The following is a 109,275-nucleotide window of genomic DNA, read 5'->3' on the forward strand; positions in this document are numbered from 1 at the left end:
GGCGGGCATTAGCGTGGGACACGAGACCTCCGGGTCGTCGGTGAGGCGTCAGCACCCACACCCTCACCCGGAGGTCTCCTCGCTGTCTCAGCCCGCTAGGCCGTCAACAACGCTCGTGGTCACTACACCTAGCCGGGCAGCAGCTCGTCGATGCGGCGGGCGAGCTCGAGGTCGAGCGCGCTCACCCCGTCCTCGGAGTGGCTGACGAGGGTGAGGTGCAGCGTCCGCCAGCGCAGGTCGACGTCGGGGTGGTGGTCCATCTCCTCGGCGACGTCGGCGATGGCGACGATCGCCTCCACCGCGGCGCGGAACGAGGACAGCTGCACGGTCCGGTGCAGGCCGGTGACGTCACCGGACCACAGCGGCAGCGCGCGCAGCCCGGCCGCGACCTCGTCGGGGGACAGGCGCGGCGGCCGGGGCACGTCGGGATGCTCCTACAGGTGCAGGCCGCACTCGGTCTTGCCGCGGCCGGCCCAGCGCCCGGCACGCGGGTCCTCGCCCGGAGCGACCGGGCGGGTGCACGGCGCGCAGCCGATCGAGGCGTACCCGATCTCCTGCAGCGGGTTGACCGGCACCTGGTGCTCGGCGATGTAGGCGTCGACGTCGTCCTGCGTCCAGGCGGCCAGCGGGTTGACCTTCACCATGCCCCGCTTGGCGTCCCAGTCGACGACCCTCGTGCCCGCGCGGGTGGCGGCCTCGTCGCGGCGGACGCCCGAGCCCCACGCGGCGTAGCCGGCCAGCGCGGTGGCCAGCGGCTGCACCTTGCGCAGCGAGCAGCACAGGTCCGGGTCGCGGTCGTGCAGCGCCGGGCCGTGCTCGGCGTCCTGCTCGGCCACCGTCCGCGGCGGCGTCACGTTCACGAGCGTGATGGGCAGGACGCTGCTGATCCAGTCCCGCGTGCCGATCGTCTCGGCGAAGTGGTAGCCGGTGTCGAGGAAGACCACGTTGACCCCCGGCACCGCCCGGGAGGCCAGGTGCGCGAGGAGCCCGTCGGCCATCGACGAGGTGACGGCGAAGTCGTCGCCGAAGGTCTCCCCGGCCCAGCGCAGCACGGCGAGGGCCTGCTCGACGGGGTCGGCGATGCCCTCGAAGCGGGCGTCGGCCTCGGCGGCGAGCTCCGGCGTGGGCCGGACGGCGGTCGTCATGCCTGCACTCCTGTCCCGGTGAGCCGGACGGTGAAGGTCCGCAGGCACGCGGCGCAGTGCCACTCGCCCCCGTCCCCGTGCGGGGTCAGCTCCTCGTCCCCGCAGTACGGGCAGTGGAACACGGGCAGCTGGCGCTGCCTTCCCGACGGGGACGGCTCCTCCTCGCTCACAGCAGCCAGGCCTCCTCGGCGCGGGCCACGTAGGCGGCGAACCGCTCGCCGGGCTCGCGCCGCTCCAGGTAGCCGCGCAGCACCCGCTCGCAGTAGTCCGCCGTCTCGGCCTTGGTCACCTTGTGGCCGCGGAACTTGCGGCCGAAGGCGGCGTCGACGCCGAGGTGGCCGCCCAGGTGCACCTGGAAGCCCTCGACCATCTCGCCGTTCCCGTCGCGGACCATCGAGCCCTTGAACCCGATGTCGGCGGTCTGGAAGCGGGCGCAGCTGTTCGGGCAGCCGTTGACGTTGATGCCGATCGGCTCGTCGAAGCCGGGCAGCCGCTTCTCCAGCTCGGCGTAGAGGTCCTGGGCGTGCTGCTTGGTCTCGACGATGGCGAGCTTGCAGAACTCCAGGCCGGTGCAGGCCATGGTGCCGCGGCGGAAGGCGCTCGGGCGCACCAGCAGGTCGTGCTCGGCGAGCGCGGCGACGAGGTCCTCCACGTGCTCGTCCGGCACGTCCAGGACGACCATCTTCTGCTGGGTCGTCGTCCGGATGCGGCCCGCGCCGTACTCGTCGGCGAGGTCGGCGATCCGGGTGAGCACCGTCCCGCTGATCCGGCCGGTGCGCAGCGCGAAGCCGACGGCGTTGCGGCCGTCCTTCTGCCGCGCGACGCCGACGTGGTCGCGGGACTCGTTCTTCGGCGGCGCGGCCGCGGGGCCGTCGGGCAGCGCGCGGTGCAGGTACTCGTCCTGCAGCACCTGCCGGAACCTCTCGGGACCCCAGTCGGCCATCAGGAACTTGATCCGGGCCCGGTTGCGCTGCCGGCGGTAGCCGTAGTCGCGGAAGACCGAGGTGCAGGCCGCCCACACCTCGGTCACCTCCTCGGGTCGCACGAACACGCCGACGCGCTGGGCGAACATCGGGTTGGTCGACAGGCCGCCGCCGACCCACAGGTCGTAGCCGGGCTCGCCGTCGGGACCGACGACGCCGACGAAGGACACGTCGTCGATCTCGGGCTCGGTGCAGTGGTCGACGCAGCCGGACATCGACGTCTTCCACTTGCGCGGCAGGTTGCTGAACGCGGGGTCGCCCACGTACCGGGCGACCGTCTGGGCCATGACGTCGGTGGCGTCGACGACCTCGTCCTCCAGGACGCCGGCCAGCGGGCAGTTGAGCATGCCGCGCGGGGTGTCGCCGCAGGCCTCGGTCGTGGTCATGCCGACGGCCTCGAGCCGGTCCCAGATCTCGGGGACGTCCTCGATGCGGATCCAGTGGTACTGGATGTTCTGCCGGTCGGTGACGTCGGCGACGTCCCGGCCGAACTCGGTGCTGATGGCGCCGAGGGTGCGCAGCTGCTCGCTGGTCAGCGCCCCGCCGTCGGTGCGCACCCGCATCATGAAGTAGGAGTCCTCGAGCTCCTCGGGCTCCAGCACGGCGGTCTTGCCGCCGGGGATGCCCGGGGCCCGCTGGGTGTAGAGGCCCATCCACCGCATCCGGCCGCGCAGGTCGCCGGGGTCGATGCCGTCGAAGCCGGTCCGCGAGTAGATGTCGAGGATCCGCTGACGGACCTCGAGCCCGTCGGAGTCCTTCTTCATCCGCTCGTTGGGGTTCAGCGGCTCCCGGTAGCCCAGCGCCCACTGACCCTGGCCACGCTGGGGCCGGTTGCTCGGACGGGGAGGTGCGGACACGGTGCACTTCTTCCTGCGCCGTCCGCGCCGGTCTGCACCCGCGCGGAGGGCGCTGCCAGGTCGGGGTCGCGGCTGCGGGCCGCGGGGGAGGACTCGTGGTCAGCGCGGGGCGCGACAGACGGCGCTGCTGACGAGGGCGAGGTCGACGTGCAGACGCGCGACGAGGAGGCTGCCGCGGTCCGTCACGCCACCCATGGTCGCACACGTCCGGCTCCGGCCGGTGTGAGCTCGGGAGGCGGCGTCCGCAGGGGGCGTCGTCAGGGGGTCTCGTCGCCGAACGAGCGCCAGGCGCTCTCGACGGCGGCGAGCTCCGCCACGTACCCGGGCAGCTTCCCGGCGACGACGTCGGCGAGGGTGACCTCCTCCAGCACCCGCCGGTAGGCGGCGCGGGCGGCGACCCACACGCTGGCCAGCTCCTCGGCGGCGCCGGGGTAGCTGACGTCCTCGGGCCGCTGCCCGTGCACCTCCGCGAGGAAGCCCTGCTCCACCCGCATGACCCGGGCGATGGAGATCTCCGACGGCGGCAGCGCCAGCCGGTACCCGCCCTCGCGGCCCCGCTGGCTGGTGACCAGCCGGGCGTGCTGGAGGTCGCCGAGGATCCCCTGCAGGAAGCGCGAGGGGAGGCCCTGGTTGGTCGCGATCCGGTCGCAGGTCATGGCGCCCGGCGCCGCGGCGGCCAGCTCGAGGGCCGCGCGGACGGCGTAGTCGACCCGGGCGGTGATGCGCACGGTGCTCCCTCCTGCGGGCCGGCTGCCGGGTCCCGCGGGCCCATCCTGCCCGGTCTGCGAGGGTGACGGCGTGTACCGGCTGCGCTTCACCACGGTCGTGGCGGCGCCGCTGACCGTCGCCTTCGACGTCGCCCGGGCCCTCGGCCGCCCCTGGCCGTTCCCGCTGGAGGAGGTCGAGTCGGTCCGCCCGGTGCGCGACCTGTACGCCGCGGGGCCGGGGCGGGGGTGGCGCAGCCTCACCCACGAGCGCCGGTTCACCGCGACCGGCGCCGGCACCGTCGTCGACGAGCAGGTCGACTGGGACACCGGCCTGCCCGGGGCGCTCGGCGGCCTGGTCGACCAGACCGTCCTGCGCCGGCGGGTGCTGCGGGCGATGCGCCGGCACCTGGACGGCTACGCCGCCGCGGCCGCGCTGCGCGCCCTCGACGTCGTCCAGGTGGTGGGCGCGGCCGTCGTCCGCGGGGACCGGGTGCTGGTCGCCCAGCGCGGGTCGGGGCCGCTCGCGGGGCTGTGGGAGTTCCCCGGCGGCAAGGTGGAGCCGGGGGAGGACGACGTCGCGGCGCTGGTGCGCGAGTGCGCCGAGGAGATGGGGGTCCTCGTGGCGCCCCAGGCGTTCCTCGGCGAGGTGCCGCTGGACGGCCGGGTGGCCGGCGGGGCGCCCGGCGCCTCGACGCTGCGGGTCTGGTGGGCCCGGCTGGCCTCCGGCGAGCCGGTCGCGCACGAGCACCGCGAGCTGCGCTGGGTGGGCGCCGGCGACCTCGACGGCCTGGACTGGATCGCCGCCGACCGTCCCCTGCTGCCCGCGGTCCGGGACCTGCTCGGCCGCCTCTGAACGCACCAGGGGCGCCGTCCCGTGCGGAACGGCGCCCCTGGTGCAGTCGTCCGGGCTCAGCCCTTGAAGACGTCCTTGACCTTCTCGCCGGCCTGCTTGAGGTTGCCGGCGGCCTTGTCGTTGGCGCCCTCGGCCTGCAGGTCGCGGTCGCCCGTGGCCTCGCCGACGCGCTCCTTGCCCTCGCCCGCCAGCTCCTGGGCCTTGTTCTGCAGCTTGTCGATGCCGCTCACGGTGGACTCCTCCCTCTCGGATGGCCGTGGAGTACCCGGGAGTAGGCTCAGCACACCCGGTTCGCCTGAACGGCGGAAGTCCTCCGGGGTGAGCAACTGCGGACCGCAAGCCCTGCGGTCCGCGCCCTCGTCGACCGCTGCTGTTGCACTGGTGTGACAGGAGTCGTGAGCCTCGGTCACAAATCGGTTGCGGACGTGGACGGTCCTCGTCGGGGTGCCTAGGGTCGCCCACGGCGTACCGGCTCCGTTCCGCGGTGTTCACCCGGAGGACGCCGACGCCCGGCCAGTGCGCCCGGGTGCGCGGTGTCCCGGCACGCAGAGACCAGTCCGTTCCCCCCGCACACGCGGGACGAGGGAGGCAACACACGTGAAGTTGAGCAAGCGCCGGTCGGCGCTCGTCGCCGTCGGCCTGTCCGGCGCCCTCCTGCTGTCCGCCTGTGGCGGCGGCAACGACGACAGCGGCTCCGGCGACGGCGGCAGCGGCGGCGCGAGCGGCGGCACCTTCAGCGTCTACATCGGTGAGCCGGAGAACCCGCTCGTCCCGGGCAACACCACCGAGTCCGAGGGTGACCAGGTCGTCAACTCGCTGTGGACCGGCCTGGTGAAGTACGCCGAGGACGGCTCCGTCGAGTACTCGGGTGTCGCCGAGTCGATCGAGTCCGAGGACAACACCACCTGGACCGTCACGCTCAAGGACGGCTGGACCTTCCACGACGGGACCCCGGTCGACGCCGAGTCCTTCGTCAACGCGTGGAACTACACCGCCTACAGCCCCAACGCCCAGGGCGCCGCGTCCTACCTGTCGCGGATCGCGGGCTACGCCGACCTGCAGGCGCCGACCGACGACGCCGGCAACGTGACCGGTGAGCCGGCCGCCCAGCAGATGAGCGGCCTGCAGGTCGTCGACGACCGCACCTTCACGGTGACGCTGTCCGCGCCGTTCTCGAACTTCCCGGCGGTCGTGGGCTACAACTCCTTCTACCCGCTGCCGCAGGCGTTCTTCGACGACCCCGAGGCCTTCGGCACCAAGCCGATCGGCAACGGCCCGTTCAAGGCCGACGAGGACTTCGTCCCGGGCCAGGGCATCACCCTGACCCGCTACGAGGACTACGCCGGCGACGACGCCGCGCAGGCCGACGGCATCGAGTACGTCGTCTACGCCGACGTCAACACCGCCTACACCGACGTGCAGGCCGGCAACCTCGACATCGTCGACGTCATCCCGCCGGACGTCATCGAGTCGGCCCGGTCCGAGTTCGGCGACCGGTTCATCGAGACCGAGTCCTCGCAGATCACCTACCTCGGCTTCCCGACCTACGACGAGCGCTTCGCCGACCCGCGGGTCCGCCAGGCGATCTCCATGGCCGTCGACCGGGACGCCATCTCGGAGGCGATCTTCCAGAGCACCCGCGTCGCGGCCGACTCGTTCATCCCGCCGGTCGTCGACGGCTACCGCGAGGGCAGCTGCACCTACTGCACCTTCGACCCGGACCAGGCCAACCAGCTGCTCGACGAGGCCGGCTTCGACCGCAGCCAGCCGGTCGACCTCTGGTTCAACGCGGGCGCCGGCCACGACGCGTGGATGGAGGCGGTGGGCAACCAGCTGCGCGAGAACCTCGGCGTCGACTACGTCCTGCAGGGCAACCTCGACTTCGCCGAGTACCTGCCCCTGCTGGAGTCGCAGGGCGGGACCGGGCCCTTCCGCTACGGCTGGAGCTTCGACTACCCGGCCCCGGACAGCTACCTGACGCCGCTGTTCACGACCCAGTCGCTCGCCCCGGCCGGCTCGAACTACTCCTTCTGGACCAACCCCGAGGTCGAGAGCCTGATCAGCCAGGGTGACCAGGCCGAGAGCCCCGAGGCCGGTGTGGAGAACTACCAGGCGGCGGAGGACATCATCGCCGAGGAGATGCCGATGGCGCCGATGTTCTTCACGGAGGTCCAGTCCGTGACCTCCGAGAACGTCTCCAACGTCCGCCTGGACCTGTTCCAGCGGATCGTCACCTCCGAGGTCACCGTCAACAACGCCTGACCCCACCCCGCAGGACCCGCACCACCCGCCGGGGGCGCCCGTCCGACCAGGACGGTCGCCCCCGGCGGCGCGTGTGCGGGCCTGCGGGCACGATGGACACCGGCGCCGTCGCGACCCGGCGGCGCACACACCCCGAGGGGGACCATGGGCCGCTACGTCGCGCGCCGCCTGCTGCTCACCATCCCGGTTCTGCTGGGCGCCTCGTTCCTGATCTTCGCGATGGTCTACGCCCTGCCGGGCGACCCCATCCGCGCACTGGGTGGTGACCGTCCGCTCTCGCCCGCCGTGGTCGCCGAGCTGCGCGAGCGGTTCAACCTCAACGACCCCCTGTACGTCCAGTACTGGGAGTACCTGAAGAACCTGTTCCAGGGCGATCTGGGCACCGACTTCCGCGGCCGGCCGGTGTTCGACACCATCGAGCGCGCGCTGCCGGTGACCGTGAAGCTCGCCCTCACCGCGGTCGTCTTCGAGATCCTCATCGGCCTGGTCGCCGGCGTGCTGGCCGGCATCCGGCGCAACAGCTTCTTCGACAACGTGGTGCTGGTCTCGACGACGCTGATCGTCTCGATCCCGATCCTGGTCCTGGCCTTCTTCGCCCAGCTGCTCTTCGGCCTCAAGCTCGGCTGGTTCCCCATCGCCGGGACCAACGAGGGGCTCTACAGCTACCTGCTGCCCGGCCTGGTCCTCGCGTCCGGGTCGCTGGCCTACGTGGCCCGGCTGACCCGCACCAGCCTCGCGGAGAACCTGCGCGCCGACTACGTGCGGACGGCGCGCGCCAAGGGTCTGCCCAAGCGGACGGTCATCGTCCGGCACACGCTGCGCAACAGCCTGATCCCGGTCGTCACGTTCATCGGCGCCGACATCGGCGCGCTGCTGGGCGGGGCGATCGTCACCGAGACGGTGTTCAACCTGCCCGGCATCGGCCGGGAGGTGTTCAACGCGATCCGCTCCCAGGAGGGCGCGGTCGTCGTCGGCATCGTCACCCTGATGGTGTTCTTCTTCATCTTCTTCAACCTGGTCGTGGACGTGCTCTACGCCGTCCTCGACCCGAGGATCCGCTATGACTGACCAGCAGCAGCTGGACCTGCGCAAGGACGAGGTGGAGGCCGGCACCACGACCGGGCTCGCCAGCCCGTCGGTCGACGTCACCGAGGAGCGGCAGAACAGCCTCTGGAGCGACGCCTGGGGCGAGCTGCGGCGCAACCCGCTGTTCTGGATCGGCGCCGTCCTCGGGCTGTTCTTCCTCCTGATGGCGCTGTTCCCGCAGGTGTTGGCGCGCGGCGCCGACCCGCGCTCCTGCGACCTGTCCAACTCCCGGGCCAGGCCCTCGGCGCAGCACTGGTTCGGCTTCGACACCCAGGGCTGCGACTACCTGGCCAACGTGGTCTACGGCGCCCGCAACTCGCTGATCATCGGCGTCATTGCCGTGCTGGTCATCCTGCTGCTCGGCGTCCTCGTCGGCGCGATCGCCGGCTACTACGGCGGCCTGACCGACGGGATCCTCGCGCGGATCGCGGACATCTTCTACGCGCTGCCGCTCATCCTCGGCGCGCTGGTGCTGCTGCGGGTGGGCCCCTCGACCGACATCCCGGTCATCAACAGCCGCGGGCCGGGCGCGGTGGCCATCGCGCTGGCGCTGTTCGGCTGGATGACGGCGATGCGGCTGGTCCGCTCGCAGGTCATCGCGGTCAAGAGCTCCGACTACGTGTCCGCCGCCCGCGCGATGGGGGCGTCCGGCCGGCGCATCCTGCTGCGGCACATCCTGCCCAACGCCGTCGCCCCGGTGCTGGTCTACGCGACGATCACCATCGGCGTGATCATCGCCGCGGAGGCGACGCTGACCTACCTCGGCGTGGGCCTGCAGCGGCCGGCCATCTCCTGGGGCCTGCAGATCGAGGCGGGGCAGGACTCCATCCGCACCGCACCGCACCTGGTGCTGTTCCCCAGCCTGATCCTGACCTTGACCGTGATGGCGTTCGTGATGATGGGTGACGCCCTGCGCGACGCCCTCGACCCGAGGCAGCGCGCATGACCAACCTCGACCTGACCAAGCCGACCGCGGAGCTCGCCGGACAGGGCACGCCCCTGCTCGAGGTCGACGACCTGCACGTGGAGTTCCGCACCCGCGCGGGCACGGTGCACGCCGTCAACGGCGTGAGCTACAGCCTGGCGGCGGGGGAGACCCTGGCCATCCTCGGCGAGTCCGGCTCCGGCAAGTCCGTGTCGGCCCAGGCGATCATGGGGATCCTCGAGACCCCGCCCGCGGTCATCACCGGCGGCGGCATCTGGTTCCAGGGCAGGAACATGCTGGAGATGTCCGCCGAGGACCAGCGGAAGATCCGCGGCCCGGGCATCTCGATGATCTTCCAGGACGCCCTGTCGTCGCTGAACCCCGTGTACAGCGTGGGCTTCCAGATCGGCGAGATGTTCCGGGCGCACCGCGGGACGAGCAAGAAGGAGGCCCGCCAGCGGGCCATCGAGCTCATGGACCGGGTGCGCATCCCGGCGGCGGCCCGCCGGGTCGACGACTACCCGCACCAGTTCTCCGGCGGCATGCGCCAGCGCGTGATGATCGCCATGGCCATCGCCCTGGACCCGCGGATCCTGATCGCCGACGAGCCGACCACCGCCCTCGACGTCACCGTGCAGGCGCAGGTCATGGACCTGCTCAAGGACCTGCAGGAGGAGACGGGGATGGGGCTGATCCTCATCACCCACGACCTCGGCGTCGTCAACGAGGTCGCCGACAACGTCGCGGTCATGTACGCCGGCGAGATCGTCGAGCGGGGTACCGTCGACGACGTCTTCACCCGCCCCGCGCACCCCTACACCGAGGGGCTCATGGGCTCGGTGCCGCAGGTCGAGGCGAAGGGCGGGCGGCTGCAGCCGATCGCCGGCCAGCCCCCGAACCTCGCGCGCATCCCCAGCGGCTGCCCGTTCCACCCGCGGTGCCCGCACCGCCGGCTCGGCGCCGCGGCCGCGCCGGGGCGGGAGTGCGCCACCGACGTCCCGCCGCTGCGGCTGGTCGTGCCGGGACGCGAGGCGGCCTGCCACTACAGCGAGGAGGTCCTCGGTGTCGCAGCCGAGTGAGTCCGGCGCCACCGCGGCGTCGTCCCTGTCGAAGTCGTCGCCGTCCACCGAGGCGGTGCCGGGCGCCCCGACGCTGGCCAAGCCGGCGCCGTCGGGTGCCCGGGGCGCGATGGGGGAGCCGCTGCTGGAGATCCGCGGGCTGCAGAAGCACTTCCCGCTGACCCAGGGCATCGTCTTCAAGCGCACCATCGGCCACGTCCGCGCGGTCGACGGCGTGGACCTCACCCTGCGCCGCGGCGAGACCGTGGGCCTGGTCGGCGAGTCCGGCTGCGGCAAGTCGACGGTGTCGAAGCTGATCGTTGCGCTGGAGCGGCCGACCGCCGGGTCGATCCTCTACAAGGGCAAGGACGTCGCCCGCATGGGCGGCCGGGCGCTGAAGGACTACCGGCGCGAGGTCCAGATCATCTTCCAGGACCCGTACGCGTCGCTGAACCCGCGGATGACCGTCGGCGACATCGTCGCCGAGGGCTGGGCCGTGCACGACGACGTCGCCCCGCGGAAGGGCCGGCTCAAGCGCACGCAGGAGCTGCTCGACCGCGTCGGCCTCAACCCCGACTACGTCAACCGCTACCCGCACCAGTTCTCCGGCGGCCAGCGGCAGCGCATCGGCATCGCCCGGGCGCTGGCGCTGCAGCCGGAGGTCATCGTCTGCGACGAGCCGGTGTCGGCGCTCGACGTCTCGGTGCAGGCGCAGGTGGTCAACCTGCTCGAGGACCTGCAGGACGAGTTCGGCCTGTCCTACCTGTTCATCGCGCACGACCTGTCGGTGGTGCGGCACATCTCCGACCGCGTCGCGGTGATGTACCTCGGCAGCATCGTGGAGGAGGGCACCGACGAGGAGGTCTACGCCTCGCCGTCGCACCCCTACACCCAGGCCCTGCTGTCCTCGGTACCGCTGCACGAGCCGCACCTGCGTGGGCAGAAGGACCGGATCCTGCTGCAGGGCGACGTCCCCAGCCCCGCGGACCCGCCCTCGGGCTGCCGCTTCCGCACCCGCTGCTGGAAGGCGCAGGACGTCTGCGCGCAGGAGGCCCCGGCGCTGGTCGACCGCGGCCAGGGCCACCCCTCGGCCTGCCACTTCGCCGAGGCCCGGACGGTCGTCCCGGTCGACGCCGAGTAGCGCCTGCCGCACCACGACGGCGCGGTGGCCACCTCCCGGGGTGGTCACCGCGCCGTCGTCGCGTCCGGGCGCGGTGGGAGACTGTGCGCCCGTGACCGCCGCCCGCCGCATCCTCCTGGTCCACGCCCACCCCGACGACGAGACGATCACCAACGGCGCGACGATGGCGCGCTACGTCGCCGAGGGAGCGCAGGTCACGCTGCTCACCTGCACGCTGGGGGAGGAGGGCGAGGTCCTCGTCCCGGAGCTGGCGCAGCTGACCTCCGACCAGGCCGACCAGCTCGGCGGCTACCGGATCGGCGAGCTGGCCGCCGCGATGGCCGCCCTCGGCGTCACCGACAGCCGCTTCCTCGGCGGCGCCGGCCGCTACCGGGACTCCGGGATGGTGGGGACGCCGGCCAACGGGCACCCGCGCGCCTTCTGGAACGCCGACCTCGACGAGGCGGTGGGTGCCGCGGTCGCCGTCGTGCGGGACGTGCGGCCGCAGGTCGTGGTCACCTACGACGAGAACGGCGGCTACGGGCACCCCGACCACATCCAGGCCCACCGGGTCGCGATGGCCGCCGTCGAGCGCGCCGCCGACCCCGCGTGGCGACCCGAGCTGGGCGCGGCGTGGGACGTCGCCAAGGTCTACTGGGCGTGCGTGCCGCGGTCGGTGCTGCGCGAGGGCGCCGAGGCCCTGGCCGCGCTGGGGGAGGCCGCGCCGTTCGAGCAGCTCGGCGAGGTCGACGACGTCCCCTACGCCGTCCCCGACGAGCTGGTGACCGCCGCCGTCGACGGCCGCGCGTACGCCGCCCGCAAGGACGCCGCCATGCGGGCGCACGCCACGCAGATCACCGTCGACGGGCCGTTCTTCGCGCTGTCCAACAACCACGGCCAGGAGGTGCTCGGCGTCGAGCACTACCGGCTGGTGCGCGGCGAGCGCGGCCCCGCGGGGGACGGGCCGCACGGCTGGGAGGACGACCTGTTCGCCGGCCTGGACGCGTGAGCCGGGTCCCCGGGCTGGTCCTCGCCGGGCTCGCGGCGGTGCTGACCGCCGGGTGGCTGGCGCTGGTCGAGGTCTTCTGGCTGCCGCTGCGGGTGGCCGGCGTCCTGCTGCCGCTGTCGGTCCTGGCCGCCGTCGCCGGCAACTACCTGCTGGTCACCGGCGCGCACCGGCTCACCGGCTCGCGCGTGGTCGCGCTGCTGCCGGCGGTCACCTGGCTGGTGGTCGCGGTCGCCGCGATGGTGCCGCGGCCCGAGGGCGACCTGGTCGCCGTCGGCACCGGCGGGCTCGGCGCGGTCACCCTCGCGTTCCTCGGCCTCGGGGTGCTCGCCGCGGCGGTCGCCGTGGGCCGGGTGCTGGCGACGCCACGCCGTCCGGCCGGCCCGCCGGCCTGAGGGTCGGCGCGCCGCCCGCTGCTGCGGGGACACCCGGGCGTTCAGTCCGGCGCCCACCGGTAGTGGTAGCGGTGGTGCTCGACGTGGCCGGCCCGGCGGTACAGCGCCCGGGCCGGGGCGTTGGAGGCGGTGACCTGCAGGTACACCCAGCGCGCGCCGTGGTCCGCGCCCCACCGGGTCACCGCCGCCGTCACCGCCGTCGCGAGGCCCCGGCGGCGGGCGTCCTCGGCGACGGTGACCGCGCTGACGCCCAGCCAGGCGTCGGTGACCACGCCGCGGGCCACCGCGACCGGCGCCGCGCCCGGCTCCGGCCGCACGGCCGCGAAGACGACGACGGGGGCGTTGCCGAGCACGGCGGGCGCGGTGGGCGGCAGCGCGTTCCCGAGGTGCCGGTAGGCGCCCAGCCAGCCGTCGTCGGGGGTGGGGGAGAGCTCGACCGGCACCCCGTCGTCGCTGCCGGGGACCAGCGGGGCGGTGAGCACCAGGACGTCCTCGCCCCGCTCCCACCCCGCGGCGGCGAACGCCGCGTCGGCGGGGCGGGCCTGCGCCCCGGGCAGCGCCGCGCCGGGCCGCAGCCCGCGCCCGCGGTACCAGGCGGCCACCGCGCCGACGGCCTCCGGCAGCGGCCGGCCGGGGTCGCCGGTGACCAGCGCGGTGTTGGCCCGGCCCGTGAACCCGCCCCCGGCGCGCAGCAGCCAGTCGCCGAGCGGCTCCTCCTCGGTGCCCCGCCAGCCGCGCGCGGCCACCCGCTCCAGGTCGGCCACGGCGAGGGGCGATCGGCTCTGTCCCACGCCCCGATCCTGCGGGTGCGCCCCCGGCGTCCCTCCACCGGGGCGGGCGGGGTCCACCCGTCGCGCCCGGCCCCGGGAGCCGGGGCCATACTGGCGGGCGACACGCGGGCCCGGCGGGAGCCGGGGCCGCTGCCCGCACGTCCCCAGGGAGGACCCACCGTGACCTACGTGATCACCCAGGCCTGCGTCGACGTCCTCGACAAGGCGTGCATCGACGAGTGTCCGGTGGACTGCATCTACGAGGGCGACCGGATGCTCTACATCCACCCCGACGAGTGCGTCGACTGCGGCGCCTGCGAGCCGGTCTGCCCCGTCGAGGCCATCTACTACGAGGACGACGTCCCGGACAAGTGGAAGGACTTCTACAACGCCAACGTGGAGTTCTTCTCCGACCTCGGCAGCCCCGGTGGCGCCGCCAAGACCGGGAAGATCGGCAAGGACCACCCGCTGGTGGCGGCCCTCCCGCCGCAGGGCGAGGGGCACTGACGACCACCGCCCCGGGGACGGCGGCCGGCCGGCTGCCCGACTTCCCCTGGGACAGCCTGGAGGCCGCCCGGGCGCGCGCCGCGCAGCACCCGGGCGGCCTCGTCGACCTGTCCATCGGGACGCCGGTCGACGAGACCCCCGAGGTCCTGCGCACGGCGCTCGCCGCGGCAGGCGACTCGCCGGGCTACCCGACGGCGCTCGGCACCCGTGAGCTCCGGGCCGCGGCGGCCGGCTGGCTGCGGCGCCGGCTCGGCGTCACCGTGGCCGACCCGTTCGGCGCGGACCCGTCGGTGATCCCGACCGTGGGCTCCAAGGAGCTCGTCGCCCTGCTGCCCACGCTGCTGGGCCTGCACGAGGGCACGGTGCTGATCCCCGAGGTGGCCTACCCGACCTACGAGGTGGGTGCGGTCCTGTCCGGGCTCGCCGTGCGCCGCACCGACACCCCGCCCGACGACCCCGCGGGCGTCGTCCTGGTCTGGCTGAACTCCCCGGGCAACCCGCACGGCCGCGTCCTGTCCGACGACGAGCTGCGCACCTGGGTGGCCTGGGGCCGGGCGCACGGCGTGCCGGTCGTCGCCGACGAGTGCTACGCGACGCTCGGCTGGGACGTGCAGCCGCGCTCGCTGCTGCACCCCGCCGTCGCGGGGGAGGACCACACCGGCCTGCTGGCGGTCCACTCGCTGTCCAAGCAGTCGACGGCGGCCGGCTACCGCGCCGGGCTGCTGTCGGGCGACCCGGCGCTGGTCCGGCAGGTGTGGGAGGTGCGCCGCCACCTCGGGCTGCTCGTGCCCGGGCCCGTCCAGGCCGCCATGGCCGCTGCGCTGGCCGACGACGCGCACGTCGACGCACAGCGCGAGCGCTACGGCGCCCGCCGGGAGCGGCTGGCCGCGGCGGTGCGCGCGACCGGCGCGCGGATCGACCACTCCGAGGCGGGCCTGTACCTGTGGGTCACCCGCGACGAGGACTGCTGGGCGACCGTCGACTGGCTGGCCGGGCTCGGCATCGTCCCCGCGCCCGGCTCGTTCTACGGCCCGGCCGGCGCGCGGCACGTGCGCATGGCGCTGACCGCCACCGACGAGCGGATCGACGCCGCGGTGCAGCGCCTCACCGCCGGGGACCGCGGCCGCCACTAGCGGCCCGCAAGCAGGCGTCAGTCCTCCGCCAGAGCCCCGCAAGGGCGCACCGACACGGTGGTCCCCGTCAGCCGGGCAGCCCGCCCGGCCCCGTCGCGGAGGCCCTGCCGTGTTCCTCGTGCTGTTCCTGCTGTTCCCCGTCGCCGTCCTCGTCGCGCTGGTCGCGCTCGAGGCGCACCTGCACCGCAACCGCAGCCTGGCCGGCTCGGCCGGGGTGCCCGTGGCCCTCGACCGACCCGAGCTCCACGGCAGGAGCCGCGCCCGGCTGAGCTGAGCTACCCGCAGTTGCGCTCGCGCTCGTCGGAGCCCAGCGCCGTAGTGAGCGCCTGCGCGAAGCCGTCCCAGCGCTGGTAGGCCTCGGGGAAACCGGAGCGCTGCACCCGCTGCGCGGCGTCGGTCAGGCGCATCGTCTCCCAGCCGGGCACCCGCACCAGCCGGTCGTAGAACTGGCCGGCCGCGTACACCGGGTCCTGCACCTGCGCCGGGGTGCCCCAGCCCTGCGAGGGCCGCTGCTGGAACAGGCCGAGGGAGTCGCGGTCGCCGTGGTCGAGGTTGCGCAGCGTCGACTCCTGCATCGCCGTGGCCAGCGCGATGACCACGGCCCGCTCGGGCAGCCCGCGCTGCCGGGCGACGGCCGCGATCGTCTGGGCGTTGCTCCACTGCTCGGCGGACAGCGTCACCGACGTCGAGGGGACGGTGCAGATACCGGTCGCCGCCGGAGCGGGCGGCTCGGACCGGTCGGCCTTCCACGCCAGGGCGAACACCACGACGATCCCGATCAGGTAGGCGGGCCACCACGTGCGCAGGGCGGCCGGGCCCCCGCGCCGCGGGGTCCGGCCGGCGGGACGCCGGGCGGGGGTGCGCTTCGGGGCGGGCCGGCCGCCGGAGGGGCGCTTCGCGGGCGGGCGCCGGGTACCCGTCGCCGGCCGGCGGGGCGGAGCCGTCCGTGCGCTGGTCATCGCCCCCGACTGTAGGTGCGCTCCCCGGCGGGACCCCGGACGTCGCGGTGCGGACGGGTGTCGTGGGACGGGCGTGATCGCTACCGTGACGGCCGCCTCCGCCGTCCTCCCGCCCGCGATCCCCTGGAGCCCGCATGCCCGACGTCCTGCTGCCCGGCATCACCGCCACCCGCGTGCCCACCGCGCGGCTCACCCAGAACGTGCTGCACCCCGAGGGCACCGACCCGGCCGGCCCGGGCGAGGCGGTGCTCCTCGTGCACGGCAACGTGAGCTCCGCGCTGTTCTGGCAGCAGACGCTGCTGGCGGTGCACGGGACCGGGCGGCATCGGGTGCTCGCCGTCGACCTGCGCGGCTACGGCGACACCGAACCGCTGCCGGTCGACGCGCGCCGCGGGGTCGGCGACTGGGCCGACGACCTCGGCGCGCTGCTGGACGCGCTGGGCCTGGACCGGGTGCACCTGGTCGGCTGGAGCATGGGCGGGGGCGTCGTCCTGCAGCACCTGCTCGACGCGCCGGGCCGGGTGGCCTCGGTGACGCTGGTCGCGCCGGTGTCGCCCCACGGTTTCGGCGGCACCACCGGACCGGACGGCCGGCGGCTGGCCGACGACGGCGCCGGCTCCGGCGGGGGACTGGCCAACCCGGAGTTCGTGGCGGCGCTGGCCGCGGGCGACACCTCCGACGCGTCGCCGTCCTCACCGCGGTCGGTGCTGCGCGCCTTCTACGTGGCGCCGGGCTCGCTGCCGCTGGACCCGGAGCTCGAGGACGTCTTCGTCGGCGCGATGCTGTCCACCCGCACCGGCGAGGACCACTACCCGGGCGACGCGGTGCCGAGCGACACCTGGCCGGGGACCGCGCCGGGGACGCGCGGGGTGCTCAACACCATGGCGCCCACGGTGTTCGACGTCTCCGGCGTCGCCGACCTGGCCGACAAGCCGCCGGTGCTGTGGATCCGCGGCGACGCCGACGCGATCGTCTCCGACACCTCGGTCTTCGACCTGGCGTACCTCGGGCAGCTCGGCGCCGTGCCGGGCTGGCCGGGCGCCGAGGTCTGCCCGCCGCAGCCGACGGTCACCCAGACCCGCGCCGTGCTCGACCGCTACGCCGCATCCGGCGGCGCCTACCGCGAGGTGGTCCTGCCCGGGGTGGGGCACTCGCCGCACGTCGAGCGGCCGCAGGAGTTCGTCGTCGCGCTGCTCGAGCACCTCGACGCCCCCGCCGAGGAGCCCGCCGGCCTCACCTGAGGTGCATCTCCGCGGGAGTGCACGGGGCACTCCCGCGGAGATGCCCACGGAGTCCCTAGTCGTTGGCGTGCAGGGCGGCGTTGAGGGCGCCCCACTGGCCCGAGCGCGGCAGCGCCTCCAGGGCACCGGAGACGCTGTTGCGGCGGAACAGCAGCCCGTCGCGGCCGGACAGCTCGCGGCCCTTGACCACCGACCCGTCGGGCAGGGTGATCCGCGAGCCCGCGGTGACGTAGCAGCCGGCCTCGACGACGCAGTCGTCGCCGAGGGAGATGCCGATGCCGGAGTTGGCGCCGAGCAGGCAGCCGGTGCCGATCGAGACGACCTCCTTGCCGCCGCCGGACAGCGTCCCCATGATCGACGCGCTGCCGCCGATGTCGCTGTCGGCGCCGACGACGACGCCCGCGCTGATCCGGCCCTCGACCATCGAGGGGCCGAGCGTGCCGGCGTTGTAGTTGACGAAGCCCTCGTGCATGACCGTCGTCCCCTCGGCCAGGTGCGCACCGAGCCGCACCCGGTCGGCGTCGGCGACCCGCACGCCCGACGGGACCACGTAGTCGACCATCCGCGGGAACTTGTCCACCGACAGCACGGTCACGTGCCCGTGCGCCGCGCGCAGGGTCGCGCGGCGGGCGGGGGTGAGGTCGGTGGCGAGCACCGGGCCGGCGCTGGTCCAGGCCACGTTGGCCAGCAGGCCGAAGACGCCGTCGAGGTTGATGCCGTGCGGGCGCACCAGCCGGTGCGAGAGCAGGTGCAGCCGCAGGTAGACGTCGTGGGCGTCGGCCGGCGGGGCGTCGAGGTCGGCGATGACCGTCCGGACGCCGACCACGCGCACGCCGCGGGCGTCGTCGGTGCGCACCAGGCCGGAGAACTCGTGCCCGAGCTCGCCCTCCAGCTCCAGGGTGCCGAGCTGGTGGGTCCCGGCCGGCCCGTCGCCGCCGAGGGCGGGTGAGGGGTACCAGGTGTCCAGGACGGTGCCGGAGGCGGTGATGGTCGCGATGCCGGCCGCGGCGGCGGAGCGGGGAGCGGTCACGGTCCCGACGCTACCCAGCGACGCCGTGCCGCCCGCCCGTAGGCTCGGGCACCGTGACCGGCGCGCTCGACCTGGACCTGTCCGCCGACGTCCTCACCCTCACCCGGGCGCTGGTCGACACCCCGTCGGTCTCCGGCGACGAGCGGGTGCTCGCCGACGCCGTCGAGGCCGCGCTGCGGGCGCTCGGCGGGCTGGAGGTCGAGCGGGTCGGTGACACCGTGCTGGCCCGCACCACGCTCGGCCGCGACACCCGGATCGTGCTGGCCGGGCACCTGGACACCGTGCCGATCGCGGACAACGTCCCCAGCCGGCTTGAGGACGGGCGCGTCTACGGCTGCGGCACCAGCGACATGAAGTCCGGTGACGCCGTCATGCTGCGGCTGGCCGGCCGCTTCGGCGTCCCGGGGGCGGGACTCGCGCACGACGTCACGTTCGTCTTCTACGACAACGAGGAGGTCGAGTCCGCGAAGAGCGGCCTCGGCCGGGTGGCCCGCGAGCGGCGCGGCTGGCTCTACGGCGACCTCGCCGTCCTCCTGGAGCCCACCGACGGCGAGATCGAGGCCGGCTGCCAGGGCACGCTGCGGGCGGTGCTGGAGGTGACCGGCCGCCGGGCGCACTCGGCGCGCAGCTGGCTCGGGGTGAACGCGATCCACGGCGCCGCGGGGATCCTCGGCACGCTGGCGGCCTACGAGGCGCGGCAGGTCGAGATCGACGGCTGCATCTACCGCGAGGGGCTCAACGCCGTCCGCGTCGAGGGCGGGGTCGCGGGGAACGTCGTCCCGGACCAGTGCCGGGTGACGGTCAACCTCCGCTACGCCCCCGACCGGGACGAGGACGCCGCGGAAGCCCACGTCCGCGAGGTGTTCGCCGACGCGCTGGCCGCCGGCGCCACGCTGACCGTCGTCGACAACGCCGGCGGCGCGCTGCCCGGGCTGACCGAGCCCGCCGCCGCGGCCTTCGTCGCCGCCGTCGGCCGGCCGGCGCGGGCCAAGCTCGGCTGGACCGACGTCGCCCGGTTCGCCGCCCTCGGCATCCCGGCGGTCAACTACGGCCCCGGGGACCCCCAGCTCGCGCACACCCGCGAGGAGTCCGTGCTCGTGGACCGGCTGCAGCCGGCCGAGGACGCCCTGACCGCCTACCTGTCCGGAGGCAGCGCATGACGACCACCCCGCCGCCCGACGGGGCGCGGAGGCCGCGCCCGACCCGTCACCGGGGCCCGATCATGCTGCGCGGCGGCGAGCCGGACCCGCAGGCGGTCGGGACGACGACCGACCAGCGGCTGCTCGACCGCCGCGGGCCGACCGACTGGGTGCACACCGACCCGTGGCGCGTGCTGCGCATCCAGAGCGAGTTCGTCGAGGGCTTCGGCCTGCTCGCCGAGCTGCCGCGGGCGGTCAGCGTGTTCGGCAGCGCCCGCACCAAGCCCGACCACCCGCACTACGCGGCCGGCGTGGAGATCGGCGCGGCGCTGGCGCGGGCCGGCTACGCGGTCATCACCGGCGGCGGGCCGGGCGCGATGGAGGCGGCCAACCGCGGCGCCTCGGAGGCCGGCGGGCTGTCGGTGGGCCTGGGCATCGAGCTGCCGTTCGAGCAGGAGCTCAACGAGTGGGTCGACCTCGGCATCAGCTTCCGCTACTTCTTCGTCCGCAAGACGATGTTCGTGAAGTACGCGCAGGCCTTCGTCATCCTCCCCGGCGGCTTCGGCACCCTCGACGAGCTGTTCGAGGCGCTGACGCTGGTGCAGACCCGCAAGGTCACCCGCTTCCCGGTGGTGCTGTTCGGCAGCGCGTACTGGTCGGGCCTGGTCGACTGGATCCGCGGCACGCTGGTCGAGGCGGGCACGATCAACGCCGGCGACCTGGACCTGTTCACCGTCACCGACGACGTCGACGAGGTGCTCGCGCTGGTCCGCGAGGCGGAGACCGCCCGGCAGAACGGGGACGGCGGCGGGGGCATGCGGGCGCCGCTGGCCCCGCCGGTCGAGCCGGTCGAGGGCTGAGGCGGCCGTGCTGTCCCTGCTGGTCGGGACCGCCGCGGTCGCCGTCGTGGGGGCGCTGCTGTTCCTCGGCGGGTCGCTGCTGCTCGGCCGCGGCGAGACCCAGCCGCCGGCCGAGCTGGACCGCTCGCCGGTCGAGCTGCCCGACGACCGGCCGGTGACCGGTGAGGACGTGCGCGGCCTGCAGGTGTCGGTGGCCGTCCGCGGCTACCGGATGAGCGAGGTGGACTGGTTGCTCGAGCAGCTGGCCCTGGCGCTGGACGAGCGGGACGAGGCGATCGCGGCGCTGCGCGCGGTGCCGCCGCCGCGGGCCGCCGACGCCGACACCGACCCCGACCTGCCCCTGCCGGACGCCGACGGGGCGGGTGGGGCACCGACCGGGGACGGGGCGCGCCGCGATGCCTGAGCTGGTCCTGCCGGTGCACGTGGCGGCGCCCCCGGAGCAGGTGTGGGCGGCGCTCACCGACTGGCGCGGCCAGGGGCGGTGGATGCCGGCGACCGACGTCGAGGTGGTCACCGCCGCGGAGGAGGGGGTCGGCGTGCGGCTGGCCGCGCGGACGGGCGTCCCGCTGCCGTGGCGGCGCGGCCGGCACCTCGGCGTGCTGGACACGATGGTGGTCACCGAGTGGGACCCGCCGCGGCGGGTGGTCGTCCAGCACACCGGCCGGATCGTGCGCGGGCCGGGCGTCTTCGAGCTGACGCCCGCCGGGGGCGGCACCGACCTGGTCCTGACCGAACGGTGGTACCCGCCGTTCGGGCTGCTCGGCCGGGCCGGCTGGCCGCTGGCGCGCCCGTTCGTCGTCGCGGGCTTCCGGGTCGCGCTGCGCCGGTTCGCCCGCTTCGCCCGCACCTATCCCGGCTGAGCGGCCGCCCGGACCGCGTCGCGGCTGACGTACCACCGCCGCCACAGCAGCACCGCCGTCAGCACGGTGACCACCGTGCCGCCGTCGTACATGAGCCGCGCGCCCTCCTCGGCGCCGACGGTGCCCGCGGGCGGGGAGGCGTAGAGGGCCTTGGCCAGGACGTCGTGCGCGGCCGCCCCGCCGGCCAGCGCCAGCGCGCGCACGGCGACCGGCCGGCGGTGCGGCGCCGGGTCGACGGCGAGCACCGCGGCGGTGGCGAGGTACCCGCTGACCAGCACGTGCAGCCAGACGAGCGCGGCCGGGACCGGCCGGTGCGCGACGGCGGTGTGCAGCCCCGTGCCGTAGAGCAGCCACAGCCCGGCGGCGTTGAGCGGGACGGCGACCAGCGGGTCGGCCAGCCACCGGGCGGGGGCGGTGCGCAGCAGCCGGGCCAGCCGGCGCGCGGCCGGCGGCGGCAGGGCGCGCAGCGCGAGGGTGACCGGGGCGGCGAGCACGAGCAGCAGCGGGGCGACCATGCCCACCAGCAGGTGCGCGGCCATGTGCGCGTGCAGGTCCGTGTGGGCGGTGCCCGGGCCGGCGACCGCCCCCGCCGCGGCGGCCAGCCCGGCGAGCCACGCGGCGGTGCGGGCCAGCGGCCACGGACGGCGGCAGCGCCAGGTGGCGGCGACGTAGGCGGCGGCCGCGGCGAGCAGCAGCGCGAGGACGGCGGTCACGGGCGCGGGACCCGGCGTCCCCGCGCGCGCAGGAGCAGCAGGACCCCGGCGGCCAGCAGCGCCACGCCGGGCAGCACCCACGCGACGTCGTAGCCGGTGAGGTCGACGCCGTAGCGGACCTGGTGCAGCCGCAGCAGCTTGTGGTGCACCAGGCCGTCCCACACCTGGAAGGCGCCGGCGCCGGTGAGCACCGCGCCCCACCACAGGACGGCGGCGAACGGGCCGCGGCGGCGGGCGTCGGCCAGCAGCGCCAGCCCCGCGACCGCGGCGGAGAACGTGCCGGCGTGCAACAGCCCGTCGGAGACCAGGCCGGCCGCGCCGCTGGCCCGGTCGTAGAAGTGGTGCCAGTGCAGCAGCTGGTGGAAGACGATCTCGTCCACCGCGCCCGCGGTGCCGGCGCCGAGCAGCAGGCCGGAGACCAGCAGCCGGCGCCGGGGCGCGGGCCGGGGGAGTGCGTCGGGCACGGGGCCCTCCCGTCGTCGCGTGTCCCCGGGCGCTGCCCGGCCGGTGCCGCCGGGAAACGGGCCCGGCTGGACCGTGCCCCTGGGGCGTGCCGCACGCTCGTCGGCGTGAGCGGAGACCTGCTGCGGGCCGGCGAGTTCCTGCGGCGCACCCGGCTGTCGGCCAAGGCGCTGCGGCTGTACGCCGAGCAGGGGCTGCTCGTGCCCGACGCGGTGGACCCGTGGAGCGGCTACCGCGGCTACGCGGCCGGGCAGGTCGAGCGGGCCCGGCTGATCGCCGCGCTGCGCCGCGCGGGCATGCCCCTGGCCCGCGTGCGCGACGTCGTCGACCTCGGCCCGCGGGAGCGGCGCCCCGCCGTCGCCCGCTGGTGGGCCGGCGTCGAGGACGACGTCCGGCGCCGCCGCGCGCTGGTCGACGCGCTGACCGCGGAACCGGCGGAGGAGGACGACGTGTACGAGGTGTCCCTGCGCGCGGTGCCCGAGCGGACCGTGCTGACCGCCGAGCGGCGGCTGACCGTGGACGAGCTGGACGGGTTCGTCACCGGCGCGTCCGGCGAGATCGCCGCCCACCTGGAGCGCTCCGGCGCCGCCCCCGCCGGCCCCCTGCGGGTCGTCTACCACGGCATGGTCACCGAGGACGGTGACGGGCCGGTCGAGGTCGTGTGGCCGTTCACCGGCCGGGTGGAGCCGGCGGGGGAGCTGCGGATCCGGCTGCAGCAGGCCGGGCGCGAGGCGGTCACCTGCCTGTCCCGCCGGCGAGCGGAGTTCCCCGGGATCCTGGGGGCCTACGACGCGGTCGGCGCCTGGGTGGACGCCCGCGGGCTCGAGCGCGCGGGCAGCCCGGCGGAGGTCTACCCGAGCCCGCGGGACGCCGACCCGGACGCCCCGCACGTCGAGGTGGCCTGGCCGGTGGCCTGAGTCAGGCGCGCGAGACCGCCAGCCGCGCGCCGAACGCGAGCAGCGCGCAGCCGGTGAACGCGTCGAGGGCCCGGCGGACCGGGCGGCGCGCCAGCACCCGCCGCGCCCGGGACAGCCCCGCCACGAGCAGGAGCAGCCAGACCAGCCCGACCGCCGCGTGGGTGAGCGCGTAGGCCAGCAGCACCGGCACGGCGGTGCCCGGCGCGAGGAACTGCGGCAGGACGGCGAGGTAGAAGGCGAGCACCTTCGGGTTGGTCACGTTGCTGAGGAAGCCCTGGCGCAGGCCGGTGAGCGCGGCCCGCCCGGCGTCGGGCCCGCCGTCGCCGAGGTCGGGGTAGCGGCCGCGCACCGCCGAGCGGAACGCCTGGAGCGCGAGGAACGTCAGGTAGGCGACCCCCGCCCAGCGGATCGCCTGGAACAGCGGCTCCACGCGGACGACCAGCGCGGCCAGGCCGGTCGCGGCCGCCGCGCCCTGCAGGACGTTGGAGACGGTGATGCCGACCGCGCTCCACGAGCCGCGCACCCGGCCGCCGCCGAGGGTGTTGCGCATGACGACGGCGACGTCCGGCCCCGGCACGAGGACCAGCACGACGGCGAGGACGACGAAGGTCCCGTATCCCGACCACTCCACGCGGCCGACGGTACGCACCGGGCCACCGCGGGCCGGTGCGTACTGAGGGGGCGCCGGGGTCAGTCCCGTGCGGTGACCGGCGCCCCCGGGCCCAGGCGCTCCACCTCCGGAGCCGGGCAGTCGAGGGCCGCCTCGCGCCGGGCGCGGTCGCGGCGCTCCAGGCGGGCGCGCAGCCCGTCGAGGAACAGCGCCAGACCCTCCTCGAACCGCTCCTCGTCGCCGCCGGCCGTGGGGACCGCGGCCGCGAGGGTGGGGAAGCGGTCCGGGTCGCCGGGCGGTCCGCCGTCCGGCTCGCCCGTCGGCCGGTCCAGCGCCGTCTGCGTCTCCAGCGCGTCCCCGAGGACGAACGAGCCCAGCGCGGTGACCACGCGCACCGCCTCGCCCGGCTCCAGCCCCGCCTCCACCAGGACGCGCAGCGTGCGCTCGATGCCGGGCAGCGCCACCTCGGTGGGCCGGTTGCCGGCCACCACCTGGACGCTGTCGCGGTGGGCGAGCAGCAGTGCCCGGCGCACCCGGCTCGCCTCCGCCAGCCACTCCCAGACCGGCTCGCCCGGGCGCGGCGCCCGCGTGCTCTCCGGCACCTCCGCCAGGACGGAGTCGGCCACCAGGTCCAGGAGGTGCCGCTTGTCCCTGACGTGCCAGTAGAGCGTCGGCGCGCTCACACCCAGCCGCGCGGCGACCCCGCGGAGGGTCAGCCCCGCCAGGCCCTCCTCGTCGAGCACCTCGACGGCGGCGCGGACGACGTCGTCCCTCGAGATCGGCACCTTGACACTCTAACGGTGTTCGAGGACGCTGCCAGAGTGACTCTAACGGCGTTAGGGACCCCCTCGGGGGAGGCCGCTGCCGACCGTCCGCCCGCGGTCGAGGTCACCGGTCTGGTCAAGACGTTCGACGAGGTCGAGGCCGTGCGCGGCATCGACCTGTCGGTGCGCGGGGGAGAGCTGTTCGGCTTCCTCGGCCCGAACGGTGCGGGCAAGTCCACGACCATCAAGATCCTGTGCACGCTGCTGCGGCCCACCGCCGGCACCGCGCGCGTGGCCGGCTTCGACGTCGTCCGCGACCGCACCGAGGTGCGCCGGCACATCGGCCTGGTGTTCCAGGAGACGACCCTCGACGACCACCTGACCGCCGAGCAGAACCTCCGCTTCCACGCCGACATCTACGGGATGCCCAGGGCCGAGGTCAGGCCGCGGATCGACGTCGTCCTCGAGATGGTCGGCCTGACCGACCGCCGCGCCTCGCTCGTGCGCACCTTCTCCGGCGGCATGAAGCGCCGGCTGGAGATCGCCCGTGGGCTGCTGCACTCCCCGCGCGTGCTGTTCCTCGACGAGCCGACCATCGGGCTGGACCCGGAGTCGCGGGCGTCGTTGTGGCGCTACGTCGACCGGCTGCGCGCCGAGGAGGACATCACCGTCTTCCTCACCACGCACTACATGGACGAGGCCGAGCGCTGCGACCGCATCGCGATCGTCGACGCCGGCCGGATCGGCGCGCTGGACACGCCCTCGGCGCTCAAGGCCAGCGTGGGGCACGACCGGGTGCGGGTCGTGACCACGGACGACGATGCCGCCGAGGCGCTCGTGCGCGAGCGGCTGGGCGTGGAGACGGAGCGGGAGGGCGGCGCGCTGGTCGTCCTCACCCCCGACGGCGAGCAGTTCGTGCCGCGGCTGTTCGAGCTCGGCCTCACGGTGCGCTCGGTGAGCGTGTCCCGGCCGACGCTGGACGACGTGTTCCTGGCCTACACCGGCGCGCGCATGGCCGACCGCCAGGCCGCGGCCGGCCGCAGCCCGATGGTGGCGGCGATGTTCCGGGGAGGCCGGCGATGACGGCGACCACCGCCCCCGTCCGGCTCGCCGGCCGCGGGCTGCGGCACGAGCTGCGCGCGGTGAAGGTCGTCTGGCACCGCGACATCCTGCGGTTCCGCACCGACCGCGGCCGGATCCTGTCGTCGTTCGCCCAGCCGCTGCTGTTCCTGTTCGTGCTGGGCGAGGGCCTGGGCGCCACGATCCCGGTCGACGCCTTCGGCGACGCCGACTACTCGACGTTCCTGTTCCCCGGCGTGCTGGCCACCTCGGTCATGTTCACCGCCGTCTTCTCGGCGATCTCCATCGTCTGGGACCGCGAGCTCGGCTTCCTGCGGGAGATGCTCGTCGCGCCGGTCAGCCGGACCAGCATCGTGCTGGGCAAGGCGCTGGGCGGGGCGACCGTGGCGACGCTGCAGTCGGTCGTGCTGCTGGCGCTCGCCGGGCTGGTCGGCGTCCCGTACGCGCCGCTGATGATCGTGGGCACGGTCGCGCTGCTGTTCCTCGTCGCGTTCTCGATCACCGCGCTCGGCCTGGTCATCGCCGTCCGCGTCGACCAGATCCAGACCGTGATGCCCAGGGTGCAGCTGCTGCTCGCGCCGCTGATGTTCCTGTCCGGCGCCTTCTTCCCGGTCAGCGGCGCGCTGCCGGGGTGGCTGCACGTGCTGGCGCTGGCCAACCCGATCACCTACGGCGTCGACGCCGTGCGGCGGCTGGTCCTCCGGTACGTCGACCCCGCCGCGGCCGACGCCGTCGCGCTGCACTGGGGCGACTGGCCGGTGCCGGTCTGGCTCGACGTCGTCGTCGTGGCCGGGGTGGGCGCCGCGCTGCTCGCCGTCGCCGCCTGGCTGTTCAGCCGCCCCGAGTAGGGGAAGGACCACCCCTCCACCCCCACGCCTCGCGAGCTCGGCGCGGGCCCCTGGAGGGTGGCCGTTCCAGCGCCTCACCTGCGCCGGCGGGCGGCCACGAAGGCCATGGCCTCCTCGGCGAGGGCGAGGTCGGACTCGGGTGTGCCGTGGTCGAGGGCGACCCACTCGCGCATCGGGGTGCCGTTGGCCGCGGCGAAGGGCAGCCCGGTGCCGGCGGTGACCAGGCCCTCCACGCGGTGACGCGGCAGCTTCAGCACCAGCGCGCCGCCGACGACCATCGCGAAGATCGACCCGTCGACGGTGAGCGCGGCCGAACCGAAGCCCCGCCCCCCGCCCGCGCCGGGTGGACCGACGCCGGGCCGGGTGGCGAGGGCCTCCACCAGGAGGTCGAAGCGCCGGCCGGGGTCCACGACGAGGAGTCCAACGCCGGTCACCGGGGATGCGCAACGGGAACGCGCACCGGATCGGTGAGGATGTCGCGGTGAGTCGTCGCGGATGGGCGCTGTTCCTGGCCATGTCGGTCATCTGGGGAGTGCCCTACCTGCTGATCAAGGTGGCGGTCGAGGAGACGTCGCCGGTGGTCGTCGTCTTCGCCCGGTGCGTGATCGGGGCGGCGCTGCTGCTGCCGTGGACGCTCGCCCGCGGGCAGGTGCGGCCGGCGCTGCGGCACTGGCGGGCGCTGCTGGTGTTCACGGTCCTGGAGATGACCGGGCCCTGGCTGCTGCTGTCCTACGCCGAGGTGTCGCTGTCGAGCTCGCTGACCGGGCTGCTGGTGGCGTCGGTGCCGTTCGTCGCCGCGCTGGCCGCGCGGCTGCTGGGCGGTGAGGAGCGGCTGACCCCGGTGCGGCTCGCGGGCATGGGGCTGGGCGTCGTCGGCATCGCCGCGCTGCTCGGGCTCGACGTGGAGGGCATCGCGCTGCTGCCGGTGCTCGCCGTGGTGCTGGTGGTCGTCGGCTACGGCACCGCGCCGCTGGTGGCCAGCCGGTCGCTGGCCGACGTCCCGGGTGTGGCGGTCAGCGCGCTCGCGCTGACGATCACCGCCCTGGTGTACGCGCCGTTCGCGCTGCCGCGGGTCGGGGAGGTGGCCGACGCGTCGATGCCCGCGCTGGCGTCGTTGGTCGCGCTCGGGGTGGTGTGCACGGCGGTGGCGCTGGTGCTGTTCTTCGCGCTCATCCGCGAGGTCGGGCCGCAGCGGGCGCTGGTGATCACGTTCGTGAACCCGGCGGTCGCCGTGGTCGCCGGCGTCCTGCTGCTCGGGGAGCCGTTCACCCTCGGCCTCGCCGTCGGGCTGCCCCTGGTGCTCGTCGGCTGCGTGCTCGCCACCCGGCGCAACGCCCCCACTCCGGCTCCCGCCGCGGTGGACGCCGCGGTCCCCTGAGGCCCGCGGTCACGGCCGGACGGTCCGTGCTCCGACGCCGCGCACGCTCGCCCCTGGTCCGGGAGGCGGTCAGGCGGCGGGAGCGAGCAGGGGTGCCGGGGTGGTGATCTCGGTGCCGTCGGGCCGGCGGGTGCGCCAGGTGCCGCTCGGTTGTCGCTCGACGCGGAAGCCGTGGTGGACCTTGGTGTGGTGGCGTTCGCACAGCAGGGCTGCGTTGTCGAGGCTGGTGTCGCCGCCGTCGATCCAGTGGACCAGGTGGTGGACGTCGCACCACCAGGTCGGTGCACCGCACCCGGCGAACACGCACCCGCCGTCGCGGAGCTCGGCGGCGCGGCGGATGTGGCGGCTCATCAGCCGCTGCTCGCGGCCGAGGTCCAGTGGTGCGCCGTCGGGGCCGAGCACCACGCGGGAGATGGCGCCGTCGCAGGCCAGCCAGCGGGCTCTCGCGGCGGAGATGGTGGCGCCGAAGCCCATCCGCCCGGCGTTCGGCCGCCCGTGCGGGTCGACCAGGTCGTCGAGGTCGATGACGACGGCGATCTGCGGCCTGTGCCCGCGCAGCGTCGGCAGCGATCCGGCGGCGAGGGCGTTGTCGGCGACCTGCACCAGCGCGTCCCCGAGTCGCTGGGCGCGGGTGCGCTCGTCTCCGGCGGGCCGGTCGGCCTGCAGATGCGCCTCGAGTGCGGCCTGCAGCTTCTCGCCGCCGACCGCGTCCAGGTGCCCGCGGATGGTGAGGGAGCCGTCGGCGTGCCGGGTCAGCGTCAGCGACCGCCCCTCGGTCGGGTCGGGCTCGGGCCCGTCGGGGTCGAGGGCGTTGCAGTAGTGCTGCACCACCTGAGCCAGGTCGGCGTGCGGCTGCTCGACCGCCACGCCGGTGAGCACCGCGTCGATGACGGCCAGGTCCACCCCGGCGGCCGCGGCGGCGGTGAGGCGTTCGGGGGTCACCGCCCGCGCGGCGACGGCGACCTGCTCGGCGGTGACCAGTCCGGCGTCGTGGGCCTCGGCGAGGGCGGGCAGGTGCTCCAGCGCCCGGCCGGTGCGCACCAGCCGGGAGGCATCGGCGGTCGACAGCCGGCAGTGCCCGCGCAGCCAGGAGGCCATCGACCTCAGCCCGTCCCGCTCCGGCGCCTGGGACAGCTCCGCCGCCCGCACCGCGCGGGCCAGTCGGGCGTCGATCCGGTTGCGCTCGGCGACCAGCGCGGCGACGTCGTCGAGGACGTCACCGCTCCCCGGCTCGCCCGAACACATGATCGAAGTCTATTGGGTTCGACGACCGCCTGCACCCTGAATCCCCAGGTCAGCGGTCCGTCCACAGATCTCCGATCGCCGTCGTGCAGCCGGGCCGGACGGCCGTAGGAGGTGTCCATGACGACCGACCTGTCGGACGGCGGCACTAGCGTGGCCGTCGTGGAGCCCGTGCCGACCACCGACCGCGTGCGCTGCGCCTGGGGCGACAGCGCCCCCGAGTACGTCGCCTACCACGACGAGGAGTGGGGCACCCCGCTGCACGGCGACGACGCCCTGTTCGAGCGGCTCTGCCTCGAGGCGTTCCAGTCCGGCCTGTCCTGGATCACCATCCTGCGCAAGCGCCCCGCGTTCCGGGCCGCCTTCGCCGGCTTCTCCATCGACGCCGTCGCGGCCTTCACCGCCGACGACGAGGCCCGCCTGATGGCCGACGCCGGCATCGTCCGCAACCGCGCCAAGATCGCCGCCGCGATCCGGAACGCCCGTGCCGCGCAGGAGGTCCCGGAGGGCCTCTCGGCGCTGCTGTGGTCGTTCGCGCCGACGGGAGAGCGCCCGCGACCGGCCACCCTCGCCGACGTCCCGGCCACCAGTCCGGAGTCCACCGCGATGGCCAGGGAGCTCAAGCGGCGGGGCTTCGCCTTCGTCGGACCGACCACCGCCTACGCCCTCATGCAGGCCACCGGCATGGTCGACGACCACGTCGCGACGTGCTTCCGCGCCACCCGGGAGGGGGCTCCGGTTGGTTCCGTGGCGGTCATACGGGATCATGGGTAGCGGAGCTCACTGCACCGAGACACAGCCACACCGCAGCCGCACAGGGGCGACGGGTGGCCGGCGAAGGAGGCACGCATGGCGGCCATGAAGCCGCGCACGGGTGAAGGTCCCCTGGAGGTCACCAAGGAGGGGCGCGGCCTGGTCATGCGGGTGCCGCTCGAGGGCGGCGGCCGCCTGGTCGTCGAGTTGTCCCCCGACGAGGCCGCGGCGCTGTCCGAGGCGTTGAAGGGCGCGACCAGCTGAACGTCCCCGCGAGCTCGCCCTCGGGCAGCACCGCGCAGGACGACGCGGCCCCGGCCGCCGGCAGCACGCCGGCGACCGGGGCCGCACCCTTGCCGCGGGTCGAACTGCTGGCCCGCCTGCCGCGCCTCACCGAGGACGACGTCCTCGCCGTCCCGGTCGGCTCCGGCGGCACGCTGCCGACCTGGCTGACCTCGCCCGCCCCCGGCACCGCCCCGCCGGTCCCGGCCGGCCTGCTCACCGGCGCGCTGCAGGACACCGGCAACACCGGCCGGCCCGGCAAGGTCACCGACCTGCCCGTCCCCGGCCGCTCCCCGCGCAGCGTCGTCGCCGCCGGCCTCGGCGACGGGACGCTGCCGCACCTGCGCGGCTACGTCGCCACCGCGGTGCGCCGCGCGCAGACCCTCGCCGAGCACGGCGCCACCCGGCTGGTCCTGCCCCTCGACGGCGCTGCCGCCCCTGCCGGCGCCGACGAGGTCCGCGCCGCCGTCGAGGCCGCGCTGCTGGCCGGCTACCGGTTCCGCCAGACCTCCCGGCCGCACCCGCCGCGGCTGGCCACCGTCACCGTGGTCGCCACCGACGCCGACGACCCGGCCGTCGTCGCGGCCGCCCGCGCCGGGGAGGTCACCGGCTCCGCCGTCGCCTGGGCCCGCGACCTGGTCAACACCCCGCCGAACACCGAGGACCCGGCCTGGCTGGCGGCGCAGGCCGTCGAGCGGCTCTCCGGCCTGCCGCACGTGACCGTCACCGTGCTCGGCCCCGAGGAGCTCGCCGCGGGCGGCTTCGGCGGCGTGCTCGCCGTCGGCGGCGGCTCGGCGTCCCCGCCGCGGGTCGTCGTCGCCGCGTACGAGCCGCCCGGCGCCGGGCCCGGCCGGCCGGTTCTGGTCGGCAAGGGCATCACGTTCGACACCGGCGGCCTGCAGATCAAGCGCGGCCCCGGCATGCGCGAGATGAAGACCGACATGGCCGGGGGAGCGGCGGTGCTCGCCGCGGTCGACGCCGCCGCGCGGCTGGAGCTGCCGGTCGCGGTCACCGCCGTCGTCCCGGCCGCGGAGAACGCGGTGTCCGGGTCGTCCTACCGGCCCTCCGACGTCGTCCGGCACGTCGGCGGGCGCACCACCGAGGTCAGGAACACCGACGCCGAGGGCCGGATGGTGCTCGCCGACGGCCTCGCCCACGCCCGGCTGCACCTCGGCGCCACCGCGCTGGTCGACGTCGCCACGCTCACCGGCGCGATGCGCACCGCGCTCGGCGCCCGCACGGCCGGGCTGTACGCCACCACCGACGGGCTGGCCGGCGCGCTGTCCACCGCCGCGCTGCACGCCGGCGAGCGGGTCTGGCGGATGCCGCTGGCCGAGGAGTACGCCGACCTGCTCGACAGCGACGTCGCCGACGCGAACAACGCCCCCGGCAACCCCGGCGGCACCACCGCCGCGCTGTTCCTGCGCCCGTTCGCCGGCGACCTGCCGTGGGCGCACCTCGACATCGCGGGCCCGGCCCGGGCCGGCTCCGACGACGCCGAGGTGGTCAAGGGCGGCACCGGGTTCGGCGTCCGCACGCTGCTGCGCTGGCTGGAGGCCGGCGCCCCGCTCGACCCGCCGCCGACCGTGACGGACTGAGGAGCCCATGAGCACCGACGACACCGGAGTCGTCTTCCCCGCCGGCCCCGACGGGCGGCGCAGCACCGCGGCGGTCGGGCGCGCCGTCGTCGCCGACGCGCTGCGCCCGGTCGACCCGACCGGCGCCCGCGCCGCCGAGTCCGAGACCAACTGGCGGGCGGGCTACCTGGTGCACTTCCGCCGTCTGGTCGAGGCGGGGCTGGCCTCCCCGGACGCGGCCCGGGCCATCGCCGCGGCCGGCCTGGACGCCGTGCACGCCCGGCTGCGGGTGGCCACCGACGACGGCGAGCAGCCGCTGGCCGCGCTGCCCGCGGCGCCGGCCGGCCGGGTGCTGCGGACCCGCGAGGTGGCCGGCACCGCCGAGCCCGAGCGCGAGTTCACGCTGCCCTTCCACGGCCGGCGGCTGCGCGGCGACGACCTGCTGCGCCAGGTGGACACCTGGGTCGAGGGCGGCATCGCCGAACCCAGCCTCGGCGAGGCGGTGCGCACCGTCGCCGCGCACCCGGAGTGGCTGTCGCTGCCCGGCCGGACCGTCGTCGTGCTCGGCGCGGGCGCGGAGATGGGCCCGCTGACGGCGCTGCTGCGGTGGGGCGCCACCGTGGCCGGGGTCGACCTGCCGCGGCCGGACCTGTGGCGGCGGGTGCTCGACACCGCCCGCCGCGGCGCCGGACGGCTGCTGCTGCCCGCCACCGCCGACGACGGCGACCTCGCCGGCACCGCGGGCGCCGACCTCGTGCGCGAGGTGCCCGCCGTCGGCGACTGGGTGGCCGGCCTGCCCGGCGACCCGGTGCTCGGCGACTACGTCTACGCCGACGGCGCCACCAACGTGCGGGTGTCGGCGGCGGTCGACGCGCTCACCCTCCGCCTGCAGCGCGACCGTCCCGACCTCGCGCTGGCCTTCCTCGCCACGCCCACCGACGTCTTCGCCGTCCCCGGCGACGCCGTCGAGCAGTCGGCGCGCGCCTACGCCGGCCGCTCCCGCGCCGGCAAGCTCCTCGGCCGGCCGCTGCGCACCCTCTCGGCCGGGCGGCTGCTGCAGCGGGCGTACGTGCCGGGCACCGACCCGGGCATCAGCGACAGCCTGGTCGCGCAGCAGGGCCCGAACTACGCGCTGGCCAAGCGGCTGCAGCGGTGGCGGGCGACCGTCGCGCGGGCGGCCGGGACGACGGTGTCGATGAACGTCGCGCCGCCCACCCGCACCCGCTCGGTGGTGAAGAACCGCGCGCTGGCCGCCGCCTACGCGGGGGCGCACCGCTTCGGCGTCGAGGTGTTCGAGCCGGCGACGTCGAACGTGCTCATGGCCGCGCTGCTGGTGCACGACCTGCACACCGGAGGCGGGCCGCGGCACGAGCAGCCGTGGCAGGACGAGGCGTACGCCGCCGTCCACGGCGGGCTGTGGCGGGCGGCCTACGCCCCGCGCAGCGCGCTCGGGCTCGCCGCGGTGCTGGGCCTCGGTGCCGCGCGGGGCTGACACCCCGCGCGGGGCTGGGACGCCGCGGGCCCGGTGGCTCGTCCCGCTGCTGGTGGCCCTGGCCGTCGTCGCGGTGACGGCCGGGGTGCTGGCGGCCCGCGTCCCGGGTGGCGCCGAGGCCGCGGGCACCGGCGTGCCGGGCGGACCCACCCCGGCCGCGGAGCCGACCGGGCCCACCCCGGCACCCGGCGCGCCGGAGGTGCCGCAGCCGGTGACGCCGACCTGCTCGCCGCTGGGCCTGCTCGTCACCGCCGGCCCGGTCGACGCCGGGCTCGGCCACCGCGGCGTCGTCGTCACCGTGACCAACTGCGGGGACGCGCCGCGGGACGTCACCGGCTACGCCGGAGTCGAGGTGCTCGACGGGACGGGCCGGCCGATGCCGTTCACCGTGGCGCACGAGTCGAGCTACACGGTCATCGACCCGGGGCCGGCCCCGCTGGTGCTGCAGCCGGGCCAGAGCGCGGTCACCGGCGTCTCCTGGTCGGCCACGGTCACCGACGGCGGGCTCACCGAGGGGCAGGCGCTGCGCGTCGTCCCGGTGCCCGGTGACCCGGGTCAGGTCCTGCCGGTGTGGGTCGACGCCGGCACCACCGGGGAGATCGCCGTCGCCGCCTGGGCGACGGAGCTCGCGCGGTAGCGCCTCACTCGCCGGTGACGCCGTCCACCGCCTCGCGCAGCAGGTCGGCGTGGCCGTTGTGCCGGGCGGTCTCCTCGACCAGGTGCAGCAGCATCCAGCGCAGGCTGAACCGGTTGCCGTTGCGCAGCGGCACCACCGACAGCGCGTCCAGCGACCCGGCCGCCGCGACCACCGCGTCGGTGCGCCGGCCGGCCTCCCGGTAGCGCTCGCGCAGCACCTCCGGCTCGAGGTCCACGGCGGCGTAGAACTCCCAGTCGGGGGTCGCGTCCCAGTCGACGCCGTCCCACGGCGCGGGCTCCGGCTCCCCGGCGAACCGCTCCACCGCCCAGGTCTCCTCCACCAGCGCGAGGTGGTACAGCAGCCCGGCCAGGGTGAGCGACGACGGCGGGTGCGCCCGGGCCAGCTGCTCGCGCGTGAGCCCCTCGGTCTTCAGCAGCAGCGTCTCGCGCTGGTAGGCGAGGTAGCCGGTCAGCGTGGTGGTCTCGTCGGCGGTCTCCGGCGGGTCGGTGCGCACCGGAGGACCCTCGCACGCCGGGGCGCGTCAGGCCGGGCCGACCAGCCCCGCGACGATCTCCGCCGACAGGGTGACCAGCGGCAGCCCGCCGCCCGGGTGCGACGAGCCGCCGACCAGGTACAGCCCGCGCACCGGGGCGGCGTTGCCCGGGCGCAGGAACGCCGCGCGGGCGCCGTTGCTCGAGGTGCCGTAGATCGAGCCGCCGACGCTGCCGGTCTCGCGGGCGAGGTCGGCCGGCGTGCGGGCCACCGACCAGCGCAGCCGGGACCGGACGTCGAGCCCGCGCGCGGCCATCACCTCCAGCACCCGGGTGGCGTAGCGGTCGGCGAGGCCCAGGGTGTCCCAGTCGACGCCGCACTCGGGGTCGTGCCGCGGCGCGTTGACCAGGACGAACCACGACTCGCTGTCGTCGTCGGGCCGGGTGGCGGGGTCGTCGGGAGCGCTGACGTAGACGGTCGGGTCGGGCACCGGGCAGGGCAGGCCGCGGTGCCGGCCGGTGCCGAAGACCGCGTCGAACTCGGCGTCGTAGTCGGCGGGGAAGGCGACGGTGTGGTGCGCCAGGCCCGGCGTGCGGCCACGCAGCGCGAGCAGCAGCACGAACCCCGACAGCGACGGCGTCGCCCGGGTCAGGCCGCGCCGCACCGCGCGGGTGCGCCGGTCCGGCGGCAGCAGCCCGGCGTACAGGGCGGTGGCGTCGGCGCCGGAGACGACGACGTCGGCGGTCACCTCGCCGCCCTCGGCGAGCTCCACCCCGGCGACCCGGCCGCCGTCGCGCAGCACCCGCCGGACCGGCGTGCCGGTGCGGACGTCGGCGCCGTGCTCGCGGGCCCGCTCGGCCACCGCCTCGGCCAGCCGGTGCAGCCCGCCGCGCACGTACCAGGAGCCGAACGCCTGCTCGACGTAGGGCACGGTGGCCAGCACGGCGGGCGCGCGCCGCGGGTCGGAGCCGGAGTAGGTGGCGTAGCGGTCGAGCAGCACGCGCAGCCGCGGGTCGCGCAGGTAGCGGGAGCCCAGGCCGCGCAGCGTCTGCCAGGGCGCGACGGCGGCGACGTCGGCCGGGTCGCGGGCCAGCCGGGCCAGGGTGGCCGCGCCGCGCAGCGGCGAGCGGAGGAACGGCTGCTCGGTGATCGCCCACATCGCGCCGGCGCGCTCGAGCAGCGCCTGCCACTGCGTGCCGGCGTCGTCGCCGAGGGCGGCGTCGAGCGCGCCGGGGACCGCCTCGAGGTGCCCGGGGACGGCCAGCCGGGTGCCGTCGGCGAACCGGTAGTCGACGGCGGGGTCGAGCCGGACGAGGTCGACGGACTCCTCCAGCGGGCCGCCGGTGGCGTCGAACAGGTCGCGCAGCACCTGCGGCAGCGTGACCAGGCTCGGGCCGGTGTCGAAGGCGTGGCCGTCGCGGGCGTACCAGCCGAGTTTGCCGCCGACGGCGCCGGACTGCTCCAGCACGGCCACCCGGTGCCCGAGCGCGCCGAGCCGCGCCGCGGCAGCGAGGCCGCCCAGCCCGGCGCCGACGACCACCACCCGTGCCACAGCGTCACCGTAGTGCCGCGGCTCACCGCCCGATCGGGTGATCACCCGAGGTGGCGGGGCCCGGCTCCCCGGCCCACGATCGGCACACCTGCGGAGCCGACGCGGGAGCACGACAGGAGGACGACCCGTGCGGACGGCGGTGTGCTCGACGGCGGTGCTGGTGGTGGTGCTGACCGGGTGCTCGGACGTGCACCTGCCCGACGTCGAGCAGGTGGCCGGGGACTTCGCGACGGCCGATCCCGCCATCCGCTGCGACCTGCTCACCGACGCGGCGGTGCGGGCGCTGGAGCACGAGGAGCCGACCGGCTGCCCCGTGGCGCTCGAGGAGCTCCCGCTCGGCACCGGCGGCGTCGTCACCGCGCAGGTCTGGGGTCAGGAGGCCCAGGTGCGGCTCACCGACGACACGCTCTTCCTCTCCCGCGCGCCCGACGGCTGGGAGGTGGCCGCGGCCGGCTGCCGGCCCTCCGGCGAGGGGCGCTACGACTGCCTGGTGGAGGGCTCGTGAGATCCGTGCGCGGGGTGTTCCTGGCCTACCTGCTGGTCGTCTTCGGCGGCGTGGCCTACTGCCTGGTCCTCGCCCTGCTCGGGCGGTGAGCGGAGTGCGGCGGTTCGTCCGGGAGAACTCGCTGAGCCTGGGCTTCGGACTGCTGTTCCTGCTCAGCCTGGCCGGGCAGGCGGTGGCCGGGGCGGCCCAGACGAGCGAGGACCGCCAGGCCGAGGGCCTCGCCCCGGTCACCCTGGCGCACTACGTGACCTCGTCGTCGTTCGCCGTCGACGTCATGGAGAACTGGCAGTCGGAGTACCTGCAGTTCTTCCTCTACGTGTTCGCCACCGTCTGGCTGGTGCAGCGGGGGTCGCCGGAGTCCAAGGAGCTGGACGACGCCGGGACCGAGAGCGACGAGGACCAGCTGACGGGCGCCCACGCCCGCGACGACTCGCCGGCGTGGGCGCGGCCGGGCGGCTGGCGCGGCGCGCTGTTCTCCCGGTCCCTGGGGCTGCTGTTCGCCGGGATCTTCCTGCTGACCTGGGCGGCGACCTCGGTCGCCGGCTGGGCGGCGTACAACACCGGGCAGCTGCAGTCGCACGCGGACCCGGTGAGCTGGGTGGCCTACCTCGGCCACGCCGACTTCTGGAACCGCAGCTTCCAGAACTGGCAGTCGGAGATGCTGGCAGTCGGCTCGATGGCGGTGTTTGCCGTCTACCTGCGCCAGCGGGGGTCGCCGGAGTCCAAGCCGGTCGGCGCGTCCCACTCCGACACCGGCGCCACGGGGTGAGGACCGCTCAGGCGAGCAGCCCGGCCAGCGCCGCGTCGGAGGCGGCCAGCGCCGTCCGGTCGTGCGTGCTGCCCGCGGCGACGAGCTCGGTCGCGCCCGTGCGCTCGGCCAGCTCCGCCAGCCGCGCGGCCACCCGCGAGGCGGTGCCGGCGACCGCCGTGGCCGCCGTCCGCTCCGCGTGCCGCCGCTGCACGGCCGTCATCGGCGCTGCCTCCACCGCGGCCACCGGCTCCAGCGGCGGGAAGACGCCGGTGGTGCGCGCCTGCGCCATCGCCCACGCCTCGGGCAGCAGCAGGTCGGCGGCCTCGGCCGCGGTGTCGGCGACGAGCACGTCCAGGCTGATCGCGACCTCCGGCTCCGGCGCCTGCTCCGAGGGCCGGTAGGCGCGGCGGTAGCGGGCCAGCGCCTGCCGCCCCGGCTCCGGGTCGCCGGCCACCCCCAGCAGCGGCCCGCCGACGACGACCGGCAGGCCGAGTGCCGCGGCGACCTCCAGGCCGCGCCCGGTGGCCAGCACCCACATCGGCACGTCGCCGGCCGGGCGCGGGTGCATCGTGATCTCCGCGGTGCCGTCGAGGTGGGCGCGCAGCTCGGCGAGGTCGGCGGCGAAGTCGCGCTCGGCCTCCCGCAGCGCCCGGCGCACGGGCGGGGTGAAGCCCGGTGAGCGGCCCAGGCCCAGGTCGACGCGGCCGGGCGCGAAGGCGGTGAGGGTGGCGAACTGCTCGGCGACGACGAGCGGCTGGTGGTGCGGCAGCATGACGCCGGCCGAGCCCAGCCGGATCGTCGTCGTCCGGCCGGCGACCGCGGCCAGCAGCACGGCGGGCGCGGCCCCGGCGATGCCGGGCACGCCGTGGTGCTCGGCGACCCAGAACCGCCCGTAGCCCAGCCGCTCGGCCGCCACGGCCCGCTCGACGGTGCCGCGCAGCGCCGCCGCGTCCGGCTCGCCGGCGCGGGTGCGCGAGCGGTCGAGCAGCGAGAGGCGCATCAGAACGCGTACCGCACGCGCAGCCAGGGCGCGTGGGAGGCGATGAGCTCCCGCAGCCGCTCGACGCCGGCCCGCTTGACGTCGTTGCGGTAGCGCACGTTCCACTGGCCGTTCTGGCTGCGCTTGGGCTGCTGCAGGTCCGGCCGCCACAGCAGGTCCTCGGCCTTCGGGTGCCAGCCGAGGTTGACCTCGTGCAGGTCCCGGTTGTGGGTCAGCATGATCACCTCGGCGGCCGCCTGGGCCTTGGCCGCGGGGGAGAGGGTGTCGTCGAGCTGCCGCAGCAGCTGCGCCCAGTCGGCCTCCCACCCGTCGCGCAGCACCACCGGCGAGAGGTTGAGGTGCACCTCGTACCCCGCCTCGACGAAGTCGTCGACGGCGGCGACGCGCTCGGCGATCCGGCTGGTCCGCACGTCGACGACCCTCGAGTCGGCGTCGGGCATGAGCGAGAAGCGGATGCGGGTGCGGCCCTGCGGGTCGAGGTCGAGCAGCTGCCGGTTGACGTACTTGGTGGCGAACGACGCCTTGGCGGTGGGCAGCCCGCGGAAGGTGGCGACCAGGTCGGCGACGTTGTCGCTGACCAGCGCGTCGACCGAGCAGTCGCTGTTCTCGCCGATGTCGTAGACCCAGCTGACCGGGTCCACCTGGTCGGGCTCGGTCTTGAGCCCCTGCCGGGCGACGTGCCGGCGCAGGTAGCCGGTGATCTGCTCGATGTTGGTGAAGACGGTGATCGGGTTGGCGTAGCCCTTCTGCCGCGGCACGTAGCAGTAGGCGCAGGCCATCGCGCAGCCGTTCGCCGTCGAGGGGGCGATCCAGTCGGCCGAGCGGCCGTTCGGGCGGGCGGTGAGCGACTTCTTCACGCCGAGCACCAGCGTCTCGGTCTTCACCCGCACCCAGCGGTCCACGTTGCCCTCGTTGCCGTGCAGCTCGGGGATCTTCCAGTGCGAGGGCACCTCGACGACCTCCGCGCCGGGGAAGCGGGCGAGCACCTCGCGGCCGCGGGCGGAGTCCAGGGCGGCCGGCTCGGCGTAGACCGTGCGGACGTCGAGCAGGCGGGTGGGGGAGGGGACGGGCGCGGCGGACGGCGGAGGCGCTGCGGTCACGCGGGGTACAGCGCCCGCGCGCGAGCCCGGATTCCGCCCCTGACCTGCGGGGACGGTCACACGGTGCGGATCAGCGGTGCCGGTCCGGGGCGAGCTCGTGGACGTCGAGGCGGCCCTGCTCGATGTCCTCGGCGACGTCCTCCACGGCGCGTCCGCCGGCGTAGGCCTCGGCGCGCAGCAGGTCCAGGGCGGTGGCCGGGTCGGTCTCCAGCGCCATCGCCGCCCGCCCCGCGGCCCGCACCACCGCGGCCCGCCGGCGCGCCTCGGGGCCGTGCAGCCAGTCGGGGCCGCGCTCGGCCGGCCAGTCCGACCAGACGGCGGCGTCGCTGAGCGCCGCGGTGACCAGCTCGCCGACGGCCATCGCCGCGAAGACGTCCAGGCCCGGCACGGCGGCCTCGTCGGTGAAGTACAGGTCGAGCGCCCCGGCGCCGGCGAGGTCCTCGCGCAGCGGGAGGGCGACCACCGCGCGGAACGGCGTCTGCGCGGTGAGCAGGTCGGCGAAGGGCATCCAGCGCCGCCGCAAGTCGGCCAGCAGCGCGAAGACCGGCTGCCGGGTCTCCTGGGCCTCCCAGCAGGGCCCCGCGCCGACGGTGAACTGCAGGCGCTCGGCGCAGGCGGCCACGGTGGTGCTCGCCCCGATCGGGATGCGCAGGCCGGACGCGTCGACGACCGACAGTCCCGCCGCGTCGACCCCGAGGGTGGTGACGCACGCCCGGGAGAGGCGGACCGGCAGCAGCTCGGCCGACTCGGGGCCCCGGGTGGCTTCCGCGTCCAGCGCCGCGGCGAACCGTGTGGCGATGGTCACACGTCATCCTCACCCGCTGCGGCCCCCGCGGCCATCCCGGTCACCCCGTCGCGTCCGGCCGGTGCGTGTACGCCGCCTCGCGGACCGCGTCGTCGTCCTCCAGGCCCGCGCCCAGCGCCCCGCCGACCGTCGCCAGCGAGCTGGTCAGCCACGCCAGCTCCAGGTAGTCGCCGATCGCGGCCGGGTGGCCCAGCCCCTCGGCGAACAGCGCGGACGGCACCAGCAGCAGCGAGCCGACCAGCGCGAGGGTGAACAGCGCGGCGTAGAGGGTGAGCACCCCGATGACCACGGTCGCGACGGTGGCCAGGTTGAACAGCGCCACCTGCTTGCGCACCCGGCGCGACCGGGCCCGCTCCCACAGCCCCGCCCCGACGACCAGCGTCGCGCAGATGGCCACCACCGACCCCAGCCCGACGGTGGACAGCCGCAGCCAGCCGAACCGGTCGGCCAGCCGCCAGATGTCGGCGGTCACCAGGGCGAAGACGCCGGCCGCGACCGCCGCCGTCAGCGCGCGGGACAGCCGGATGGTCAGCCGCCACGGCCGGTTGGCGCGCACCATGCCGACCAGCAGCCGCAGGTTGCCCGACAGCACCCGGGCGGTGAACCGGACGCCCTCGGCGGTGTCGGCCGGGTCGGTGGCCAGCTCGCGCACCCGGCGGCGCAGCGCGGCCGGGTCGTCGTCGCCCTCGGCGTCACCGAGCAGCGTGCGGACCAGCCCGACCGTCGTCTGCAGCGCGCGGCGGCGCCGGCCGACCGCGCCCAGGGCCGGCAGGGACAGCACCGCGACGCCGTGCACCGGGCTCGCGTGCGCGACGACGGTGCGCCGGTCGACCGCCAGCGGCAGGTCGGTGACGACGACGGCGAGGTCCCACTCCTCCGACAGGAGCCGGTCGCGCGCCGCGGCGACGATCTCCGCGTCGTCGGCCGGTGGCTGGACCAGCCCGTCCTCGACCACGCGGACGTCCCACGCGACGTCGGGGTGCCGCTCGCGCAGCGCGCCGACCAGGTCGCCGGCCAGCTCGTCGGCCACCTCCACCGGCGCGCCGGGCGCGGCGACCAGCCCCACGACGACGTCGGCCGGCCCCGCCGCCTCGCCGGTCAGGGGGCTCTCCGGTGCCGTGCTCACAGCCTCAACTGCTCCTCGCGTCCGGTCTGCCACTCGACCATGACGATGCTCGCGTCGTCCTGCAGCCGGCCGTCCTGGTGCTGCATGACGCTGCCCATGAGCCGGCGCATCGTCTCCGGCGGCGGGTCGCCGGCGAGCTCGGCGCGCACCACCAGGTCCGCGAGCCGGTCCTCGCCGAAGAACGCGCCCTCGGGCGAGCGCGCCTCGACGACCCCGTCGGTGTAGAGCAGGACGCGGTCCCCGGGGCGCAGCTGCATCCGGCACACCGCGGGCGCCGCCGCCAGCAGCCCCAGCGGGCGCGCCGGCGGGCAGGCCGGCGGCCGGATCAGGGCGCCGTCGCGCACGACGATCGGGTCGGGGTGCCCGCAGTTCACCCAGGTCACCAGTCCGGTGTCGAGGTCGAGCCGGGCGACGGCCGCGGTGGCGAACCGGCTGCCGGCGAACTGGCCGGCGACGACGGCGTCCATCGCGGCCGCGATCGCCGGGAGGTCGAGGCCCGTGCGCCGGGCGTGCCGGTAGGCACCGACGGCCGCGGTGGCCAGGAGGGCGGCGGGCAGGCCGTGGCCGACGGCGTCGAGCACGGCCAGGTCCACCAGCGCGCCGTTGACCGCGTAGTCGAAGGTGTCCCCGCCGATCTCGTAGCTGGGCTCGAGCGCGCCGGTGATGACGACGCGGTCGCTGGCGTAGGTCAGCGGCGGCAGGAGCTCCCACTGGATCTCCGCGGCCAGCGTGAGCTCCCGCCGCCGCCGCAGCCGGGCGAACAGGTCGCTGTAGGCGTCGCGCGTGACGACCAGCTCGGCGACCAGCGAGGCGAAGGACCGCGCGTCGTCCTCGAGCTCCGGCGTAGGGTCGCCGTCGAGGACGTACTCGACCACGCCGATCCGCTCGGCGCCGTCGAGCAGCGGCACCCACAGGCTGGCCGGGCCGTCGCCGGCCGGCGCGTGGACCGGCTCGACCCGCCGGAACGCGCGCCCGGCCACCGACCCGTCGATGGTCACCTCGTGCCGGAGGGGCACGCCCTCGCCGCCCAGCGGCAGCAGGACGTGCTGGGCGTAGTCGGCGAGGTAGACGACCGCCCCCCGGACGCCCAGGCGCCGCGCCTGCTCCGCGACCACGGCGCCGAGGTCGTCGGCGGACAGGTGGTGCGACGCACGGACGAGCGCCCGGACGGGGTCCCGGTCGGACGGGCGCGGATCGGTGGCCACGAGGGGTCAGGATCGCATCCCGGCCCGCGGCGGGCGCGGGGAGCGGGTCGCGGGGATCATCCCCGGGCGTCGAGGACGGCCCGGTAGACGCCGACCGTCTGCTGCGCGATCGCCGGCCAGCCGAACTCCGACAGCACCCGCTCCCGGCCCGCGGCGCCCATCGCCGCGGCCCGGGTCGGGTCGGCGAGCAGCTCGGCGATGCGCGCGGCCAGCCCGGCCTCGAAGGCGGCGACGTCGTCGGGGTCGTAGGGGACCAGCAGCCCGGTGACGCCGTCGGCCACGACCTCGGGGATCCCGCCGACGGCGCTGGCGACCACGGCCGTGCCGCAGGCGGCGGCCTCGAGGTTGACGATGCCCAGCGGCTCGTAGACCGAGGGGACGACGAACACCGTCGCCCCGGTGATCAGCGGCACCAGCTGCTCGCGCGGCAGCATCGCCTCGATCCAGACGACGCCCGGCCGGCGGGCCTGCAGCTCGGCAACGGCGTCGGCGACCTGCTGCCGCTCGGCCGGGGTGTCGGCGGCGCCGGCGCACAGCACCAGGCCGGCGTCGGCCGGCAGCTGCTCGGCCGCCCGCAGCAGGTGGACGACGCCCTTCTGCCGGGTGATCCGGCCGACGAACAGGGCGTAGGGCCGGTCGGGGTCGACCCCGAGCGAGCGGACGACGTCGGGCGCGGGGGTGGGCCGGTAGGCCTCGGCGTCCACGCCGTTGCCGACGACGTGCACGCGGGCCGGGTCGAGGTCGGGATAGGCGTCGAGGACGTCGGCGCGCATGCCGTGGCTCACCGCGATGACGGCGTCCGCGGCGAGGTAGGCGGTGCGCTCCACCCACGACGACAGCCGGTAGCCGCCGCCGAGCTGGTCGGCCTTCCACGGCCGCCGCGGCTCCAGCGAGTGCGCGGTCACCACGTGCGGCACCCCGTGCACGAGCCCGGCGAGCAGCCCGGCGCCGTTGGCGTACCAGGTGTGGCTGTGCACGAGGTCCACCCCGGCCAGGGCCGCGGCGATCTCGACGTCGGTGCCCAGCGCCTGCAGCGCGCCGTTGGCCTCGGCCAGGCCCGGCGGCACCGCCCAGCCGCGGGCGTCGGTCCGGGGGCCGCCGAACGCGTGCACCTCCAGGTCCGGGCCCGCGGGCAGCGAGCGCAGGGCCGCGACGAGGTGCTCGACGTGCACGCCGGCCCCGCCGTAGACGTCTGGGGGCCACTCACGGGTGACGATGCCGATCCGCACGGCGGTCACCCTAGGGGGCGGGGAGTGCGGAGGCGGGGCGACGGCGGACGCGTGGAGCGGCTAGGTTCCCTCCATGCGTGGCGGTCCTCGAGTTCTCGGCATCGTCCTGGCCGGTGGCGAGGGCAAGCGGCTCGCGCCCCTGACCCAGGACCGCGCCAAGCCGGCGGTGCCGTTCGGCGGCAACTACCGGCTCATCGACTTCGTGCTGTCCAACCTGGTGAACGCCGACATCCGGCAGATCGCCGTCCTCACCCAGTACAAGAGCCACAGCCTCGACCGGCACATCACCACGACGTGGCGGCTGTCGCAGATGCTCGGCAACTTCATCACCCCGGTGCCGGCGCAGCAGCGGCTCGGGCCGCGCTGGTACACCGGCAGCGCCGACGCGATCTTCCAGAGCCTCAACCTCATCTACGACGCGCGCCCCGACGTCGTCGTGGTGTTCGGCGCCGACCACGTCTACCGCATGGACCCGGCGCAGATGATCGACCAGCACGTGAGGACCGGCGCGGGGGTCACCATCGCGGGGCTGCGCGTGCCGCGGCGCGAGGCCACCGGGTTCGGCGTCATCGACGCCGGCGCCGACGGCAAGGTCCGCGGCTTCCTCGAGAAGCCGGCCGACCCGCCGGGCCTGCCCGACAGCCCGGAGGAGTCCTTCGCCTCCATGGGCAACTACGTCTTCACCACCGACGCGCTGCTCGAGGCGCTGCGCGCGGACGCCGAGGACGCCGACTCGGCGCACGACATGGGCGGCTCGATCATGCCGATGCTCGCCGAGACCGGGGACGCGTACGTCTACGACTTCTCCACCAACATCGTCCCCGGGGCCACCGAGCGCGACCACGGCTACTGGCGCGACGTCGGGACGATCGACTCCTACTTCGACGCCCACATGGACCTGGTGTCGGTCACCCCGGTCTTCAACCTCTACAACGACCGCTGGCCGATCCTCACCCTGCCCCCGCAGCAGCCGCCGGCGAAGTTCGTGCTCGGCGGGCGGGCCGAGGAGTCGATGGTCAGCGCCGGCGCGATCATCGGCGGCGGGTCGGTGCACAGCTCGGTCGTCTCGCCCGGCGTGCGGGTCGAGCGCGGCGCGCGGGTCGAGGACAGCGTGCTCATGGACGGCGTCCAGATCGGCGAGGGCGCCTACGTGCGGCGGGCGATCCTCGACAAGAACGTCGTCGTCCCGGCCTGGGCGCGGATCGGGGTGGACTCCGACGCCGACCGCGAGCGCTACCACGTGAGTGCCGGCGGCGTGACCGTCCTCGGCAAGGGCGCCCGGGCGATCGTCTGACGAAGGACCCTCGTGCCCCCCACCCCTCGCTCCGCTCGGGTCGGGCCCCTGCACGAGGGCCGTTCCAGCACCTCCCCACTGGTCGTCACGCTGCTGCTGGGGGCGGAGGCGCAGGCGCGGTTCGACCGGCTGCGCGCCGAGCACTTCCCGGCCGACCGCAACCACCTGGCCGCGCACGTCACGCTGTTCCACGCCCTCCCGGGCGACCGGCGCGACGACGTCGACGCCGCCCTGGCCGCGGCCGCCGCCCGGCCGCCGTTCGCCGTCGCGGTGACCGGGCTGCAGCTGCTCGGCCGCGGGGTCGCCTACCGGCTGGCGGCGCCGGAGCTGTCGGCCTTGCACGCGGGGCTGGCCGCGGAGTTCGACCCCTGGCTCACCCGGCAGGACCGCCAGCGGCTGTCGGCGCACGTCACCGTGCAGAACAAGGTGGAGCCCGCCGTCGCCCGGGCGCTGCGCGACCGGCTGACCGCGGAGTTCGTCCCCGGGGAGGTGCCCGCCCGCGGGCTGGGGCTGTGGCGCTACCTCGGCGGCCCGTGGGAGCCGCTCGTGGAGCACCTCTTCCGCTGACCGGCCTCCCTGCAGGGGCCCGCCGCGAGCGTGCGAGCGGTGGGGGCAGGGAGGTCCTTCCCCTAGGGCCGGCGGGTCGCCACCAGCAGGCCCGCGCCGATCGGCAGGACGGCGGAGGTCAGCCCCTCGTCCTCGCGGACGTTGTGGGCGAGGTCGCGCCAGGCGACGGTGTCGGGGTCGCGGGCGGCGCGGTCGCCGATGCGGTCCCCCTCGAGCAGGCCGTGGCAGGCCAGCGTCCCGCCGGTGCGCACCAGCCCGAGCAGCGCGGCCAGGTGCGGGGCGTACTCGGTCGGCGGGCCGGCGCAGACCACCAGGTCGTAGGCGCCGGGGGACAGGCGGGGCAGCACCTCGGCCGGGGTGCCGAAGATCAGCCGGGTCCGGGACTGCGGCACGCCGGCCTCGGCGAACGCCCGCCGCGCGCCGCGCAGCTGCTCGGGGTCGGCGTCCAGGGCGGTGAGGACGCCGTCGGGCCGCATGCCGCGCAGCAGCCACAGGCCGACCACCCCGCCGCCGCTGCCGATCGACACGACCGCGCGGGCGCCGGCACCCGCCGCCAGCACGGCGAGGGTGGCGCCGGCGGCCGGGCCCGGCGGGGGCGGGCCGCCGAGCGCCACGGCCCGGGCGCGCGCCGCGGCCACGACGGGGTCCTCGGCGGCGTAGCGGTCGGACCAGGCGGCAGCGCCGGTCCCGCCGGCGCGCGACGGTTCCTCGGCGCTCATCACCGGCCGAGGGTAAGGGGACCGCGGCCCGCGTTCCGGGAGGCGTTCCTGTGAGGAACCTGGCAAGAACTGACGACGGGAACACGGAATGGCGTCAGGGCCGTTGGTCCGGACGTGACACCCGAGCGTGCCGCCGTCCCCGTCCATCCCGCGGGGGAGGTCGGCAGCGTGCGCGTCCGCGATACTGAGGACGTGCCCGAGGCCGCCGTCCCCCCTGCCGCCGACCAGCAGTCGGCCGCGTCCGGCGCCGGTGAGGTGTGGGTGGCGCCGACCTGGGAGCAGGTCGTGCGGGACCACTCGGCGCGCGTCTACCGGCTGGCCTACCGCCTGTCGGGCAACGCCCAGGACGCCGAGGACCTCACCCAGGAGACGTTCGTCCGGGTCTTCCGCTCGCTGGCCGACTTCTCACCGGGCACCTTCGAGGGCTGGCTGCACCGCATCACCACGAACCTTTTCCTCGACATGGTCCGCCGCCGCCAGCGGATCCGGTTCGACGCGCTGCCCGAGGACACCGAGCGGCTGCCCGGCACCGCGCCGAGCCCCGAGCAGGTCTACGCCGACACCCACCTCGACCCGCAGGTGCAGGCGGCGCTGGACGCGCTGCCGCCGGAGTTCCGCGTGGCCGTCGTCCTCTGCGACATCGAGGGCCTGACCTACGAGGAGATCGCGGCGACCCTCGGCATCAAGCTCGGCACCGTGCGCAGCCGCATCCACCGCGGCCGCGTGCAGCTGCGCCAGGCCCTCGCGCACCTCGCCCCGCGCAGCGTCCCGGCCCCGGGGGCTCCCGCATGAGCCTGCCGGAGAGCCACCTGGCGCAGGAGGCGATCGCCGCGCTGGTCGACGGCGAGCTGGCCAGCGGCCCGGCCGCGCGCGCCGCCCGGCACCTGGCCGGCTGCTCCGAGTGCCGGATGCTCGTGCAGGCCCAGCGCGAGGCGAAGGACGCGCTGCACGCCGCCGCCGACGTCGCCGTCCCCGGCGACCTGCTCTCCCGGCTGTGCGCCATCCCGTTCACCGCCGACGTCCCCGGCGGCGGCGGGCTCGGCACCGTCACCGCGTCGGCGGGGGAGCTGACCGTCACCGGGTCCTCCGGCCGCTGGACCGTGTCGCTCGACGACCCGCCGGCCCGTCCCGCGTCGCCGCACCACGCGCGGTGGCTCCGCCGCAGCGTCGCCGGCACGCTGGCCGGGCTGGGCCTCGGCGTCGCCGTCCTGGCGCTCAACCTGCCGGACCCGGGGGAGCGGGTGACCCGGACGCCGTCGTCGGTGGCCGGCCCCTCCTCGCCCGACGAGCGCACCGAGGTCGTGCCGCCGGTGGTCCGCACGCTGAGCGGCCCGTCGGCCGCGCCGGGCGCCACGCCGTGACGACCGGGCCCTGATCCCGGGGCCGTGACTCCGGGGGCCTGACCCCAGACCCCCGCGCCCGCGGGCGGGTACCGTCGCGCCGGCACCCGTAGTCCACGTCCGCCGCCAGGTCCGGGAGGACCCTGAACCCGTGACCGCACCCGACGACGCCCGCGAGACCGGTCCCTCGGAGCCCGCTCCCGGCGGCGCCCCCCGCGACGGCGAGCGCACGGTGGAGGCGGTCGTCCGCCCGCCGGTCGCCGCCGGCACGGGGGGCGACGACGTGGTCTTCGCCCGTCCCGCCGGGGCGACCGGCTCCTTCGCTCCGCCGGAGCGGCCACGCCCCGCCGCGGTGCCGGCGCAGCCGCCCGCGAGTCCCGCCCAGGCCGCCGCGTTCGGCCGCCCGCCGGCCGTCCCGGGCAGCTTCGCCGGCGACCGCCCGACCCCGCCGCCGCGGCCGGTGGCCCCGCCGCCGCCGGAGGCCGTGCTGCGCGCCTTCCGCGCCCCGGCCGGGCAGGCCGGGCTGCAGGAGCCGCCCGGCGGCCGCCCCGGGCGCCGCCGCACCTCGGCCGGGCCGTGGTGGAAGCCGGACGCGAAGAGCGACCCCTGGCGCGACCCGCACGCCCCGGCCGGCCTCACCGGCCCGGCGGTGTTCGAGGAGGAGTCCGAGCAGGAGGGCCCGGTCGTCGTCGACCGGAAGGGCCGGAAGAAGCTGCGGCTGCGCGACCTGTCGGTGCGGGTGGCGTTCCTGGTCGTCCTCGCCGTGCTGCTCGCCGGCGCGCTCGGCGGCGGCGTGGGCTACCTGCTGACCCGCGAGGCCAGCGAGACCCCGCTGCTGGCGCCGGGCACCACCCTGTCGGAGACCGACGAGGGCATCAGCCGCGAGCCGGGGTCGGTGTCGGACATCGCCGGCCGGGTGACGCCGGCGGTCGTGTCGATCGAGGTGCGCATCGGCGACGCCGGCGCGACCGGCTCCGGCGTCGTCATCGACGGCGAGGGCGGCTACATCGTCACCAACAACCACGTCATCTCCGGCGCCGACGGCGTGGACGGCGCGGAGATCCGGGCGGTGTTCAGCGACGGCAGCGGCTCGGCCGCGCGCATCGTCGGCCGCGACCCGGCGAGCGACATCGCCGTCGTCAAGGTGGAGAGGCCGGGGCTGGTCACCGCCTCGCTGGGCAACTCCGACGACGTCGTGGTCGGCGACCCGGTGGTGGCGATCGGCTCGCCGCTGGGCCTGGCCGGCACGGTCACCAGCGGCATCGTCTCCGCCCTCGACCGGCCGGTGCGGCTGGCGGGGGAGGGCAGCGACACCAACGCCGTGATCAGCGCGGTGCAGACCGACGCGCCGATCAACCCGGGCAACTCCGGCGGCGCGCTGGTCGACGCCACCGGCGCGGTCATCGGCATCAACACCGCGATCGCCTCGCTGGGCGGCGGCAGCGTCGGCCTGGGCTTCGCCATCCCCATCGACACCGCCCGCGACGTCGCCGAGCAGCTGATCGCCACCGGCAGCGCGGTGCACGCGACCCTCGGGGTGAACACCCGGTCGGTCACCGACGGCACCCGCGACGGCGCGCTGGTCCTCAACGTGGAGCCGGGCAGCCCCGCGGCCCAGGCCGGGATCCGCGAGCAGGACGTCGTCATCGCCGTCGACGACCAGGCCGTGGGCAGCTCCGAGGAGCTCGTCGTCGCCGTCGACGCCCACGACCCCGGGGACGTGGTGACCATCGAGCTGGTCCGCAACGGGTCGTCGACGACGGTCCAGGCCACCCTCGCCGAGGCCTGACCCGGCCCGGGCACCGAATACCCTGGGACCCGCGGAGGAGGGAGCGGCGCGTGTTCGACTCGATCGGCTGGGGCGAGATCGTCGTCCTGGCGCTGGCCGCGCTGTTCATCTTCGGGCCCGAGCGACTGCCGACCCTGGCGCGGGACGCCGCGGCCGGGCTGAAGAAGGTCAAGCAGGCGATCACCGGGGTGCGCGCCCAGGTCGACGAGTCCCTCGGCGAGGACCTCGCCGGCCTGCGTGACCTGGACCTGCGCAAGTACCACCCGAAGACGTTCATCCGCGCCCAGCTGTTCGAGGACGACGACGCCCCGCCGGTGCGCCGCGGCGCCGCCGCTGCCGCGGGCGCGACCGCGGCGAGCCTGGTGAAGCCCGCGACGCGCCCGGCCGTCGTCGAGCACGACCGGAGCGCCCCGCCGCCGTTCGACGTCGACGCGACCTAGCGGGTCCTGCCGCGGCGGCGGTCGCGGCAGGCTCCGCGGGGTGACCCGCGCCGATGGTCGCGCTCCACCGGGCCCACGGCGAGGCCGTGCACGGGCGCGGCGAGTGGCCGGACACGCGGGACCTTGCTGCGCGCGGTCGGCCTGCCGGAGGCCCTGGCCGGGGCCGCGCACACGTCCGCCCAGACGACCTCGTGCGGGCCTCGCACCGGCTGGGCGTCGAGCCGGTGGGCCCGCACGTCGGCACCCCGATCGTGGCCACGGGGTCCGGGACGCCGTCGGCCTGGTTCGGTCCCGTGCTCTCCCGCGTGCCCGTCGGCGAGGAGGCGGGCCGGCTGTGGGACGGCGTCGTGCTCGTCTCCGGGACCGGCGGCTCCCACGGGCTCGAGGGCGCCCGCACGAGCCGCCGCGCGGCTGAGACGCGCCGAGGCCCGGCCCCCGCGGGGGCCGGGCCTCGGTCCGAGCGGGTCCTAGCGGCGGACGGGGGTGAGCCCCAGCGACATGCCCGACAGCCCGCGCTGGCGGACGGCGAGGGAGTCGGCGACCTTCGTCAGCGCCTTGGCGGCCGGGGTCTCGGGGTCGGCGAGCACGATCGGCGCACCGGCGTCCCCGGCCTCCCGCAGCCGGGTGTCGAGCGGGACCTGGCCGAGCAGCGGCACGGTGGCGCCGAGCAGCCGGGTGAGCGCGTCGGAGACCGCCTGGCCGCCGCCGGAGCCGAAGACCTCCATGCGAGAGCCGTCGGGCAGCTCGAGCCACGACATGTTCTCGATGACGCCGACGACCTGCTGGTGGGTCTGGGTGGCGATCGCGCCGGCCCGCTCGGCCACCTCGGCGGCGGCCTGCTGCGGCGTGGTCACCACGAGGATCTCGGCGTTGGGCAGCAGCTGGGCGATGGAGATCGCGACGTCGCCGGTGCCGGGCGGCAGGTCGAGCAGCAGGACGTCGAGGTCGCCCCACCACACGTCGGCGAGGAACTGCTGCAGCGCGCGGTGCAGCATCGGGCCGCGCCACACGACCGGGGTGTTGCCCGGGGTGAACATGCCGATCGAGATGACCTTCACGCCCATCGACTGCGGCGGCATGATCATGTTGTCGACCTGGGTCGGCTTGTCGTCGACGCCCAGCATGCGCGGCACCGAGTGGCCGTAGATGTCGGCGTCCACGACGCCGACCGACAGGCCCCGCTTGGCCAGCGCCGCGGCGAGGTTGACCGTGACGCTGGACTTGCCGACGCCGCCCTTGCCGGAGGCGACCGCGTAGACGCGGGTCAGCGAGCCCGGCTGGGCGAAGGGGATGACGGGGTCGGCCGCGTCGGTGCCGCGGACGGTGCGGCGCAGCTCGGCGCGCTGCTCGTCGCTCATCACGTCCAGGCCGACCTGCACCGACGTCACGCCGGGGACGGCGGAGACGGCGGCGGTCACCCGGTTGGTGATCGTCTCGCGCATCGGGCAGCCGGCCACGGTGAGGTAGACCTCGACGCGCACGGCGCCCGGGTCGCCGCCGACGCCGATCTGCACGTCCTTGACCATCCCGAGGTCGGTCAGCGGACGGTTGATCTCCGGGTCCTGGACGGTGGCCAGAGCGGCGTTGACGGCGTCGAGCGCCGGCGAGCCGGTCAGCGTGTCGGACATGGGGGGATGTGTCTCCTTCGACGGGGGACCCGGTCCGCGGCACCACACGTCGGCGACCTGCACTCCGGTCCACCTGCCACTGTACGGCGGCGGGCACCGGGTGCCGCCGGCTGCGGAGGTGATGTGCTGCGCACCCGGCCGGCGCCGTACCGGGCGGTCAGCCGCCCACGCGGTTCCAGCGGCGGTGCTCCACGCCGGCGTCCCGCAGGAGCCGGGTCAGCCCGCGGCCGCCACCCCGCGAGTACGCGACGAGCGCGTCGAGGACGTCGGCGGCCGCGGGCGCACCGAGGGCGGCGAGCAGGGCGGGGACCTGCCCGGGGGCGACGTCGACGGCGAACTCGTACTCGTCGTCCCCGCTCAGGCTCTGGCCCTCGACGCGCAGGCCGGCGCCGGACAGCGTGGCCCACTCGGACCAGGTGCCCCGCGGCCCCCGGTCGTCGCGCAGCACCACCCGGCGGTCGCCCGCGGCTCCGGTCACGCGCCCGACCGTACGCAGCCGGGCCGTAGGCTGCGGCGACGTGTCCGCTCCCGCGCGTGCCGCCGTCCTCCGCGACGCGATCGGGCTCGGGGTGGCCGTCGGCCTCTACGGCGTCGCCTTCGGCGCGGCCGCCGACGCCGCCGGCCTGGACCCCTGGCAGGCGCTGATCATGTCGCTGCTGATGTTCACCGGCGCCTCGCAGTTCGCGCTGGTCGGCGTCCTCGGAGCCGGCGGCGGGGGCGCGGCCGCGATCGGCAGCGCGCTGCTGCTGGGCACCCGCAACACCGTCTACGGCGTCCGCCTGGCGCCGCTGCTGGCCCCGCGCGGGCTGCTGCGCAGGCTGGGCCTGGCGCACTGGGTGATCGACGAGACGACGGCGCTGGCCGTGGCCGCCCCCGACCGCGACCTGTCCCGGCTGGCCTTCCTCGCCGGCGGGGCGTCGATCTTCACGGTGTGGAACGCCACCACCCTGGCCGGCGCGCTCGGTGCCGGGGCGCTGGGGGAGACCGCCGAGGCGGCGCTGGACGCCGTCGTCCCGGCCGCCTTCCTGGCGCTGCTGTGGCCGCGGCTGCGCGCCGGCGCCGAGGAGCCGGCCGTCGCCCGCCGGGTGGCGCTGGGCGGCGCGGCCGTGGCGCTGGCGCTGACCCCGTTCGTGCCGCCGGGCGTGCAGGTGGTGGCCGCCGTCGTCGCGGTGGTGCTGGCCGGCCGGCCGCGGGAGGAGGCGGCGTGAGCAGCGGGACGCTGTGGACGGTGGTCGTCGTCGGGTCGCTGGGCTGCTACCTGCTGAAGCTGGCCGGGCTGTCGGTGCCCGCGGCCTGGGTCGAGCGGCCGTGGGTGACCCGGCTGGTCACCTTCGTGCCCGCGGCGCTGCTGGCCGCCCTGGTCGCGGTGCAGGCGCTGACCTCCGGACAGGCCCTCGTGGTCGACGGCCGGCTGGCCGGGGTCGCGGTCGCGGCGGTCGCCCTCGCGCTGCGCGCGCCGTTCATCGTGGTGCTCGTGCTGGCCGGCGCCACCGGTGCGCTGGTGCACGTCCTGACCGCGTGACGCCGCTGCGGGCCGCGCTGCTGGGGCTGCTGGCCGGGGTCGCCGCCAAGGCCGCCGACGAGTCGGGGGTCGCCTGGGCCGCCGCGCTGGGCAGCCAGCCGGCCGCGTGGGTGCTGGCCGTCGCCGCGCTCGGCCGCTGGGCGCCGTCGGCCTGGGCTGCCGCGGTCCGCGCGGCCGCGTTCTTCGCCGCCATGACGGTCGCCTACTACACCTGGGCCGCGGTCGTGCTCGGGTTCGCCTGGACGCCGGGGCTCCTCGCCGCCTGGCTGGTCCTGTCCGCCACCGCCGTCCCGGCGACCGCGGCCGCCGCGTGGCTGGGCACCCGCGCGGACGGGCCGCTGCCCGGGGCGCTGGTGGCGGGGATCGCGGGGATCGCGCTGGCCGGTGGGGACGCGCCCGCGCTGTGGCCGGGCGGGACGGACCCGCGCCCCGTGCAGGCGGCCGCCGACGTCGTCGCCGCGGTGCTGCTCACCGCCGTGCTGCCGCGCTGCCGGGCACGCGGGCCTGGGCCCTCGCGCTGGTCGTCCCGGCCACGGCGGCGGCCGCCGCCGGGCTGCACGTGCTGCGCGCGGTGCTGGGCTGAGCCCCCGGCCGCCGGGCCCTCCGGCGCAGGCTCAGAACAGCCGGGCGTCCCGCTGCTCCAGGTCGAGCAGGAAGCGCTTACGGGACAGCCCGCCGCCGAAGCCGACCAGGCTGCCGTCGGCGCCTACCACCCGGTGGCACGGGACGACGATCGCCAGCGGGTTCCTCCCGCACGCCAGGCCGACGGCCTGCGCGCCGCCCGGCTCGCCGACGGCTCTCGCCACCGCCCCGTAGGTGGTCGTCCGGCCGTAGGGGATGCGGGTGAGCTGCTCCCAGACGGCCAGCTCGAAGTCGCTGCCGCGCGGGCGCAGCGGCAGGTCGAACGCCTCCCGCTCGCCGGCGAGGTACTCGCCGAGCTGGCTAGCCACGTCCGCGAGCGCGGCGTCGTCCCGAGCGCCCAGATCGGCCTGCGGGTCCGGGGGTGAGAGGTACAGCCGGACGAGCACGCCGTCGTCGGCGACGACGGTCAGCGGCCCGATGGGCGAGGCCACCACTGCGTACGCGCGCATGCCCGGCAGTGTGCCGCGGGGGGACGACAGCCCGGGCGGCCCGGTGCGCTACGCCGTCGGGTCCGCGAGCGCCGGCTGGACGGGGTCCTTCTGCTTCTTCTTGGGCTTCTTCTCCCGCTCCTCGGGCGAGCGGTTCTCGGCGAGGCGGCCCAGCTCGCCGCGGATGAAGTCGCGGGTGGCCAGCTCGCCGATGGCCACCCGCAGCGCGGCGAGCTCGCGGGCCAGGTACTCGGTGTCCGCGCGGGTCTGCGCGGCGCGGGCGCGGTCCTCCTCGGCCTGCACGCGGTCGCGGTCGGCCTGCCGGTTCTGCGCCAGCAGGATCAGCGGCGCGGCGTAGGCGGCCTGGGTGGAGAAGGCCAGGTTGAGCAGGATGAACGGGTAGGGGTCCCAGCGCAGCCGGACGGCGAAGACGTTGAGGGCGATCCAGAGCACCACGATCACCGTCTGGACGGCGAGGAAGCGCCCCGTGCCGAGGAAGCGGGCGATCCCCTCGGCGAACCGGCCGATCGCGTCGGGGTCCAGCCGCAGGTAGCCGGTGATCCCGCGGGACGAGCCGCGGGGGACGTCGAGCCGGCGGCCGTCAGCCACGGCGGGCCCGCTCGCGCCAGTCCTCCGGCAGCAGGTGGTCGAGGACGTCGTCGACGCTCACCGCGCCCACCAGCCGGCCCTGCTCGTCGACCACCGGCGCGGCCACCAGGTTGTAGGTGGCGAAGTACCGGGTGACCTCGGCCAGCGGCGCCTCCGGGCGCAGCGGGTCCAGGTCGTCGAGCACCCCGCTCACCAGGCCGGACGGCGGCTCGCGCAGCAGCCGCTGGATGTGCGCCAGGCCCAGGTAGCGCCCGGTCGGGGTGGCCGACGGCGGCCGGCAGACGTACACCTGGCTGGCCAGCGCGGGCGTGAGCTCGGGCTCGCGGACCCGGGCCAGCGCCTCGGCGATGGTCGCGTCCGGCGCGAGGATCACCGGCTCGCTGGTCATGATCCCGCCGGCGGTGTCCTCGGAGTACTGCAGCAGCTGGCGCACCGGCTCGGCCTCGTCGGGCTCCATCAGCTCGAGCAACCGGTTGCGGTCGACGTTGGACAGCTCGGCGAGCACGTCGGCGGCGTCGTCGGGGTCCATGACCTCGAGCACGTCGGCGGCCCGGGACTCGTCCAGCGTGCCGAGGATGACGACCTGCTCGGCCTCGGGCAGCTCGCCGAGGACGTCGGCCAGCCGCTCGTCGTCGAGGGCCTCGGCGACCTCGTGCCGCCGCTTGATCGGCAGGTCCTGCAGGGCGTGCGCGAGGTCGGCGGCGTTGAGCTCGCGGTAGGTGGCGATCAGCGTCTCGGCGCCCTGCCCGCTCTCCGGCAGCGCGAGCCCGGCGACCTCGTCCCACGCCAGCTGGTGCAGCTGCCCGCGGCGGCCGAGCCGGCCGGGCTCCTGCACGGCCAGGCGGGTGACCTGCCACTCGCCGGTGCGGGTCTGCTCGATCCCGGCGTCGACGACGGTGGCCCGCCGGCCCGACTCGCGGACGGTCACGGTCCGGTCCAGGAGCTCGCCGAGGACCAGCGTCTCGCCACGCCGCTGCTCGAAGCGCTTGAGGTTGAGCGTGCCCGAGGCGAGCACCACCGCGCCCGGGTCGATGCTGGTCACCCGGCCCATCGGCACGAAGATGCGGCGGCGGGCCACGACCTCCACGACCAGGCCCAGCACCCGCGGGGAGGCGGTGTCCACGCGCAGCGCCACGACGACGTCGCGCAGCCGCCCGACCCGGTCCCCGTTGGGGTCGAAGACGGGCAGGCCGGCGAGCCGCGAGACGTACGCCCTGGTCACCGTGCTCACACTCGGTGAGGCTACCGTCGGGGTCGTGGCGAGCCCTGTGTCCGTCGGATCGGCGTCCGTCGAGTACGAGGTCGTCGACGTGTTCGCCCCCCGGGCGTTCGCGGGCAACCCGCTCGCGGTGGTGTTCGACGCCGACGCGCTGACCACCGGGCAGTGCCAGGCGCTGGCCAACGAGTTCGCGCTGTCGGAGACCTCGTTCCTCTGCGCGCCGACCGAGCCGGGCGCCTCCTACCGGGTGCGGATCTTCACCCCCTTCGCCGAGCTGCCCTTCGCCGGGCACCCGAGCGTCGGTGCCGCGCACACGCTGGTGCGCACCGGCCGGCTGGCCGCGGGCACGCTGCACCAGGAGTGCGGCGCCGGCGTCCTGCCGATCGAGGTGACCGGCGACGGGGCGACGCTCACCGGCGGGCGGCCGACGCTGGAGGACGGCCCCGACCCGGCGGCGCTGGCCGCGGCGCTGGGGCTGTCGGCGGCCGACGTCGTCGGGCTGCCCGCGCACGTCGCCGGCTGCGGCCTGCCCTTCGCCTTCCTCGCGGTGCACCCGGACGTCGTCGACCGCGCCGCCCCCGACCCCGCCGCGCTGGCCGCCTTCGGGGTGGGGGAGGGCGTCTCGGTGCTGTCGTGGGACGGCTCCACCGCGTACGCCCGCGTGTTCGCGAACGACCTGCGCTGGGGCGAGGACCCGGCCACCGGCTCGGCGGCGCTGGGCGCCGGCGTCTGGCTGGTCGCCACCGGACTGGTCGCCCCGGACGGGACGTCGTCGTACACGGTGCGGCAGGGCGAGGCGATGGGCCGGCCGTCGGTGCTGTCGTGCACGGTCACCGCCGACGGCGGCTGGGCGACGGCGGCCACGGTGTCCGGAGCGGTGGTGCCGGTGGCCTCCGGGCGCATCCGCGTGCCGTGAGCGCCGGCTCGACGGCGGCCGTCTCCCCGTGGGCGGTCCACCGGCCCGGCTCCCGCGACGTCGTGCTCTTGGCGGTCGCCGTCGTCGGGGTCTCCTTCTCCGGCCCGCTGACCGCGCTGGTCGGCGCCTCGTTCCTGGCGCTGGCGTTCTGGCGCAACGCCGCCGGTGCCGCGCTGCTGGTGCCGGTGCTGCTGGGCCGCGAGCGCGCCACCCTCACCGGGCTGCGGCCGCGGGACCTGGGCAGTTCTGTCGTGGCCGGGCTGTTCCTCGCCGCGCACTTCGCCGCGTGGCTGCCCAGCCTGTCGATGACCACGGTCGCCGCGTCGACGGCGCTGGTCACCACCACGCCGATCTGGACCGCGCTGGCCGCGCGGGTGTCCGGCGTCCGGCTGCCCGCGCAGGTGTGGACCGGGCTCGCGCTGGCCGTCGTCGGCGCCGCGCTGATCGCCGGGGTCGACGTGGCGGTCAGCCTCGAGGCGCTGGCCGGGGACGGGCTGGCGCTGCTCGGGGCGATCTGCGCCGGCGGCTACATGCTCGCCGGGGCCCGCGCCCGCGCCCGCCTGGCGACGTCGGCGTACTCGGTCGTCTGCTACTCCACCTGCGCGGCCGTGCTGGCCGTCGCCGCGCTGGTCACCACCACCCCGCTCGCCGGGTTCCCCGCCCGCGACTGGTGGCTGATCCTGGCGATCACCGTGTGCGCGCAGATCCTCGGGCACACGCTGCTCAACCTGGTGCTGTCCACCGTGGGGCCCACCGTCGTCGGGCTGGCGGTGCTGCTCGAGGTGCCCGGCGCGCTGCTGGTCGCGCTGGTGCTGCTCGGCCAGACCCCGCCGCTGCTCGCGCTGCCGGGGATGGTCGCCGTGGTCGCGGGAGTGGCGCTGGTGGTCCGGGCCGGCCGGCCGCAGGTGCCGGTCGAGCCGGTCACCTGACCGTCGTTACCCTCCGGTAGCCGAAGATCCCGATCACCAGCGGAGGCACCGTGGCCGAGCTCCGATCCCGTCGTTCCAACCTCGCCGTGCCGGGCAGCAACCCGCGCTTCCTGGAGAAGGCCAAGGGCCTGCCGGCCGACCAGGTGTTCCTGGACCTCGAGGACGCCTGCGCGCCGCTGGCCAAGCCGGGTGCCCGCAAGAACATCGTCGCGGCGCTCAACGAGGGCGGCTGGGGCGAGAAGATCCGCACGGTCCGGGTCAACGACTGGACGACGGAGTGGACCTACCGCGACGTCATCGAGGTGGTCGAGGGCGCCGGCGCGAACCTCGACTGCATCATGCTGCCGAAGGTCGTCGACGCCTCCCAGGTCGCGGCGCTGGACTTCCTGCTGACCCAGATCGAGAAGGCCAACGGCCTGGAGGTCGGGCGGATCGGCATCGAGGCGCAGATCGAGACCGCGCAGGGCCTGATCAACGTCAACGACATCGCGTTCGCCAGCCCGCGGATCGAGACGATCATCTTCGGCCCGGCCGACTTCATGGCCAGCATCAACATGAAGTCGCTGGTGGTGGGCGCCCTGCACCCCGACTACCCGGGCGACCCGTTCCACTACATCCTCATGCAGATCCTCATGGCCGCCCGCGCCCGCGGCGTGCAGGCCATCGACGGCCCCTTCCTGCAGGTCCGCGACGTCGACGCCTTCCGCGAGGTCGCCAAGCGCTCGGCCGTGCTCGGCTTCGACGGCAAGTGGGTGCTGCACCCCGGCCAGATCGACGCCGCCAACGAGATCTACGCGCCGTCGCAGGAGGACTACGACCACGCCGAGCTCATCCTCGACGCCTACGACTGGTACACGTCCGAGGCCGGCGGCAAGAAGGGCTCGGCGATGCTCGGCGACGAGATGATCGACGAGGCCAGCCGCAAGATGGCGCTGGTCATCGCGGGCAAGGGCCGCGCCGCGGGGATGTCCCGGACGTCGTCCTTCACCCCGCCCGACGCCTGATCCACCCCGACCCACAGGCGGCCCGTCCGGGACTCCCGGGCGGGCCGTCGTCGTTCCCGGGGCGACCGGGCCCGAGTGACCGGGGACACGGCGACCGGTGCGGGGAGGTCGCCCATACTCCCCGGTAGCAAACGGACACCGGAGTCCCGGAGGAGTGAGCGTGGCCCGACTGGCGCAGACCGCCGACCTGACCGACATCCAGCAGGAGATCCTGTCGACGGTCAGGAGCTTCGTGGACAAGGAGATCATCCCGCACGCGCAGGAGCTCGAGCACGCCGACGAGTACCCGCAGGAGATCGTCGACGGGCTCAAGGAGCTCGGCATCTTCGGGCTGATGATCCCCGAGGAGTACGGCGGCCTGGGGGAGTCGCTGCTGACCTACGCGCTGGTGGTCGAGGAGATCGCCCGTGGCTGGATGAGCGTCTCCGGCGTCATCAACACCCACTTCATCGTCGCCTACATGATCCGCCAGCACGGCACGCAGGAGCAGAAGGACCACTTCCTCCCGCGCATGGCCACCGGCGAGGTCCGCGGCGCCTTCTCGATGTCCGAGCCGGGCCTGGGCTCCGACGTCGCCGGCATCCGCACCAAGGCCGTCAGGGACGGCGACGAGTACGTCATCGACGGCCAGAAGATGTGGCTGACCAACGGCGGCTCCTCCACGCTGGTGGCGGCGCTGGTGCGCACCGACCTGGGTGCGGACAAGCCGCACCAGAACCTCACGACGTTCCTGGTCGAGAAGCCGGCCGGCTTCGGCACCGTGGCCCCGGGCCTGACCATCCCCGGCAAGATCGACAAGATGGGCTACAAGGGCGTCGACACCACCGAGCTGGTGTTCGACGGCTACCGCATCGGCGCGGACATGATCCTGGGCGGGGAGCCCGGCCGGGGCTTCGCGCAGATGATGGACGGCGTCGAGGTCGGCCGGGTGAACGTCGCCGCCCGCGCCTGCGGCATCTCCATCCGCGCGTTCGAGCTGGCCGTGGAGTACGCCCAGCAGCGGGAGACCTTCGGCAAGCCGATCGTGCAGCACCAGGCGATCGCGTTCCAGCTCGCCGAGATGGCCACCAAGGTCGAGGCCGCGCACCTGATGATGGTCAACGCCGCCCGGCTCAAGGACGCCGGCAAGCGCAACGACGTCGAGGCCGGCATGGCCAAGCTGATCGCCAGCGAGTACTGCGCCGAGGTCACCACGCAGTCCTTCCGCATCCACGGCGGCTACGGCTATTCCAAGGAGTACGAGATCGAGCGGCTCATGCGCGAGGCGCCGTTCCTGCTCATCGGCGAGGGCACCAGCGAGATCCAGAAGACGATCATCAGCCGCGGCCTGCTCAAGGAGTACGGCCTCAAGCGCTGACGGACCGCACGCGAGCGGCCCGGGACCGGCACGGGTCCCGGGCCGCTCGTCGTCTCCGGCTCGCTCGTGCTCTGCACACACCGGTGTCCGGAGCACGAGCGGGCGGGACTCAGCTCGCCGGCCGGCTCAGGTCGTGGACGGTCACGCCGTCGACGGTCCGGGCGGTGTAGTTCTCCGCCACCCAGGCCGCGATCTCCGCCGACGCCGAGCTGCCGCCGTCGCTGACCATCCCCGTCCCGCCGCCGATGAACCAGTGGATCTCGCCGTCGGCGACGTACTGCTGGAACTGCTCGAGGGTGGGCGAGGGGTCGCTGCCGTTGAACCCGCCGATCGCCATGACGGGCAGCCCGGTGGCCAGCTGGTAGCCGGCGGCGCTGTTGGAGCCGACCGTGGCCGCCGCCCAGGTGTAGCCGGCGGCGTCCTCGGTCAGCGCGGCGACCATCTCCTCGCCGACGTCGGCCGTGCCCAGCAGGCCGCCCGTGCCGCCGCCCGCACCGCGGGTGACGTTGCCGGGGGTGGTGGTGCCGCCGGGAGCGGGGAGCGTGCCGGCCGCGGGTCCGCCCGCCGGCGGCCGGCCGCCGGGGAACCCGCCCCGGCCGCCGGTCCCGCCCGGGCCGCCGAAGCCGGCGCCGGTGACCGTCGGGCCGGCGCTCGGGATCGACCCGGTGTGCGCGGTGCCCGCGGTCTGCACCGCGTACGCGGCGGGCCCCGCGACGCCGGCCAGCAGGCCGACGGCGAGGACGGCGGCGGCCACGGCGCGGCCGAGCCGGCCGACGGCGAGCAGGGCGACCGCGGCGGCCAGGCCGGCGACCAGCACGACCCACCGCAGCCAGGGGAGGAACTCCGCCGAGCGGCCCAGCAGCACCCACGCCCACAGCACGGTGCCGGCGAGCGTCCCCGCGAGCACCAGCCGCGCCCACGCCCGGCCGCGCCGCTGCCACAGCAGCGCGCCGCCGGTCGCGACCAGCGCGGCGACCGCCGGGGCCAGCGCCACCGTGTAGTACGCGTGGAAGATGCCGGCCATCAGGCTGAAGGTCAGCCCGGTGACGCCCAGCCAGGTGCCCCAGGTCAGCAGCGCGGCGCGGCGCGGGTCGGTGCGCGGTGCCCGGCCGACGGCGACCAGCCCGGCGACCAGCAGCGCCAGCGCCGCGGGCAGCAGCCAGGCGATCTGACCGCCGATCTCGGAGTCGAACAGCCGGGTCAGGCCGGTCTCGCCCCAGCCGCCGCCGCCGGCGCCGCCGCCGACGCTGCCGGTCTCCTCGCCGGTGAGCCGGCCCAGGCCGTTGTAGCCCCAGATCAGCTCCCAGACGGAGTTCGTCTGGGAGCCGCCGACGTAGGGCCGCCAGGACTCCGGCACCAGCTCCACGACGGCGACCCACCAGCCGCCCGCCACGACCATCGCGGCGCCGGCGCCGAGCAGCTGCAGGACCCGGCGGCGCAGCGTCGTGGGCGCGGCCACCAGCCACACGAGCGCGAAGCCGGGGACCACCAGCACCGCCTGCAGCGTCTTGGTGAGGAACGCGAAGCCGACGAGCACGCCGACGCCGACGAGGCCGCGGGTGGAGGCCCGCTCCAGCGACCGGGTGAGCACGTACGCGGCCGCGGTCATCAGCAGCACGAGCAGCGCGTCGGGGTTGTCGAAGCGGAACATCAGCGCCGCGACGGGGGTGAGCGCGAGCGCCGCGCCGGCGACCAGCCCGGCACCCGGGCCGCTCACCCGGCGCACCGCCAGGTACAGCAGCCCGACGGTGGCCACGCCCATGAGCGCCTGCGGCACCAGCAGCGACCACGAGTCCAGCCCGAACAGCCGCACCGACAGCGCCATCACCCACAGCGAGGCCGGCGGCTTGTCCACGGTGATCGAGTTGGCGGCGTCGGAGGAGCCGTAGAAGAACGCCTCCCAGCTCTGCGAGCCCGCCTGCGCGGCCGCGGCGTAGAAGGCGTTGGCCCAGCCCGACGCCGAGAGGTCCCACAGGTACAGCACGCCGGTGGCGGCGAGCAGCCCGAGCAGCGCGGGGCGGACCCAGCGCGGGTCGGCGGGGCGGCCCCGCAGCAGGCGCGCGGCCCGCCCGGACCGGGCCGGGGCGGGGAGTGCGGCCCCGGGCGCGGCGGGCGCCGCCGGGGGCGTCGCGGTGGCGGTCATCGGGCGGTCTCCGTCTCGGGGGCGGTCACGGCCTCGGGAGCCGGCCGGGCAGGGGTGGGGGAGGTGCGGAAGACCCAGCCGCGCAGCAGCACGAAGCGCAGCAGCGTGGCGACGGCGTTGGCGCCGACGAGCACGGTGAGCTCGAGGCCGCGGGCCGGGGTGGGGTCGGCGAGGTGCAGCAGGCCCAGCGCCCCGCTGGTCAGCGCCAGGGCGAGGCCGAACACGACCAGGCCCTGCAGCTGGTGGCGGCCGGCGCCCGGACCGCCGCGGATGCCGAAGGTGACCCGCCGGTTGGCCGCGGTGTTGGCCACCGCGGTCACCAGCAGGGCGAGCAGGTTCGCCGGCTGGGCGGCCACGACGCCGCGCAGCAGGACGAACAGCAGCAGGTACGCCAGCGTCGACAGCACGCCGACGACGGCGAAGCGGACGAGCTGGCCGGCCAGTGACGACGAGACACCGGGCAGCGGGTCGGGCAGCGGCTGCCGGCCGATGGTGGCGCGCAGCTGCGCCAGCGGCAGCCGCCCGGTGGCCAGCGCGCGCAGCATCCGCACGATGCCGGCGACGTCGGCGCGCGCCGTCCTCACGATGTCGACGCGGCTGTCGGGGTCGTCGACCCAGTCGACGGGCACCTCGTGGATGCGCAGCCCGGCACGCTCGGCGAGCACCAGCAGCTCGGTGTCGAAGAACCAGCCGGTGTCCTCGACCAGCGGCAGCAGCCGCGCGGCGACGTCGGCCCGGATGGCCTTGAAGCCGCACTGGGCGTCGGACAGCGAGGTGGCCAGCGTGCGGCGCAGCAGCAGGTTGTAGCCGCGGGAGACGACCTCGCGCTTGAGGCCGCGCACCACCCGCGAGGAGCGGGAGAGCCGGGTGCCGACGGCGAGGTCGGAGTGGCCGCTGATCAGCGGGGCGACCAGGGGCAGCAGGGCGTTGAGGTCGGTGGAGAGGTCGACGTCCGTGTAGACGAGGACCGGCGCGTCCGACCCCAGCCAGGCGGTGCGCAGCGCCCCGCCGCGGCCGGGCTCGGGGATCTGCAGGACCGTCACCCCGGGCAGCTCGGCGGCGACCCGGTGCGCGACCTCCAGGGTGCGGTCGGTGCTGGCGTTCTCCGCGACCGTGATGCGGAACGGGTAGGGCAGGGACTCGGTGAGGTGGGCGTGCAGGCGGCGCAGGCACGGCTCGAGGTCGGTCTCCTCGTCGTGCACCGGGACGACCACGTCGAGGACGGGGCGCCCGCGGCCGGCGGCACCGGCGCGGTCGTGCGCGCCGAGCAGGAGCGGTGGCATGGGGAGGACGGTCCGGCCCGCTCCTGGGGTGCTCCGGTGCGGGCGCTGGAGATCGACTGTGAGTGGCAGGTCACTACATTCGGTCGCGTGCGAGCCGTGGGAGTGACCGAGTTCGGCGGGCCCGAGGCCCTCACCGTCGTCGACGTGCCCGACGAGCCCCTCGGGCCGGGGCAGGTGCGGCTGCGGGTGCGGGCCGCGGCGGTGAGCCCGACCGACACCCACCTGCGCGAGGGCGCCTACGCCGGCCGCGACCCGGTGAAGACCCCGCCGTGGGTGCCCGGCATGGACGCCGCCGGCGAGGTCGTCGAGGTGGGCGAGGGCGTCGACCGGGTGGCCGCCGGCGACGCGGTCATGGCGATCGTCGTCCCCACCGGCGCGCACGGCGGCTACCGCGAGGACCTCGTGCTGCCCGCCGGATCGGTGGCCCGGGTGCCCGCGGGCGCCGACGCCGTCGCCGCCTGCACCCTGCCGATGAACGCGCTCACCGCCCGGCTGGCGCTGGACCAGATGGCCCTGCCGCCCGGCTCGGTGGTCGCGGTGACCGGCGCGGCCGGTGCCTTCGGCGGCTACGTCGTCCAGCTCGCGAAGGCCGACGGGCACACCGTCGTCGCCGACGCCTCCGAGGCCGACGAGCAGCTGGTGCGCGACCTCGGCGCCGACGTCGTCGTGCGGCGGGGCGACGACGTCGCCGAGCGGATCCGCGCGGAGTTCCCCGACGGCGTCGACGGGCTGGCCGACGGCTCGGTGCAGGACGCGCTGGTGCTGCCCGCGGTCCGCGACGGCGGGAAGGTGGCCACCGTGCGCGGCTACCGCGGCGACGGGACCGGCCGGGTCGAGGTGCTGCCCACGATGGTGCGCCGCTACGCCGAGAACGGCGCCGCGCTCGACCGGCTGCGCGAGCAGGTGGAGTCGGGTGCGGCGACGCTGCGGGTGGCCCGCACCTTCGCGCCGGAGGAGGCGCCCGAGGCGCACCGGGTGCTGGCCGCCGGCGGCGTGCGCGGCCGGCTGGTGATCACCTTCTGAGGTCGCGCGCCCGGGCCCGTGTGCCAGGGTGGGGGAGCCCCCGGCAACGGTGCCCGGGGAGGAGCGCGGAGGAGCGGCAGATGGTGCACAGGCTGGTGGTCAGCTACGGGCAGCCGGAGGACCCGGCGGCGTTCGACGCCCACTACCGCGACACGCACGTCCCGCTGACCGTGCAGATGCCCGGCCTGGTCCGGTTCACCACCGGCAGCCCGCAGGCGCTCGACCCGCGCCAGCCCGCGCCGTACCTGGTCGCCCACCTCGACTTCGACTCCGAGCAGGCGATGGGGGCCGCGTTCGCCTCCGAGGCGGGCAGGGCCGGCGCCGCCGACCTCCGCAACTTCGCCAGCGGCGGCGTGACCATGGCCCACTACGAGGTGAACGAGGTGCACGTCTCCCGGTGAACGGCGCCCAGGCACTGATCCGCACGCTCGTCGACGCCGGGGTCGACGTCTGCTTCGCCAACCCCGGCACGTCCGAGATGCACTTCGTCGCCGCCCTCGACGACGTCCCCGAGATGCGCGGCGTCCTCACCCTGTTCGAGGGCGTGGCCACCGGCGCCGCCGACGGCTTCGCGCGGATGGCCGGCCGGCCCGCCGCCACGCTGCTGCACCTGGGCCCGGGCATGGGCAACGGCCTGGCCAACCTGCACAACGCCCGGCGCGGCCGGACGCCGGTGGTCAACGTCGTCGGCGACCACGGCCGCTCGCACAAGCGGCTGGACGCGCCGCTGGAGTCCGACATCGACGCCCTCGCCGGCACGGTGTCCGGCTGGGTGCGCCGCTCGCTGGCCCCCGAGGACGTCGCCGCCGACGCCGCGGACGCCGTCGCGGCCGCCGCGCGGGGGCAGGTCACCACGCTGGTGCTGCCGGCCGACGTGTCCTGGTCCGAGGGGGCGGCCGTCGCCGAGCCCCGGCGGGTGCGGCCGCGGCCGCGGGTGGCGCCGGACGTGGTCGAGGACGTCGCCGCGGCGGTGCGCTCCGGCGAGCCGACCGTGCTGCTGCTCGGCGACGACGTCGTCGCCTCGGAGGCGGGGCTCGTGGCCGCGGCGCGGGTGGCCGCCGGCACCGGCGTCCGGCTGATGGCCGAGACGTTCCCGGCGCGGATGGTGCGCGGCGCCGGGCTGCCCGCCGTCGGCAAGCTGCCCTACCCGCCGGAGGTGGCGATCAAGGCGCTGGCCGGTACCCGGCACCTGGTGCTGGCCGGGGCGACCTCGCCGGTGCACTTCTTCGCCTACCCCGGCACGCCGGGCACCCCGGTGCCCGAGGACTGCACCGTGCACGTGCTGTCCGCGCCCGGTGAGGACGGCGTCGCGGCGCTCGAGGAGCTGGCCGCGAAGGTGGCCGCCGGCGCCGAGCCGGAGCTGCGCGAGGCCTCCCGCCCGGAGCTGCCGACCGGGCGCCTCACGCCGCGGGGGATCTCGGCGGTGGTCGGCGCGCTGCTGCCCGAGCGGGCGATCGTGGTCGACGAGGCGATCACCTCCGGGATCGGCGTCGTCGAGCAGACCGCCGGCGCACCGCAGCACGACTGGCTGGCCCTGACCGGCGGCGCGATCGGCGACGGCCTGCCGATGGCGGTCGGCGCGGCGGTGGCCTGCCCCGACCGGCCGGTCGTCGTCCTCCAGGCCGACGGCAGCGCGATGTACACGCTGCAGGCGCTGTGGACGATGGCCCGCGAGCAGCTCGACGTCACCGTCGTCCTCTACGACAACGCGTCCTACGCGATCCTCCAGGGGGAGTTGGCGCGGGTCGGGGCCGCCGGCGGCGGGGAGCGGGCCGGGCAGCTGCTCGACCTGGGCGGCCCCGCGCTGGACTTCGTCGCGCTGGCCACCGGGATGGGCGTGCCGGCCACCCGGGCCGAGACCGCGGAGGAGCTGGCCGAGCAGCTGCGCACGGCGCTGCGCGAGCCGGGTCCGCACCTGGTGCAGGCGGTGCTGCGGCCCGGGGAGTAGGCCCGGCTCACCCTCGCGGGGGAACACTCGCTGTCCCTGTTCCAGACGCATTCGTTTCGCGCCGATGTCCGGCGTGTGTCGAAGGGGACCGGGGGCGTCGGCGTGGACGCCGGCGTCGTGGGCAGGCGGCCGGGGGCCGTCGTCGCGTGCGCCCTCCTGCTCGCGGTGGTCGCGCTGCAGGGGCTGCTGTACGGGACGGCCGCCGGCACCGCGCTCTACTTCACCGTCGTCGGGCTGACCGTCGTCGCCGCGTGGGCCTGGGTGCAGCGCGCGGGGCGGCGGCCGGTCGCCGTCCTGCTCGCCCTGGGCGTCAGCCTGTCCGCGCTCGCGGACGTCGTCTGGCAGGTGCAGGTGTCGCTGACCGGGTCCGGCACGGACGTCGGGATCGCCGACGCCGTGTACCTGGGCAGCTACGTCTCCCTCCTCGCCTCGCTCGCGCTGCTGGCCCGCGACCGGCACCCCGACCGCGACCAGCGCCTGGCCGGCTGGATCGACGCGCTGGTCGTGTTCGTGGCCGCGCTGCTCGTCGTGTGGGAGCTGTCGATCGCCACCACGGTCGCCGACGCCGGCCTCCCCCTGCTCGACCGCGTCGTCCTCGCGCTCTACCCGGCGCTGGACGCGGCGCTGATCGGCCTGGTCGTGCGGCTGCTGGTCACCCGCCGGCAGGGGGAGCGGACGTCGCTGGCGATGGCCGCCGCGTGCGCCTGCTGGCTGGTCTCCGACGTCGCCTACCTGCTCGACGCCGACGCCGAGGGCTTCGGCGGATGGCTGGACTCCGGCTGGCTGCTGGGCAGCGCGCTGCTCGCGCTCGCCGTCCGGCACTGCGCCGCCGGCGTCGCCGTCGCCGGCCCCCGCGAGGACGACCGGACGGGCCTGGCGCGGCTGGCCGTGTGCCTGGGTGCGCTGCTGGTGCCGCCGGGTGTGGACGCGGTCCTGCACGTCCGCGGGCACGGTCACGACTCGGGCGTGGTGTTCCTGGCCGTGGTCTCGCTGACCGCACTGGTCTTCGTCCGCGCCGCGCTGCTGCTGCGCGGCGAGGCCGCCGCCCGGGCGCTGGTGCGCTCGCGGGAGCGGTTCGCCGCCAAGCTCACCGCGCACTCCTCCGACGCGGTCCTCGTCGTCTCCCGTGACGGGCGGCTGCTCAGCGACCCGGCGCCGCTGGCCGCACTGCTCGGGACCGTGGCCGGCGGCGTCACCTCCGCCGCGGACGCCGTCCGCCTGGCCGGGGTGGACCCCGAGCTGACGGGCGAGCTGTTCGCGCGGGCCCTGGCCGCCGGCGGTGGCGTCGTCGACGCCGAGCTGCCCGCGCGCCACCGCGGCGGGGACCGCTGGATCGGCATCCGGCTGGTCGACCTCGGGGACGACCCCGACGTCGGCGGCGTCGTCGTCCACGTGACCGACGTGACCGGACGCCGCCGCGCCGAGGAGGCGCTGGCCCACTCGACGCTGCACGACGGGCTGACCGGCCTGGCCAACCGCGCGCTGTTCAGCGACCGCGTGGGACAGGCGCTGCGCCGCACCGTGCGCGGCGGCGGCTCGGCCGCCGTGCTCTCCCTCGACCTCGACGGCTTCAAGGCCGTCAACGACTCCCTCGGCCACGCCGCCGGCGACGCGCTGCTGCGCGAGGTGGCGGCGCGGCTGCGCGGCGCCGTCCGCGCCGACGACACCGTGGCCCGCCTGGGCGGGGACGAGTTCGCCGTGCTGGTCGAGCAGGCCGGCGTCGGCGACGACGAGGCCCTGGTGACCGCCTCCCGCGTGCTCGAGGTGCTCTCCCGGCCGGTGGCGCTGCCCGGCGGCACGGTGACCGTGTCGGCCAGCATCGGCGTGGCCGTCGGCCGCGGGGCCGTGGCCGGTGACGCGCTGGTCCGCGACGCCGACCTCGCGCTGTACGCGGCCGAGCTCGACGGGCGCAACCGCGTGCGGCGGTTCGAGCCCGGCATGCGCGCGGCGGCGCAGGCCGCCCGCGAGCTGGAGCAGGAGCTGCACGGCGCGGTGGCGCGCGGCGAGTTCCGGCTGGTCTACCAGCCGGTGGTCGCCCTGGCCGACCGGCGGCTGACCGGCTTCGAGGCCCTGCTGCGCTGGGACAGCCCGCGGCTGGGCCCGGTGGGCCCCGACCGGTTCGTGCCGGTGGCCGAGGCGGCGGGCCTCATCGACGAGATCACCGGCTGGGTGCTGCGCGAGGCGTGCGCGACCGCGGCGGCCTGGCGGCACCTCGGCGACACCACGATGGCGGTCAACGTGTCGGCCTCGCAGCTGACCTCGCCGGACCTGGTCGGCTGCGTCGCCGCGGCGCTGGCCGGGAGCGGGCTGCCGGCCGGTGCGCTGGTGCTCGAGGTGACCGAGACGGCGCTGGTGGGCGACCCGGAGCGGGCGGCCGCGTGCCTCGGCGCGCTGCGGGCGCTGGGCGTGCGGCTGGCGCTGGACGACTTCGGCACCGGCTACTCGTCGCTGGCCCACCTGCGGCAGTTCACCGTGGACGTGCTCAAGGTCGACCGCTCGTTCGTCGGCGCGATCGCCGAGGGCGAGCCGCTGCCGGCGATCGTGCGCGGCACCATCGACCTGGGCCGCACGCTGGGCCTGGAGGTCCTCGCCGAGGGCGTCGAGTACGAGCACCAGGCGCGGCTGCTGGCCGAGGGCCGCTGCGACACCGCGCAGGGCTACCTGTTCGCGAGGCCGCTGGAGCGCTGCGACGCCGAGGCGCTGCTCCTCGAGCAGGCCACGGCCCGCGGCGGGGTGCCCGCGATCGTGCCGCTGCCCCGCGCGCCGCGGGCGCTCAGGTCCCCGGTCTGACGCCGGGGGAGGTCAGCCGGCCGCCCCGGGCGCGGGCTCGAAGGTGACCGTGACGTCGTCGACGCCGAGGGACCGGGCCAGCGTGGTGAGCATGTCGCGGGTGCCGTCCTCGGCGCGGTCGAGCAGGTCGCTGTCCGCGGCGGCGGACTCCAGCCGGCGCTCGGCGAGCGCGAACAGCTCGCTCTCGTCGGTCGGGTCGTCGGCGAACGCGTCGCCCAGCCGCTCCACGAGGCCGCGGTCGCGGTCGAGCACCCGGCTCTCGTCCGGGTCGATCCGCGCCTCGGCCAGCTGCGGGGCGGGGAGGGTGATGGTGGCCGCCGTGCCGTCGGGGGAGAGGTCGACGCTCTCCTCCCCGAGGGCGCCGAAGTCCACGTAGGCGTCGACGTCGCCGGTGGCGAGGAACTGCACCCGCTCGCCGCTGATCGCCGACGGCACCCAGGCGGTGTCGGTCTCCTGGTCGACGACGACCTGGAAGGTGCCGGTGGCGGCGTGGTACTCGTCGAGGTCGGCCATGGCCAGCAGCAGCGGCCTCGTGCTGCGGTCGACGGTCTCCTGCTCGAACGGCGGCGTCCAGTCACCCACCCTGTCGGCCACGACCACCCCGACCGGGACGACGACGGCGGCGGCGATGCCCGCCCTGAGCCATCCGCGGCGGCGCCGGAGCACCGGCGCGGCGGAGGGAGCGGGGACACGGGACTGGAGCAGGACCGGCATGCGCGCGATCTCCTCGCGGTCGTGGGGGTGTGCCGTACAGCACCCCGCCCGCCGGTTCTGTTCCCGCCGAGCGTGTGCGCTCGCGCCGCACCCGGGGCGCCGGAACGCTGCGTCGGCGCACCCGCTCGGCGGCGCCGCCGTCAGGAGCGGCTGTGCCGGCCGTCACGGCTGAGGTCCCTGGGACCTGATCGAACGACTGTGGACAGCGATACCGCGTCGTTCCGGAAATCCCACGCGCGGCTGACCTGCCGACCTAGCGTTCCGGCGCTCGCCGACGACGGCGGGTGACCGGCGACCGTGCCTCGGTCCCGGTGTGCGTGTCTCGCACCGAGACGTCCCGAACGGAGAGAGTCGATGTCCCAGACGGCCCCTGCCCCGGTCAAGAAGAAGCGCCACGTCTTCCGCTGGGTCTTCCTCGCCATCCAGGCGCTGTTCCTCATCTGGATCATCGGGGGCGCCTCCAGCGCCGCCGACAACTGCGACGGCCAGGTGGGCGACGCCCTCACGGCCTGCCAGGCCGGCACGGCGGTGGGCGCCGGCATCGGCGTCATGGTGATCGTCTTCCTCTGGGTCGCCGTCGACGTGATCCTCGGTATCGGTTACCTGATCTTCCGCAAGCGCTGAGTTCCCGCCGGGCGGAGCCCGGCATCCCGGAGGTCTGGCGACGGAGGGCATCCGCCCTCTCGGCGGTTCGATCCTGCCGCTCCGACGAGCCCTGACGGGTGTCACCTGGCCGGGTGGCGTGCGACCGCGGCCGCGCACGCGCTGTCCACAGATCGGCTGATCGCCCTCCCGCGGAACGCCTCCGTCTCCCTATCGTCCCGACGTCCCGAACGGGGTCGGGACAGGGAAGACGGGGGTGCGGTGCCGACTGCGACGAGTGCCCTGGACGTCGTCGACGGCGAGGTGCGCGAGCTCATCCGGCGCCGCGGGCTCGACCCGTTCACCGATCCCGCGCCGGTCCGCGTGCTGGTGCGCGACGTCGTCGCCGACTACTCCGAGCGGTCGCTGACCTCGGCGCTGCCGCCGATCGGGGACCCCGAGTCGCTGGTGCGCGACGTGCTCGACCGGGTGGCCGGGTTCGGTCCCCTGCAGCGGCACCTGGACGACCCCGAGGTCGAGGAGATCTGGGTCAACGAGCCGGGCCGGGTGTTCGTCGCCCGCCGCGGCCGCAGCGAGCTGACGACGACGATCCTCGGCGCCGGCGAGCTGGCCGACCTGGTCGAGCGGATGCTGCGCAGCTCCGGGCGGCGGATCGACATGAGCCAGCCCTTCGTCGACGCGGTGCTGCCCGACGGCTCGCGGCTGCACGTGGTCATCCCGGACATCACCCGGCGGCACATGGCGGTCAACATCCGCAAGTTCGTGCTGCGCGCGCACGGCCTCGACGAGCTGGTCGCCACCGGGACGGTGACGACGCAGGCCGCCCGCTTCCTCGAGGCGGCCGTCGCCGCGGGCCTGAACGTGCTGGTCTCCGGCGGCACCCAGGCCGGCAAGACCACCCTGCTCAACTGCCTGTGCGCGGCGATCCCGGCGAGGGAACGGGTGATCACCTGCGAGGAGGTCTTCGAGCTCCGCGTGCCGCTGCCCGACGTCGTCGCGATGCAGACCCGCCAGCCCAACCTCGAGGGCGCCGGGGAGATCCCGCTGCGCCGGCTGGTCAAGGAGGCGCTGCGGATGCGGCCCTCGCGGATCGTCGTCGGCGAGGTGCGGCAGGAGGAGTGCCTGGACCTGCTCATCGCGCTGAACAGCGGGTTGCCCGGGATGTGCACGCTGCACGCCAACAGCGCCCGCGAGGCCGTGGTGAAGATGTGCACGCTGCCGCTGCTGGCCGGCGACAACATCGGGCACGCCTTCGTCGTCCCGACGGTCGCGGCCAGCGTCGACCTGGTGGTGCACGTGGCCACCGAGGCCTCCGGCCAGCGCCGGGTGCGGGAGGTCGTGGCGGTGCCCGGCCGCGCCGAGGACGGCGTCATCGAGCTGGCCGACGTCTTCACCACCCGGGACGGGCGGCTGGTCCGCGCCGAGGGCTTCCCGCCGCACGCCGAGCGCTTCGCCGCCGCCGGGTACGACCTGGCCGCGCTCCTCGGGACGCCGGCGTGGAGCTGACCGGCGCGCTGCTCGGGCTGCTGCTCGGCGTCGGCCTGCTGCTCGTCTGGCGCAGCGGGCCGCGGGCACCGCAGCGGCGCGCCGTCCCGCGCCGGCCCGGCCGCCGGGCGCGGCTGCTGGCCGAGGCGGGCCTGACCGGGATCAACCCGGCGCAGCTGGTCGCGCTGCAGGCCGGCCTCGGGCTGCTGGCCCTCGTCGTCGTCCTGCTGACCACCGGCACGGTGACGGTCAGCCTCGCCTTCGGCGTGTTCGCCGCCGCCCTGCCGCCCGTGCAGGTGCGCCGGCTGTCGGCCCGTCGCCGGGCCGACCTGCGCGAGGTGTGGCCCGAGGTGGTCGACAACCTCGCCTCGGCCGTCCGCGCGGGGCTGTCGCTGCCGGAGTCGCTGGCCGCGCTGGCCACGCGCGGGCCGGAGGTGCTGCGCCCGCCGTTCGCCCGGTTCGCCGCCGACCACCGCTCCACCGGCCGCTTCGGCGAGAGCCTCGACCGGCTCAAGGCCGACCTGGCCGACCCGGTGGGGGACCGGATCGTCGAGACGCTGCGGGTGGCCCGGGAGGTCGGCGGCAGCGACCTCGGCCGGGTCCTGCGCACACTGGCCGGCTTCCTCCGCGAGGACGCCCGTGCCCGCGCCGAGCTGGAGACGCGGCAGGGCTGGGTCGTGCAGGCCGCGCGGCTCGCCGTCGCCGCGCCGTGGGCGGTGCTCCTGCTGCTGGCCACCCAGTCGACGACACTGGCCGCCTACGACTCACCGCTGGGCACCGCGCTGCTCCTCGGGGGAGGCGTGGTCTGTCTCGTTGCCTACCGGCTGATGATGCGGATCGGGCGGCTGCCGCAGGACGTGCGGGTGCTCCAGTGAGCGAGCACCGCGGCGAGCGCCGGCGAGCGAGGAGCGGAGCGAACGGGCCGCGGAGCGGCGGGGTGTCGCGGTGACGCTGCTCGGGATGCTGCTGGGCGGTGCGGCCGCGGCCGGTCTGCTGCTCGTCGTCACGTTCGCGCCGCCGTTCCGCTCCGTGCGGCTGGTCGACCGGCTGGCGCCCTACGTGCACGACACCCCGCCGCCGTCGCGACTGCTCGGGACGGCGACCGAGCCGGGCCTGCTCACCGCCGCGCGCCGGGTGTTCGGCCCGGTCGTGACCGACGGCGCCCGCTTCGTCGACCGCGTGCTCGGGGGGCGCTCCGCCGTCCGGCGCCGGCTCGACGCGCTCGGCAGCGACCAGACGGTGGAGGACCTGCGCGTCGAGCAGGTCGTCTGGGGCGGGCTCGGCCTGCTCGGTGCGGCGCTGCTCGCGGCACTCGGTGCGCTGCTGGCCGGCAGCGTCAACGTGCTGTCGGTGGCGCTGCTGTGCCTGGCCGGCCTGCTCGGCGGGGTGCTCGGCCGCGACTGGTGGCTGACCCAGCAGGTGCGCCGCCGCGAGGACCTGCTGCTCGCGGAGTTCCCCGTCGTCGCCGAGCTGCTCGCGCTGGCCGTGACGGCGGGGGAGGGGCCCGCCGCGGCGATCGCCCGGGTCACCCGGCTCTCGGGCGGCGAGCTGGCCCGCGAGCTCGGCGGCGCGCTCGGGCGGGCGCGGGCCGGCGTCCCGCTGACGGCGGCGCTGCAGCAGGTGGCCGACCGGACCTCGGTGGACGCGCTCGCCCGCTTCGTCGACGGCCTGCTGGTGGCCATCGAGCGCGGCACCCCGCTCGCCGAGGTGTTGCGCGCGCAGGCGGCCGACGTCCGCGAGGCCGGCAAGCGCCGGCTGCTCGAGGCCGGCGGCCGCAAGGAGATCGCCATGATGGTGCCGGTCGTCTTCCTGGTGCTTCCGGTCACCGTCCTGTTCGCCCTGTTCCCGGGGCTGATCAGCATCGTCTCGCTGGCGCGGTGAGCGCCGGTGCACAACGGAGGAGGACGACGGATGCGGGCGCTGACCTGGCTGCTCACCCTGACCACGGCCCTGAGCAGGGCGGCTGCCGCGCGGTTGCGGGACGAGGATCCCGAGCGGGGCGACGTCCCCGGCTGGGTGATGATCACCGTGATGACGGCGGCCCTCGTGCTGGCCATCCTCGTGCCGTTCCGCGAGGCGATCGTGTCGGCGGTGCAGAACGCACTGGCCTCCGTCACGAATGGCGGCTGAACCGGTCGACGGGGAGCGGGGCAGCGCCGTCGTCGACTTCGTGCTGGTGTCGGTGCTCGTCGTCGTGCTGCTGCTGGCGGTGCTGCAGGTCGCCGTCTACGTGCACGTCCGCAACGTGGTGACGGCGAGCGCGCAGGAGGGCGCCCGGTACGCGGCCAACGCCGACGTGCCCGCCGACGCGGCGACCGGCCGGGCGCTGGAGGCGGTGGCGCGGGCGACGACGGCCGGCACCGCCGAGGGGCTGGTGTGCACCGCGGCCGAGGAGGTCGACGACACCGGGCTGGCGCTGGTGAGCGTGCGCTGCAGCGGCGCGGTGCCGACGCTGCTGGCCGGTCTCGGCGACCTGCTGCCGCTGGACGTCACCGGCCGCGCGGTGGAGGAGGCCGCGTGAGGTGGCTGCGCGCCCGGCTGGGGTCGGGGGAGCGCGGGTCGGCGGTCGTGGAGTTCGTCTTCGTCGCGCTGGTGGTCTTCGTGCCGCTGGTCTACGTCGTCGCCGGGTTCTCCGCCGTGCAGCGCGGGGTGTTCGCCGCGACCGCCGCCGCGCGGGAGGCCGGCCGCGCGCTGGCCACCGCTCCCGATGTCGGCACCGGGCTGGCGCGGGCGGAGCGGGCGGCGCAGCTGGCGGTGGCCGACCAGTCGGTCGACGCCACCGACGTGCGGCTGTCCTTCGCCCCCGCGGGCGCCGAGTGCGGGGCGGCGGCGTACGCGCCCACCCTCGCGCCGGGGGAGGAGTTCTCCGTCTGCGCCACGGTGACCGTGCGGATCCCGCTGCTGCCGGAGTTCGTCGACGCCAACACCGCCACCGGCCGGTTCGTCGTCGAGACCGACCGCTACGTCGACCGCTGAGGACCGGCCCCGGTCGTCCCGACGGAGGGCAGGTCAGCCGGTCGCCTTCCGGCCGTCGATCGACTCCTGCAGGACGTCGGCGTGGCCGGTGTGCTGCGCGGTCCCGCACCTCCTCGTGACCCGCCGGCACGCTCCCCGACGACTCCCCGCGCTCGGGGTGCCAGTGGGTCGGTCCGCTCGCGCGTGAGGGGGTCGGTCACGGGACCGCCGTCCGTCGTCCTCCGGTGGGTCGGTGGCGACGCCGGTGAGGAGGAGGTGCCGGACGGGACGGATCGGCATCCGCCGGCGTCCTCGGGGCAACGGAACCGTCACACCCGCGGCCTAACGTGCAGCTCACAGGCACAGATCGCGGAGGTCGTGATGAGCCCGTCCATCACCAGCATCGACCAACTCGACTACGACATCTCGGTCGCCTACATCGCGCTCGGCGTCGCCCGCACCTCGTGGGACCGGTGCCCCAGCGGGGAGAACGCCCGCGCCGTCGACGAGGCGGAGGCCTGCGTGAACCGTCTGCTCGAGGAGCGGTTCGCGGCCCAGCGGTGACCCGCCGCGAGGGGCGCCTCGCCCGACGAGGGCGGCGCGGGCCCCGCGGACCGGGACGTCCGGCTCCGGCTCGCCGTCGGGTGTCTACTCGTGCGCAGGGACTGCCGTCCGGCCGAGGGGGACCCGTGGCGATCGTCCGGTTCACGGATCGGGACCGTCAGGACACGGCCGACGCCCGCGAGGAGCGCCGCGTGCTGGACGAGTTGACCGAGAAGCACACGGTGTACCGAGAGGCCGACCGAGACCAGGAGCCGTTGACGGAGGGACAGCTGCGGATCCTCGACGGCGAGCTCAGGATCGACCCGTCACGCCGCACGAGCGCGGAGGGCGGGGAGCGGTGACCACGACGCGCGGCGCCGTCCGCCTGGGCGCCGTCGCCCTCGGCGCCGTCCTCCTCTACGTGCTCGGCGTCGTCGTCCCGTACGTCGCCAACGGCCTGCACCACCTGCCGCTCGCCGAGGTGGCCTCCGGATCCCACGACCCGAAGGACCTGTGGCCGGCGACGATCCCCCACCTCGGCGGGTGGCTCCGCCTGGCCGCGGTGCTGTCCATCGCCCTCGCGCCGCTGACGCTGGTGTTCGTGCTCGTGGCGTGCGGCTTCAGCGTCGGGCGGACGCTCCGCCCGGCACCGCGCACGGCGCTCGCGTACGCCGCCGTCGCCGTGGCGTGCGTCCTCGTCCTGGCGTGGTTCCTCGGACCGACGTCCCAGGCGCTGATCGGCTGGCAGATGGACTGACCGGCCTAGGGCAGGGGCTCGTAGCAATCGAAGGTCTCGTGGTCGACGACGCGGCCGTCCCGGACGGTGAGCAGCGCGGCGACGTGCGCGAGGAGCTCCTCGCCGGCGCGGTATGGGCCGGCGTCGACGCCGACGGTGCCGCGCCAGGTGGCCCGGACGGCGGCGCGGTCGCCGGAGGTGAGCACCTCGTGGACCTCGAACGACTGCTCGCCCAGCAGTGCCTTCCCGGCGCGGAACCCGGCGAGCGTCCCCGCGAGGTCGCGGGTGGCGCCGTGGGGCGTCACGGCGTTGGGGTGCTCCACCACCCGCAGCCGCGCGTCGAGCAGCGGGCGCAGGTCGTCCTCGCTCGCGGCGAGGTCGGCGACGGTGGCGTAGTAGCGGCGGACGACCGTGGCGACGTCCGTGTCCGGTGTCGTGGTTGTCATGGACGCAAAGTTGCACAACCATGGTTGTGTGTCCAGGCCTCCGGAGCTCGACCTCGCCTCCGTCCTCTCCCTGCTCGGCACGGCCGTCGACGACGCCGTCCTGCAGGCGCTCGACGGCACCGGGCTGCGCCGCGGGCACGGCTACCTCGTGCAGCGCCTGCTGGCCGGGCCGGCCACCGCGACGGAGATCGCCGCCGAGCTCGGCGTCAGCCAGCAGGCGGTGTCGAAGGCGCTCGGGGAGCTGGCCGACCTCGGCTACGTCGGGCCGGCCGGCGACGCCGACGACCGGCGGCGGCGCCCGGTGGCGCTCACGCCGGCCGGGCGGCGGGTGGTGCAGGTGGCCCGAGACGCCCGCGCCGACGTCGACGCGCGGGTGCGCGCCGCGGTCGGCGACGAGCGGTTCGAGGCGTGCCGGGACGTGCTGCTGGACGCGCTCGACGTCCTCGGCCTGGGCGAGCAGGTGCGCCGGCGGGCGGTGCGGCCGCCCGACGGCGCGCTGTCGGGGTGAGGGCGGTCAGCCGTTCCAGGGCACGTAGGTCGTGCCGCCACCCAGCGCGGTGAGCACGATCATCCCGGCGAAGGCGAGCACGATGAAGGTGACCACGATCGCGAACAGCAGCCAGCCGCGTTCCTCGATGCCGCGCTTCTCCGGGGTGAGCGGGGTGGCCGCGTCGTCGGCGGGCCGCTGGGACTGCTCGGCCGCGGCGGGCGGTCCGGCGACGGCGGGCTGCTCGACCGCGGTGGGCGGCCGTTCGGTGGAGGTGGTCATGGCGACTCCCCGGGGTGGCGCCTCGGGCGCCGCGTGATCGGCGTCCGGGGCCGACGCTAGGACCGCCGCGCGACGCCGCGGAGGGTCGAAGGGCCCTGCCGGACCGGGGCTCCCGGCGGGGGCGTCGTCGCTCCGCGCCGGTGACGGAGCGCCCCCGAGGCGGCCGCGAGGGTCACGCCACGCACGGGCCCCGCCCCGGCCGCGCGGAGCCGGCGGGAACGGATCCCGGCCGCGGCGGCGGGCGGGCCTACGGTCCGCCTCCTCGGGTCGCCTCCGAGGCGGACGGCGGGAACCGGGGCCGGGCGACGGGGGGCGGGGATGGAACTCGCGCCAGGGGACGTCTTCGCGGGGTACCGCGTCATCCGGCCGCTCGGGTCGGGCGGCATGGGGTCGGTCCTGCTCGTGCAGCACCCGCGGCTGCCGCGGCAGGACGCCATGAAGGTCATCCACGCCCACCTCTCCGCCGACCCGTCCTTCGCCGCGCGCTTCGAGCGCGAGGCCGAGCTGGCCTGCCGGCTCGACCACCCGGCGCTCGTGCGGGTCCACGACCGCGGCTGCGACGAGGGCCGGCTGTGGCTGACCATGCAGTTCGTCGACGGCCCCGACCTCGACGCGGTGCTGCGGCAGGAGGGCCCGCTGGCGCCGCAACGCGTGGTCCGGGTCCTCGAGGCCGTGGGCAGCGGCCTGGACCACGCCCACGAGATGGGGCTGGTGCACCGGGACGTCAAGCCCGCCAACATCCTGCTGGCCCGGGGCGGCACCGGCGGGGAGCGGGCGATCCTCACCGACTTCGGCATCGCCCGCGACAGCAGTTCCTCCCGCCCGCTGACCGACACCGGCGCCCTGCTGGCCAGCCTCCCGTACGCCGCGCCCGAGCAGCTGCTCGACCGCCCGATCACCGGCGCGGTCGACGTCTACGCCCTCGGTTGTGTCGCCTACGAGCTCCTCACCGGGCGGCGGCTGTTCGACCAGCAGTCCTCGCTGGCCGTCATGGGCGCGGTCCTCGCCGGGCCGCGGCCGGAGGCGTGGGACGCCCTCCCGCCCGGCCGGCCGGCGCTGCGGGACGTGCTGCGGCGGGCCCTGGCGCCCGACCCGGACGACCGCCCCGCGTCCTGCGCCGCCCTTGCCGCCGCCGTCCGGGACGTGTTCGCCCCGGCGCCCACGACCGTGTCCTCGGGCCGCGCACCGGTCGCGGCGTACCCGGGACCGCCACCGCCCGGGCCGGGACCGGTCCCGCCGCGCCCGGGGCAGGCCGGGGTCCCGGCGTGGACGGCGCCCACCGTCGCCGGGGTCCCGGGCCCGCGGAGCGCGCCGGCCGGGCCGTACGACACCGGCCCCCCGAGCGGGCCGTACGACACCGGCCTCCCGAGCGGGCCGTACGGCGCCGGCCCGCCGACCGGCCCGCAGGGCCCGCCGCCGACCGGCCCGCAGGGCCCGCCTCCCCTCCCGCCGCCCGCCGGCGGGTCCCGTTCCCGGCCACGCCGCCGGTGGCTGTGGCCGGTGGCGGCCGCCGTCGTGCTGCTGCTCGCCGCGGCGGCGGTCGGCGTCGTGCTCTGGCGTCCGTGGGCGCTGGACCGCCCGGCCTCCGTGACGGCCGACGTCCGGGCCGGCGGCGTCGAGCTCCGCTGGCAGCAGGTCGAGGGTGCCGCCGGCTACGAGGTGCACCGCGACGGCGTCCCGCTCGGCCGGTCCGACGGGACGTCGTACCTCGACACCGACGTGGGCAGCGGCGTCCGCGCCGAGTACTCGGTGGCTGCCGTCGCCGACGACGGCGAACGCTCCGACCTGACGACGGCGGCACCGGTGGTCAGCGCGCTGCACCCCGTCGGCGACCTGTCCGCCGAGGTGCTGATCTCGGGTGTGGAGCTGTCGTGGACGCCGGTCGACAACGCCGGCCACTACGAGGTCCGCCGCGACGACGAGGTGCTCGACGCGCAGGCCGCGGGCACGACCTTCCTGGACGAGGACCCGCCGCCGGGGCGCCACGACTACACGGTCGTGGCCGTCGACGACTCCGGCGACGCCCCGTCGTCCAGCGCCACCGTCCCCCTCGAGGTCAGCCCCTGGCTGGCGGCCGCGGACCTGGCAGCCGCGTTCAACGCCCTGGTGCCACCCGCGCCCGGTCCCGGGGGCTGGGGCGACGCCACGTGCGACCTCTCGGAGCCGCGCAGCACGGTGCAAGCGGTCGCGGTGATCGTCTGCACGCTCCCCTCGGGCATCTACGCCACGTTCGTCCAGTACCCCGACCAGGCGGCGCTGGACGCGCGGATCGCCGAGCTCGACGGGCTCGCCGACCCGGCGCTCACCACCACGGCGGAGGGCGGGTGGTACCGGCAGAGCTCACCCGGCGTCGACCCGGCCTGGGAGGCGTGGGGCCCCGTCGAGCCCGAGCGCCGGCTGATGGAGATCCACATCGAGTGGGCCGGCCACACGGTCGCCGACCTGGACGCCGCCTGGTACTACGCGGCGCCCTGGGGGTGAGCGGCGCCTCGGACACCGGGCGGCACCCACGTCCCCGGGGACGCGCGCCCGTCGCGCGGGCGCTCGCGCCGTACGCGTACCGCTGACCGGGACGGCCGCCGGGGGGACCGGGCGGCCGTCCCGGGCGGAGGTCAGCCGCCGCGCTCCACCTCGGCCTGGACGATGCCGCCGAGCGCGGTGCGCAGCGCCTCGTTGGAGGTGTCGCCCTCGGCGAGCGCCGCGCGGGCGTCCTCGGGCAGCAGGGCCGGGTCGACGTCGTCGAGCCAGCTCACGTCGCCGCCGTTGCGGCGGCCCACCTGCAGCCCCTCGGCGCCCTGCCGCACCACGTACGTCTCACCGTCGATCTCGAGTGTCAGGTCGTCGCTCATGGGCGGCCCCTACCCGGCGCGGGGCGGCGCACGCACCCGGAGGATGACCGCCGTGGACGTCGTCGAGGTGGTGGTCACCGGGCCGGACGCCGACTGGCTGGCCGGCTACACGCGGACCCTGGTGGAGGAGCGGCTGGCCGCCTGCGGGCACCAGCTCGCCGCGATCCGGTCGGTGTACCGGTGGGCGGGGGAGGTGCACGACGACCCGGAGGCCCGCGTCGCGCTGCACACCCGCGCCGCGCTGGTGCCGGCGATCGTCGCCCGCACCGCCGAGCTGCACCCCTACGACGTCCCGTGCGTCATCGCGCTGCCGCTGGTCGGCGGCGGCCCCGACTACCTGCGCTGGGTGGTGGCCGAGACGCGCGAGCCCTAGTCGGGGCCCGGGCGGGGGCCCGGTCAGGGCACGAGCACGAGCTTGCCGCGGACGTGGCCCTCGCGGCTGCGCCGGTACGCCTCGGCCGCCCGCTCGAACGGGTAGCTGCCGGCGACCGGGAGCCGCAGCCGGCCCTGCCGCGCCAGCCCGGCGACCTCGGCCAGCCGGGGCGCGGCGCCGACGCTGGACGTCGTCACGTGCACGCCGAGCCCGCCGGCGCCGAAGTCGGCGATGGTGACCACCCTCCCCGGGTCGCCGGTGAGCGCGACCAGGTCGCGCACCGACCCCCGCCCGGCGGTGTCGACCGCGCCGTCCACGCCGTCGGGGGCGAGCTCGCGCACGCGGTCGGCCAGGCCCTCGCCGTAGGCGGTCGGCAGCGCGCCGAGCGAGCGGACGAAGTCGGCGTTGGCCGGCGACGACGTCCCGATCACGCCGAGCCCGCGGCTGACGGCGACCTGCACGGTCGTCGCGCCGACCCCGCCGCTCGCGCCGTCGACGACGACCGTGCGGCCGGCGTCCAGCCCGAGCAGGTCGAGCACCCGGACGGCGGTCTCCCCGGCCACGCCCAACCCGGCGGCGACCTCGAACGACACCTCCGGCGGCCTCGGCGCCCACGCGGTGAGGACGGCGTGCTCGGCGGCGGTCCGCCGGCCCAGGCCGAACACCGCGTCGCCGACCTGCACCCCGGTCACGCCCTCGCCGACCTCGTCCACCACCCCGGCGGCGTCCGCGCCGGGCACGGTCGGCCCGGCCGGCCGGTCGCCGCGGGCCACCAGGCCGGTGACCTGCTTCCAGTCGAACGGGTTCACGCTCGCCGCGCGGACGGCGACCCGGACCTGCCCCGGCCCGGCGTGCGGCTCCGCCACCTCGGCGACGTGCAGGACCTCGGGCTCCCCGTACTCCTCGTACACGACGGCGCGCATGCCGCGCTCCTCCCGCTCGGCGGTCGACGTCGCGCTGCAACCGCCGTCACCGCGCGCGCGTTCCCGCCGTCAGCCCGGCTCGCCGCGGAGCTTGCGCCGGGCGACGACCACCAGGTCGACCAGCGCGACCGCGGCGAGGACGAACAGCACCACCGCGGGCCACGTCGGCAGGTCGGTGCGCCACCACAGGACACCGAACACCGTGCAGACGACCAGCCCGAAGGCGGCCAGCACCAGCCGGAGGGTGAGCGCCGACTGCGCCGGCGCCGCGCCGCCGATGCCCGCCGTCGGGTCGTGGTGGTCGGGGAGGCCCCGCGCGTACTCCTCGCGGGTGCGCCGGCGCCGCGGCTCGCTCATGGGGGAGGGGTACCCGGTGCCGGCCCGGTCACCCGGGCGGCCGCTGCGAGGATGGCGGGCGTGACCCCGCCCGCCCGCGACACGACCGCCGTCCTCCGCGACCTCGGCGCCGCCCTGCTCGCCGCCGTCCCGGCCGACGCGGCCCGCGTCCGCTACCGCGCCACGGTGGTCGGCGACGTCCGGCGCGACCTGCTCACCGCCGGGCCCGCCGACGGCGAGCCGGTCCCGGTGCCGGCGACCGCCGCCGTCCGGACCGCCGTCGAGGAGCTCAAGCGGGTCATGTGGACGCCGGAGCGCGGCACCTGGCTGCAGACGGACATGACCCTCGACCGGGCCACGAGCCGGCTGCTGCCGATCTTCAACGCCGACGCCGAGCCCGACGGCCCGCCGCTGCCGCGGGAGGCGCTGGTCGCCGAGCTGCGCGACCACCCGCGGCCGCCGGACGCCGTCCCCCGGTGGATGGCCGAGCGGATCGGCTGACCGCGCGCCCGGCGCTCCCGGGCGGGCGGCGCACTACCCTGGATCGACGTGGCCGCAGACTTCTCCGTCGTCCTCGACGAACTCGACACGACCCTCTCGAGCATCGAGTCCGTCCTCGACGTCGACCGGCTCCGCCGCGAGGTTGCCGAGCTCGAGGAGCAGGCCGCCGCGCCGGACCTCTGGAACGACGTCGAGGCCGCCCAGGCGCTGACCTCCCGGCTGTCCTACCTGCAGGGCGACCTGCGCCGGGTCGAGGAGCTGCGCCGCCGGCTCGACGACGTCGGCGTGCTGCACGAGATGGCCGAGGAGGAGTCCGACGAGGCCACCGCGGCCGAGGCCGAGCGCGAGCTGGCCGCGCTGCGCAAGGAGATCGACGAGCTCGAGGTCCGCACGCTGCTCAACGGGGAGTACGACGCCCGCGAGGCGCTGGTGACCATCCGCTCGGAGGCCGGCGGCGTCGACGCCGCGGACTTCGCCGAGATGCTCATGCGGATGTACCTGCGCTGGGCGGAGCGGCACCGCTACCCGGTCGAGGTCTACGACACCTCCTACGCCGAGGAGGCCGGGATCAAGTCGGCCACCTTCGCGGTCAAGCAGCCCTACGCCTACGGCACGCTCTCGGTGGAGCAGGGCACCCACCGGCTGGTGCGGATCTCGCCGTTCGACAACCAGGGCCGCCGCCAGACGTCGTTCGCCGGCGTCGAGGTGCTGCCGGTCGTCGAGCAGACAGACCACGTCGAGATCCCGGAGAACGAGATCCGCATCGACGTCTTCCGGTCGTCGGGCCCCGGCGGGCAGAGCGTGAACACCACCGACTCCGCCGTCCGGATCACCCACCTGCCCACCGGCATCGTGGTGTCCTGCCAGAACGAGAAGTCGCAGATCCAGAACCGGGCTGCGGCGATGCGCGTGCTCCAGGCGCGGCTGCTGGCCAAGCGGCAGGAGGAGCAGCGCGCCGCCATGGACGCGCTCAAGGGCGAGGGCTCCAGCTGGGGCAACCAGATGCGCTCCTACGTGCTGCACCCGTACCAGATGGTCAAGGACCTGCGGACCGAGCAGGAGACCGGCAACACCTCGGCGGTCCTCGACGGCGACATCGACTCGTTCATCGAGGCCGGCATCCGGTGGCGCCGTCAGCAGGAGGCCGTCGCCGCGAACTGAGACGTCGGGTCGGTCACACCGCGGCGCGGTTCGCCGGGCGATCCCGCTGGGTGGGCCCACAGGCCGGGAAAGTGCTCCCGGTGCGTCTCCGCGCGAACCGACCATGGTGGGTCGCCGGGCAGGTACCGTGGCGCCTCGTGATCGAATTGCAACACGTCACCAAGCTCTACCCGGCCAGCTCCCGGCCGGCCCTCGATGACGTGTCGACGGAGATCGACAAGGGCGAGTTCGTGTTCCTCATCGGCTCGTCCGGCTCCGGCAAGTCGACGTTCCTCCGGCTGCTGCTCAAGGAGGACGACCCCACCCGCGGCACGGTCACCGTCAACGGCAAGACCCTCAACGGCATGAGCAAGTGGCAGGTGCCCAAGCTCCGCCGCACCATGGGCTGCGTCTTCCAGGACTTCCGGCTGCTGCGCAACCGCACCGTGGCCGAGAACGTGGCCTTCGCCCTCGAGGTCATCAACAAGCCGCACCGCACGATCAAGCGGGTCGTGCCCGAGGTGCTGGAGATGGTCGGCCTCGACGGCAAGGCCAACCGGCTGCCGCACGAGCTCTCCGGTGGTGAGCAGCAGCGGGTCGCGATCGCCCGCGCGTTCGTCAACCGGCCGCTGGTGCTGCTCGCCGACGAGCCCACCGGCAACCTCGACCCGGAGACCAGCGAGGGGATCATGCTGCTGCTGGAGCGGATCAACCGCACCGGCACCACCGTGATCATGGCGACGCACGACTACCACATCGTGGACTCCATGCGCCGCCGCGTCATCGAGCTCAACGGGGGCGTGATCACCCGCGACCAGTCGCGCGGCGTCTACGGCGTCGGCCGCTGACGGTCCTCCGCCCCGCTACGACCTGCACCTCACGACAGGGAACCCATGCGCGTCAACTTCGTCCTCTCCGAGGTGGCCACCGGGCTGCGTCGCAACCTGACCATGACGGTCGCGATGATCCTGACCACGGCCATCTCGCTCGGTCTCATGGGCACCGGCCTGCTCATCGCCGGGATGATCTCCGACATGAAGGAGATCTACTACGACAAGGTGCAGGTCTCCATCTTCCTGGCCGACGGCGTCACCGACGAGCAGCGCAGCGCGATCGAGCAGCAGCTGTCGGACTCGTCGGAGGTGCAGAGCTTCATCTACGAGTCCAAGGAGGAGGCCTACGAGCGCTTCCGGCAGCAGTTCTCCCAGCAGCCCGAGCTGGTCGAGAACACCCCGCCGGACGCGCTGCCGGAGAGCTTCCGGGTGGAGCTGGTCAACCCCGAGCGCTACGAGGTCATCGCCGCGGAGTTCCCGAACGGGCAGAACGGCGTCGACCAGGTGCGCGACGAGGGCGACTTCCTCGACCGCCTCTTCAGCCTGCTCAACGGCGCCCGCAACGCGACGATCGCCGTCGCGGTGGTGCAGGCCCTCGCGGCGTTGCTGCTGATCTCCAACACGATCCAGCTGGCCGCGTTCAACCGCCGCAACGAGACGAACATCATGCGGCTGGTCGGCGCCTCCCGCTGGTACACCCAGCTGCCGTTCATCCTTGAGGCGGCGCTCGCCGGGCTCATCGGTGCGCTGCTCGCCGTCGGCGGCCTGGTGCTGACCAAGGTGCTGTTCGTCGACAAGACGCTGGCCGGCCCGATCAAGGCCGGGATCATCCCGCCGGTCGACTGGGGCGCGATCGCCACGATCAGCCCGGTCATCGCCGCCGCCGGCGTCGGCCTGGCCGCGGTCGCCGCCTACGTGACGCTGCGCCTGTACGTCCGGCTGTGACGCCGTCGGCCCACCGGCCGACGGCGTGACCACCTGCCCTCCCCGGTCGCGCACAGCCCCACCGCCGGACCCGGCGGGAGCCCTCCGGGCCCCGCACCGGGTCCGACATCCGCGCGCGAAAGGCGGATCCCGGGGTAGGGACGGGGCATGACGACGACGAGCGAGGCGCTGGGGCGGGCCGCCGACGTCGACGCGGGGCGGGCCGACGTGCGGCCGGCGCTGCGGCGGCTGGGCGCGATCGGTGCGTTCGAGCGGGACGACGACGACCCGACCGAGGCGCTGCTGGCCTCGGTGCGGATGGTCCGGGAGCTCGCGTCGGTGTCGCTGGCCACCGCGTTCGCCGCCTGGTCGCAGCGGATGGTGCTCGAGTACCTGCGCTGCTGCCCGCCGCCGCAGCCGCAGCCCGACCTGGTCGCGGGGCTGCGGGCGGGCACCGTCCCGGGCGCCACCGCGCTCGCCCCGGCGGTCGCCGACCTCGCCGGCACCGGGACGCTGCCGGTCACCGCCACCCGCGACGGCGCCGGCTGGCGGCTGTCGGGCACCGTCGGCTGGGCGTCGAACCTCTTCGACGACGCCGTCGTCGTGGCCCCCGCGCGCACCCCGGACGAGGGCCGCGTCGTCGTGCTGTTCCGGCTGACCGACCCCGGCGTGACGCCCACCGGGCACTTCGACCTGCTCGGCCTCAACGGCACCGGCACCGGCGGGCTGCACCTCGACGGCGTCGCCGTCGGGCCGGGGCGGGTGCTCAGCGACGACCTCGCCTCCTTCATGGCGGTGTGCCGGCCGGCGATGCTGCTGCTGCAGACCGCGCTCGCCCTCGGCGTCGCCGACGCCGCGCTGGACGCGGCGGCCGAGCACGTCCCCGGCGTCCTGCGGGCCGACGCCGACGCGCTGTCCGAGCGCCGCGACGACGCCGCCCGGCGGCTGGAGGACCTCGCCGGCGACCGGGTGGGCGTGGGCCCCGGCGACCTCGCGCGGCTGCGGCTGGCCGCCCTCGACGTCGCCGCCGAGGCCGTGCGGCTGGAGTCGGCGGTCAGCGGCGGGCCGGGCTACCTCGCCGCCAGCGACACCGCCCGGCGGGTGCGCGAGGTGGCGTTCCTGCCGGTGCAGGCGCCCACGTACGCGCAGCTCCGCCGCGAGATCACCGCGGCCGGGCACCGGCAGTAACCTGGGGACATGCCGCGTGAACAGGGGCGCAAGCTCATCGCCCAGAACAAGAAGGCGCGGCACGACTACTCGATCCTCGACACCTACGAGGTCGGCCTGGTGCTCACCGGCACCGAGGTGAAGAGCCTCCGCGCCGGCCGGGCGTCGCTGGTCGACGGCTTCGCCACCGTCGACGACGGCGAGGTGTGGCTCCAGCACGTGCACATCCCCGAGTACACGCAGGGGACCTGGACCAACCACGCCCCGCGCCGCAAGCGCAAGGTGCTCATGCACCGCGAGGAGATCGACAAGCTGATCGGCAAGACCCGCGAGGGCGGCCTGACGCTCGTGCCGCTGGACCTGTACTTCAAGGACGGGAAGGTCAAGGCCACGCTCGCGCTGGCCAAGGGCAAGAAGTCCTACGACAAGCGCCAGGACCTCGCCGAGCGGGACTCCCGCCGCGAGATCCAGAAGGCGTTCGGCCGCTACGTGAAGGGGCGTCGTTGAGGGGCACGCGGTGAGGGGGATCGCCTACGACCGGTTCGGGGGCCCCGACGTCCTGGAGCTGCGCGACGACCTGCCCGAGCCGCCGGTCGGCCCGGACACCGTGCTCGTCCGCACGCACGCCGCGGGGGTCAACCCGGTCGACGTCGGCATCCGCGAGGGCCACCTGGCCGGGGCCTTCCCGCACCACTTCCCGATCGTGCCGGGCTGGGACCTCGCCGGGACCGTCGAGGCGGTCGGGCCCGCGGTGCACGACCTCGCCCCCGGCGACGAGGTGTTCGGCTACCTGCGCCGCGACGACGTCCAGTGGGGGACCGCCGCCGAGCTGGTGCCCGCGCCGCAGCGCTGCGTGGCGCGCAAGCCGGAGTCGCTGTCGTTCGCCGAGGCCGGGGCGCTGCCGCTGGCCGGGCTGACCGCCTACCAGGCGCTCACCGAAGCGCTCGACGTCGGCGAGGGGGACCGCGTCCTGGTGCACCGCGCGGCGGGCGGGGTCGGCTTCTTCGCCGTGCAGATCGCCGTCGCGCTCGGCGCGCACGTCATCGGCACCGCCAGCCCCCGCAACCACGGCTTCCTCCGCGACGCGGGCGCCGCCGAGGTGCTCGACTACTCGGCCGGGCCGATCAGCGCGCAGCTGTCCGAGCCGGTCGACGCCGTCCTCGACCTCAACGGCGGCGACGCGCTCACCGACGCCCCGAAGCAGGTGCGCGACAGCCCAGGGGGTGTCGCCCGGGTCACCAGCGTCGTCGACCCCGCGGTCAACGAGATGGGCGGGCGGTACGTGTTCGTGCGGCCCGAGCGGCACGACCTCGAGGAGCTCGGCCGGATGGCCGACGCCGGCCAGCTCCGGGTCTCCATCGCCCGGGCGTTCCCGCTCGAGCGCACCGCCGAGGCCCACGACCTGGTGGCCGGCGGGCACGTGCGCGGGAAGGTCGTCGTCACGCTCCGCTGAGCGCACCCGGCGTGGCGGCCGGCGCTCCGGGTCGCGGCCTTCCGGGGTGCGCGGGCGCGGAGCAGCCTGCCCGCATGCCCGGGCCACGGCGTGCGCTGTCCCTGCTGGTCCCGCTGGTCACGGCGGTGGCGCTGGCCGGTGTCCCGGCGACGGCGGTCGCCGACACCGCGCCGGCGCGGGACACCGCGGCGCTGCAGGCCGCGCTGACCGACCTCGTCCGGCAGCCCGGCGGCCCGCCCGGGGCGGTGGTGACGCTGGGGCGCGACGGGGACCTCGACGTCCTCCCCGCCGGCGTGGCCGACCTCGCCACCGGGCGCCCGCCCGCGGCCGGGGACGCCGTGCGGGTCGCCAGCGTGGCCAAGGCGTTCAACGCCGCCACGGTGCTGGCCCTGGTGTCCCGCGGCGTCCTCTCCCTGGACGAGCCCGTCGGCACCTGGCGGCCGGACCTGCCGCCGGCCTGGCAGCCGGTCACCCTGCGCCAGCTGCTCGGCCACACCAGCGGCATCCCCGACTTCAGCCGGAGCGAGGCCTTCGCGGACGCGCTGCTGTCGTCGCTGCAGGACCCGCCGCCGCCGCGGGAGCTGCTGTCCTACGCCGAGGACGAGCCCCTGCTGTTCGCGCCGGGCTCGGAGTACCGGTACTCCAACTCCGACAACGTGGTGGCCGGCCTGGTGGTCGAGGCGGTCACCGGCCGTCCCTATGCCGAGGTGCTGGCCGCGCTGGTGCTGCGGCCCGCCGGCCTGACCGCCACGGGCCTCCCCGCGGGGCCGGACCTCCCGACCCCGTACCTGCACGGCTACGACGTCTCCGAGCAGCCGCCCGAGGACGTGAGCACGGCGATCGCCGCCGGCTGGTCGTGGGCCTCGGGCGGGGTCGTGTCCACCCCGGCCGACCTCGCCCGGTTCGTCGGCGTCCACGTCCGCGGCGACCTCACCGACCCGGCGACCCGGACCGAGCAGTCCACCTTCCGGCCGGGGTCGTCGGAGCCGCCCGGCCCGGGGGAGAACTCCGCCGGCCTCGGGGTGTTCCGGTACGACACCCGCTGCGGCACCGTCTTCGGGCACACCGGCAACACCGCGGGTTACACCCAGTTCGCCGCCGCGACCGCCGACGGCGCGAGGACGGTCACCGTCTCGGTCACCGGGCAGCTCACGCCGGGCAGCGCGCCGGAGCTGTTCCCGCGGCTGCGCGCCGTGTTCGAGCTGGCCACCTGCGCGGCCGTCGCCGGACACCGGTGAGCCCGGTCCCCGGGCCGGCGCTACGTTCGCTCGGGTGAGCTGCGATCCACCGGTCGACGACGACGACGTCCCGCGGTTCTGGCGCGAGCTGGGCCTGCCCGGCCTGGTCGACGTGCACGTGCACTTCCTGCCGCCGCGGGTGCAGGCGAAGGTGTGGTCGTACTTCGAGGCGGCGGAGACGCACTACGGCACCGGGTGGCCGGTGCACTACGCGCTGCCCGAGGACGAGCGGCTCGCCGTCCTCGACCGGCTCGGCGTCCGTGCCTTCCCGACCCTGCCCTACCCGCACAAGCCGGGGATGGCCGCCTGGCTCAACGACTGGTCGTCGGGGTTCGCCGACGCGCACCCGCAGGTGCTGCGGTCGGCCACGTTCTTCCCGGAGCCGGAGGCGCCGCACTACGTCGCCGAGGCGCTCGACCGCGGGGTGCGGGTGTTCAAGGTGCACGTGCAGGTGGGCGCCTTCGACCCGCGCGACCCGCTGCTGGACCCGGTGTGGGCCCGGCTGGAGGAGACCGGCACCCCGGTCGTCGTCCACTGCGGCTCCGGCCCGCTGCGCGGCGAGCACACCGGCCCCGGGCCCGCCGCCGGCCTGCTCGAGCGGCACCCGCGGCTGCAGCTGGTGATCGCGCACCTGGGCATGCCCGAGTACCGGGACTTCCTCGACCTCGCCGAGCGGTACGAGCGGGTGCACCTGGACACCACGATGTTCGCCACCGACTTCACCGAGCGGCTCATGCCCTTCGACCGCGCCGACCTGCCGCGGCTGGCCGCGCTGCGGGAGAAGGTGCTGCTCGGCAGCGACTTCCCGTCCATCCCGTACCCCTACGCCGAGCAGCTGGCCGCGCTGTCCCGCCTCGACCTCGGCGACGACTGGCTGCGCGCGGTGCTGCACGACAACGGCGCCCGGCTGTTCGGGATCGGTGCCCGGTGATCCGGCTGACCGCCCCCGTCCTCGGCACGCCGGACCCGCGCGGGCTGGCCCGCTTCTACCAGCGGCTGCTCGGCTGGCCGGTCCGCGACGACGGGCCCGAGTGGGCCACGCTGCGCCCCGACGACGGCGGCACCGGCCTGTCCTTCCAGCTCGAGCGCGACCACGTGCCGCCGGTGTGGCCGCCGGAGCCGGGCACCCAGCAGGTGCAGGTCCACCTCGACCTGGAGGTCGACGACCTCGACGCGGCCTGCGCGCTCGCCGAGGAGGCCGGCGCCCGGCGGATCGGCGGCTACGACGACCCGCACGAGCTCGTGCGGATCTACGCCGACCCCGCCGGCCACCCGTTCTGCCTGTTCGTGCGGGTCTGAAACCGGTCGCCCGCGCCCGCGGAGCCCGCCTAGCCTGACCGCCCGTGACCGACGTGCTCCCCGCCGACGTGACCGGCCTGCCCTCCGGGCTGACCGCCCGCCCGCTCACCCTCGACGACGCCCCCGCCGCAGCCGACCTGCTCGCGGCCGCCGAGGCCGTCGACGACACCGGCGAGCACGAGGACGCCGGCGACCTGGCCGAGTGGTGGGGCCGCGAGCTGGTCGACCTGCCGTCCGACGGCCGGGCCGTGGTGACCGGGGACGGGCGGCTGGTGGCCTGGGCGACGTCGATCTCCCAGCGCGGCGGCCGCGAGGCGCTGCGCGTCTGGGCCGAGGGCCGGGTGCACCCGGACTGGCGCGGGCGCGGCATCGGCCGGGCGCTGGTCGACTGGCAGGTGCGCCGCGGCACCGCGCAGCACGCGGCGTTCGCCCCGCCCGGGCTGCCCGGCCGGCTCGTCGCCAGCGCCTGGCCCGCGATGACCTCGCTGGAGCGGCTGCTGCGGCGCCGGGGCTTCGCGGTCGAGCGGCTGTTCGCCGCGATGGAGCGCCCGCTGGACGAGCTGCCCGCCGTCGTCGTGCCCGCCGGGATCGAGCTGGCGCCCTTCACCTGGGACCGCGACGACGAGGTGCGCCGCGCGCACAACGCCGCGTTCACCGAGCACCACGGCTCCACCGAGCGCGACGGGACCGCCTGGCGCACCTGGTTCACCGGCGTGCGGGCGTTCCGGCCTGACCTGTCGGTGCTGGCGCTGGACGGTGACGGTGCCGTCGCCGGGTACGTCCTCGCCTACGTGTACGAGGCCGACACCCGCGCCACCGGGATCCCCACCGTCCACTTCGGCCAGATCGGCGTGCTGCCCGGCTCCCGCGGGCGCGGCGTGGCGGGCACGGCCATCGCCGCCGCGCTGGCCCGCGCCGCGGCCGACGGGTGCCGCGCGGCCCGCCTCGACGTCGACACCGAGAACACCACCGGCGCGTTCGCCCTCTACGAGCGCGTCGGCTTCCGGGTCGCCCGCACCCACCACGCCTGGGCGTTCCCGGTCCCGCCGGTCGCCGGCTGATGCGCCCGGCGCGGGAGGCGGACCTGCCGCTGGTCGAGGCGGCCGAGCGGGCCTACGTCCGGGACGTCGAGCCCGCGCAGGAGGCGGCCTGGACCGCGGCGCTGGACCGCAACCGGGCGCTGTGGCGGGACGACCTGGCCCGCACCACCGTGCTCGAGGTGGACGGGGACCCCGCCGGGTTCGTGATGTGGACGCCCGACGACGGGGCCGCGCTGGTGGTGACCGTGCAGGTGCTGCCGCCGTACCGCCGGCGGGGCCACGGGCGGCGGCTGCTCGAGGCGTGCGCCGCCGACGCCGCGGCCGCCGGCCACGCCGAGGTCCGGCTCGGCGTGCACCGGGACAACCCGGCCCGCGCCCTCTACGAGACCGCGGGTTTCGTGCCGGCGGGGGAGGACGGCGAGTACCTGCTGTACCGCCGGGTGGCCCGGGCCGCTCGCTAGGGTCGCCGGCATGGTCACCGCCGATCAGCCCGTCCTCGACCCCGCCCTCGTCGGCCGCGCGCACCGCGCCGTCGAGCCGCTGCACAACCACGTGTACTTCGTGCCGGAGACCGATCAGCACCTGACGGCGATCGGCCTGCGGCCCGGGCGGATGGTCTACTTCGCCGGCCGCGCGGCCCCGATGGGCGCGGTCGGCCCGGGCGTGGTGACGGCGACCTTCTCCAACTTCTCCCCGAAGCTCGTGGTGCGGCACGTCCCGCGGGCGTGGACGCTGGCCTCGCCCGCGCAGGTCGTGGAGGCGCGCTCCGCCTCCGCCCGCGCCTCGCTGACCCGGCTGCTCGGCGGTGAGGAGGCCGCCGCCGCACCGGAGGTCACCGAGCTCGGCGACCTGCTCGCCGACGCGTGCTCGGTGCTCCCCGCCGAGGGACGTCCGCTGTACGCCGGCCACGCCGACCTGCCCTGGCCGGAGGACCCGGTCACCCGGCTCTGGCACGCCGCGACGCTACTGCGCGAGTGGCGCGGCGACGGGCACGTCGCCGTCCTGGTCCACCACGGCCTGTCGGGCCTGGAGGCACTGGTCACCCACACCGCCACCGGCCGCGGGTTCCTGCCCGCGTCGGCGAAGGCCACCCGCGGCTGGAGCGACGAGGACTGGGCTGCCGCCGCCGCGCGCCTGGCCGACCGCGGCCTGCTCGACGGCGACCGGCTCACCGAGGCCGGTCAGCGGCTGCGCGCCGACCTCGAGGCCGAGACCGACGCCCTGGGGACCACGCCGTGGGCGCACCTGGGCCCGGAGCGCACCGCCCGGGTGGTCGAGCTGGGCAAGCGGATGTCGGCCACGCTCGTCGCCAACGGCGCCTACCCCTCCGGCGTCTTCGCCGGCCGGTGACCCCGCGGCTGCCCGAGGCGCCCGGCGAGGGGCCGACGGCGGACCTGCTGCGCGCCCGGCGCGGCGGCGTCCTCTCCACCCTCGACCGGCTGCTGCTGCACAGCCCGCCGGTGGCCGAGGGCTGGAACGCGCTGCTCGGCGCGCTGCGCGGCGGCACCACGCTCCCCGCCGACCTGCGGGAGCTGGTCGTCCTGCGGGTCGCCGTCCTCGCCGGCGCGGAGTTCGAGTGGGCCGCGCACGAGCCGATCGCCCGCCGCGCCGGGCTCACCGACCTGCACCTGCGCGTGCTGCGCGCCGACGACGCCACCGCCGAGCCGGTGTGGACGCCGGCGCAGGCCGCCGTGCTGGCGTTCACCGACGCCTCGGCCGGCGCTGTCACCGTCCCCGACCCGGTGTTCGCCGCGGTGCGTGAGCACCTCGACGACCGTGGGGTCGTCGAGCTCGCCGTGCTCGTGGGCGGCTACGCGATGGTCGCCCGGTTCCTCGTGGCTCTGGAGGTCCCCCCGCCGGAGGGAGAGGTTCCGGGCTGACCCGGTTCTCCCTATCGTGTGCTGCAGGTCACACCCGGGGAGCTGCCATGACCACGACCGACCGTCCTCCGCAGCGCACCGACGTCGACGCCGCCTTCCGCGGCTCGGCCACCTACCGGAGCCTGGGGGAGCAGCAGCTCAGCCCCGCCGAGGAGCGCTTCGAGAAGGGCCGCCGGACCGTCGGGCTGTTCCTCGCCCCGGTCGTGACGATCGTCTTCGCGCTGCTCCCGCTGGACCTGCCCCGTGACCAGCACCTGCTCGCCGCGGTCCTGCTGGGCGTCATCGTCCTGTGGATCACCGAGCCGGTGCCGATCCCGGTGGGCGGCCTCATCGGCGTGGGCGCGATCGTCGTCCTCGGGGTGGTGCCGGCGGACGACGCGGTGGGGCCGCTCGGCTCGACGACGGTGTTCACCTTCATCGGCGCGTTCATCCTGGCCGCGGCCATGCTCAAGCACGGTGTCGCGCGGCGGTTCGCGATGGCGATCCTGTCGATGCAGTGGGTCGGCGCGTCGACGGCGCGGGTCGTCATCGCGTTCGGGCTGATCACGGCGGTGCTGTCGGCGTTCGTCTCCAACACCGCCACCGTGGCGATGCTGCTGCCCACGGCGATCGGCATCCTCTCGGTGATCGCCAAGCTGATGCAGGACAAGGAGCTGGTCCGGCCGGACTTCGATCCGTTGCGGCTGCGGGTCGGCGTCGCGCTGATGCTGATGCTGGCCTACGGCGCGAGCGTCGGCGGGCTGATCACCCCCGTCGGCACGCCGCCGAACCTGATCGGCCGCGGGCTGATCGAGGAGGCGACGGGGGAGCGGATCGGGTTCCTCGACTGGATGCTCATGGCGCTGCCGATCTGCGCGCTGATGTTCGTGGCGCTGGCCGCGGTCCTGCTGCTGCTCAACCGGCCGGAGATCAAGCGGATCGAGGGCGTCCACGAGTACGTGCGGCAGGAGCGCGCCCAGCTCGGTCCCGTCTCGCGGGCGGAGAAGAACACGCTGATCGCCTTCGGCATCACCGTCGCGTGCTGGATCTTCCCCGGCGTCATCGCGCTCGTCGCGGGCACCGACTCCGACGTCTACACGACGATCAGCGACCGCATGGACGAGGGCATCATCGCCGTCCTCGGGGCGTCGCTGCTGTTCCTGCTGCCCACCGACTGGAAGCGGCGGGAGTTCACCCTCAACTGGTCCGACGCCGCCAAGATCGACTGGGGCACGATCCTGCTGTTCGGCACCGGGATCATCTTCGGCTCGCTGCTGGCCGACACCGGCCTGGCCGAGACGATCGGCAACAGCTCCGCCGACTGGCTCGGCCTGACCAGCACCTTCGCGATCACGGTCTTCGCGGTGATCCTGGCGATCATCATCAGCGAGACGACGTCGAACACCGCCTCCGCCGCGGTCGTCGTGCCGATCATCATCCCGGTGGCCGTGGCCGCGAGCATCAACCCGTTCGTGCCCGCCCTGGCGGCGACCTTCGCGGCGTCCTTCGGGTTCATGCTGCCGGTGTCGACGCCGCAGAACGCGATCGTCTACGGCTCCGGCGTCGTGCCGATCACCAAGATGATCCGCTCGGGGATCTCCTTCGACGTCCTGGGCGCACTGCTGATCGTGGTCCTGCTGCCGGTGATGGTGGACCTGGTGCTCTCGGTCTGACGAGTGAACGGAGAGGGAACTCTCCCTCTCCGGGGAGCCCTCCCGCGCGGGGACGTGTCACGATGGACGACGGCCCGCGGGATGCCGGGCGCCGGTCGACGGGGAGGAGGGCGAGCCATGCGCAGCGAGCCCCCCAGTCCCAGTCCCGAGGCCCTCCCCGCCTAGGTCCCGGTCGCGCCACGCGCGCCGGGGCAGCGCTCGCGTGGAGGGCCTCCGCTGAGTCCCGCCACCCAGCGTCCCCCGGGAGCCCGTCATGGCCGACCGTCGCCTCGCGCCCCTCACCGCCCTCTCCACCCTCGGCCGCCGCCCGCGGCCGCAGGTCCTGCGGCCGGTGCCGCCCCCGCAGCCGGCGCCGCCGCAGCCCGAGCGCCAGTCGCGCCTGGTCGACAACGCCGTCTACGCGAGCGGCCGGCGCATCGCCACCCCGCCGTCGGCGGAGGAGAGTCACGACTGGCTGACCGAGGGCTTCGACGACCGGCTGGTGTGGCTGGGCCTCTACCGGCCCGAGCCCGCGGAGCTGGGGGAACTGGCCGAGCAGTACGACCTGCCCGACCTCGCCGTCGAGGACGCGATCCAGGCCCACCAGCGGCCCAAGTTCGAGCGCTACGGCGACACGCTGTTCGTCGTCCTCAAGGCCGCGCGCTACCTGGACGCGGCCGAGGAGGTCGAGTTCGGCGAGCTGCACCTGTTCCTCGGCCGGCAGTTCGCGATCACCGTCCGGCACGCCGAGTCGCCGGACCTGGCCCGCGTGCGGCGGCGGCTGGAGAGCGAGCCGGCGCTGCTGGCCAAGGGCAGCGAGGCGGTGCTGTACGCGATCCTCGACGCCGTCGTCGACGGGTACTCGCCGGTGGTCGCGGGCCTGGCCAACGACATCGACGAGATCGAGACCGAGGTCTTCCGCGGGGACCCCGGCGTCTCGCGGCGCATCTACGAGCTGTCGCAGGAGGTCCTGGAGTTCCAGCGGGCCGCCCAGCCGCTGACCGGGATCCTCGCCGCCATCACCGCGGGGTTCGACAAGTACGGCGTCGACGAGGAGCTGCGCAGCTACCTGCGGGACGTCGCCGACCACGTCACCCAGGTCAACGAGCGCATCGAGGCCTTCCGGCTGCAGCTGCGCGACATCCTCACGGTGAACGCGACCCTGGTGGCGCAGCGGCAGAACGATGAGATCCGCGAGCTGACCGAGGCCTCGATCGCGCAGGGCGAGGAGGTCAAGAAGATCTCCGCCTGGGCGGCCATCCTGTTCGCCCCGACGCTGGTGGGCACGGTCTACGGGATGAACTTCGACGACATGCCCGAGCTGTCGTGGCACCTCGGCTACCCGTTCGCGCTGGTGCTGATGCTGGGCGTGAGCCTGACGCTGTACGCCGTGTTCAAGCGCCGCGACTGGATCTGACGACCGTCACCGCCTGTTGATCATCGGCCGCGTGCACGACGACACGCCGTCGCCCGGCGTGTCGGGCGGCAGTCATCCGATGATCAACGCGCCGGGACGCCGAGGGAACAACCCGGTGGCCGACCCGGTTACGATGGGTGCACAACTACACAGGGGGTGAATGGTCTCGACTGCGGTCGGGTGACCAGGGGAAGCGAGCCGAGGAAGCCGACGATGAGCTCGTTAACCACGCGTCGGAAACAACACAAGCGCCGACAAGAGTCAGCGCGCGTACGCCCTCGCTGCCTGATCAGCGAAGGTGACGCTGTCAGCCCGGGTTCCGTCATCGGCCCGGAGTCTGGCATCAGCTAGATGACTCACCGTGCGTGCCGGTCGCGGGCGTGCACGGGACACCTCACAGCGACTGGGCCCGTCATCCCGACGTGTTCGTGCGATCGGGAGGGTCGAGCAGAGGCAGAGCGGACTGCGCTCGGAGAAGCCCTGGTGATGCGTCGCAGGACGCGGGTTCGATTCCCGCCACCTCCACCCACCCCGAGGCCCTGGCTAAGAGCCGGGACCCGCTGGGCTACGTGGCGGGGGCCACCGCCACGGCGGTGGCCCCGGCCTCTTCGCCTGCACTCACGTACTCGACCACCCGCTCCAGCGTTCGACGCTGACGACGACCAGCGGCCCGCACGGCGGCTGGTCGCGGTACTGGGGATGCCGATCGACGAGCGCGGCCAGGCCCGGGTGGCCGGTGCCCGGATCGTCGATGACGACGCCGATGCCGTCGGCGCGCACCCACCAGAGCCGGCTCCAGTCCTCCTCGTAGTGGTCGACCAGCAGGGCACACCGGGGCTCGTGGCGCAGGTCGGTCAACCGCTGCAGCTGTGTCGTCCGCTTGGGTTTGGCGTCGACGGCCAGCCAGACGGTGTCGGCGGACGCCGCGAACACGACCGGGACGAGGTGCGGAGCGCCGTCCGGGCGGACGGTGGCCAGGCGAGCGACGGCGGCGGAGGCGAAACGCTCGCGCAGCTCCGCTGTCCGCACCGGTCGGTCAGCCGCTGACGGCAGTCGTCGAGCGACCGGCGACCTCGAGGAACGTCTCGAGCTCACGGCGGACGTCCGGTCCGCACGGCTGGAAGACGATCTCGGTGACACCGCTGTCGGCGAGCTCGCGGAGCTTGTCGCGGACCTCCTCCCGCGTCCCGCTGAGCGTGGTGGATGCGAGCAACGAGGAGCCCCCCGCATCCCAGGCCGCCTCGTCGGCCTCGTTGAGTTCGACGCAGTGACCCGTGTGCACGGCGATGTGCCTGAGCTCCTCCGGAGTTCGGTCCACCACCTCGTTCCAGGCCTCTCCACCTGTCAGCCCGGCCACGGCTGCCTGCCCACCGAACTCGTACGCGCCGTGCCACGCGAGCGCGGTGCCGGGACCGCCCGCGAGGCGGACCCGTTCGGAGGTCGGGTCCTCCCCTTCGTCCAGGACGGTGCCCCAGGCCAGGTACGAGACCCTCCGGAACTCAGCGGCGAAGTCGGGGAGCTGCAGGGTCGCGTACAGGCCGTCAGCCAGTTCCCGCGCGACCTCGGCGCCCTTCGGCCCGAGGGCGCTGATCAGGATGGGTACGTCGATCGGTCGGGGAGGCGCGTGACCGGCAGGGTGGAGCATCTGCATCCTGGCGCCCTCCCACTCGACGACCTCGCCTCGCAACAGCCCCCGGTAAGCCCGGATGTACTCCGCCATGAACGACCACTTGATGGCCCCGTAGCCCATGGCCCTGCGCCCGGAGAACCCGGTCCCGAAGGCCACCTCCACCCGGCCGGGCGCCAGCGCCGTCAGCATCGCCGTCGCGGCGGCGTTGACCATGGGGTGCCGCAGCGAGGGGACCAGGACGCCGGGCCCGAGGCCGATCCGGGTGGTGCGCTCCGCGGCGAGAGCCAGGCACATCCACACGTCGGGACTGTTCTGCGGGGTGTCGTAGAGCCATGCCCGCGCATAGCCGAGCTCCTCCGCGAGCGCGATGTTCTCGTGCGAGTCCAACGCGGTCGGAAAGGCGACCGAGACCTCCATGCTCTTCCCCTCTGCTGACGTCGACGTCTGTGTCGCGGACCTCTGAGGTCTGGGGAGCGCCCTCCGGCTACGGGCGGCCGCCGTGCGGCACCTCGACCCGGCAGGAGCGCAGCTGCGCCTCGCGTGCGGCACTCCGCGCGGTGCGGTCGAAGTCCGGCGCGGTGCAGAGGAACAGCGTGCGGCCGTCGTCACCGCCGAGCATGCAGGCGAACACGCCGGTGCCGACGGGCAGTTCCTCCACGACCTCGCCGCCCTGCCGGATGCGGAGCACCCGGCCGGCGAGCGCGTCGGCGACCCACAGCGCTCCCTCGGCGTCCAGACCGCAACCGTCCGGCGCGACCGCCAGCTGTCCGAGTGCGGCCTGCAGGTCGCGGTCCGTCGGCAGCGCCCCGAAGGACGCCCACACCCGCCGGTTCGCCAGTGCACCGTCGGCGCCGATGTCGAACGCGGTGATCCGGTTGCCGAACGTCTCGTCCACCAGCAGGACGCCGTCGTCGGTGATCACGCTGCCGTTGGGGAACCACACGTCGTCGGCCACCTGGGTCACCGCCCCGTCGGGGTCGACGCGCAGCAGGACGGCCGGTGCGACCGGTGCGCCGGCCATCAGGTCGAAGCCGAAGTTGCCGACGAAGGCACGCCCCTGCCCGTCGACCACCATGTCGTTGGGCTCGCCGGTGACGTGTGGGGACAGGTCCGCGTGTGTCACCAGTGATCCGTCGGGCTCACGGCGCAGCAGCCGGGCGTCGTGCTGGGAGACGACCAGCAGGCGGCCGTCGGGCAGCCACCCGAGTCCGGACGGCTGGCCCGGCACCTCCGCCTCGACCCGGAGGTCGCTGCCGTCCTCACGGGCCGAGAGCACCTGGTGGGTGTAGAAGTCCGACACCCAGATCCGTCCCTCGTGCCAGCGCGGGCACTCCAGGTAGGACAGACCTTCCAGGACGGTGCTGAACTCCCGCATGGCTCACCTCGTCGTCTCCGGTGCGCGGGAGCGTAGCGCCGGGTCCTCCCCTCCGGGACGTGGCGCTCAGCAGATGTCCGCTGCCAGCTCCTGGTGGCCGAGCAGGACACGACGGCCCACGGGTGCCTCGACCCTGCGCCGTCCGGCTGCGCCCTGCCCGGACCCCGCGCAGGGAACCGACGGCGGGCCGGTCCTGCGCCCCGGCACCGCACGCGGGAGGGCCCGGGACCCGGGCGCGGTCCACGCCGTCGACGGCGACGGGTCGTCGTTCCTGCGGGACGTCCCCCCGACCCGGCTCGGCGCGGCCGGCGACCGCCTCCGGTACGGCGTCCCGCCCGACGGGCGGTGCCGGCGGTGCGGGCTGCTGCCGGACCACCACGGGGCCGGCCGGCGGCGCTCCGAGGACGAGGGGCCCTGGTGGGTGCCGGGGAGCCGCCCTACGTTCGAGGCGGCCGAGGAGGCGGCCACCGAGCGCGACCACCGGAGGCGTCCCGTGGACAGCCCCTACCGAGGTCAGGACGACGTCCACGTCCTGCCCACCAACATCTCCCTGCCGGGGGTCGGCGTCCTCCCGATCAACGCCTACCTGATCACGTCCGAGGAGCCGGTCCTCATCGACAGCGGCATCGCCGTCGACGCGGACCAGTTCCTCGACGCGGTCGGCTCGATCATCGACCTGCGGACCCTGAAGTGGGTGTGGCTCACCCACGACGACGCCGACCACACCGGCAACATCCAGCGGATCATGGAGGCGGCGCCGAACGCCCGGCTGGTCACGCACGGGTTCGCCGCCCTGCGCATGTCGACGTGGTGGCCGGTCCCCATGGAGCGGGTGCACGCCATCCGGGCCGGTGACGAGATCCACGTGGGGGACCGCACGCTCACCGCGGTCGCCCCGCCGCTGTTCGACAACCCGATGTCCCTCGGCGTCCTGGACCGGTCCACCGGGGCGCTGTTCACCGTCGACGCCTTCGGGGCGCTGCTCCCGGAGCCCACGCAGGACGCGTCGGACGTGTCCCCGGAGGCCCTCGCCGGCGGCATGATCGGCTGGGCCACGTCGGACTCGCCCTGGGTGCACCTCACGGACGAGGTCCAGTTCGGCCGGGTCCTCGACCGCGTCCGGCAGATCCAGCCCCGGCGGATCTTCTCCTCGCACCTCCCCGTCGCGAGCGGGACGGAGTTGGAGGAGTTCCTCCGTGTGCTGGCGCAGGTCCCCACCGCCGAGAGGTTCGTGCCACCGGACTCCGAGCAGTTCGCCGACATGATCAAGGCCATGGCGGAGATGCAGCGCGCCGGCGAGCAGGTCCCCGCGACCCCGACGGTGGCCGGCCCGCCGGCGCCGGGCGTGACCCCGCCGGCGCCGCGACGACCGAGCTCACCGGCGGGCGAGACCGTCCGGAGCCCGTAGCGGCACCCCCGGGGGACCCGCGGCCGCGGGACCCCCGGTGACACCTCAGGCGGTGACCAGGTCACGCCGCCCGGGCGCCTGCGCCGGGGCCGTGCGGAAGCCGCGGGCGATGAGGTAGACCGCCAGGCCCATCTCCCACACGGTGACCGGGACGGCGCAGAGGAAGCCCCACACCGAGACCTGCTCGTAGACGCCGAACAGCACGGCGGTGGACGAGAGGAACACCAGCGGCCCGCCGACCAGGCCGGTCACCGCGATCCACCGGGGCGCCAGGCGGCCCCGGTGCACCAGCGCGGCCAGCAGCAGCGTGTTGACGCCGATGACCAGGCCGGGGCCGACGAGGAACGTCGCGTCGTGCAGGGCCACCAGCCCGCGGGCGACGGCGACGGACGACGCGTCGTCCCCGGCCGACCGGAGCGCGACCACCGCGAGCACGCTGACGATCCCCACGACGATCACCGCCGCCTCGAGCAGCCGCCCGCACACGTAGCCGAGGGCCAGGGCCCGGCCGTGCCGCTCGACGACCGGGTACGCCGCGACCGCGGTGCCGATGCAGGCCGCGGCCAGCACGACCTCCAGCAGCGCGCCCCAGCGCACCTGCGTGTCCGCGCCCTCACCCAGCACGTAGGCCGGGTCGCCGAGCAGCGGCTGGTACAGCGCCAGCGCCGCGACCGCGCTGACCGCGGCGACCAGGAAGAACACGCCCGTGACGACGGCGGCTCCGCGGGACTCCCTCATGACTCTGTCTCCTCCGAGATGGTGGTGTACGGCGTACACCGACGGCGCGGACGTTAAGGTGTACGCCGTACACCCGTCAAGCAGGGAGGGGTCGGATGGCACGGGAGCCCCTGAACCGGGCGCGGGTCCTCGCGGCCGCGGTGGCGCTCGCCGACGAGGCGGGCCTGGGTGCGGTGAGCATGCGGCGGCTGGCCCAGGAGCTCGGCGTCGTCCCCATGGCGCTGTACAAGCACGTCGCCGACAAGGACGAGCTGCTCGACGGGATGGTCGACGTCGTCATCGGGGAGTTCGAGGAGCCCGCCCCCGGGGCGGACTGGCGCGCCGCGGTCCGGCAGCGGCTGCTCTCCGCCCGCCGGGCGGTGCTGCGGCACGCCTGGGCGCGGAAGGCGATCGAGTCGCGCACCCACCGGACGCCCGCCGTCCTCGGCCACATGGACGCCGTCGCCGGCACCTTCCGGGCCGGCGGGTTCTCCGTCGACCTCACCCACCACCTCATGCACGCCCTCGGCAACCGCATCTGGGGCTTCAGTCCCGAGCTGTTCGAGGAGCCGCGCGACGACGACGCGCCCGAGCCCACGCCGGAGGAGCGGCAGGCGGTGGCCGCGGAGTTCGCGCGGCGGTTCCCGCACGTGCTGGAGATCGCCACGGCGGCCACCGGTGGCGACCTGTCCGCGGTCGGGCAGGGCTGCGACGAGGACTTCGAGTTCGCCTTCGCCCTCGACCTGCTGCTCGACGGCGCCGAGCGGCTGCGCGCGCGGGGCTGGCGCAGCTCCCCGTCCTGACGGGCGCGCGGCGGCTCAGACGGCGAGGAGCTGGTGGACCAGCCGGATCGCGATCGAGCCCTCGCCGACGGCGGAGGCCACGCGCTTGACCGACCCGTGCCGGGCGTCGCCGGCCGCGAGGACGCCCGGGAGGCTGGTCTCCAGCGGCAGCGGGGGACGGCCGAGGGCGCGGACGGCGCCGGCGCTCACGTCCGGCCCGGTCACGACGAAGCCCGCGGGATCGCGCTCGACGGCCGGGGGCAGCCACTCGGTGTGCGGCCGGGCGCCGATCATGAGGAAGAGCGCCTGGGCGCTCACCGTCTCCTCCGCGCCGCTCGCGCGGTCCCGCAGCACGAGGTGGTCGAGCCGGCCGTCGCCGCCCCCGCCGACGACCTCGGTGCCGGTCCGCACCTCGACGCCGGGCGTCCCCTCGACCTGGCGCGCGAGGTAGTGCGACATCCCGGCGTCGAGCGACGCGGCCCGCACCACGAGCGTGACCCGCTCCGCGAAGCGGGCCAGGTGCAGCGCCGCCTGCCCGGCGGAGTTGGCGCCCCCGACGACGTAGACCTCCTCGCCCGCCACCAGCGGGGCCTCCGACGCCGCGGCGCCGTAGGAGACACCGGCCCCGCGCAGCGCCTCCAGCGACTCCACCCCGAGGCGCCGGTAGCTGGCGCCGGGCGCGAGGACCACCGCGCGGGCCACCACGACCCCGCCGGTGTCGAGCGAGACGACGATGCCGTCGGGCTCGTGCGCGAGGTCGGTGACCTCCTGCATGAAGGCGAACCGGGCGCCGAACAGCCACGCCTGCTCGTAGGCGCGGCGCGCCAGCTCCCCGCCGGTCACGCCGCGGGGGAAGCCCAGGTAGTTGCGGATCGCCGAGCTGGAGGTCGCCTGGCCGCCGATGCTGCCGGAGTCGACGACGATCGTGCGCAACCCCTCGGAGGCGCCGTAGACGCCGGCGGACAGGCCGGCCGGCCCGCACCCGACGATGACCAGGTCGTAGCGGTCACCGGACGGGTCGATCGCCGTCCCCGCCGACCGCGCGATGTCGAGGTCGGTGGGGTCCTCGAGCACCGTCCCGTCGGGCATGACCAGCAGCGGCAGCCTCCGCCGCTCCCGGTTGGCCAGCAGGGCGCGGCCCTCGGCGGAGTCGGCCAGGCAGAAGCGGTGCGGCATCGCGCAGCGGCCGAGCACCTCCCGCAGCTCGTAGGCCCGGCCGCTCCAGGTCTCGCCGACGACGTCGATCGTGTGCGGCGCGCGGCGCCGCGTCTGCGCCCACGCCAGCAGGAAGCCCGACACGGCCTGGTGGAACTGCTCGTCCGGCGGCGGCGCGGGGCGCACCAGGTAGTGGTCGATGCGGCCGCGGGCGATCGCCTCGAGGACCGCGTCCCCGGTGCCCGGGGTCCCGACGTGCGCCCACGGGACGAGCAGGGCCCGCTCGGCGTGCGGGAACCGGCCGCGCACCTCCGCCAGCAGCTCCGTTCCCGGGGCACCGGACACCGTCTCGCCCGCGAGCACCAGGGCGACCTCCTCGCCGGCCCCCGCGAGCTCGTCCAGCAGGGCGAGCGCCTCGTCCGCCGACCCCCGGCACTGCACGCGGTAGTCCCGCTCGTACCGGCTGCGCAGTTCCCGCTCGACGGCCTCCAGCAGGGCCGGGTCGTCGTCGACGGCGATCAGCACCGGACCGCTCATGCGCGCGCAGCGTAGGGAGCCGGCACCACCCGGCCCAGGGTCGAGGGACCCGGGACCGGCCCGGGTCACCCGTGCGGCGGGGTGAGCCGGCGCGGCAGGCAGGCGTTGGTCAGCCCCGCGCCGTGCAGCTGGGGGTAGGTGGCCGCGCACCAGGCCTCGACGTCGGCCCGGCCGCCGAACGCGGCGTCGACCACGGTGATCCAGTACGGGTCGCCGTCGGGTGCGGTGGAGCGCCGGCCGAAGTCGGTGCCCTGCAGCACGTACAGCGCCGACGGGTCGGTCACCGTCGCGAGCCCCGCCCGGCTCTCGGCGAGGACGTCGACGGCGGAGAAGGTGTGCGAGCCGTCCTGCGCGGTCTGCAGCGGGTCGGTGATGCCGACGTCCTTGGACGCGAGCTGGGCGACCCACCGGCCGTCCAGCGGGACCCGGGCCAGCGACTCCTCGCGCAGCGCCGCGAGCTCGGCCAGCGCGCGGGCCTCGGCGTCGGGCTCCCCGGCGTCCTCCCGCGGCTCGGCGGCCGCGGCGGTGCTCGGCGCGGGCTGCTCCGCGCCGGCCGCGCACGGCGGCAGGTCGCCGGGCGCCGGGTGGGGCGTGCACGGGCCGGTGTCGACGCGGGCGGCGACGCCGGTCCACCACGAGGTGGTGCCCATCGCGCCGGCCCACGACAGGGAGACGTGCACGTGGTCGGTGTGCGGGCTGGCCCCGTCGTACGGCTGCCACCCCCGGGCCGGCGACCAGATCTCGCGGTCCCAGATGACGTACATGACGCCGAGCCGCCGCGCCGCCCACGCGGACTCGCCGGACGGTCCGGGCGCGGTCAGCCACGCCAGGAACTCCTCGGCGACCGCCCGCTGCGCCGGCACGCCCGCGTCGAGCATCCAGTCGAGCGCGCGGCCCTCCTTGTGCTCGCTCGGCCCACCGACGGCGCACTCGCGGGAGATGCCGACGCTGCCGGTGCCGTAGTGGGCCAGCAGCGCGTCGGCCAGGTCGCGCGCGCCCGGCTTGGGCGCGGGGTCGCAGACCGCCTGGGCGACGTAGGGGGCCGGCGCCTCGACCGCCGGTGGCGCGGCCGCCGGGGGCGTCGGTCCCGTCGCGGCGGCGGAGGCGGGGGACGCGGGCAGCAGCGCCGCCAGGCCGGAGGCGAGGACGGTGCCGACCAGCGTGCGGCGGCGGGGCAGCGGGGTCGGGCGCACGGCGTCCTCCGCGGTCTCGGGAGTCCGGCGCGGCTCATCCCAGGGGGACGACGCGGCGGCGGTCCAGCCCCCGAGCCGCCCCGGTTCCGGCTCCGCGGCGTGGCGGCACGCGCCGCGAGCGCCACGCCCGGCGGGCTCAGGCGTCGACGGTGGGCGACCGGCCGCGCAGCGTGTCCAGCGACCGGTACATGCCGACGGCGACCGCGCCGAGCGCGACGAACCCCTCGTCGTCGGCCACCGCCGACTCGCGGAGCAGCGCGGTGAGCCGCCGCAGCGCGGCACCGGCCTCGCGGACCGCGTCGTCCCGGCCGTCGGTGGACCCGGCGGCGCGCAGCACCCGGGCGAGGCCGTCGAGCGCGTCGGCGAGCAGCCAGCCGGTGCCGCCGTCGACGCGGTCGATGCCGCGGCGGTCCGGGGGGAGGTGGGCCACGAGCGTGGTCAGGTCGTCGACGAGGACGGCGACCCGGTCGAGCGCCCGCGACTCCTGCCGGACCCGCGCGGCGGTGCCGCCCCAGCGCCGCGCCCGCGGGTTGGCCAGCCGGGCGCGCTCGACCACGGCCTCGGCCGCGCGCATCCGGTCCAGCGCGGCGTCCAGGTCCCGCCGGGGCCGCACCCACTCGCCCGGCGCCGGGAGCGCGCCGCCCCGCAGCCCGCCGGCGATGCCGTGCAGGTGCCGGGCCAGCAGCGCCCGCGTGGTCGCGATCGCCCGGACGGCCGCGGTGAGCTGCATCGGCGGGAACAGCACGGTGGTGACCATGACGCCGATCGCCGCCCCGAGCAGGGTCAGCCCGGCGTAGGCGGCGGCGTAGCGCGCGGGGTCGGCCGCCGTCCCGACGGTGAGCATGAGGACGGCGGCGAAGCTCACCCAGCTCGCGTGCTCCTGCAGCACCCGCCACTGCTCGACGCCGATCGCCAGCGCGACGATCAGCGCGATGGTGAGCGCACCGGGCAGCGCCTGCTCGGTGAGCCGGTGGACCGTGACGCCGAGCCCGAAGCCCAGGAGGATGGCCAGCACCGTCCGCCAGGCCGCGGCGGCGGAGTCGGCCACCGTCGGGTGCACGGCGATGACCGCGCCGAGCGGCGCGTAGTACGCGTACTGGGTGAACGGCGGCGGCAGCAGGACCGCCACCTGCCAGGCGAGCGCGGCGGCCAGCGCCGCCCGCACCGCACGCTGCACCCAGGGCCGGCGCAGCAGCTCGCGCGTCCGGGCCCCCGCCCCCGGCGTCCGCACCGCGGTGCGGCTACCCGCCCGGCCGCGCCCGGGCGGCGGGCTCGGCGCCGTCGCCCGCGGGCGCGTGCCCGGCCGTGTCGCCCGCGGGTGCGTGCCCGGCCGTGTCGCCCACGGGCGCGTGCCCGGCCGTGTCCTCGACCGTGTTCCCGGTGACCCGCACCGACGGGACTCCCGGCGCCCCCTCCCCGCCGGCCTCCACGACCAGCGCGAAGTCCTCGCCGTGCCGGCTGATGCCGTCGACGACGGCCTGCTCGACCGCCTCCGCGGCGTAGGTGCGGCGCAGCACCATGGGGTCGGTGCGCACGTCCTTGGCGAGCGCGACGGCCAACCCGACCATGACCAGCGCGAAGGGCAGCGCCGCGATGATCGTCAGGTTCTGCAGGCCGGTGAGCGCCTCGCCGCCGCCCACCAGCAGCATCACCGCCGCGACGGCGCCCATGACCACGCCCCAGAACACCACCGTCCCGCGGCGGGGCCGGAGCGTGCCGCGCTCGGACAGCGAGCCCATGACGATCGAGGCGGCGTCGGCCCCGGAGACGAAGAAGATCGCCACCAGCACCACGACCAGCACCGTCGTGGCGGTGGCCAGCGGGTACTGCTCCAGCACCCCGAACAACTGCCCCTCCGAGGTGGCCTGCCCGGCGACGTCCGCGCCGGACCGCTGCGCGGCGATGCCGGCCCCGCCGAAGACGGCGAACCACACCAGGCTCACGCCGCTGGGCACCAGCAGGACGCCGGTGACGAACTGGCGGATGGTGCGGCCGCGGCTGATCCGGGCGAGGAACAGCCCGACGAACGGCGTCCACGAGATCCACCACGCCCAGTAGAAGACCGTCCAGCCGCGCAGCCACTCCGCCGTCGCCGGGCCGCCGCTGGCCTCGGTGCGGGCGGCCATCTGCGCGAGGTCGGCGACGTAGCTGCCGACCGCTCCGGGGACCAGGTTGAGGATCAGCACGGTCGGTCCGGCCACGAAGACGAACAGGGCCAGGACGACGGCGAGCACCATGTTGACGTTGGACAGCCACTGGATGCCCCGGGCGACGCCGGAGACCGCGGACGCGACGAACGCCGCGGTCAGCACCGCGATGATCCCGACCAGGACGCCGTTGCCCACGTCGCCGGCCCAGCCCAGGATCTCCACGCCGCTGCCGATCTGCAGCGCGCCCAGGCCGAGGGAGGCCGCCGAGCCGAACAGCGTGGCGAAGATGGCCAGGACGTCCACGACCCGGCCCGCCCAGCCCTCGGTGCGGCGCCGGCCGAACAGCGGCTCGAACGCCGCGCTGACCAGCGTCCGGCGGCCGCGGCGGAACGTGCCGTAGGCGATGGCCAGCCCCACCACGGCGTAGATCGCCCAGGGGTGCAGGGTCCAGTGGAACAGGGTCGTGGCCATGGCGGTCTGCACGGCCTCGGGGGTCTCGCCGGCCACCGTGCGCGGTGGCGGGGTGACGTAGTGCGCGAGCGGCTCGGCGACGCCGTAGAACATCAGCCCGATGCCCATCCCCGCGCTGAACATCATCGCGACCCACGAGACGGTGCGGAACTCCGGCGCCTCGTCGTCGCGGCCGAGCGGGATGCGGCCGTACCGGCTGGCCGCCAGCCACAGCACGAAGACGACGAACGCCGAGGCCAGCGTCACGAACAGCCAGCCGAGGTTGGACTCGATCCAGACCAGCGCGCTGCTGCTGGCCGAGCCCAGGCCGCTCGGGCTCACGAACCCCCAGGCGACGAACGCCAGGGCCAGCACCGCGGCGACGGTGAAGACGACGCGGTCGAGCCGGGCGCGCGCGTCGGCCGCCGGGAGAGGCGGCTCGGCGATGGCGGGGTGCGGGTCGGTGGGGAGCGGGGCGACGGCCGGTGCGGCCGCCCCTCCGTCGGGGTGTCCGGGCGGTGCGGTGGGGCTCACTGGTCTGCGTCCGCGCACGCGCGGACGACCCTCCGTTCGGTCGACTGCTGGGGGACCGCGTCCCCGGCGGGCAGGAGTGCGCGCACGGTCAGCACGCAGGCCCGCGCTCCCAGCCTCGGTGCACCCCGCCGGAGCCGCAATCCGGGACCGGCGCCGCCGGGCGGGATGACACGACCGGGGTGCCGGGTTGTTGAACCCGCAAGCACATCGGCCCCTGCACGAGGAGAGCGCCCGCATGACCACCTACGCCGTCACCGGAGCCACCGGCCACCTCGGCCGCCGCGCCGTCGAGGAGCTGCTCGACCGCGGCGTCCCGGCGTCCGACGTCGTCGCCGTCGTCCGCCGTCCCGAGGCCGCCGCCGAGCTGGCCGGCCGCGGCGTGCAGGTCCGCCACGGCGACTACTCGCGGCCGGACACCCTGCCCGCGGCCCTGGCCGGCGTCGACCGGCTGCTGCTGGTCTCCGGCAGCGAGCCGGGGCAGCGGGTCGCCCAGCACGAGGCCGTCGTCGAGGCGGCGGTGGCCGCCGGGGTGCAGCGGATCGTCTACACGTCGATCGCGCACGCCGACACCTCGGCCAACCCGCTCGCCCCCGAGCACCGCGGGACCGAGGAGGTGCTGCTCAAGGCGGACGTCCCGGCGACCGTCCTGCGCAACAGCTGGTACCTCGAGAACTACACCGCGCAGCTCGACCGGTACCTCGCCACCGGCGAGATCGTCGGCGCCGCGGGGGAGGGCCGGGTGTCGATCGCCCCGCGCACGGACTACGCCGTCGCCGCCGCGGCCGCGCTGCTGGCCGACGAGGAGGGCACCGTCGTCCTCGAGGTCGGCGGACCCGGCGTGACCCTCGCCGAGCTCGCCGCCGCCGTCACCGAGGCCACCGGGACGACGGTCCGCTACCGCGACCTCCCGGCCGACGAGCTCGTCGCGACCCTGCAGGGCGCCGGCCTCGACGCCGGCACCGCCGAGTTCGTCGCCGCCATCGACACCTCCATCGCGAACGGCGATCTCGACACCGGCGACGCCGACCTCGCCGCCCTGCTCGGCCGGCCGGTGACCCCGCTCGCCGACGCCGTCCGCGCCGC

At 75.8% G+C, this 109,275-nt stretch carries 121 protein-coding genes, 1 other RNA gene and 1 pseudogene (1 of these 123 only partly in view); 77 read left to right on the forward strand and 46 right to left on the reverse strand.

What is annotated here, in order from left to right; all coding sequences use genetic code 11:
- Positions 1-128: 128 nt before the first annotated feature.
- From ACI8AK_RS15170 to ACI8AK_RS15190, 5 genes are all read right to left on the reverse strand, one after another.
- On the reverse strand, positions 129-422 hold the full coding sequence (locus ACI8AK_RS15170) for a 4a-hydroxytetrahydrobiopterin dehydratase (protein ID WP_387986325.1): 294 nt from the start codon (positions 420-422) through the stop codon (positions 129-131).
- Positions 423-434: 12 nt separating this feature from the next.
- On the reverse strand, positions 435-1,145 hold the full coding sequence (locus ACI8AK_RS15175; RefSeq protein ID WP_387986322.1) for a phosphoadenylyl-sulfate reductase: 711 nt from the start codon (positions 1,143-1,145) through the stop codon (positions 435-437).
- Positions 1,142-1,315 (reverse strand): hypothetical protein, encoded by a 174-nt coding sequence (locus tag ACI8AK_RS15180; RefSeq protein WP_387986319.1) that lies wholly within the window; start codon positions 1,313-1,315, stop codon positions 1,142-1,144. The genes ACI8AK_RS15175 and ACI8AK_RS15180 overlap by 4 nt, the downstream gene beginning before the upstream one ends.
- Positions 1,312-2,985 carry a nitrite/sulfite reductase gene (locus tag ACI8AK_RS15185; RefSeq protein ID WP_387986317.1) on the reverse strand — a complete coding sequence of 558 codons (1,674 nt, stop codon included), beginning with the start codon at positions 2,983-2,985 and terminating at the stop codon, positions 1,312-1,314. The genes ACI8AK_RS15180 and ACI8AK_RS15185 overlap by 4 nt, the downstream gene beginning before the upstream one ends.
- A 257-nt stretch (positions 2,986-3,242) precedes the next feature.
- On the reverse strand, positions 3,243-3,713 hold the full coding sequence (locus tag ACI8AK_RS15190) for an RrF2 family transcriptional regulator (RefSeq protein WP_387986314.1): 471 nt from the start codon (positions 3,711-3,713) through the stop codon (positions 3,243-3,245).
- A gap of 70 nt (positions 3,714-3,783) precedes the next feature.
- Between ACI8AK_RS15190 and ACI8AK_RS15195 the strand changes: the two genes are divergently transcribed.
- Entirely contained in the window at positions 3,784-4,545 is a 762-nt protein-coding gene (locus tag ACI8AK_RS15195; protein ID WP_387986311.1) for a (deoxy)nucleoside triphosphate pyrophosphohydrolase, read from the forward strand.
- 56 nt (positions 4,546-4,601) lie between these two features.
- Here ACI8AK_RS15195 and ACI8AK_RS15200 read toward each other — a convergent pair whose 3' ends face one another.
- A complete protein-coding gene (locus ACI8AK_RS15200; RefSeq protein ID WP_387986309.1) occupies positions 4,602-4,775 on the reverse strand; it encodes a CsbD family protein in 174 nt (57 codons plus the stop codon).
- Between the two features lie 367 nt (positions 4,776-5,142).
- Between ACI8AK_RS15200 and ACI8AK_RS15205 the strand changes: the two genes are divergently transcribed.
- The 7 genes from ACI8AK_RS15205 (at position 5,143) to ACI8AK_RS15235 (ending at position 12,397) form a co-directional block, all read left to right on the forward strand.
- Positions 5,143-6,807 (forward strand): peptide ABC transporter substrate-binding protein, encoded by a 1,665-nt coding sequence (locus ACI8AK_RS15205; RefSeq protein ID WP_456902299.1) that lies wholly within the window; start codon positions 5,143-5,145, stop codon positions 6,805-6,807.
- Positions 6,808-6,951: 144 nt separating this feature from the next.
- Complete coding sequence (locus ACI8AK_RS15210) at positions 6,952-7,875, forward strand: ABC transporter permease (protein WP_387986303.1); 924 nt, start codon at positions 6,952-6,954, stop codon at positions 7,873-7,875.
- Positions 7,868-8,839 (forward strand): ABC transporter permease, encoded by a 972-nt coding sequence (locus tag ACI8AK_RS15215; RefSeq protein ID WP_387986301.1) that lies wholly within the window; start codon positions 7,868-7,870, stop codon positions 8,837-8,839. Before ACI8AK_RS15210 ends, ACI8AK_RS15215 begins: the two co-directional genes overlap by 8 nt.
- Positions 8,836-9,897: an ABC transporter ATP-binding protein gene (locus tag ACI8AK_RS15220; RefSeq protein ID WP_456902301.1), complete on the forward strand. Its 1,062-nt coding sequence runs from the start codon at positions 8,836-8,838 to the stop codon at positions 9,895-9,897. The genes ACI8AK_RS15215 and ACI8AK_RS15220 overlap by 4 nt, the downstream gene beginning before the upstream one ends.
- Positions 9,881-11,017 (forward strand): ABC transporter ATP-binding protein, encoded by a 1,137-nt coding sequence (locus ACI8AK_RS15225; protein WP_456902302.1) that lies wholly within the window; start codon positions 9,881-9,883, stop codon positions 11,015-11,017. The genes ACI8AK_RS15220 and ACI8AK_RS15225 overlap by 17 nt, the downstream gene beginning before the upstream one ends.
- 91 nt (positions 11,018-11,108) lie before the next feature.
- A complete protein-coding gene (gene mshB / locus ACI8AK_RS15230; RefSeq protein WP_387986296.1) occupies positions 11,109-12,005 on the forward strand; it encodes an N-acetyl-1-D-myo-inositol-2-amino-2-deoxy-alpha-D-glucopyranoside deacetylase in 897 nt (298 codons plus the stop codon).
- Positions 12,002-12,397, forward strand: coding sequence for a hypothetical protein (locus ACI8AK_RS15235; RefSeq protein ID WP_456902303.1), 396 nt, complete (start codon positions 12,002-12,004; stop codon positions 12,395-12,397). Before mshB ends, ACI8AK_RS15235 begins: the two co-directional genes overlap by 4 nt.
- Before the next feature lie 41 nt (positions 12,398-12,438).
- On the opposite strand, the gene ACI8AK_RS15240 is transcribed toward ACI8AK_RS15235, so the two are convergent.
- Positions 12,439-13,188 carry a GNAT family N-acetyltransferase gene (locus tag ACI8AK_RS15240; RefSeq protein ID WP_456956931.1) on the reverse strand — a complete coding sequence of 250 codons (750 nt, stop codon included), beginning with the start codon at positions 13,186-13,188 and terminating at the stop codon, positions 12,439-12,441.
- 159 nt (positions 13,189-13,347) lie between these two features.
- Between ACI8AK_RS15240 and fdxA the strand changes: the two genes are divergently transcribed.
- From fdxA to ACI8AK_RS15255, 3 genes are all read left to right on the forward strand, one after another.
- Complete coding sequence (gene fdxA / locus ACI8AK_RS15245) at positions 13,348-13,674, forward strand: ferredoxin (protein WP_012947287.1); 327 nt, start codon at positions 13,348-13,350, stop codon at positions 13,672-13,674.
- 56 nt (positions 13,675-13,730) lie between these two features.
- Positions 13,731-14,807, forward strand: coding sequence for a succinyldiaminopimelate transaminase (gene dapC, locus ACI8AK_RS15250; RefSeq protein ID WP_456957041.1), 1,077 nt, complete (start codon positions 13,731-13,733; stop codon positions 14,805-14,807).
- Positions 14,808-14,916: 109 nt separating this feature from the next.
- Positions 14,917-15,081: a hypothetical protein gene (locus ACI8AK_RS15255; protein WP_387986287.1), complete on the forward strand. Its 165-nt coding sequence runs from the start codon at positions 14,917-14,919 to the stop codon at positions 15,079-15,081.
- A gap of 1 nt (position 15,082) precedes the next feature.
- Here ACI8AK_RS15255 and ACI8AK_RS15260 read toward each other — a convergent pair whose 3' ends face one another.
- Positions 15,083-15,766 carry a hypothetical protein gene (locus tag ACI8AK_RS15260; protein ID WP_456956933.1) on the reverse strand — a complete coding sequence of 228 codons (684 nt, stop codon included), beginning with the start codon at positions 15,764-15,766 and terminating at the stop codon, positions 15,083-15,085.
- A 134-nt stretch (positions 15,767-15,900) separates the two neighbouring features.
- On the opposite strand from ACI8AK_RS15260, the gene ACI8AK_RS15265 reads away from it, so the two are divergent.
- Complete coding sequence (locus ACI8AK_RS15265) at positions 15,901-17,007, forward strand: alpha/beta fold hydrolase (RefSeq protein WP_456956935.1); 1,107 nt, start codon at positions 15,901-15,903, stop codon at positions 17,005-17,007.
- 55 nt (positions 17,008-17,062) lie between these two features.
- Here the strand turns inward: ACI8AK_RS15265 and dapD are convergent, their stop codons facing one another.
- Complete coding sequence (dapD, locus tag ACI8AK_RS15270; protein WP_456902307.1) at positions 17,063-18,037, reverse strand: 2,3,4,5-tetrahydropyridine-2,6-dicarboxylate N-succinyltransferase; 975 nt, start codon at positions 18,035-18,037, stop codon at positions 17,063-17,065.
- A 53-nt stretch (positions 18,038-18,090) separates the two neighbouring features.
- On the opposite strand from dapD, the gene dapE reads away from it, so the two are divergent.
- The 4 genes from dapE to ACI8AK_RS15290 are packed head-to-tail and all read left to right on the forward strand — an operon-like array spanning position 18,091 to position 20,896.
- Positions 18,091-19,197 (forward strand): succinyl-diaminopimelate desuccinylase, encoded by a 1,107-nt coding sequence (gene dapE / locus ACI8AK_RS15275; protein WP_456956937.1) that lies wholly within the window; start codon positions 18,091-18,093, stop codon positions 19,195-19,197.
- Positions 19,194-20,036: an LOG family protein gene (locus ACI8AK_RS15280; protein ID WP_387986273.1), complete on the forward strand. Its 843-nt coding sequence runs from the start codon at positions 19,194-19,196 to the stop codon at positions 20,034-20,036. Before dapE ends, ACI8AK_RS15280 begins: the two co-directional genes overlap by 4 nt.
- Positions 20,037-20,043: 7 nt before the next feature.
- The gene (locus tag ACI8AK_RS15285; protein ID WP_456956939.1) at positions 20,044-20,439 is read left to right on the forward strand and encodes a DivIVA domain-containing protein; all 396 of its coding nucleotides are present in this window, start codon (positions 20,044-20,046) and stop codon (positions 20,437-20,439) included.
- Positions 20,432-20,896: an SRPBCC family protein gene (locus ACI8AK_RS15290; protein ID WP_456956940.1), complete on the forward strand. Its 465-nt coding sequence runs from the start codon at positions 20,432-20,434 to the stop codon at positions 20,894-20,896. The genes ACI8AK_RS15285 and ACI8AK_RS15290 overlap by 8 nt, the downstream gene beginning before the upstream one ends.
- Here the strand turns inward: ACI8AK_RS15290 and ACI8AK_RS15295 are convergent.
- Both ACI8AK_RS15295 and ACI8AK_RS15300 read right to left on the reverse strand, forming a co-directional pair.
- The gene (locus tag ACI8AK_RS15295) at positions 20,884-21,609 is read right to left on the reverse strand and encodes a cytochrome c oxidase assembly protein (RefSeq protein WP_456902311.1); all 726 of its coding nucleotides are present in this window, start codon (positions 21,607-21,609) and stop codon (positions 20,884-20,886) included. The genes ACI8AK_RS15290 and ACI8AK_RS15295 overlap by 13 nt on opposite strands.
- Positions 21,606-22,073 (reverse strand): DUF2243 domain-containing protein, encoded by a 468-nt coding sequence (locus ACI8AK_RS15300; protein ID WP_456956942.1) that lies wholly within the window; start codon positions 22,071-22,073, stop codon positions 21,606-21,608. Before ACI8AK_RS15300 ends, ACI8AK_RS15295 begins: the two co-directional genes overlap by 4 nt.
- Positions 22,074-22,178: 105 nt before the next feature.
- On the opposite strand from ACI8AK_RS15300, the gene ACI8AK_RS15305 reads away from it, so the two are divergent.
- Positions 22,179-22,988, forward strand: a complete 810-nt coding sequence (locus tag ACI8AK_RS15305) for a MerR family transcriptional regulator (RefSeq protein WP_456956944.1) — start codon at positions 22,179-22,181, stop codon at positions 22,986-22,988.
- Position 22,989: 1 nt separating this feature from the next.
- Here the strand turns inward: ACI8AK_RS15305 and ACI8AK_RS15310 are convergent, their stop codons facing one another.
- Together ACI8AK_RS15310 and ACI8AK_RS15315 are read right to left on the reverse strand one after the other, a co-directional pair.
- Positions 22,990-23,619 carry a LysE family translocator gene (locus tag ACI8AK_RS15310; protein WP_456902315.1) on the reverse strand — a complete coding sequence of 210 codons (630 nt, stop codon included), beginning with the start codon at positions 23,617-23,619 and terminating at the stop codon, positions 22,990-22,992.
- Between the two features lie 59 nt (positions 23,620-23,678).
- On the reverse strand, positions 23,679-24,383 hold the full coding sequence (locus tag ACI8AK_RS15315; RefSeq protein WP_456956946.1) for a TetR/AcrR family transcriptional regulator C-terminal domain-containing protein: 705 nt from the start codon (positions 24,381-24,383) through the stop codon (positions 23,679-23,681).
- 15 nt (positions 24,384-24,398) lie between these two features.
- On the opposite strand from ACI8AK_RS15315, the gene ACI8AK_RS15320 reads away from it, so the two are divergent.
- Positions 24,399-25,445, forward strand: coding sequence for an ATP-binding cassette domain-containing protein (locus ACI8AK_RS15320; protein ID WP_456956948.1), 1,047 nt, complete (start codon positions 24,399-24,401; stop codon positions 25,443-25,445).
- Positions 25,442-26,290 carry an ABC transporter permease gene (locus ACI8AK_RS15325; RefSeq protein ID WP_456902318.1) on the forward strand — a complete coding sequence of 283 codons (849 nt, stop codon included), beginning with the start codon at positions 25,442-25,444 and terminating at the stop codon, positions 26,288-26,290. The genes ACI8AK_RS15320 and ACI8AK_RS15325 overlap by 4 nt, the downstream gene beginning before the upstream one ends.
- A 74-nt stretch (positions 26,291-26,364) precedes the next feature.
- Here ACI8AK_RS15325 and ACI8AK_RS15330 read toward each other — a convergent pair whose 3' ends face one another.
- Positions 26,365-26,724, reverse strand: a complete 360-nt coding sequence (locus ACI8AK_RS15330; protein WP_456902319.1) for a hypothetical protein — start codon at positions 26,722-26,724, stop codon at positions 26,365-26,367.
- Positions 26,725-26,771: 47 nt separating this feature from the next.
- Here ACI8AK_RS15330 and ACI8AK_RS15335 point away from each other — a divergent pair, with 47 nt between their 5' ends.
- Positions 26,772-27,668 carry a DMT family transporter gene (locus tag ACI8AK_RS15335; protein ID WP_456956950.1) on the forward strand — a complete coding sequence of 299 codons (897 nt, stop codon included), beginning with the start codon at positions 26,772-26,774 and terminating at the stop codon, positions 27,666-27,668.
- Positions 27,669-27,737: 69 nt separating this feature from the next.
- Here the strand turns inward: ACI8AK_RS15335 and ACI8AK_RS15340 are convergent, their stop codons facing one another.
- Positions 27,738-28,913, reverse strand: coding sequence for a DUF222 domain-containing protein (locus ACI8AK_RS15340; RefSeq protein WP_456956952.1), 1,176 nt, complete (start codon positions 28,911-28,913; stop codon positions 27,738-27,740).
- Between the two features lie 117 nt (positions 28,914-29,030).
- On the opposite strand from ACI8AK_RS15340, the gene ACI8AK_RS15345 reads away from it, so the two are divergent.
- The 5 genes from ACI8AK_RS15345 (at position 29,031) to ACI8AK_RS15365 (ending at position 33,651) form a co-directional block, all read left to right on the forward strand.
- The gene (locus tag ACI8AK_RS15345) at positions 29,031-29,684 is read left to right on the forward strand and encodes a DNA-3-methyladenine glycosylase I (protein WP_387986240.1); all 654 of its coding nucleotides are present in this window, start codon (positions 29,031-29,033) and stop codon (positions 29,682-29,684) included.
- Positions 29,685-29,759: 75 nt separating this feature from the next.
- Positions 29,760-29,927 carry a DUF3117 domain-containing protein gene (locus ACI8AK_RS15350; protein WP_012947303.1) on the forward strand — a complete coding sequence of 56 codons (168 nt, stop codon included), beginning with the start codon at positions 29,760-29,762 and terminating at the stop codon, positions 29,925-29,927.
- A gap of 89 nt (positions 29,928-30,016) precedes the next feature.
- On the forward strand, positions 30,017-31,543 hold the full coding sequence (locus ACI8AK_RS15355; protein WP_456956954.1) for a leucyl aminopeptidase family protein: 1,527 nt from the start codon (positions 30,017-30,019) through the stop codon (positions 31,541-31,543).
- Positions 31,544-31,550: 7 nt separating this feature from the next.
- A complete protein-coding gene (locus ACI8AK_RS15360) occupies positions 31,551-33,014 on the forward strand; it encodes a hypothetical protein (protein WP_456902322.1) in 1,464 nt (487 codons plus the stop codon).
- The gene (locus tag ACI8AK_RS15365) at positions 32,998-33,651 is read left to right on the forward strand and encodes a DUF4232 domain-containing protein (protein WP_387986230.1); all 654 of its coding nucleotides are present in this window, start codon (positions 32,998-33,000) and stop codon (positions 33,649-33,651) included. The genes ACI8AK_RS15360 and ACI8AK_RS15365 overlap by 17 nt, the downstream gene beginning before the upstream one ends.
- 4 nt (positions 33,652-33,655) lie before the next feature.
- On the opposite strand, the gene ACI8AK_RS15370 is transcribed toward ACI8AK_RS15365, so the two are convergent.
- Together ACI8AK_RS15370 and ACI8AK_RS15375 are read right to left on the reverse strand one after the other, a co-directional pair.
- Positions 33,656-34,165, reverse strand: coding sequence for a DinB family protein (locus tag ACI8AK_RS15370; protein ID WP_456956956.1), 510 nt, complete (start codon positions 34,163-34,165; stop codon positions 33,656-33,658).
- A gap of 27 nt (positions 34,166-34,192) precedes the next feature.
- Positions 34,193-35,695 carry a phytoene desaturase family protein gene (locus ACI8AK_RS15375; protein ID WP_456956958.1) on the reverse strand — a complete coding sequence of 501 codons (1,503 nt, stop codon included), beginning with the start codon at positions 35,693-35,695 and terminating at the stop codon, positions 34,193-34,195.
- A 127-nt stretch (positions 35,696-35,822) separates the two neighbouring features.
- Here ACI8AK_RS15375 and ACI8AK_RS15380 point away from each other — a divergent pair, with 127 nt between their 5' ends.
- Together ACI8AK_RS15380 and ACI8AK_RS15385 are read left to right on the forward strand one after the other, a co-directional pair.
- Entirely contained in the window at positions 35,823-36,200 is a 378-nt protein-coding gene (locus ACI8AK_RS15380) for a hypothetical protein (protein WP_456956960.1), read from the forward strand.
- Positions 36,201-36,285: 85 nt separating this feature from the next.
- The gene (locus ACI8AK_RS15385; protein ID WP_456902325.1) at positions 36,286-36,969 is read left to right on the forward strand and encodes a DUF6766 family protein; all 684 of its coding nucleotides are present in this window, start codon (positions 36,286-36,288) and stop codon (positions 36,967-36,969) included.
- 7 nt (positions 36,970-36,976) lie between these two features.
- Here ACI8AK_RS15385 and ACI8AK_RS15390 read toward each other — a convergent pair whose 3' ends face one another.
- The 6 genes from ACI8AK_RS15390 to glgA form a co-directional block, all read right to left on the reverse strand.
- Positions 36,977-37,951 (reverse strand): MsnO8 family LLM class oxidoreductase, encoded by a 975-nt coding sequence (locus ACI8AK_RS15390; RefSeq protein ID WP_456956962.1) that lies wholly within the window; start codon positions 37,949-37,951, stop codon positions 36,977-36,979.
- Positions 37,951-39,051: a spore photoproduct lyase family protein gene (locus tag ACI8AK_RS15395; RefSeq protein WP_387986214.1), complete on the reverse strand. Its 1,101-nt coding sequence runs from the start codon at positions 39,049-39,051 to the stop codon at positions 37,951-37,953. Before ACI8AK_RS15395 ends, ACI8AK_RS15390 begins: the two co-directional genes overlap by 1 nt.
- A 70-nt stretch (positions 39,052-39,121) precedes the next feature.
- Positions 39,122-39,856 carry a GAF domain-containing protein gene (locus ACI8AK_RS15400; protein WP_456956964.1) on the reverse strand — a complete coding sequence of 245 codons (735 nt, stop codon included), beginning with the start codon at positions 39,854-39,856 and terminating at the stop codon, positions 39,122-39,124.
- A gap of 40 nt (positions 39,857-39,896) precedes the next feature.
- The gene (locus tag ACI8AK_RS15405; protein WP_456956966.1) at positions 39,897-40,982 is read right to left on the reverse strand and encodes a hypothetical protein; all 1,086 of its coding nucleotides are present in this window, start codon (positions 40,980-40,982) and stop codon (positions 39,897-39,899) included.
- Positions 40,979-42,187 carry a PP2C family protein-serine/threonine phosphatase gene (locus ACI8AK_RS15410; protein WP_456956968.1) on the reverse strand — a complete coding sequence of 403 codons (1,209 nt, stop codon included), beginning with the start codon at positions 42,185-42,187 and terminating at the stop codon, positions 40,979-40,981. Before ACI8AK_RS15410 ends, ACI8AK_RS15405 begins: the two co-directional genes overlap by 4 nt.
- 56 nt (positions 42,188-42,243) lie before the next feature.
- A complete protein-coding gene (glgA, locus tag ACI8AK_RS15415; protein ID WP_387986204.1) occupies positions 42,244-43,416 on the reverse strand; it encodes a glycogen synthase in 1,173 nt (390 codons plus the stop codon).
- A 73-nt stretch (positions 43,417-43,489) separates the two neighbouring features.
- On the opposite strand from glgA, the gene glgC reads away from it, so the two are divergent.
- Both glgC and ACI8AK_RS15425 read left to right on the forward strand, forming a co-directional pair.
- Positions 43,490-44,710: a glucose-1-phosphate adenylyltransferase gene (glgC, locus tag ACI8AK_RS15420; RefSeq protein WP_387986201.1), complete on the forward strand. Its 1,221-nt coding sequence runs from the start codon at positions 43,490-43,492 to the stop codon at positions 44,708-44,710.
- Positions 44,711-44,722: 12 nt separating this feature from the next.
- Positions 44,723-45,277, forward strand: a complete 555-nt coding sequence (locus ACI8AK_RS15425; protein ID WP_456956970.1) for a 2'-5' RNA ligase family protein — start codon at positions 44,723-44,725, stop codon at positions 45,275-45,277.
- A 62-nt stretch (positions 45,278-45,339) separates the two neighbouring features.
- Here ACI8AK_RS15425 and ACI8AK_RS15430 read toward each other — a convergent pair whose 3' ends face one another.
- A complete protein-coding gene (locus ACI8AK_RS15430; protein ID WP_456956972.1) occupies positions 45,340-45,996 on the reverse strand; it encodes an O-methyltransferase in 657 nt (218 codons plus the stop codon).
- Between the two features lie 192 nt (positions 45,997-46,188).
- Between ACI8AK_RS15430 and sigE the strand changes: the two genes are divergently transcribed.
- The 5 genes and pseudogenes from sigE to ACI8AK_RS15455 all read left to right on the forward strand — a co-directional run.
- A complete protein-coding gene (sigE, locus tag ACI8AK_RS15435) occupies positions 46,189-46,788 on the forward strand; it encodes an RNA polymerase sigma factor SigE (RefSeq protein ID WP_387986193.1) in 600 nt (199 codons plus the stop codon).
- Complete coding sequence (locus ACI8AK_RS15440) at positions 46,785-47,357, forward strand: zf-HC2 domain-containing protein (RefSeq protein WP_387986191.1); 573 nt, start codon at positions 46,785-46,787, stop codon at positions 47,355-47,357. The genes sigE and ACI8AK_RS15440 overlap by 4 nt, the downstream gene beginning before the upstream one ends.
- 130 nt (positions 47,358-47,487) lie before the next feature.
- Complete coding sequence (locus ACI8AK_RS15445; RefSeq protein ID WP_456902334.1) at positions 47,488-49,125, forward strand: S1C family serine protease; 1,638 nt, start codon at positions 47,488-47,490, stop codon at positions 49,123-49,125.
- Positions 49,126-49,175: 50 nt separating this feature from the next.
- Complete coding sequence (locus tag ACI8AK_RS15450) at positions 49,176-49,565, forward strand: twin-arginine translocase TatA/TatE family subunit (protein ID WP_456956974.1); 390 nt, start codon at positions 49,176-49,178, stop codon at positions 49,563-49,565.
- Positions 49,566-49,618: 53 nt separating this feature from the next.
- A pseudogene (locus ACI8AK_RS15455) lies at positions 49,619-49,924 on the forward strand (mycothiol-dependent nitroreductase Rv2466c family protein); the annotation flags it as partial.
- A gap of 108 nt (positions 49,925-50,032) precedes the next feature.
- On the opposite strand, the gene ACI8AK_RS15460 reads toward ACI8AK_RS15455, so the two are convergent.
- Together ACI8AK_RS15460 and ACI8AK_RS15465 are read right to left on the reverse strand one after the other, a co-directional pair.
- Positions 50,033-51,193, reverse strand: a complete 1,161-nt coding sequence (locus ACI8AK_RS15460) for an Mrp/NBP35 family ATP-binding protein (RefSeq protein WP_387986181.1) — start codon at positions 51,191-51,193, stop codon at positions 50,033-50,035.
- Between the two features lie 157 nt (positions 51,194-51,350).
- Positions 51,351-51,671 carry a hypothetical protein gene (locus ACI8AK_RS15465; protein ID WP_387986179.1) on the reverse strand — a complete coding sequence of 107 codons (321 nt, stop codon included), beginning with the start codon at positions 51,669-51,671 and terminating at the stop codon, positions 51,351-51,353.
- A 40-nt stretch (positions 51,672-51,711) separates the two neighbouring features.
- On the opposite strand from ACI8AK_RS15465, the gene ACI8AK_RS15470 reads away from it, so the two are divergent.
- Together ACI8AK_RS15470 and ACI8AK_RS15475 are read left to right on the forward strand one after the other, a co-directional pair.
- A complete protein-coding gene (locus ACI8AK_RS15470; RefSeq protein WP_456956976.1) occupies positions 51,712-52,401 on the forward strand; it encodes an AzlC family ABC transporter permease in 690 nt (229 codons plus the stop codon).
- The gene (locus ACI8AK_RS15475; RefSeq protein WP_387986176.1) at positions 52,398-52,715 is read left to right on the forward strand and encodes an AzlD domain-containing protein; all 318 of its coding nucleotides are present in this window, start codon (positions 52,398-52,400) and stop codon (positions 52,713-52,715) included. The genes ACI8AK_RS15470 and ACI8AK_RS15475 overlap by 4 nt, the downstream gene beginning before the upstream one ends.
- Before the next feature lie 205 nt (positions 52,716-52,920).
- Here the strand turns inward: ACI8AK_RS15475 and ACI8AK_RS15480 are convergent, their stop codons facing one another.
- The 4 genes from ACI8AK_RS15480 to ACI8AK_RS15495 form a co-directional block, all read right to left on the reverse strand.
- Positions 52,921-53,187: a hypothetical protein gene (locus ACI8AK_RS15480; protein ID WP_456956978.1), complete on the reverse strand. Its 267-nt coding sequence runs from the start codon at positions 53,185-53,187 to the stop codon at positions 52,921-52,923.
- A 142-nt stretch (positions 53,188-53,329) separates the two neighbouring features.
- Entirely contained in the window at positions 53,330-53,806 is a 477-nt protein-coding gene (locus ACI8AK_RS15485; RefSeq protein WP_456956979.1) for a methylated-DNA--[protein]-cysteine S-methyltransferase, read from the reverse strand.
- A 48-nt stretch (positions 53,807-53,854) separates the two neighbouring features.
- Positions 53,855-54,394: a DUF1003 domain-containing protein gene (locus tag ACI8AK_RS15490; protein ID WP_456902341.1), complete on the reverse strand. Its 540-nt coding sequence runs from the start codon at positions 54,392-54,394 to the stop codon at positions 53,855-53,857.
- Positions 54,387-55,625: a magnesium transporter MgtE N-terminal domain-containing protein gene (locus tag ACI8AK_RS15495; RefSeq protein WP_387986171.1), complete on the reverse strand. Its 1,239-nt coding sequence runs from the start codon at positions 55,623-55,625 to the stop codon at positions 54,387-54,389. The genes ACI8AK_RS15490 and ACI8AK_RS15495 overlap by 8 nt, the downstream gene beginning before the upstream one ends.
- 25 nt (positions 55,626-55,650) lie before the next feature.
- Between ACI8AK_RS15495 and ACI8AK_RS15500 the strand changes: the two genes are divergently transcribed.
- From ACI8AK_RS15500 to ACI8AK_RS15515, 4 genes are all read left to right on the forward strand, one after another.
- On the forward strand, positions 55,651-56,529 hold the full coding sequence (locus ACI8AK_RS15500) for a PhzF family phenazine biosynthesis protein (RefSeq protein WP_456956981.1): 879 nt from the start codon (positions 55,651-55,653) through the stop codon (positions 56,527-56,529).
- The gene (locus tag ACI8AK_RS15505; RefSeq protein WP_456956982.1) at positions 56,526-57,458 is read left to right on the forward strand and encodes a DMT family transporter; all 933 of its coding nucleotides are present in this window, start codon (positions 56,526-56,528) and stop codon (positions 57,456-57,458) included. Before ACI8AK_RS15500 ends, ACI8AK_RS15505 begins: the two co-directional genes overlap by 4 nt.
- A 50-nt stretch (positions 57,459-57,508) precedes the next feature.
- A complete protein-coding gene (locus ACI8AK_RS15510) occupies positions 57,509-58,462 on the forward strand; it encodes an HpcH/HpaI aldolase/citrate lyase family protein (protein ID WP_387986164.1) in 954 nt (317 codons plus the stop codon).
- A 160-nt stretch (positions 58,463-58,622) separates the two neighbouring features.
- Positions 58,623-59,819 carry an acyl-CoA dehydrogenase family protein gene (locus ACI8AK_RS15515; protein ID WP_387986161.1) on the forward strand — a complete coding sequence of 399 codons (1,197 nt, stop codon included), beginning with the start codon at positions 58,623-58,625 and terminating at the stop codon, positions 59,817-59,819.
- A 109-nt stretch (positions 59,820-59,928) separates the two neighbouring features.
- Here ACI8AK_RS15515 and ACI8AK_RS15520 read toward each other — a convergent pair whose 3' ends face one another.
- Together ACI8AK_RS15520 and ACI8AK_RS15525 are read right to left on the reverse strand one after the other, a co-directional pair.
- A complete protein-coding gene (locus ACI8AK_RS15520; protein WP_456956984.1) occupies positions 59,929-61,962 on the reverse strand; it encodes an ArnT family glycosyltransferase in 2,034 nt (677 codons plus the stop codon).
- Positions 61,959-63,245, reverse strand: a complete 1,287-nt coding sequence (locus ACI8AK_RS15525) for a glycosyltransferase (protein ID WP_456902344.1) — start codon at positions 63,243-63,245, stop codon at positions 61,959-61,961. The genes ACI8AK_RS15520 and ACI8AK_RS15525 overlap by 4 nt, the downstream gene beginning before the upstream one ends.
- An 87-nt stretch (positions 63,246-63,332) precedes the next feature.
- On the opposite strand from ACI8AK_RS15525, the gene ACI8AK_RS15530 reads away from it, so the two are divergent.
- The 4 genes from ACI8AK_RS15530 (at position 63,333) to ACI8AK_RS15545 (ending at position 69,006) form a co-directional block, all read left to right on the forward strand.
- Positions 63,333-64,268: an NADP-dependent oxidoreductase gene (locus ACI8AK_RS15530; protein ID WP_456956986.1), complete on the forward strand. Its 936-nt coding sequence runs from the start codon at positions 63,333-63,335 to the stop codon at positions 64,266-64,268.
- Positions 64,269-64,348: 80 nt separating this feature from the next.
- Positions 64,349-64,669, forward strand: coding sequence for an EthD family reductase (locus tag ACI8AK_RS15535; RefSeq protein ID WP_387986154.1), 321 nt, complete (start codon positions 64,349-64,351; stop codon positions 64,667-64,669).
- Complete coding sequence (locus ACI8AK_RS15540; protein WP_456956988.1) at positions 64,666-66,216, forward strand: acetolactate synthase large subunit; 1,551 nt, start codon at positions 64,666-64,668, stop codon at positions 66,214-66,216. Before ACI8AK_RS15535 ends, ACI8AK_RS15540 begins: the two co-directional genes overlap by 4 nt.
- Positions 66,217-66,318: 102 nt before the next feature.
- Positions 66,319-69,006, forward strand: coding sequence for a putative bifunctional diguanylate cyclase/phosphodiesterase (locus ACI8AK_RS15545; RefSeq protein ID WP_456956990.1), 2,688 nt, complete (start codon positions 66,319-66,321; stop codon positions 69,004-69,006).
- A gap of 12 nt (positions 69,007-69,018) precedes the next feature.
- On the opposite strand, the gene ACI8AK_RS15550 is transcribed toward ACI8AK_RS15545, so the two are convergent.
- Positions 69,019-69,720 (reverse strand): DUF4230 domain-containing protein, encoded by a 702-nt coding sequence (locus ACI8AK_RS15550; protein ID WP_456956991.1) that lies wholly within the window; start codon positions 69,718-69,720, stop codon positions 69,019-69,021.
- A gap of 354 nt (positions 69,721-70,074) precedes the next feature.
- Here ACI8AK_RS15550 and ACI8AK_RS15555 point away from each other — a divergent pair, with 354 nt between their 5' ends.
- The 10 genes from ACI8AK_RS15555 to ACI8AK_RS15600 all read left to right on the forward strand — a co-directional run bounded on the left by ACI8AK_RS15555 (position 70,075) and on the right by ACI8AK_RS15600 (position 76,063).
- Positions 70,075-70,344 (forward strand): hypothetical protein, encoded by a 270-nt coding sequence (locus ACI8AK_RS15555; RefSeq protein ID WP_387986145.1) that lies wholly within the window; start codon positions 70,075-70,077, stop codon positions 70,342-70,344.
- 240 nt (positions 70,345-70,584) lie between these two features.
- Positions 70,585-71,829 carry a CpaF family protein gene (locus ACI8AK_RS15560; RefSeq protein WP_456956993.1) on the forward strand — a complete coding sequence of 415 codons (1,245 nt, stop codon included), beginning with the start codon at positions 70,585-70,587 and terminating at the stop codon, positions 71,827-71,829.
- On the forward strand, positions 71,820-72,683 hold the full coding sequence (locus tag ACI8AK_RS15565) for a type II secretion system F family protein (protein WP_456956994.1): 864 nt from the start codon (positions 71,820-71,822) through the stop codon (positions 72,681-72,683). The genes ACI8AK_RS15560 and ACI8AK_RS15565 overlap by 10 nt, the downstream gene beginning before the upstream one ends.
- Positions 72,684-72,753: 70 nt before the next feature.
- Positions 72,754-73,689 carry a type II secretion system F family protein gene (locus ACI8AK_RS15570; protein WP_456902349.1) on the forward strand — a complete coding sequence of 312 codons (936 nt, stop codon included), beginning with the start codon at positions 72,754-72,756 and terminating at the stop codon, positions 73,687-73,689.
- A gap of 30 nt (positions 73,690-73,719) precedes the next feature.
- On the forward strand, positions 73,720-73,938 hold the full coding sequence (locus tag ACI8AK_RS15575) for a hypothetical protein (protein WP_387986135.1): 219 nt from the start codon (positions 73,720-73,722) through the stop codon (positions 73,936-73,938).
- On the forward strand, positions 73,928-74,329 hold the full coding sequence (locus ACI8AK_RS15580; RefSeq protein WP_387986134.1) for a TadE/TadG family type IV pilus assembly protein: 402 nt from the start codon (positions 73,928-73,930) through the stop codon (positions 74,327-74,329). The genes ACI8AK_RS15575 and ACI8AK_RS15580 overlap by 11 nt, the downstream gene beginning before the upstream one ends.
- Positions 74,326-74,784, forward strand: a complete 459-nt coding sequence (locus ACI8AK_RS15585) for a hypothetical protein (protein WP_387986131.1) — start codon at positions 74,326-74,328, stop codon at positions 74,782-74,784. Before ACI8AK_RS15580 ends, ACI8AK_RS15585 begins: the two co-directional genes overlap by 4 nt.
- Before the next feature lie 360 nt (positions 74,785-75,144).
- Entirely contained in the window at positions 75,145-75,327 is a 183-nt protein-coding gene (locus ACI8AK_RS15590; protein WP_456956996.1) for a hypothetical protein, read from the forward strand.
- A gap of 125 nt (positions 75,328-75,452) precedes the next feature.
- Positions 75,453-75,668, forward strand: a complete 216-nt coding sequence (locus tag ACI8AK_RS15595) for a hypothetical protein (protein ID WP_456956998.1) — start codon at positions 75,453-75,455, stop codon at positions 75,666-75,668.
- The gene (locus ACI8AK_RS15600; RefSeq protein WP_456902351.1) at positions 75,665-76,063 is read left to right on the forward strand and encodes a hypothetical protein; all 399 of its coding nucleotides are present in this window, start codon (positions 75,665-75,667) and stop codon (positions 76,061-76,063) included. Before ACI8AK_RS15595 ends, ACI8AK_RS15600 begins: the two co-directional genes overlap by 4 nt.
- Positions 76,064-76,068: 5 nt before the next feature.
- On the opposite strand, the gene ACI8AK_RS15605 is transcribed toward ACI8AK_RS15600, so the two are convergent.
- Positions 76,069-76,488 (reverse strand): nuclear transport factor 2 family protein, encoded by a 420-nt coding sequence (locus ACI8AK_RS15605; protein WP_456957000.1) that lies wholly within the window; start codon positions 76,486-76,488, stop codon positions 76,069-76,071.
- A 28-nt stretch (positions 76,489-76,516) separates the two neighbouring features.
- On the opposite strand from ACI8AK_RS15605, the gene ACI8AK_RS15610 reads away from it, so the two are divergent.
- Positions 76,517-76,996, forward strand: coding sequence for a MarR family winged helix-turn-helix transcriptional regulator (locus tag ACI8AK_RS15610; RefSeq protein ID WP_456957001.1), 480 nt, complete (start codon positions 76,517-76,519; stop codon positions 76,994-76,996).
- 6 nt (positions 76,997-77,002) lie between these two features.
- On the opposite strand, the gene ACI8AK_RS15615 is transcribed toward ACI8AK_RS15610, so the two are convergent.
- Complete coding sequence (locus ACI8AK_RS15615; RefSeq protein WP_456957003.1) at positions 77,003-77,257, reverse strand: hypothetical protein; 255 nt, start codon at positions 77,255-77,257, stop codon at positions 77,003-77,005.
- A gap of 318 nt (positions 77,258-77,575) precedes the next feature.
- Here ACI8AK_RS15615 and ACI8AK_RS15620 point away from each other — a divergent pair, with 318 nt between their 5' ends.
- Positions 77,576-79,738 carry a protein kinase domain-containing protein gene (locus tag ACI8AK_RS15620; RefSeq protein WP_456957004.1) on the forward strand — a complete coding sequence of 721 codons (2,163 nt, stop codon included), beginning with the start codon at positions 77,576-77,578 and terminating at the stop codon, positions 79,736-79,738.
- Between the two features lie 131 nt (positions 79,739-79,869).
- Here the strand turns inward: ACI8AK_RS15620 and ACI8AK_RS15625 are convergent, their stop codons facing one another.
- Positions 79,870-80,106, reverse strand: a complete 237-nt coding sequence (locus tag ACI8AK_RS15625) for a hypothetical protein (RefSeq protein ID WP_387986117.1) — start codon at positions 80,104-80,106, stop codon at positions 79,870-79,872.
- Positions 80,107-80,149: 43 nt separating this feature from the next.
- Between ACI8AK_RS15625 and cutA the strand changes: the two genes are divergently transcribed.
- Positions 80,150-80,479, forward strand: coding sequence for a divalent-cation tolerance protein CutA (gene cutA / locus ACI8AK_RS15630; protein WP_387986115.1), 330 nt, complete (start codon positions 80,150-80,152; stop codon positions 80,477-80,479).
- Between the two features lie 23 nt (positions 80,480-80,502).
- Here the strand turns inward: cutA and ACI8AK_RS15635 are convergent, their stop codons facing one another.
- Together ACI8AK_RS15635 and ACI8AK_RS15640 are read right to left on the reverse strand one after the other, a co-directional pair.
- Complete coding sequence (locus tag ACI8AK_RS15635; RefSeq protein ID WP_456957005.1) at positions 80,503-81,402, reverse strand: NADP-dependent oxidoreductase; 900 nt, start codon at positions 81,400-81,402, stop codon at positions 80,503-80,505.
- Positions 81,403-81,471: 69 nt separating this feature from the next.
- The gene (locus tag ACI8AK_RS15640) at positions 81,472-81,759 is read right to left on the reverse strand and encodes a DUF6343 family protein (protein WP_387986109.1); all 288 of its coding nucleotides are present in this window, start codon (positions 81,757-81,759) and stop codon (positions 81,472-81,474) included.
- 60 nt (positions 81,760-81,819) lie between these two features.
- Between ACI8AK_RS15640 and ACI8AK_RS15645 the strand changes: the two genes are divergently transcribed.
- The 17 genes from ACI8AK_RS15645 to ssrA all read left to right on the forward strand — a co-directional run bounded on the left by ACI8AK_RS15645 (position 81,820) and on the right by ssrA (position 96,789).
- Entirely contained in the window at positions 81,820-82,239 is a 420-nt protein-coding gene (locus ACI8AK_RS15645; protein WP_387986107.1) for a hypothetical protein, read from the forward strand.
- A gap of 48 nt (positions 82,240-82,287) precedes the next feature.
- Positions 82,288-83,400 carry a peptide chain release factor 2 gene (gene prfB / locus ACI8AK_RS15650; RefSeq protein ID WP_387986106.1) on the forward strand — a complete coding sequence of 371 codons (1,113 nt, stop codon included), beginning with the start codon at positions 82,288-82,290 and terminating at the stop codon, positions 83,398-83,400.
- Positions 83,401-83,537: 137 nt separating this feature from the next.
- Positions 83,538-84,227 carry a cell division ATP-binding protein FtsE gene (gene ftsE / locus ACI8AK_RS15655; RefSeq protein WP_387986103.1) on the forward strand — a complete coding sequence of 230 codons (690 nt, stop codon included), beginning with the start codon at positions 83,538-83,540 and terminating at the stop codon, positions 84,225-84,227.
- A 45-nt stretch (positions 84,228-84,272) separates the two neighbouring features.
- Complete coding sequence (gene ftsX / locus ACI8AK_RS15660; RefSeq protein WP_387986101.1) at positions 84,273-85,157, forward strand: permease-like cell division protein FtsX; 885 nt, start codon at positions 84,273-84,275, stop codon at positions 85,155-85,157.
- A 147-nt stretch (positions 85,158-85,304) separates the two neighbouring features.
- The gene (locus ACI8AK_RS15665; protein WP_387986098.1) at positions 85,305-86,324 is read left to right on the forward strand and encodes a hypothetical protein; all 1,020 of its coding nucleotides are present in this window, start codon (positions 85,305-85,307) and stop codon (positions 86,322-86,324) included.
- Between the two features lie 9 nt (positions 86,325-86,333).
- Complete coding sequence (gene smpB / locus ACI8AK_RS15670; RefSeq protein ID WP_387986096.1) at positions 86,334-86,810, forward strand: SsrA-binding protein SmpB; 477 nt, start codon at positions 86,334-86,336, stop codon at positions 86,808-86,810.
- Between the two features lie 10 nt (positions 86,811-86,820).
- Positions 86,821-87,756 (forward strand): NADP-dependent oxidoreductase, encoded by a 936-nt coding sequence (locus ACI8AK_RS15675; protein WP_387986094.1) that lies wholly within the window; start codon positions 86,821-86,823, stop codon positions 87,754-87,756.
- 74 nt (positions 87,757-87,830) lie between these two features.
- A complete protein-coding gene (locus tag ACI8AK_RS15680; RefSeq protein ID WP_456957006.1) occupies positions 87,831-88,994 on the forward strand; it encodes a serine hydrolase domain-containing protein in 1,164 nt (387 codons plus the stop codon).
- Between the two features lie 34 nt (positions 88,995-89,028).
- Positions 89,029-89,925, forward strand: coding sequence for an amidohydrolase family protein (locus tag ACI8AK_RS15685; protein WP_387986090.1), 897 nt, complete (start codon positions 89,029-89,031; stop codon positions 89,923-89,925).
- Positions 89,922-90,293 (forward strand): VOC family protein, encoded by a 372-nt coding sequence (locus tag ACI8AK_RS15690; protein ID WP_456957008.1) that lies wholly within the window; start codon positions 89,922-89,924, stop codon positions 90,291-90,293. Before ACI8AK_RS15685 ends, ACI8AK_RS15690 begins: the two co-directional genes overlap by 4 nt.
- 44 nt (positions 90,294-90,337) lie before the next feature.
- Positions 90,338-91,354, forward strand: a complete 1,017-nt coding sequence (locus ACI8AK_RS15695) for a GNAT family N-acetyltransferase (RefSeq protein ID WP_456957010.1) — start codon at positions 90,338-90,340, stop codon at positions 91,352-91,354.
- A complete protein-coding gene (locus tag ACI8AK_RS15700; RefSeq protein ID WP_456957011.1) occupies positions 91,354-91,794 on the forward strand; it encodes a GNAT family N-acetyltransferase in 441 nt (146 codons plus the stop codon). The genes ACI8AK_RS15695 and ACI8AK_RS15700 overlap by 1 nt, the downstream gene beginning before the upstream one ends.
- Before the next feature lie 10 nt (positions 91,795-91,804).
- The gene (locus ACI8AK_RS15705) at positions 91,805-92,683 is read left to right on the forward strand and encodes an SCO6745 family protein (RefSeq protein ID WP_456957013.1); all 879 of its coding nucleotides are present in this window, start codon (positions 91,805-91,807) and stop codon (positions 92,681-92,683) included.
- Complete coding sequence (locus tag ACI8AK_RS15710; RefSeq protein WP_456957015.1) at positions 92,680-93,213, forward strand: carboxymuconolactone decarboxylase family protein; 534 nt, start codon at positions 92,680-92,682, stop codon at positions 93,211-93,213. Before ACI8AK_RS15705 ends, ACI8AK_RS15710 begins: the two co-directional genes overlap by 4 nt.
- Positions 93,214-93,260: 47 nt before the next feature.
- Positions 93,261-94,865 (forward strand): SLC13 family permease, encoded by a 1,605-nt coding sequence (locus ACI8AK_RS15715; RefSeq protein WP_387986076.1) that lies wholly within the window; start codon positions 93,261-93,263, stop codon positions 94,863-94,865.
- 253 nt (positions 94,866-95,118) lie between these two features.
- A complete protein-coding gene (locus ACI8AK_RS15720; protein WP_387986074.1) occupies positions 95,119-96,261 on the forward strand; it encodes a magnesium and cobalt transport protein CorA in 1,143 nt (380 codons plus the stop codon).
- Positions 96,262-96,413: 152 nt separating this feature from the next.
- Positions 96,414-96,789, forward strand: a transfer-messenger RNA (tmRNA) gene (gene ssrA, locus ACI8AK_RS15725).
- Between the two features lie 90 nt (positions 96,790-96,879).
- Here ssrA and ACI8AK_RS15730 read toward each other — a convergent pair.
- The 3 genes from ACI8AK_RS15730 to ACI8AK_RS15740 all read right to left on the reverse strand — a co-directional run bounded on the left by ACI8AK_RS15730 (position 96,880) and on the right by ACI8AK_RS15740 (position 99,266).
- Positions 96,880-97,290: a TIGR03668 family PPOX class F420-dependent oxidoreductase gene (locus tag ACI8AK_RS15730; protein WP_387986072.1), complete on the reverse strand. Its 411-nt coding sequence runs from the start codon at positions 97,288-97,290 to the stop codon at positions 96,880-96,882.
- A gap of 7 nt (positions 97,291-97,297) precedes the next feature.
- Positions 97,298-98,308: an LLM class flavin-dependent oxidoreductase gene (locus ACI8AK_RS15735; protein WP_456957017.1), complete on the reverse strand. Its 1,011-nt coding sequence runs from the start codon at positions 98,306-98,308 to the stop codon at positions 97,298-97,300.
- Between the two features lie 67 nt (positions 98,309-98,375).
- On the reverse strand, positions 98,376-99,266 hold the full coding sequence (locus tag ACI8AK_RS15740) for an SMP-30/gluconolactonase/LRE family protein (protein ID WP_456957018.1): 891 nt from the start codon (positions 99,264-99,266) through the stop codon (positions 98,376-98,378).
- A 493-nt stretch (positions 99,267-99,759) separates the two neighbouring features.
- Between ACI8AK_RS15740 and ACI8AK_RS15745 the strand changes: the two genes are divergently transcribed.
- Positions 99,760-100,674 (forward strand): oxygen-binding di-iron domain-containing protein, encoded by a 915-nt coding sequence (locus ACI8AK_RS15745; RefSeq protein ID WP_387986069.1) that lies wholly within the window; start codon positions 99,760-99,762, stop codon positions 100,672-100,674.
- Between the two features lie 45 nt (positions 100,675-100,719).
- Here the strand turns inward: ACI8AK_RS15745 and ACI8AK_RS15750 are convergent, their stop codons facing one another.
- Positions 100,720-101,412 carry a DUF4386 domain-containing protein gene (locus ACI8AK_RS15750; protein WP_456957019.1) on the reverse strand — a complete coding sequence of 231 codons (693 nt, stop codon included), beginning with the start codon at positions 101,410-101,412 and terminating at the stop codon, positions 100,720-100,722.
- Positions 101,413-101,507: 95 nt separating this feature from the next.
- On the opposite strand from ACI8AK_RS15750, the gene ACI8AK_RS15755 reads away from it, so the two are divergent.
- Positions 101,508-102,194: a TetR/AcrR family transcriptional regulator C-terminal domain-containing protein gene (locus ACI8AK_RS15755; protein ID WP_387986064.1), complete on the forward strand. Its 687-nt coding sequence runs from the start codon at positions 101,508-101,510 to the stop codon at positions 102,192-102,194.
- Positions 102,195-102,209: 15 nt separating this feature from the next.
- Here ACI8AK_RS15755 and ACI8AK_RS15760 read toward each other — a convergent pair whose 3' ends face one another.
- The 4 genes from ACI8AK_RS15760 to ACI8AK_RS15775 form a co-directional block, all read right to left on the reverse strand.
- A complete protein-coding gene (locus ACI8AK_RS15760; protein WP_456957021.1) occupies positions 102,210-103,865 on the reverse strand; it encodes an FAD-dependent oxidoreductase in 1,656 nt (551 codons plus the stop codon).
- A 65-nt stretch (positions 103,866-103,930) separates the two neighbouring features.
- Complete coding sequence (locus tag ACI8AK_RS15765) at positions 103,931-105,058, reverse strand: hypothetical protein (RefSeq protein ID WP_456957023.1); 1,128 nt, start codon at positions 105,056-105,058, stop codon at positions 103,931-103,933.
- Between the two features lie 136 nt (positions 105,059-105,194).
- A complete protein-coding gene (locus ACI8AK_RS15770) occupies positions 105,195-106,289 on the reverse strand; it encodes an FUSC family protein (protein ID WP_456957025.1) in 1,095 nt (364 codons plus the stop codon).
- 10 nt (positions 106,290-106,299) lie between these two features.
- Positions 106,300-108,192, reverse strand: a complete 1,893-nt coding sequence (locus tag ACI8AK_RS15775; RefSeq protein ID WP_456903988.1) for a BCCT family transporter — start codon at positions 108,190-108,192, stop codon at positions 106,300-106,302.
- A gap of 235 nt (positions 108,193-108,427) precedes the next feature.
- Here ACI8AK_RS15775 and ACI8AK_RS15780 point away from each other — a divergent pair, with 235 nt between their 5' ends.
- Positions 108,428-109,275, forward strand: partial view of an NAD(P)H-binding protein gene (locus tag ACI8AK_RS15780; RefSeq protein WP_456957027.1) — the 5' portion only. Its footprint extends 10 nt past the window's final position; only the first 848 of its 858 coding nucleotides appear in the window; the start codon lies at positions 108,428-108,430; its stop codon lies beyond the right edge, outside the window.

This window comes from Geodermatophilus sp. SYSU D00867, assembly GCF_054050315.1.

Bases quoted from the DNA above. Each gene is read 5' to 3' on its own strand.
- ACI8AK_RS15760 (WP_456957021.1), bottom strand. From the start codon at position 103,865: ATGAGCGGTCCGGTGCTGATCGCCGTCGACGACGACCCGGCCCTGCTG.
- ACI8AK_RS15485 (WP_456956979.1), bottom strand. From the start codon at position 53,806: ATGCGCGCGTACGCAGTGGTGGCCTCGCCCATCGGGCCGCTGACCGTC.
- ACI8AK_RS15605 (WP_456957000.1), bottom strand. From the start codon at position 76,488: ATGACAACCACGACACCGGACACGGACGTCGCCACGGTCGTCCGCCGC.
- ACI8AK_RS15620 (WP_456957004.1), top strand. From the start codon at position 77,576: ATGGAACTCGCGCCAGGGGACGTCTTCGCGGGGTACCGCGTCATCCGG.
- ACI8AK_RS15735 (WP_456957017.1), bottom strand. From the start codon at position 98,308: ATGGAGGTCTCGGTCGCCTTTCCGACCGCGTTGGACTCGCACGAGAAC.
- ACI8AK_RS15460 (WP_387986181.1), bottom strand. From the start codon at position 51,193: ATGTCCGACACGCTGACCGGCTCGCCGGCGCTCGACGCCGTCAACGCC.
- ACI8AK_RS15715 (WP_387986076.1), top strand. From the start codon at position 93,261: ATGACCACGACCGACCGTCCTCCGCAGCGCACCGACGTCGACGCCGCC.
- ACI8AK_RS15615 (WP_456957003.1), bottom strand. From the start codon at position 77,257: ATGACCACCTCCACCGAACGGCCGCCCACCGCGGTCGAGCAGCCCGCC.
- ACI8AK_RS15720 (WP_387986074.1), top strand. From the start codon at position 95,119: ATGGCCGACCGTCGCCTCGCGCCCCTCACCGCCCTCTCCACCCTCGGC.
- ACI8AK_RS15260 (WP_456956933.1), bottom strand. From the start codon at position 15,766: ATGACCAGCGCACGGACGGCTCCGCCCCGCCGGCCGGCGACGGGTACC.
- ACI8AK_RS15750 (WP_456957019.1), bottom strand. From the start codon at position 101,412: ATGAGGGAGTCCCGCGGAGCCGCCGTCGTCACGGGCGTGTTCTTCCTG.
- ACI8AK_RS15535 (WP_387986154.1), top strand. From the start codon at position 64,349: ATGGTGCACAGGCTGGTGGTCAGCTACGGGCAGCCGGAGGACCCGGCG.
- ACI8AK_RS15175 (WP_387986322.1), bottom strand. From the start codon at position 1,145: ATGACGACCGCCGTCCGGCCCACGCCGGAGCTCGCCGCCGAGGCCGAC.
- ACI8AK_RS15550 (WP_456956991.1), bottom strand. From the start codon at position 69,720: ATGCCGGTCCTGCTCCAGTCCCGTGTCCCCGCTCCCTCCGCCGCGCCG.
- ACI8AK_RS15390 (WP_456956962.1), bottom strand. From the start codon at position 37,951: ATGCGCCTCTCGCTGCTCGACCGCTCGCGCACCCGCGCCGGCGAGCCG.
- ACI8AK_RS15755 (WP_387986064.1), top strand. From the start codon at position 101,508: ATGGCACGGGAGCCCCTGAACCGGGCGCGGGTCCTCGCGGCCGCGGTG.
- ACI8AK_RS15740 (WP_456957018.1), bottom strand. From the start codon at position 99,266: ATGCGGGAGTTCAGCACCGTCCTGGAAGGTCTGTCCTACCTGGAGTGC.
- ACI8AK_RS15590 (WP_456956996.1), top strand. From the start codon at position 75,145: ATGAGCCCGTCCATCACCAGCATCGACCAACTCGACTACGACATCTCG.
- ACI8AK_RS15625 (WP_387986117.1), bottom strand. From the start codon at position 80,106: ATGAGCGACGACCTGACACTCGAGATCGACGGTGAGACGTACGTGGTG.
- ACI8AK_RS15210 (WP_387986303.1), top strand. From the start codon at position 6,952: ATGGGCCGCTACGTCGCGCGCCGCCTGCTGCTCACCATCCCGGTTCTG.
- ftsX (WP_387986101.1), top strand. From the start codon at position 84,273: ATGCGCGTCAACTTCGTCCTCTCCGAGGTGGCCACCGGGCTGCGTCGC.
- ACI8AK_RS15520 (WP_456956984.1), bottom strand. From the start codon at position 61,962: ATGACCGCCACCGCGACGCCCCCGGCGGCGCCCGCCGCGCCCGGGGCC.
- ACI8AK_RS15705 (WP_456957013.1), top strand. From the start codon at position 91,805: ATGGTCACCGCCGATCAGCCCGTCCTCGACCCCGCCCTCGTCGGCCGC.
- ACI8AK_RS15220 (WP_456902301.1), top strand. From the start codon at position 8,836: ATGACCAACCTCGACCTGACCAAGCCGACCGCGGAGCTCGCCGGACAG.
- ACI8AK_RS15340 (WP_456956952.1), bottom strand. From the start codon at position 28,913: ATGTGTTCGGGCGAGCCGGGGAGCGGTGACGTCCTCGACGACGTCGCC.
- cutA (WP_387986115.1), top strand. From the start codon at position 80,150: ATGACCGCCGTGGACGTCGTCGAGGTGGTGGTCACCGGGCCGGACGCC.
- ACI8AK_RS15325 (WP_456902318.1), top strand. From the start codon at position 25,442: ATGACGGCGACCACCGCCCCCGTCCGGCTCGCCGGCCGCGGGCTGCGG.
- ACI8AK_RS15350 (WP_012947303.1), top strand. From the start codon at position 29,760: ATGGCGGCCATGAAGCCGCGCACGGGTGAAGGTCCCCTGGAGGTCACC.
- ACI8AK_RS15555 (WP_387986145.1), top strand. From the start codon at position 70,075: ATGTCCCAGACGGCCCCTGCCCCGGTCAAGAAGAAGCGCCACGTCTTC.
- ACI8AK_RS15215 (WP_387986301.1), top strand. From the start codon at position 7,868: ATGACTGACCAGCAGCAGCTGGACCTGCGCAAGGACGAGGTGGAGGCC.
- ACI8AK_RS15700 (WP_456957011.1), top strand. From the start codon at position 91,354: ATGCGCCCGGCGCGGGAGGCGGACCTGCCGCTGGTCGAGGCGGCCGAG.
- ACI8AK_RS15440 (WP_387986191.1), top strand. From the start codon at position 46,785: ATGAGCCTGCCGGAGAGCCACCTGGCGCAGGAGGCGATCGCCGCGCTG.
- ACI8AK_RS15665 (WP_387986098.1), top strand. From the start codon at position 85,305: ATGACGACGACGAGCGAGGCGCTGGGGCGGGCCGCCGACGTCGACGCG.
- ACI8AK_RS15680 (WP_456957006.1), top strand. From the start codon at position 87,831: ATGCCCGGGCCACGGCGTGCGCTGTCCCTGCTGGTCCCGCTGGTCACG.
- glgC (WP_387986201.1), top strand. From the start codon at position 43,490: ATGCGTGGCGGTCCTCGAGTTCTCGGCATCGTCCTGGCCGGTGGCGAG.
- ACI8AK_RS15640 (WP_387986109.1), bottom strand. From the start codon at position 81,759: ATGAGCGAGCCGCGGCGCCGGCGCACCCGCGAGGAGTACGCGCGGGGC.
- ACI8AK_RS15265 (WP_456956935.1), top strand. From the start codon at position 15,901: ATGCCCGACGTCCTGCTGCCCGGCATCACCGCCACCCGCGTGCCCACC.
- smpB (WP_387986096.1), top strand. From the start codon at position 86,334: ATGCCGCGTGAACAGGGGCGCAAGCTCATCGCCCAGAACAAGAAGGCG.
- ACI8AK_RS15635 (WP_456957005.1), bottom strand. From the start codon at position 81,402: ATGCGCGCCGTCGTGTACGAGGAGTACGGGGAGCCCGAGGTCCTGCAC.
- ACI8AK_RS15345 (WP_387986240.1), top strand. From the start codon at position 29,031: ATGACGACCGACCTGTCGGACGGCGGCACTAGCGTGGCCGTCGTGGAG.
- ACI8AK_RS15580 (WP_387986134.1), top strand. From the start codon at position 73,928: ATGGCGGCTGAACCGGTCGACGGGGAGCGGGGCAGCGCCGTCGTCGAC.
- ACI8AK_RS15280 (WP_387986273.1), top strand. From the start codon at position 19,194: ATGACGACCACCCCGCCGCCCGACGGGGCGCGGAGGCCGCGCCCGACC.
- ACI8AK_RS15290 (WP_456956940.1), top strand. From the start codon at position 20,432: ATGCCTGAGCTGGTCCTGCCGGTGCACGTGGCGGCGCCCCCGGAGCAG.
- ACI8AK_RS15525 (WP_456902344.1), bottom strand. From the start codon at position 63,245: ATGCCACCGCTCCTGCTCGGCGCGCACGACCGCGCCGGTGCCGCCGGC.
- ACI8AK_RS15575 (WP_387986135.1), top strand. From the start codon at position 73,720: ATGCGGGCGCTGACCTGGCTGCTCACCCTGACCACGGCCCTGAGCAGG.
- ACI8AK_RS15430 (WP_456956972.1), bottom strand. From the start codon at position 45,996: ATGAGCGCCGAGGAACCGTCGCGCGCCGGCGGGACCGGCGCTGCCGCC.
- ACI8AK_RS15360 (WP_456902322.1), top strand. From the start codon at position 31,551: ATGAGCACCGACGACACCGGAGTCGTCTTCCCCGCCGGCCCCGACGGG.